The organism is Phaeobacter sp. JH20_02 (assembly GCF_048056915.1).
In the GTDB taxonomy this organism is placed as follows: Bacteria; Pseudomonadota; Alphaproteobacteria; order Rhodobacterales; family Rhodobacteraceae; genus Phaeobacter; species Phaeobacter bryozoorum.
In genome coordinates this window covers 111,129-226,471 of sequence record NZ_JAYMVP010000017.1, presented here as the reverse complement: position 1 = coordinate 226,471, position 115,343 = coordinate 111,129, and the positions used below count along the sequence as shown (strand labels likewise).

The following is a 115,343-nucleotide window of genomic DNA, read 5'->3' as shown; positions in this document are numbered from 1 at the left end:
CCCGGATCCATTTGTACCGCTGGGCAATTTCCTGACCTACCCGTTCGTAATCGCTGCCGGGGCGAATGCGCCCTATGATGATATGGCCGGGCTGGCGGCCCATGCGGCGGAAAACGATGTGGTGCTTGGCCATTTTGGCGCTCCTCTGGTGCCGACGCAGGTCACATTGGGCCTGGCCAAGGAGATGGGGTTCTCCTACGCCTCCGACGCTGCCTTTGACGCCCTGGACTGCAACACGCTGGCCTCCGGGGATGTGGATGTGATCAACACCACGCTTCAGCTGATCCTGCCATGCCTAGACAGTGTAAAGGTGCTTGCCTCCATCGGCGCCGAGCGGATCCCGCTGACACCAGATGCGCCCACCGTCGCAGAGCTGGCGCCAGACCTGAATGTCTCGCTGTGGAACGGGCTCTTTGTGCACAAGGACACGCCACAGGATGTGCGCGATAAGATCATCGCTGTCGCGGAGCAGACGGTGATGTCGGAGCGCGCCCAGGCGCTGGCCGCAGAAACCGGTGCGGCGGTCTATTGGCAGCCCGCCGCTGAGGTGGCCACTCAGATCAAGGCCGATATCGAGACCATGGCCCGGATCGACGGTATGTTGAGCAACTAACGGATCTCGCAGGCTCGGCGGCGTCGATCGCCGGGCCTGCGCAGCTCTAGCAAGGGGGCGACCAATGTCGCGGGTCAAAACGCTTCAAGCCTTGTTCAAACGCTACCGAAGACCGGGGGATATCGTCTTTGCCTGGATTGTACTGGTCGGCGCTCTCCTGCTCCTGTCGCAAATCTTCGAGCAGACCGTCTGGCGTAAAGGCAGCGCGCTTTTTGCTCAGCCTCGGTTCTGGCCGGTGGTGTCTCTTGGTGGCATGGCGGCTTTTGCCGCATTTCACCTGCTTGGCTCGGCGCTGTCCGAACGGATCGAAGGACGCTGGCAGGAGGTCCTGCTCTGGATCGCCTCGCTGGAATATGCAGGGTGGTTCATCGCCTATGCAGCCGCGGTTCCCTATGCGGGCTACCTGCCGGCCACGGTGATATGCGCGGTCGCTCTGGCGCTGAGGGTGGGCTACCGGCGCCCCGCAACACTGGCGGTCGCGGCGCTTTCGGCGCTGCTGATCGTGGTGCTGTTCAAGACCTTGCTGAAGGTGAATCTGCCCGCAGGCCTCGCCTATGACTCCTTGCCCGACGGGCTACGCCAAATCATGCTGACTTATTTCTGATCGGGGCAACCAATGGAAAATCTCCTCGCCGGGGCCGAGATGCTGGCCCGCTGGGATGTGATCGTCGCGCTGTTGATCGGGTCAATCGGCGGCGTGATCATCGGGGCCATTCCGGGCGTCGGACCCGCAGTGGCGATCGCCATCTTGCTGCCGGCGACCTTTGCCTTCGAGCCTATCGTGGGATTGACGATGCTATTGGGGATCTACGGATCCTCGATGTATGGCGGGGCCATCCCTGCGGTCCTGATCAATACGCCGGGCACGGCGGTGAATGCGCTCACATCATATGACGGCTATCCGATGACGAAACAGGGGCAGGCCCATAGGGCGCTGTCGCTGGCCTATAGCGCGTCGTTCTGGGGTGGGATATTCGGCATCCTCTGCCTGATCCTGCTGTCACCGGTCCTGGCTCTCGTGGCTCCGATGTTCGGCTCCAGAGAGATCTTTCTTGCTGCACTTCTGGGGATCATCCTGGTCATCCTTGCCCACCGGGGCCAGATCTTTGCCGCCGGCGTTCTGGCGATGTTCGGCATCTTTCTGCAGACCGTCGGCCTCGATGCGGTGACCTACACCCAGCGCTATACCTTCGGCCTCACCTTTCTCAGCTCCGGCGTGAACCTGATTGTTGTCGTGCTCGGCCTCTTTGCGCTGAGCCAGGCGTTTTTCCTGCTGACCGCCCCCGACAGCCAGCCGGATGCAAAGCCGGTATTAGGGCGGATGGGGGCCGGCATCAGGGAGCTGATGCAGCACAAGCGGGTAGCAACCGTCGCCTCCGCCTGTGGCGTGATCCTGGGCATGATCCCCGGCACCGGCGAGTTCACCGCCCAATTCATGAGCTACACCTACGCCCAGAAAACCTCCAAGACGCCGGAGCTGTTTGGCAAGGGATCCCCCGAAGGTCTGATCGCCTCGGAGGCTGCCAATAACGCGGTTCCGGCTGCGGCGATGATCCCGCTTCTCGCGCTCGGCATCCCGGGTGAAGCGCTGACGGCAATGATGCTGTCGGTGTTCTATGTTCATAACGTCATCCCCGGCCCACAGCTGTTTCAGAACAATATCGACCTGGTCTATGGTCTCTATCTGGCGCTGATCCTGCTCAATGTGATCGTGCTCGCCTTCCTAATGGTCTCCACCAATCTGCTGACCCGGATCATTCGCATCCCAACCCGGTTTCTGGGGGTGATGATCCTTTTGCTGTCCTTTGTCGGCGTCTATTCGCTGCGAAATTCCCTGACGGACTGCATGATTTCGGCAGGGTTCGGGGTGCTTGGCCTGATCCTGAAACGTCTGAACCTGCCGATTGTCCCGATCATCCTGGGCATGGTTCTGGGCGGCATCATGGAGGTGAAGCTGCGTTCGGCCCTGCCGCGCCTCAAGACGCCGCTGGATATGATCGACCGCCCGATTTCCTTTCTCCTCTTCATTCTGATCCTGATCGTTCTGGCCCTGCACCTGCGCGCGCTGATGCGTGAATGGCAGGCGCATCAGCCCGACGAAGACCACGATCTGCACGACAGCCAAACAAGGTAGCCCCATGGACCAAAGCAAGATCGACGCCCTTCGGTCACAACCGGTGCAGCCGGTTTCACATCTCATTGACGGTCGGCAGGTTGCGGCCTCTGATGGGGCGACGCTGGATGTGCTGTCGCCGATCGACGGGTGTGTGCTGACCCGGATCGCGCGGGGAACTGCGGCGGATATGGAGGCGGCCATCGCCTCCGCCCGCGCCGCCTTCGAGGATCGCCGCTGGGCCGGGCAGCCGCCCGCCGCCCGCAAGAAGGTTCTGATGAAATGGGCCGAGCTGATCGAGGCGCACGCGCTCGAACTCGCCGTTCTGGGCGTGCGCGACAATGGCACCGAAATCAATATGGCGCTCAAGGCCGAACCGGGATCAGCCGCCGCCACGATCCGCTACTACGCCGAGGCACTGGACAAGCTCTATGGCGAAATCGCGCCCACGGCGGGTGATGTGCTGGGCCTGATCCACAAGGATCCCGTCGGTGTGGTCGGCGCGATCATTCCGTGGAATTTTCCGCTGATGATCGGGGCTTGGAAACTGGGCCCGGCGCTTGCGATGGGAAATTCCGTGGTGCTGAAACCCGCTGAAACCGCCTCTCTCTCGCTGATGCGGGTGGCGGAACTGGCGCTTGAGGCGGGCCTGCCACCCGGCGTCCTGAACGTGATCACCGGCGAAGGCGCGGTGGTCGGCGAAACCCTCGGCCTTTCGATGGACGTCGACGTTCTGGTGTTCACCGGATCGGGGCAGACCGGGCGTCGGTTGCTGGATTATTCCGCCCGTTCAAACATGAAACGTGTCTATCTGGAGCTCGGCGGCAAATCTCCCAATATCGTCTTCGCCGATGCGCCGGATCTGGCAGAGGCCGCGAAGGTGACCGCCGCAGGTATCTTCCGCAACTCGGGTCAGGTCTGCGTCGCAGGCTCTCGCCTGCTGGTCGAGGCCTCGATCCACGACAGATTTGTGCAGGAGGTCGTGCGGGCAGCGGAGGCGATGCAGGTCGGCGACCCGCTTCGGCTGGAGACCCAGATCGGGGCGATCAATTCCGAAGCACAGCTGAAGCAGAACCTGACCTTTGTCGCCACCGCCCAGCAGGAAGGCGGGCAGATCGTCACCGGCGGGCAGCGTATTTTGTCGGAAACCGGCGGCTATTACATGGCGCCGACCATCGTCACTGATGTCACGCCAGCGGCGACATTGGCACAGCAGGAGGTGTTTGGCCCAGTGCTTGCCGTGACCCCCTTCAAGACCGAGGACGACGCCGTGCGGATCGCCAATTCCACGGTCTACGGTCTCGCCGGTGCGGTGTGGACATCCGGGCTCAGCCGCGCCCATCGCATGGTGCAGCGTGTCCGAACCGGGGTGATGCATGTCAACACCTATGGCGGCGCGGATGGCACCGTCCCGCTTGGCGGGGTCGGGCAGTCCGGGAACGGGTCTGACAAATCGCTTCATGCCATAGACAAATACATCAACCTGAAAACCGCATGGATCAAACTCTGAAAGGTGGGGCAATGACCGAGAAAACCATTCTGGTGGTTGGCACCTATGACACCAAGGACGATGAGCTTGGTTTTCTGGCGAGTGTGATCGGCGATCAGGGGGGCAGGGTCCTGACCATGGATGTCTCGGTTCTGGCCGACCCATCGACGCCGACCGACTATTCCAAACACGACGTCGCCGAGGCCGGTGGCAGCTCGATCCGGGCGGCCATCGACAGCGGGGATGAAAACACCGCCATGCAGATCATGGCGCATGGTGCCAGCTTGCTGACGGCGCGGCTGCACCGGATGGCGGCTTTTGACGGGGTGATCGTCCTTGGCGGCACGATGGGCACCGATCTGGCGCTTGATGTCTGTTCGGCCTTGCCGCTTGGGGTGCCGAAATACATTGTCTCAACCGTTTCCTTCTCGCCGCTGATCCCTGCCGAAAGACTGGCTGCCGACACCCAGATGATCCTCTGGGCTGGTGGGCTTTACGGGCTGAATTCCGTCTGCAAGGCCTCGCTCAGCCAGGCCGCAGGCGCCGTTCTGGGCGCCGCGAGGGCCGCGCAGATTCCGGACCCGGATAAACCGCTGATCGGTATCATGTCCCTTGGCACATCGGCGCTGAAATACGTCATTCCGCTGAAACCGGCACTTGAGGCACGTGGGTTTGAGGTTGCGGTCTTTCACGCCACCGGCATGGGAGGGCGCGCCTTTGAGAGCCTCGCAGCGCAGGGCGCCTTTGCCTGCGTGTTTGACTTCTGCACCCAGGAGCTTGGCAACCATATCCACGGATCGTCGATTTCCGCCGGTGCGGATCGCCTTACCAATGCCGGCGCCAGGGGGACGCCGCAGATTGTCGCCCCCGGCTGCTATGATCTGGTTGATGTGGTCGGCTGGCAGCCAATCGCCGAGAAATGGTCGGACCATCCGAAACACGCGCACAACCGGCTGCTGACCTCGATTGTCCTCAACACCGAGGAACGGCGCCAGGTCGCCCGCGCCCATTCGAAACAGCTGGCTGACGCCGACGGTCCTGTGGCGATGATCCTGCCGGAGCGTGGACTCGGCGAATGGGACCGCGAAGGCGCCGACCTGCACGACAGCGCGGGGCTGGCGGCGTTTCTGGCGGAGCTTGAGGCGACATTGCCCGCGCATGTCTCCGTGCACCGCCTCGACAGCCATATCAACGACCGTGCCTTCGCTGATAAGGCACTGGAGATTTTCGACCGCTGGTGCGCCGACGGCATTGTTTCGCCGTAACGCCTGCCGCCCGGATCCTGCGCTTGACTCGCCGTGTGCTTTTTACTTAACTTGATAAGCAATAAGTCGCCAAGGTGCCCTGATGCCCCATTTCCAGATCGAATATTCCGCCAATCTAGAGGACGTGCTGGACATCTCTGCACTGTGCGAGGCGATCCGCGCAGAGGCGGCCGCGATCGACACCTTTCCCATTGCAGGGATCCGGGTGCGGGCGCTGCGCGTCGATCATGTGGCAATTGCCGATGGCAACCCGGACCATGGTTTCATCGACCTGTCCATCCGCCTGCGGGAGGGGCGCAGCGACACCGTAAAGCAAGACGCAACCGCCCGTATCTTTGCCGTGCTGCGCAACTTCGTGGCCCCGGCGATGGATCGCCATTCCATCGCCCTGTCAGCAGAGATGCGCGACATCAACGCAGCGCTTTCACCGAAATTCGGAAATATCCGTGATCATCTGGAGGACCCGGCATGAGCCAGCTCGACAGCCATATCCGCAAATTGGACAGCTATCTGGAGCGGTTCCGTGCCTCCGGGATCCAGAACCGGATTGCCGGCGCCGATGTGGCCGGCGGAGCAGGGGTGTTTCAGACCATCTCGCCGGTGGACAAAAGCGTGATCTGCGATGTTGCCCAGGGCTCAGCCGCAGATATCGACGCCGCCGCCCGCGCGGCGCAGCAGGCCTTTGCAGATTGGCGCGACCTGTCGGCCTCTGAACGAAGGAAGATCCTCATTCGGATCGCCGAAGGCATCGAAGCCCGCGCCGAAGAAATCGCGCTCTGTGAATGCTGGGATACTGGCCAGGCCTATAAATTCATGTCCAAAGCGGCGCTGCGCGGAGCCGAGAATTTCCGGTATTTTGCCGATCAGGTTGTGCAGGCGCGCGATGGCCAGCATCTCAAATCCCCAACCCTGATGAATGTGACCACCCGTGTGCCCATCGGCCCGGTTGGGGTGATCACGCCGTGGAACACACCCTTCATGCTCTCGACCTGGAAAATTGCGCCGGCGCTAGCGGCGGGATGTACCGTCGTTCACAAACCCGCCGAAGCCTCACCGCTGACCGCGCGGCTGCTGGTCGAGATCGCCGAGGAGGCCGGACTGCCACCGGGTGTGCTGAACACTGTCAACGGGTTCGGCGATGAGGTGGGCAAGGCGCTGTGCGAACACCCGGCGATCCGGGCCATCGCCTTTGTCGGGGAATCGCGCACCGGCAGCCTGATCGTCAAACAGGGCGCCGATACGCTGAAGCGCAACCATCTTGAGCTGGGCGGCAAGAACCCCGTCATCGTGTTTGAGGATGCCGATCTTGAGCGCGCGCTCGATGCGGTGATCTTCATGATCTATTCGATCAATGGCGAACGCTGCACCTCCTCCTCCCGGCTTCTGGTCCAGGACAGCATCCGCGCCGACTTCGAAACCCGGCTGATCGAGCGCATCAACAATATCAGGGTTGGCCACCCCCTGGATCCCGCGACCGAGATCGGCCCGCTTGTCAGCGAGGAGCATTTCAACAAGGTCACCAGCTATTTCGGCATTGCCAAAGACGACGGCGCGACGATTGCCGCCGGCGGCGAGGTGCTGGGCAACGAGGGGTATTTCGTCCGCCCGACGCTGTTCACCGGTGCCCGCAACGATATGCGGATCGCGCAGGAGGAGATCTTTGGCCCGGTGCTGACCTCAATCCCCTTTGCGACCGAGGAGGAGGCGCTGGCGCTGGCCAATGACACCGCCTATGGGCTCACCGGTTATCTCTGGACCAACGATCTGACGCGGGCGCTGCGCTTCACCGACAAGCTGGAAGCGGGCATGATCTGGGTGAACTCGGAGAATGTGCGCCATCTGCCCACGCCCTTTGGTGGCGTCAAGGCCTCCGGCATCGGTCGCGACGGCGGCGACTGGTCGTTTGAGTTCTACATGGAGCAAAAACACATCGGCTTTGCCACCGGCTCCCATAAGATCACCAAGCTAGGAGCGCTCTGATGCCTGTTCCCGCCCCAAATCTCTATCCCGATTTCAACACGATCCGGCTCAGCCACGTTTGCCTGAACGTCAAGGATCTGGCCGCCTCCAAGCGTTTCTACACCGAGATCCTCGGTCTTCAGGTCAGCGACGAGGACACACAGCGCGTCTACCTGCGCGCGATGGAGGAGCGCGGTCACCACTGCGTGATCCTGCAACAATCAGATCAGCCGGGCACGGTTGAGGTGATGGGGTTCAAGACCTTTGACGAGGAGGATCTGGACCGCGCCGACGCCTATTTCCGCAAGAAGGGACGGCCAACAGAATGGGTGCAGCGCCCGTATCAGGGGCGTACGCTGCTGACCTCGGACAATATGGGGATCCCGCTGGAGTTCTACCACAAGATGGACCGGCTGGCGCCGATCCACCAGCAATACGCGCTCTATCGCGGTGTGAAACCTTTGCGGATCGACCACTTCAACTGCTTCAGCCATGACGTCGATGCCTCGGTCGCCTTCTATAGCGATTTCGGCTTTCGGGTGACGGAATATACCGAAGACGAAGACAGCAAGAAACTCTGGGCGGCCTGGTTGCATCGCAAAGGTGGCGTGCATGACATGGCCTTCACCAATGGCACCGGCCCGCGTATGCACCATGTGGCCTTCTGGGTGCCGAACCCGCTCAATATCATCGACCTGCTCGATCTGATGGCGACCACCGGCTATGTGACCAATATCGAACGCGGCCCCGGTCGACATGGCATTTCTAACGCCTTCTTCCTCTATATCCTCGATCCCGATGGCCACCGGATCGAAATCTACTGTTCCGATTATCAGACCGTCGATCCCGACCTTGAACCGATCAAATGGGATCTGAAGGATCCGCAGCGCCAGACGCTCTGGGGGGCGCCGGCCCCGGAAAGCTGGTTCAAACACGGCAGCCGTTTTGTCGGCGTCACGCCGAGGGAGTCGGCGTTACAAGCCAGCCCGATCATCGCGCCATGAAGTTTGCAAGTTACAGCGCAGCCGGGCAGGCTTTCTACGGGGCCGCAACCGATGACGGGATGATCGCGCTTAGCCCGGACTTCCCGCAATGGCCGACCCTGCTGGATGTGGTGCGCGCGGGCGGGCTGGATCAGCTGATGGTCGCGGCCGAGGGCAGATCCGTCACCCACACAGATGTGCAGTACGACATGGTGCTGCCCAATGCGCGGCGGATCCTCTGTGTCGGCGTCAACTTCCCGGATCGCAATGCCGAATACAAAGACGGCAGCGAGCAGCCGAAATACATGTCGCTGTTCCCCCGCTTTGCCAGTGGCTTCACTGGCCACAATCGCCCGCTCATCCGCCCCCCCGAAAGCCATATGCTCGATTATGAGGGCGAGGTGGCGATTGTCATCGGCAAAGGCGGGCGGCGCATCGCACAGACCGACGCCTATGACCATATCGCCGCGCTCACCATCTGCAACGAAGGCACCATCCGCGACTGGGTGCGCCACGCGAAATTCAACGTCACCCAGGGCAAGAACTGGGACAACTCCGGTGCCATCGGCCCCTGGCTGGTGCCGTTCCGGGATCCGGCGCAGCTGGATGACGCGCGCATCATCACCCGAGTGAACGGAGAGGTCAGGCAGGACGATGTCCTGTCGCGCATGATGCACCCGATCCGGCGGGAGATCGAATATATCTCCACCTTCATGACGCTTGAGCCGGGCGATATTATCGTGACCGGAACCCCCACCGGGTCCGGCGCACGGCTGGATCCGCCGCAGTTCCTGAAACCCGGCGATGTGGTTGAGGTCGAGGTTTCCGGCATCGGCACGCTGCGCAACACGATCGAGGACGAAGCCCCATGACACCGCAGGATCACGCGAGGGCCGCAGAGGATCTCCTGCGGGCGGAGGCAACGGGACAGCAGATCGGCCTGCTCAGCAGACGCTATCCGCAGATGGATATGGACGATGCCTATGCGATCCAGAAGGCGGTCTGCGAAGCCAAGCTGGCGCAGGGGCACAACGTCGTCGGCTGGAAAATCGGCCTCACCTCCAAGGCGATGCAATACGCGCTGAACATCGACATACCCGACAGCGGTATCCTGTTTGACGACATGGTGTTTTCACATGGCACGACAGTTCCCGCCGGTCGTTTCATCCAGCCGCGGATCGAGGCGGAGATCGCCTTTGTCATGAAACAAGCCCTCAGTGGCGGCGATATTACCCGGGCTGCGGTGCTTGCCGCCACCGACTATGTGGCACCCGCGCTCGAGATCCTCGACACGCGCATCGCGCGCCAGGACAGGGAAACCGGCCAAAGCCGCAACGTATTCGACACCATCAGCGACAATGCGGCTAACGCAGGTGTCGTACTGGGACCGCAGAGCCACGCGGTCGACGCCTTTGATCTGCGCTGGGTCGGGGCAATCACCTCGCGCAATGGCGAGGTTGAGGAAACGGGGCTTGGCGCAGGCGTGCTTGATGATCCGGTCGAAAGCGTGGTCTGGCTGGCCCGCCGCATGGCGCAATATGGCCAGCGCATCGAACCCGGTCAGATCATCCTTTCCGGCAGCTTTATCCGCCCCGTCGAATGCCCCTCCGGCACTGCGATCAGGGCTGATTTCGGCCCCTTCGGCGCGGTGGAGATCACCTTCGCCTGAGACAACTTCACCTGTGCGATGCTTATGGCACTGCGACGGCGCCGCTTGCGAGAATGGGCTTGTTGTTTTTCAGATGCCGCGCCACCAACCGGCGTTGCTGTCTGCCACTGGGGATATGGCAGGCCGTGCGGCATGCGGCCTGCGGCGCAAGCAGCTCGGGAAACAGCAGGGTGACCTCTTCATAGGCCTCCGGCGTCAGCGCCTTCAGCGCTTCGGCACCGGTAAACAGGCTCTCGGTCGGGGCGCCCTCGGCAAAAATCACCTCATGCCTGTCGAACAACAGGTGGAAATACTCCACCGGCTCGCAGGTCTGCTCGATATCAATACCTGGCAGCTCGGTCAGCCGCACGGCGGCGACCAGCACATCGGCGTCGGCAAACATCCGTTCGCTGATCTTTGACGACACCAACATGCGATGCTGCCGAGACACCAGAAGATCGCGCATCGGCAGACCATGCCCCAGCGCCCCGGCGGTGATCCTGACCGGGCGCAGCTTGGGGTTGGCGCGCAGCGCATCCGCCGTCAGCGCGCGGCTCATCACCATACGCAGCGGCCGGTAGCTGCCATCAGCGACCAGCACGCGATCACCGGCGGTCAGGGAGTCGACAGCCACCCGACCCCGTTCGGTTTCGATCAGGGTGCCGCGGACAAAACAGGTGATCTCGGAATAATTCCAGCCCGTGGTGTGGCTCTGGTAACTGCCAAGTGTCGCACCAACGGTGAATTCAGAACCCGGGCCGGGGACAAAATACCAGCTGCCGCCGGTGTTGAAGAAATAGAAGGTCTCGACATGGGGGGTGCCGCCGGTGTCGGTGAAGGAGACGTCAATGGCGTAAGGCTCCCCTGCAGATCCGCCGAAGGCGCCCCCGTTGATGCTGATACTCTCGTTGCCGTCGGCTCCGCCCTGATAGGCCCCGTCATCGTCATCCAGCGTCGCGGTATAGGATGTATTGTACTGGGCGTTGTAGCCAGCCGCGCTCCAATTGAAGGCTGTGACGGTATACTGTGGCATCTAGCTCTGCCCCTGCGATCCGCTATCGTCTTGCGACAGCGATTTGAACAGATGGCGCAGCCCTGCCGGATTGAGCTTGTACCGTATCGCCCCGGAGCCAAGCTCAGCCTCGGCCAACTGCCGCTCCGCCGCGTCCACCTCTGTGCCGCAGCGTGTTCTTAGATCGGAACAGAAGTCTTGGTTCTTGCGCGTCGCCATCACTCACCCGGCTCACTCTTTAATCATGGTTACCAATTACTTTAGGCGAGTGTGGCGTTTCGCCAAACAGTTTTTGCGCGACTCCACGCAGCGCCGCCGAAAAGGGGCCCGTAAATGCGCAGATCAGTGGCGATGTGATCGGTATCGCGGCGGCCGGCGCTGGCCTCAGCGCAGCGGCAGATGGCCCAGGTGGTCGTCGCCGCGTTCCCGCGCCAGTCTCATCTGTTTCTGCCGCTCGCGGAACCGGGCCTTGTCGGCCTCAGAGGTCTCATTGATACAGAGATGGCAGGACACCCCCTGCTCAAAGGCCGGATTGGATTTGTCCTCTGGCAGAATGGGCCTGCGGCAGCCGTTGCACAGCTCATGCGGACCTTCCTGTAACCCGTGTCCGACGGACACCCGGCTGTCAAAGACGAAACATTCGCCGGTCCAGCTGCTGTCTTCCTGCGGCATCTCCTCAAGATAGCGCAGGATACCACCTTTCAGGTGATAGACATCCTCCACGCCCTGACCAATCAGGAAGTTGGTAGATTTCTCGCAGCGGATGCCACCGGTGCAGAACATCGCAACACGCTTGTTGTGGAACCGGTCCTTGTTCTGTTCCCACCAGGCCGGAAATTCGCGGAAGCTCTCGGTCTTGGGGTCGATCGCGCCTTCGAAGGTACCGATGGCAACCTCGTAGTCATTGCGGGTGTCGATCACCACGACATCGTCCGAGCGGATCAGATCGTTCCAGTCTTCCGGCTCCACGTAATGGCCGACGCGGGCACGCGGGTCGATGTCCGGCTGGCCCATAGTGACGATCTCTTTCTTCAGCCGCACCTTCATCTTGCCAAAGGGGGGCTTGTCGCTGGTGGCTTCCTTCCATTCAAGATCGCTGCAACCGGGCAGCGCCTTGATATGGGCCAGCACCGCATCAATCCCGGCGCGCGGGCCAGCGATGGTGCCGTTGATGCCTTCCTGCGCCAGCAGCAATGAGCCCCTGACCCCCTGCGCCTCGCAAAGGGCCAGAAGCGCCGGTTTCAGAGCGGCGGGATCGTCGAAACGGGTGAAGTGGTAGAGAGCGGCAATCGTATACATGGCGCCGCTCTACACCAAGCAGGCAAGGCGCTGCAAGGTCGTGGAATGCCGCATCGCCGCAGCTTTGTTGACGGGTGGGCGCAGGGGGCGTACCCCTGTCAGGCAAGACGTGGAGAACCCGATGACCAAAGCCCTGATCGTGATTGATGTTCAGCTGGATTTCTGCCCCGGCGGTGCCCTGGCGGTGCCGGACGGGGATCAGGTCGTGGCGCCAATCAATGCGATGATGCCTGATTACGACGCAGTGCTGATGACACAGGACTGGCACCCGGCCGACCACAGTTCCTTTGCTTCGCAACACCGCGACGCTGCCGCCTATGACAGCATCGACATGCCCTATGGCCCGCAGGTGCTCTGGCCCGATCACTGCGTGATCGACAGCGCCGGGGCGCAGTTCCACCCGGATCTGGACCTGCGTGGCGACCTGATTCTGCGCAAGGGTTACCGCCGTCATATCGACAGCTATTCGGCGTTCTTTGAAAACGACCAGAGCACGCCCACCGGATTGCACGGCTATCTGCAGGACCGCGGCATCCGCGATCTGACGCTGGTCGGGCTTGCCACCGATTTTTGTGTCGCATTTTCGGCACTGGATGCCGCCCGTTTGGGCTACGACGTGACAGTGGATTTGACAGCCTGCCGCGCGATTGATCTGGATGGCTCTCTGACAACCGCAGTGACGCATATGCAATCGGCAGGCGTGCGGCTGGTTGGTGCCTTTGGGTAAGTTATTAACGAATTGACGATATTCAGAGACTCGTCGTCATCAGGGACCTTGCAAAGAGATGCCGCAGGCCGATGCGCTCAACACTGGGCCGCTAGAAACCTATAGCAGGCGATACAGCCAACGCGGGCTGCTCAACCGCTATGCGGATGGGCGGTGCCGGTATTTTGCGTTCCGCCAGCTGATCATGGCAGGGCTGTCGGCGCTGATCGGTCTGCTGATATCGCCAATGGCTGGTCTCTTGGTCTTTGTGGTCGCGTTTCTCGGCGACCTGGTTGATACGCTCTACCTTATGCGGGCAACGCCGATTGCGGATAATGCCCCCTATAAGCGCGTGCTGGCCATCAGCAGCCTCACCGCTGGGGTGCAGGCGGTTTCCCTCTCCTTTCTGGCCTGTTCACCATCGTATTTCATCCACGCGGAAAACCACCTGCATCAGGCCCATGCCACGCCGCTGTTCACCGTCGGTATCCTGGTCGGGGCCGCCATCAATGCCACGGTGATCCTGCCCTATCAGATCTCTGCCGGTATCGTGCGGCTGGTGGTCTATGCGCTGACACCTCTGGTCAGCATCGCGATTGAAACCCTTGCCGATCACGGCACTGCCGTGATCGAGGTGCAGTCCTTTCAATTCGCCGGTCTGGGCGTGCTCTATGTCAGCGTCTTCTTCTTCGTCAGCTTTATCGCGGGTCGCTACCACCGCAGCCGCAAAAACACCCTGGCGATGGCCCTGCAACATAAGCAGCTGGCCAAGATCAACGCCAAGCTACAGGCCCAGCAGCTGCAATCCCAACAGCTTGCTCTGGTGGCCGAGAATGCCAACGACAGCGTCTTCCTCATGGATCAGGAGGGGCGGATCACATGGGTCAATGAGGCGTTCACCCGGATCACCGGCTACCGCTACGATGAGGCGATCGGCAGGATGCCGGGTGAGCTGCTGAACGGTGAAGACACCGATATGGCGGTGGTCAAGGCACTGGAGAAGGGGCGCGCCACCGGCAAACCGTTTCGGCTTGAGATCTGCAATCGTCGCAAGGATGGTCAGCGTCTGTGGCTGGAGACCAATCAGGTGCCGATGCTGCGCGACGACGGGACGGTGGAGACCATCATTGCCGTCGAACGTGATATCACCGCCTCCAAACAATACGAACAGCAGCTGAAGGATGCCCGCATCGCCGCGGAGGAGGGCGCGCGGGTGAAATCCGAATTCCTCGCCACCATGAGCCATGAGATCCGCACCCCGATGAACGGGGTTATCGGCATGGCGCAGATGCTGGAACGGACCAATCTGGATGACGAGCAAAAGCTCTATGCCGATACGATCCTCGGCTCGGCCCGCACTCTTTTGTCGCTGATCAACGATGTGCTTGATCTCTCGAAGATGGACGCGGGCGAGGTCATCCTGAGCGAGGTTGATTTTGATCTGCGCGCCTGTTTCCAGCAGACCTTGAAGCTTTTTGAACCGCAGGCGCAGGAGAAGGGCATCAGCCTTGATCTCGATATCGCGCCGGACGTGCCCCGGCTGATCAATGGCGACGACCGGCGCCTGCGCCAGGTCTTGCTGAATCTGGTCGGCAATGCGGTGAAATTCACCGAGACCGGCGGCGTTCGCGTCGCGGTGGCCACCACGCAGGCGGGCGACCGGCTGCGCCTGCGATTCTCGGTCACCGATACAGGCATCGGCATCGCCAAGGACAAGCAGGATCAGATCTTTGAACGCTTCTCTCAGGCCGATGCGGCGATCACGCGGCGGTTTGGCGGCACCGGTCTTGGCCTCACCATATCGCGCCTCCTGTGCGAGGCGATGGGCGGTGAGATCGACGTGACCTCTGACCTTGGCAAAGGGGCCTGTTTTTCCGTCCACCTGCGCATGCAGCCTGCCACTGGCTCCGCCCTGTCCGACACCGACGGCACCATCCCGCAGGAAGAAGGCTGTTTGCAGGGGATGCGTATCCTCGTCGCTGAGGACAACAGGATCAACCGCCTCCTGGTTGAGAAATACCTTCAGGACGAACCGGTTATGCTGGAATTTGCCGTGGATGGCGCCGAGGCGGTCGAGAAAACGCCGGAGTTTGATCCCGATGTCATTCTGATGGATATGTCGATGCCGGTGATGAACGGGCTGGAGGCCACCCGCATGATCCGCGAGATGGAGATCCGCCAGCCTGTCATTGCGGCACTGACGGCCAATGCCTTTGATTCCGATCGCGAGGCCTGCCTGTCCGCGGGCATGGATGATTTCCTCAGCAAGCCGATCAACCGCGATGACCTGCTTGCGGTTCTGTGCAAACACAGCCTTCCTCAGGGTCGTCGCGCAGCAGTCTGATTTCCTTTGCTCCTGGCTGCGGCCTGTTTTATCAACCATTGAAACACGATGGATGAGGCCGCCTGTGGACATTGCAACCCGCGTCTATAACCACAAGTGGAAGATCGATCCGATCGTGCGCTCGCTGATCGACACCGATTTTTACAAACTGCTGATGTGCCAGTCGGTGTATCGCAATCGCCGCGACACCAATGTCCGCTTCTCGCTGATCAACCGATCCAAACATATCCCGCTGGCCGATCTGATCGACGAAGGCGAGCTGCGCGAACAGCTCGACCACATCCGCTCGCTATCGCTGTCGCGTGGCGAAAGCACCTGGCTGCGCGGCAATACGTTCTACGGCAAGCGCCAGATGTTCCGCTCCGATTTCATGGAGTGGTTCGAGGGGTTGCGCCTGCCGCCCTATGAGCTGGAGCGCAAGGGCGACCAATACGAACTGACGTTTGAAGGCAAATGGCCCGAGGTCATGCTCTGGGAAATCCCGGCCCTGTCGGTCCTTATGGAACTGCGCAGCCGCGCGGTGATCAACAGCATGGGCCGGTTTGAACTCCAGGTGCTCTATGCCCGCGCCATGACCCGGGTCTGGGAAAAGATTGAACAGCTGCGCGACATAGACGGCCTCAGCATCGCCGATTTCGGCACCCGCCGCCGTCATGGGTTTCTCTGGCAGGACTGGTGCGTGCAGGCGATGATGGAGGGGCTGGGCGATAAATTCACCGGTACCTCGAACTGCCTGATTGCCATGCGCCGCGAGGTCGAGGCTATTGGCACCAACGCCCATGAGCTGCCGATGGTCTATTCCGCGCTGGCCGAAGATGATGCCGCACTTGCGCAGGCCCCCTATGATGTGCTGTCCGACTGGCATGACGAGCATGAAGGCAATCTGCGCATCATCCTGCCCGATACCTATGGCACCCGGGGGTTCCTGGATCGCGCGCCGGACTGGCTGGCGGGCTGGACCGGCATCCGTATCGACAGCGGCGATCCCGCAAGCGGCGCCGAAACCGCGATCCGCTGGTGGCAGGAGCGGGGCGAGGACCCGCAGGACAAACGGGTGATCTTCTCCGACGGGTTGGATGTTGCCAAGATCAAGGAACTGCATGCGCAGTTTTCAGGCCGCACCAAAGTGTCCTTTGGCTGGGGCACGCTGCTGACCAATGACTTCCGCGGGCTGGTGCCGGATGACGGCCTCGCGCCGTTCTCCCTGGTGTGCAAGGCGGTGTCGGCCAATGGCCGCCCCACCGTCAAACTCTCCGACAACCCGGAAAAGGCGATGGGCCCGCAGGCTGAAATCGACCGTTACAAGCGGGTGTTTGGTGTCGGTGAACAGCAGAGCCAGGCGGTAATAGTCTAGAAATACTTCGCCCATCTGGGGGCGTTGGGCGCGGATTTCCCAATAAGTTGCGGCAATAGATCTGCCCCAATGTTTCGCACGCGAAACAATGGGTGAGTCCTGCTGACCTTGATCGCGGGCGTCGGCCTAGCCGTGATAGGCCGCAACCGTTTTCAGCTGCGAAAAACCGTAGAGCGCCTCAAAGCCTTTTTCGCGGCCATGGCCCGATTTGCCCACCCCGCCAAAGGGCAGCTCAACCCCGCCACCGGCGCCATAGTTGTTGAGGAAGACCTGACCCGCGCGCAGGCGCTTGGCCAGCCGCATCTGGCGGGCGCCGTCGCGGGTCCAGATGCCCGCAACCAGCCCGTAGTCGGTGCTGTTGGCAATCCGGACCGCCTCTGCCTCATCCTCAAATGGGATCAGCACCTGCACCGGGCCGAATATCTCGTCCTGCGCCAGCGGATGATCCGCCGCAACATCTGCAAACAGGGTTGGGCGCACATAGGCGCCTTTGTCGCTGGCCGCCTCACTCAGCACACCCTGCGCCGCAATCGTGAGGTCGGCGCCCTGCGCCAGATAGCCCTCGACGATCTCTTTCTGCCGGGCGGAAATCAGCGGTCCCAGACGCAGGTCGGACAGGGCCGGCCCCACGGTCAGCCGGCTGTAGGCCTCGGCCATGGCGGCGCGCACCTGATCATAGACGCCCCGTTGCACCAGAATGCGCGAAGCGGCGGAACAGGTCTGGCCTGCGTTCTGGATCCCTGCGTTCACCAGAAACGGCAGGGCGGCCTCCAGATCGGCATCGTCAAACACCAGCTGCGGAGACTTCCCGCCCAGTTCCAGCGTGACCGGCACCACATTGGCCCCTGCCGCCTGCTGCACCAGCGCGCCGGTTCTGACCGACCCGGTAAAGGAGATATGATCAACCCCCGGATGCCGCGCCAGCGCCGCGCCAGCCTCGGCACCGATGCCCGGAACCACGTTCAGCGCGCCTGCGGGCAGCCCGGCCTCCACCGCGATATGGGCAAAGGCGAGCGCGGTCAGGCAGGCTTCCTCGGCGGGTTTCAGGACGCAGGCATTGCCCATTGCCAGCGCGGCACCGACAGAACGGCCGATGATCTGCATCGGGTAGTTCCAGGGTACGATATGACCGGTGACCCCATGGGGTTCGCGCAGGGTGTAGACGGTATAACCGGCCTGATAGGGGATGGTCTCGCCATGCAGTTTGTCCGCCGCGCCGCCGTAGAATTCCAGATACCGCGCCAGCGCCACCGCATCCGCCCGCGCCTGTGTCAGCGGCTTGCCGACGTCCAGTGCCTCCAGCTGGGCGAGGGTCTCGCAGCGCTCCAGCACCATCTGGCCCATCCGGGTCAGAAGCCGCCCGCGTTCGGTGGCGGTCATCTCTCCCCAAACACCATTCAGAGCGGTGCGGGCAGCGGCAACCGCGGCGTCAATGTCGCGGGAGTCACCACGGGCAATCTGGCAGAGGATATTGCCATCAGACGGGTTCGTGAGGGGAAGCGTTCCGCCCCCGGCAGGGGCCTGCCAGCTGCCACCGATCAGGCAGAGTGCGGGATCAAACCAAAGCGGCGCTGCGTCAGTCATTCTGGGCTCCTGCGATGTGGAAACTGTAACTCTTGATCTGATGCTCGGTAAATGGCGCGCCTTCACGCAGCTGCTCGACCCCCTTCACGGCGCTGAGACAGGTGCCCCAGAACGCCACTGCATTGGGCGAGCCTGCGGAAATGCCCATTCGCCAATACCCCGGAAATTCGGCAAAGATCAGGCTGGCCGCGGCATGGCCGTACCCCTGCCTGCGATAGGCCGGATCAATGGCAAATTCCGACAGTTCACGACGATCATCGGGCAGGTTGAGCACGATGGCAAACCCGATGCGGTCCTGCTCTTGGCGGATCCAGAACGCCGTCACATCCTTGCGGTGCAGCATCTGGCCTGCGCGCTCACTGGGGTCGATCCGCAGGTCCGGGGCAATTTCGGAGTAGTAGCGGGTCAGCGCCGCTGCCAGCCGCGCCCGTTCGCGCGGCAGGATCAAGGTCAGTCTAAAGCTCATGCAGCCCCCGTTTTCAGATCGGGTAGCACCGGAGCGGCTGCGATCAGAGATGTCGTATATGGATGTTGCGGATTGGCAAACAGATCTTCTGTCCTGCCGTGTTCGACGATCTGACCCTTTTGCATGACCAGACAGCGGTCGGTCATGCTGCGCACCACATGCAGGTCATGGCTGATGAACAGATAGCTGAGCCCATAGGAGGTGCAGAGCTCTGCCAGAAGGTCAAGGATCTGCGCCCGCACGGAGACATCCAGCGCCGAGACCGCTTCGTCAAACAGGATCAGCTCCGGCCGGGTGATGAGCGCGCGGGCAATGGCGATGCGCTGGCGCTGCCCGCCGGAAAACTGGTGGATATACCGGCCTGCGTCCTCGGGGTTGAGGCCAACGGCACTTAGTGCCTCAGCCACGCGATCGTCCCGGTCGTGCCCACTGGGGGCGTCTGGAACGCCGTGGAAGGGTTCGGTGATCAGCCGTGCGACGCGGTGGCGGGGGTTGAAACTGCCAAAGGGATCCTGGAACACCACCTGCATCTTGCGCCGCTGCTCGGCGCTCAACCCCCTGGGCGACAGCGGGGTGCCATCCAGCAGGATCTCGCCGCCTTGCAGCGGTTCCAGCCCCAGAATGGCGCGGGTCAGGGTGGATTTCCCGCAGCCGGATTCGCCCACCAGACCCAGCCGTTCGCCACGATGCAGGGCAAAGCTGACGTGATCCACCGCGCGCATATGGTCTGCTGGCGCAAACAGGCGTTTGCGTGGCAGGGGATAGTCGCGCACCGCGTCGCGCACCTCCAGAAGGGGGGTGTCCTGCGGGTCGGTATCCACCACCGGGGGCAGGGCGGCCTGATGGTTCGAGGCGGCAAAGAGTTTCTGCGTATAGGGATGACGGCGATTGGCAAGAAGCTGCGTCGTGCTGCCGGTCTCGACCACTTCGCCTTTTCGCATGACGACGATCTGGTCGGCCATATCAGCCACCACCGCCAGATCATGGGTGATGATGATCATCCCCATACCGTAGTCGCGCACCAGATCGCGCAGCAGGTCGAGGATCTGCGCCTGTGTTGTCACATCCAGCGCGGTTGTCGGCTCATCTGCGATCAGCAGCGCCGGCCGCATGGCGATGGCCATGGCGATGACCACGCGCTGGCGCTGGCCACCGGACAGCTCGTGCGGATAGCGGCTGAGCGGGAAGCGTTCGGCGGGCAGGCCCACCCGGTCCAGCAGGCTGCGCGCCTCTGCTTCGGCTTCGGCTTTGGTCACGCTGCTGTGTAGCAGGAGGGTTTCCATCACCTGATCGCCAATGCTCTGCACCGGGTTGAGTGCGGTCATCGGCTCCTGAAATACCATGCCGATCTTGCGCCCGCGCAGATCGCACATCTGCTCTTCGTTCAGCGCCAGCAGGTCCTGGCCCTCAAGGCTCAGATGCCCGGAGAGGCGGGTGCAATTGGGCAGAAGCCGCAGGATGGTCAGCGCGGTCAGGGATTTGCCGGACCCGCTTTCGCCGGTGATGGCAAGGATCTCGCCGGGGTCTACCGACAGGGAGACATCACGCAGGATCGGGAAGGTGCCGATGGAGAGCGAGAGGTTGGTGATCTCAAGCAGGGTCACGCGCGACCTCCCTGCAATTTTGGGTCCAGCCAATCGCGCAGCCCGTCCCCCATCAGGTTGAGGCCCAGAACGGTGAGGATGATCGCGCAGCCCGGCACCAGCGCCATATGGGGCGCGAGGCTGACCATGGTCTGGGCATCGGCCAGCATCCGGCCCCAGCTGGGCACCGGCGGTTGTGCGCCAAGGCCCACATAGCTGAGACCTGCTTCGGCCAGAATGCCGAGCGAGAACTGTATGGTGCCCTGTACGATCAGCAGGTTGGCAACATTGGGCAGAATATGTTCTGCCGAAATCCGCGCCGACCCCTTGCCAGCGACACGGGCGGCAAGAATGAATTCCCGCTGCCAGAGCGACAGTGCCGCGCCACGGGTGACGCGGGCAAAGACCGGGATGTTGAAAATGCCGATGGCGATGATCGCATTGATCGCACCGGCGCCAAGGATGGCGGTGATCAGGATGGCGATCACCAGCGACGGGAAGGCAAAGACCAGATCATTGGCCCGCATGATGCCTTCGTCCAGCCAGGACCCGCGTTTGGCTGCCGCGGCGAGGCCAAGCGGCACGCCGAGCCCCATGCCGATGCCCACCGCCACCAGTGCCACTGCAATCGAGGTGCGCGCACCAACCATGATCATCGACAGGATATCGCGGCCAAAGTGATCGGTGCCGAGCCAGTGTATGGCGTTTGGGGCTTGCAGCTTGGCGGGGATGTTCATCGCGGTGTGGTCGTAAGGCGTCCAGATGAACGACAGCAGTGCTGCCAGCAGAACCAGTGCGGAGAGGACACCACCAAGGATGAGACTACGGGTCATCGGGGGCCTCGCGTGTCGCGGAGTGGCTTGCGTCTGACCCTGAGTAGGTGCAAAGCGCCCTTCCGGGGGGAGGGTCGGGCGCTGCCCGGCTGTGCCGGGCATGTGCGGGACATGTGGTTTGTCATCCGCGCCCCCGCAGTCTTGGGTCGACCAGCGCATAGGTCAGATCGACAAGAAAATTCACCAGGATCACCGCAAAGACCAGAAGCATCACGACGCTTTCCACCACGATCAGATCGCGGGCAGAGATCGCCTGAAACACCAAGCGTCCGAGACCGGGAAGATAAAACACCTGCTCAATGATGATCGCGCCGGCAAGGAGGAAGGAAAACTGCAACCCGATGATGGTCAGCACCGGGATCAGCGCATTGCGCAGCCCGTGACGCCACAGGGCCTGCCGCTGGCTCAACCCTTTGGCGCGGGCGGTGCGGATGAAATCCTCGCCCAGAATATCCAAGAGAGCCGAGCGCATGACGCGGGCCAGAATAGCCGCCTGCGGCAGGGCCAGCGCAATGGCGGGCAGGGTGAGGGAATGCAGCGCGGCCAGTGGCCCGGCCTCCCAGCCGACAAACCCGCCGGCGCTGAACCAGCGCAGATTGATGGCAAACACCAGCACCAGCATCATCGCAAACCAGAAGTTCGGGACAGCGACCCCCAGCTGGGTTGCGCCCATCACGGCAATATCCCCTGATTTGCCCCGGCGCGCGGCGGCATAGATGCCTGCGGGCAAGGCAATCAGTGTCGAGAGTGTCAGCGCATAGACCGCAAGCGGCAGCGAGACCCAGAGCCGATCCGCAACCATCTGGGCCACCGGTGTGCGATAGGTATAGGAGGTGCCGAAATCGCCCTGCAACATGCCGGTGAACCAGCTGATGTAGCGGGCGAATTTCCCCTCGTCCAAGCCCAGTTCGCTGCGCAGCGCAGCGATCGTGTCGGGCTGTGCGTTGATTCCCAGCATGAAGGAGGCCGGATCGCCCGGTGCAATCTCGATGACGAAGAAGATCACCCAAGAGGCGATGACAAGGCTGACGATCAGCGACAGTAGGCGTTTGGCGATATAGCGTCCCATTGGCGGCAGGTTAGGGGGGCGCTGGGCGGGGGTCCAGAGCGGGCGGGCATCGACCTTGATAATTCGTCAAAGGCATTGTTTTCCAGTTGTCTGGCAGGATCGCATTAGGCGAAGGCGTGCGGCTATCGCGCAGCTGTCGCGTCGGTTGCAGATACGGGGTTTGGCGGCGCGCGGTTCCGGGCTATCTCTGGTCGCATGACACCGAGAGCCGCCGCCATTTCACTGTCTGATCCTGCTCGGACAAGGTCCGTTCCAAAGGCGCTGGAGGCGCCGGTTTTTATCGGCTCGGAGATTTACCGTGGTTCCAGCTACGGGCGTGCGCATCCGTTGCGGGTGCCGCGGGTCTCAACGGTGATGGATCTGACACGGGCGCTGGGCTGGCTGCCTGCGGCGCAGTATCAGATCTCTCCCCGGGCAAAGCCTGCCGCCCTTCGGCGCTGGCACAGCGCTGAGTATATCGCGGCGCTTCAGGCTGCCGAGCAGGCGCAGGCTGTCAGCGATGAGGTCAAGGCACGCCATCACATCGGCACCATTTCCAACCCGGTGTTCCCCGAGATTTTTCGTAGGCCGGCGACGGCTGCCGGCGGATCTATTCTGGCCGGTGAGCAGCTCGCACATGGTGGGGTGATCTACAATCCGGCCGGTGGCACCCATCACGGGATGCCGGATCGGGCGAATGGGTTCTGTTATCTGAACGACCCGGTGCTGGCGATGCTGTCACTGCGCCATCACGGTGCAGAGCGGATCGCCTATGTCGATATTGATGCCCATCATGCCGATGGGGTCGAGCATGGGTTTGCGGGGGATCCCGATGTGTTGATGATCTCCACCCATGAGGAGAACCTCTGGCCGAAGACTGGTCGGCTGGACGATGACGCAGGCGGAAACGCGCTGAATCTGCCGGTGCCGCGCGGGTTCAATGACAGCGAGATGGGCTATGTGCTGGAAGAGCTGATCCTGCCGGCGGTGGCGGATTTCGCGCCTGATGCGGTGGTCCTGCAATGCGGGGCGGATGCGGTCACCGAGGATCCTTTGGCGCATCTGGATCTGTCCAACAACGCGCATTGGTCGGTGGTGGCGGCGCTGCGCCCGCTTGCGCCGCGCTATCTGGTGCTGGGTGGCGGTGGCTATAATCCATGGTCCGTCGGGCGGCTGTGGACCGGGGTCTGGGCGGTGCTGAACGGGCATCAGATCCCCGAGCGTCTGCCACCGGCGGCCGAGGGGGTGCTGCGTGGGCTGGAGTTCAAGGGGCACCGACTGGGGCGGAACCCGCCGGAGCATTGGTTCACCACGTTGCGCGATGAACCGCGTCCCGGCCCCGTGCGCGATCAGATCCGCGAGGCTGTGACGCTGCTGCGCAGGCGGCGGGGGCTGCGCTGAGGCCTGAGCAAACGGCAACAGCGCCCCGGTCTGGGGCGCTGTTATTCAGTCTCTAACACTGGGGGAATGGTCTATTTTGCCCAGCTGACCGCCGTCAGGTCGGTGGCCTGTGTGGGGGCATTTGCCCAGAGACCTTGCAGATCCGCCTTGGCCACGCTCAGCGATGCCAGCTGGAACAGGAAGCCATTCACATAGTCGTTTGCGATGATCTCCTGCGCCTGCTGCAGCATCTTTGTCCGGGTGTCGGGATCGGTGGTGCCCGAGAGATCCGTCATCAGCTGCTGGAAGGCGGCATTGTCATACTGGAAGTAGTAATCGGGGCGGGCATAGATGCCGATATCCATCGGCTCCGTGTGGCTGACGATGGAGAGGCCAAAGCTTTTGCCCCGGAACACGGTTTCCAGCCACTGCGCCCATTCCACATTGATGATCTCTGCGGTGATGCCGACCTCAGCCAGCTGGGCGGCGATGATTTCCCCGCCCCGGCGCGCATATGAGGGCGGCGGCAGGTGCAGCGTGGTGGTGAAGCCATCGGCCAGACCCGCCTCGGCCAGGAGGGCGCGGGATTTCTCCGGGTCATAGGCGCTGCTGCCGGTCAGATCGACATAGGCGGGGTGATGTGGTGCGAAATGGCTGCCAATCGGCGTGCCGTAGCCGAACATCGCACCATCAATGATGGCCTGACGGTCGATCGCATGGGCGACGGCGGCGCGGACCTTGGGATTGTCGAAGGGCGCCTGTTTGTTGTTGATCGACAGGATTGTCTCGCCCTCGGTGGAGCCGACAAGCACCTGAAACCGCGGGTCGGCCTCAAACTGGGGCAGGTTTTCCGGCGCGGGGAAACTGGAGAAGGCATCGACATCTTCGGCCATCATCGCCGCAAAGGCCGCCGTGGGGTCGGAGATGAATTTGAAGGTTGCTCCGTCCAGCATGGCGGGCGTGCCCCAGTAATCCGGGTTGCGCACAAGATCTATCCGGTCGCCCTGAACCCAGCCATCAAAGGCAAAGGCCCCGGTGCCGACGGGCATGGTCTTGATGCTCTCGATGCTTTCGGGGGCCACGATGACGGCATCGCCCCATGCAAGGTTGAACAGCATCATACCGTTGGGCTGCGACAGGGTCAGCCTGACGGTGAGCGGATCGACCGCATCAACACTGGCGATATCTGCAAACAGCGCCTTCTGGGCATTTGTGCTATCCTCGGCGCGGGCGCGATCAAGGCTGAATTTCACATCCTCGGCGTCCATCGTGGAGCCATCGTGAAAGCGGACGTCCTTGTGCAGAGAGAAGGTGTAGGTCAGCCCATCCTCGGAGATTTCCCAGCTCTCGGCGAGACCGGGTACAACCGAGCCATCGCCCATGAAGCGGGTGAGCCCTTCAAAGACGTTGGAATAGAGCACCTGATCAATGGCCCCGGCGGCAGCGCTGGTGGGGTCCAGATGCGGCGGTTCCAGCTGCAGGGCCACGGTGACGGTCTCTCGCGCCGCAGCCGCCCCCGCCAGAATGGACAGTGCGGAACTGGCAGCAAACAGGAATGGCAATCGTGTCATTGGTGGTCTCTCCCTCTGGGTGGTGGCCGCATTTTGTGACCTTTCGGAAAACTGTTCCGCGTTTTCCGTCAGGTAATCAAGGTTAGCGGGACATTTCGCCCCCTAGAAGCGCGCAGCGTAAATTGCTAGCGGTGCGCAATGCGAACGGAGAGGACAGCATCATGAGTGCAACGGCCCGCAAAATGGCTCCCAATGCCGAGGATATCCGCGCCCGCAAAGGCGGCACCCCGCTGGTGAGCCTCACGGCTTATACCACGCCGATGGCGCAGCTGATGGACGCGCATTGCGATTTTGTGCTGGTCGGCGACAGCGTTGGCATGGTGCTGCACGGTTTGCCCTCGACGCTTGGCGTCACGATGGAGATGATGATCCTGCACGGGCAGGCGGTGGCGCGCGGATTGAAACAGGCGATGATGGTCATCGACATGCCCTTTGCCAGCTATGAGGAAGGTCCGCAGCAGGCGTTTCGCAATGCCGCAAAGCTGATGGCTGAAACCGGCGCCGGGGCGGTCAAGCTGGAGGGCGGTGTCGAGATGGCCGAGACCATCCGCTTTCTCGTGAAGCGCGGCATCCCGGTGATGGCGCATATCGGCCTCACGCCGCAGTCGATCAACACGCTGGGGGGCTACAAGGTGCAGGGCCGCGACGCGCAGGCCGATGCCGTGCTGGCGGATGCTCATGCGGTGGCGGAGGCAGGCGCGTTTTCCGTGGTGCTGGAAAAGGTGCCGCAGGGGCTGGCCGATCGGATCACCGCTGAGGTGGCGATTCCGACCATCGGTATCGGGGCCAGTGCCGACTGTGACGGTCAGATTCTGGTTGTCGATGACATGCTGGGATTCTTTACCGCCTTTAAGCCCAAATTCGTGAAACGTTATGCCGATCTCGGCCCCTTGGCAGAGGCGGCGATTTCCGAGTATGCAGCCGAGGTGCGCGCGCGGAGCTTCCCGGCGGCCGAACATGTATTTGCAGACCAGGCCCCGGCACCGACGACGGCGGCACCGGCCAAGGCCCCGCAAAAGGACTGATCCCATCATGACTGCTCCGATCCTGCGCCGCCTGAGCGAATTGCGTGCGCTGCATTCCGACTGGCGCCGCGAGGGCGCGCGTATCGGCCTGGTGCCCACCATGGGGGCGCTGCACGACGGCCATCTGTCACTGGTGGCGGCGGCCAAGGCAGCTTGTGACCGGGTGATCGTCACCATTTTTGTGAACCCCAAACAGTTCAACAATGCCGAGGATCTGGCCAAATATCCGCGCACTGAACTGACCGACGCGGAGAAACTGGCGCCCTACGGGGTCGATGCCATCTATGTGCCCGACCCGGATCAGATCTACCCCGAAGGCTATGCGACCACGGTGTCGGTGGCGGGGCTGACCGATGTGCTGGAGGGCGAATTCCGCCCCGGCCATTTCGATGGGGTGGCGACGGTGGTGGCCAAGCTGTTCCTGCAAAGCGGCGCCGATCAGGCATTTTTCGGCGAGAAGGATTATCAGCAGCTGATGGTGGTCACCCGTATGGCGCGGGATCTGGATATTCCGATCACCGTGCAGGGCTGTGCCACGGTGCGCGAAGCCTCCGGGCTGGCGATGTCCTCGCGCAATATGCGCCTGTCAGCCGAGGCGCTGGGCAAGGCGGGGCAGCTTTATCCGGTGCTTAGCGACCTGGCCGGGCGGCTGCGCGGTGGGGCCGAGTTTGGTGCGCTTATCGATGGCGCGCGTGCGCGACTGGCCGCGGCCGGTTTTGGCGAGATCGAATATCTGGACCTGCGCTGTGCCGAAACGCTGGCCCCACTTGTCCGCCCCGACCGCCCGGCCCGGCTGCTGGCGGCTGCCTGGCTGGATGGCATCCGGTTGATCGACAATATCGCGGTTGATCAACTAAATGATTAGTAGGGGCTGGTAGCGGTCGCAGTTTTACGTCTAATCTCTGCTCCAAACGACCCAGGGGAGGGGCAAGATGACGTATATTCTGGCGATTGATCAGGGCACGACCTCGACCAGAGCGATCCTGTTCGATGATAAGATGCAGGCGGTGGGATCCGCGCAGCAGGAATTCCCGCAGCATTTTCCGCAGGCCGGCTGGGTCGAGCATGACCCGGAGGATCTGTGGAGTACGACGCTGGATGTCTGTCGGCAGGTGATGCAGGCGCAGGACGTCAAGGCGGCGGATATTGCCGGCATCGGTATCACCAACCAGCGCGAAACCACGGTGGTCTGGGATCGCCACAGCGGCAAGGCGGTCCACAATGCCATTGTCTGGCAGGACCGCCGCACCAGCGCCATCTGCGAAGAGCTGCGCGCCGCGGGCCACGAGGACAGCGTGCGCCAGAAAACCGGGCTGCTGCTGGATCCCTATTTCTCGGGCACCAAGCTGAAGTGGATTCTGGACACCGTTCCAGATGCCTGCGCCCGGGCCGAGGCGGGAGATCTGCTGTTTGGCACTGTCGACAGCTTTCTGATCTGGCGGCTGACCGGTGGCGCCTCCCATGTGACCGATGCGACCAATGCGGCGCGGACGCTGATGTATGATATCCGCAAGGGGCGCTGGAGCAGCGAGATCTGCGGCTTTCTCGGGGTGCCGCGCGGGATGTTGCCGGAGGTCAAGGATTGTGCCGCAGATTTCGGCACCACCAAGGCAGAGTTCCTGGGCGGCGAGATCGCCATTCTGGGGGTTGCCGGCGATCAGCAGGCGGCCACCATCGGGCAGGCCTGTTTCCAGCCGGGGATGATGAAATCGACCTATGGCACGGGCTGTTTTGCGCTGCTGAACACCGGTGATACGCCAGTTGTGTCGCAGAACCGGATGCTGACCACCATTGCCTATCAGCTGGACGGCGCGCCGACCTATGCGCTGGAGGGGTCCATTTTCATCGCCGGTGCGGCGGTGCAATGGCTGCGCGACGGTCTGGGCATTATCGGCTCGGCCCAGGAGAGCGGTGCGCTGGCGCGCAATGCCGATCCCGGTCAGGACGTCATTCTGGTGCCGGCCTTTACCGGGCTTGGTGCGCCTTACTGGAAACCCGATTGCCGGGGCGGGATGTTTGGTCTGACCCGCAGCTCGGGGCCTGCGGAATTCGCCCGCGCGGCGTTGCAGAGCGTGGCCTATCAGACCCGTGACCTCTGGGAGGCGATGCGGGCGGATTGGCAAGGCGAGAGTCTGGTCACCCTGCGGGTGGATGGCGGCATGAGTGCCAGCAACTGGACCATGCAGAGCCTGGCGGATCTGTTGGGGGCGGCTGTGGATCGGCCGGTGATGCAGGAAACCACCGCGCTTGGGGCTGCCTGGCTGGCGGGGATGCGGGCCGGTGTCTATCCCGATCAGGCCGGGTTTGCCGAGACCTGGGCGCTGGATCAGCAATTCACCCCGGCGATGGATGAAGACCGGCGCAGCGCCGCCTATGGGCGCTGGAAACGCGCGGTTGAGGCAGTGATCGGCGTCTGACATTGCCGCAGGCGGGCGCTCCCGCCTGTTCCGTCACAGTCGTGGACTGTGTCTGCGCAGTTGGGGGTGGCGCCGCGCGATGCGCGGCGCCCGGTCGCCTCAGTTGATGCGGGTGCCTGCGGGTATGGTGCGGGGGCGGGCGTTCAGCTCTTCGATCGAAAACCCGGCGATGGATTTGTATTTCGCGGCATGGGCGGCGAGCTGATCCTGCGGGATCACGTCGTTGATGTCGGTGAACTCCCCGCCGCAGAGATCCTCGACCTGTTGCAACACGCCGTCGGGGCCTCCCCCTGCGCGGTTGGCCATGCCAACGGCGGTGGTGACGGGACGCAGGGCGTTTTCGTAGCGGGTGAGGGCCTCAGGTGTTGCGCCATGGGTCAGCATCTGGGCGCCAATCACGCGGGCGTCGACAATGGCCTGGCTGGCGCCGTTAGACCCGACCGGATAGGTCGGATGTGCGGCGTCGCCCATCAGGCTGACCGGACCATCCTGCCAGCATGGTAGCGGGTCGCGGTCCACCATTGGATATTCATAGACGGTTTCGGCTCCGGTGATCAGCGCGGGCACGTCGATCCAGTCAAAGCGCCAATCGGCAAAATCCGGCAGAATGTCATCTATGTCGGCAGCGCGGTTCCAGCTTTCCTTGTTCCGGGGCACACCGGGATCGAATTGTTTCTCTGCGATCCAGTTGATTACCGCCTTGCCGTCGGCGTCGGGCGCGCTGATCGGATAGGCCACCAGCCGCAGGTGGTTATGGCCGATCATTGCCATGGCCGCGCCGCCGTGGAAGGCCGGGGCCTGTGTGGTGGCGCGCCACAGGATGCGACCGTTCCAGATCGGTGCGCCCTCACCCGGATACATCTGCGCGCGGATGGCGGAATGGATGCCGTCGGCGCCGATCAGGAGATTGCCCTGCGCGCCGCGCCCGCCGTCCAGATGCAGGGTGACGCCGTGATCTGTGAGCTCATATCCCGCCGCCCGCGCGCCGGTGGTGAGGACGCTGTCGCCCGCGCGGGCGAGGAGCGCGTGATAGAGCATCATCTGCAAGGCGCCGCGATGGACGGAAAACTGCGGCCAGCTGTAGCCCGCCGCCTGGCCGCGCGGCTCCTCCCAGATGGTGTTGCCCAGTTTGGAATAAAATCCCAGCTGCCGTGTGCGGACGCCGATGGCGGAGAGCTCGGCCTCCAGCCCCAGATCGAAGAGTTCGCGCACCGCATTGGGTTGCAGATTGATGCCGACGCCCATCGGTTTCAGCGTTTCGGTGGCCTCGTAGATGTGGAAGGGTACACCCAGCTCGTGCAGGGTGAGGCCAAGTGTGAGCCCCGCGATCCCGGCCCCCGCAATCATCACTGTCATCTGGCCTGTCCTCTTGTGCGCTGTCGAAATGCCGATATTAGAATCACGGCACCCGCATCGGGGCAAGGGGGGCAGATGCCTTTGCTAGAGCCTGATAGCCCCGGATGCGTCAGCTGTCCTCGCTGCTGCCGAGGCTGAGGTCGGGGCCGAAGATCACGTCGGAATAGCTGTTGAGGTAGATCTTGAGCCAGGGGGTGAAGCGATCCGGGTGGCGCTTCACCTCGGCCAGAAGGTCGTGGTAATCGACCCAGCGGGTCTCCATCACCTCATCCGGGTTGGGGGTGAGCTGCGGCGCGCGGTGGGCATGGGCGAGAAAGACATCAACCACCTCATGTTCGATCAGCCCGTTGCCGACATCGGCGCGGTATTCGAGGTGATGGCGAAACTCGGGGTAGAGACCGGTGATGCCCAGCTCCTCCTGCATCCGGCGGACCGCGCAGGCGGAGGAGGATTCATCCCATTGCGGATGGGTGCAGCAGGTGTTCGCCCACAGACCGGGGGTATGGTATTTGCCCAGAGCGCGGCGCTGCATCAGGATTTCGCCGCCCTTGACCACAAAGACCGAAACGGCCTTGTGCTTCAGCCCCTGTTCATGGGCAGCCAGCTTTTCAACAGGCGTCAGGGTGCCATTCACCCAGGCGGGGATCAGGTGGGTCATTGCAGGAGCTCGCAAGGATTGTGCAAGGGGCTGGGCTGTGCGGCCATCGGGCAGATATGGTTGTCATCGGGTGGAGGTCAATCCCGCAACCAAGGCTGGCCAGAGTTGCGGGTGCGTGGTTGCGGGTGCCGACGCGGAACGGTCAATATCCCAGCAGAAAACGAAAGGCAATTGTGCGAAAAGCCGCGGCCAGGGGCGCGCGGCTTTTGCTGTCGTGTCAGGGGACCGGGATCAGTTGGTCGCGGTCTCATCTGTGGTGGCGTCTGCGTCGCCTTCGGCGGCATCAGCGGGGCCGTGCATCGCGAGGAAGGCATAGATGTCTTCGGCGCCTTTCTTCAGGCGGAAGGACATTTTGGATTTCGCTTTGGAATCATCCAGATAATCGCGCAGGAACGCCTTGGGATCGGCGGTATAGGCGGCGAAGCTCTCTTCGTCCCATACCAGCCCCTGTTCGCCTGCGGCCACCATGTCGTCGCCGTATTTATAGCCGTCCGCGGTGCCGGCGGTGCGGCCGACAACGCCCCAGAGGTTCGGGCCGGTTTTGCCGCCCTTGATGATCACGTCACCGCTGTCCGAGACAACCATGTGGCAGGATTTGCACTTGTTGAAGCCCGTTTCGCCCTTGTCGGCGTCGCCTTCGGCAAAGGCAGGGGCTGCAATCAGGCCAAGGGCCGCTACAGCAGTCAGAAGTTTCATGTCGCTTGCTCCAAAATTGAGTTGGCTCGATCAATACGCGCCGGATCTGCAGGAAAGTCAAACGGGCGTATTGCCGCGTTGGCTCTCGGTCAGGCGCTGCGACCGTTCACCTGTGTCAGATCGCGCCGAGGTCAAGGGGAGGCCGTGGCGTCACATATCCTGCCAAGAGGGCAGCAGATCGCCGGGTTCGGCATGCGCGAGCGCGGCAGCGCGGGCGATGGCGCGACTGAGGCAGAGGGCGGCAGCATGTCCGATGGCGCCCAGATCAGCGCCCAGATCACCGTCGCTGATGGTCTTTGCCGGATCTGCGGTGCTGACCGCAAAAACCAGATCGCCGTCGCCGGGGGAATGTGCCGGTACGATGGCGCGTCCGATGCCGTCATGGGCGGCAATGGCGAGCCGCTGGCATTGCGATTTGCTCAGCGCCGCGTCGGTCGCGACAATGGCAATGGTGGTATTGCTGCCCTCGGTCGGCAGTTCGGTGCCCTGCGCCAGCGCCTGCATGGCGGCGATCTTGAGGCTCGGGGCGGGGGTGGTGAAGCCGGTGGCGGGATCGACGCCTGCACCGCCGAACTCGCCGTCAATTTCATAAGGAGCGGCCCAGAAATGGCGGTCTCCCGGTGTGGTGACCGAACCGAGCGGATTGGCCGCCACCAGCGCGCCGACGGTGGTGCCGTCCGGCAGGACAAAGGAGGCCGATCCGAGCCCACCCTTGAGTCGTGCTGCAAGAGCTCCGGTGCCCGCCCCGACTGTGCCAAGGGCAAAGCCGTGATCAGCCGCTTCATAGGCGGCGCGACCGAGGGCGGCATAGGGGTTTTCCGACCAGTCCTTATCGCCGCCGTTCAGGAGGTCAAAGAGGATCGCACCCGGCACGATCGGCACGCGCGCAGGCCCCACGGCAAAGCCCCGCCCGGCGGCGCGCAGCCCTGCGACCACGCCGGAGCAGGCATCCAGCCCGAAGGCGGAGCCGCCGGAGAGCACCAGCGCATCAATCTGAGCGACGGATTTGTCCGGTGCCAGCAGATCGGTTTCGCGGGTGCCCGGCGCGCCGCCCATCACATGCACCCCGGCCGTAAAGGGCCGATCGGCGGTCAGCACGGTGGTGCCGGATTTCAGCCGCCGGTCTTGGGCATTGCCAACCTTGAGGCCGGGAACATCGGTGATCAGGTTGCGCGGGCCGGGTTTCATCGGGTGTCTCCTGTTGGGGCGGGCATCTGGGGCAGATTATGGCAAGGGCGCGCTGGCGCGCGCGGCCTCCGGCGGGAGTATTTCTGGAAAGATGACAGGCGGGTCGGATATTTGGTCGGGCTTGGGCGGTCAGATACAGCGCCCGCCGTCGACCTCCAGCGCGACGCCGGTCACCATGCTGGCCTCATCCGAGCAGAGGTAGCAGGCGGCATTGCCCATATCCTCCGGGGTGGAAAAGCGGCCGATTGGAATGGTGGAGAGGAATTTGGCGCGGATTTCCGGCGTATCCTCTCCCATGAAGGTTTTCAGCAGCGGGGTTTCGCCCGCGACCGGGTTGATCGCATTGACCCGCACCCCGGCGGCGGCAAGCTCAACCGCCATGGTGCGGGTTGCGGTGATCATCCAGCCCTTGGAGGCGTTGTACCAGTTGAGATTGGGACGGGGTGAGATGCCGGCGGTGGAGGCGACATTCAGGATGGCGCCGGAGTGGCGCGCCTTCATATGCGGCACCAATGCGCGGGCGGTCAGGTAGACGGATTTCATATTGACGGCAAAGACGCGGTCGAAATCCTCTTCGCTGACGTTTTCAAGCGGCGTCGGCAGGTGGCTGACACCAGCGTTGTTGACCAGAATATCGACCTGTCCGAATTGATCCAGCGCCGTGGCCGCCATCTGATCGACCGAGGCGCGGTCGGAGACATCGACGGTCTGGGCAAATGCCCGATCTGCGCCATGGCTGTTGCGGGCCTGTTCTGCGGCCTGTGCGGCGGCGTCGGCGTTGATATCGGCAATCATCACCCGCGCGCCCTCCTGCAGGAATTTGGTGACGATGCCGGCGCCAAAGCCTGAGGCCCCGCCGGTTACAATGGCGCATTTCCCTGCCAGCCGCATATGCTCTCTCCCCGAATTGACTCGGCGGCAGCTTGGCGGAGACCGGGGATCAGCGCAATCGCCTGTCTCAGTCCGGGTCGATCTTACCGCGCGTCGCCTTGATGTCGCCGCGCTGGCGTTTGGCCTCCAGACGGCGGCGTACCGAGCCGCGGGTGGGTTTGGTGGCAATGCGGCGTTTGGGGACAATCAGGGCCTGGCGGATCAGTTCGGCCAGGCGTTCGCGCACCAGATCACGGTTGCGCTGCTGCGAGCGGGTTTCGTCGCATTGCAGGATGATCGCGCCATCCTTGGTCCAGCGGCGGCCGGCCAGCCGTTTCAGGCGCGATTTCACCGCCGGGCTGAGCGCCGGGGAGCGTGCGGCCTCGAACCGCAGTTCGACGGCGGAGGAGACCTTGTTCACGTTCTGCCCGCCGGGACCTGAGGCGCGCATAAAGCTCTCGGTCAGTTCCCAGTCCTGCAGGGCGATGGTGTCGGTAATGTGCAACATGGGCGAACCATAATCTGCCATATCGCCAAGGTCCAAGCGAAAGCCGTGGCTGGGAGGTCACGGGAGGGCATCGCGTGACGCAAAAAGGGCCGCCCCGACGGAGGCGGCCCTTTCCGAAAGTCTGTAAGAGCAAAGGCAGGTTAGGGTCTGAAACCCAGCCGGATGGCGACTGCCAGAGAGGGCTGCCTCAGAGGGCCGCCGCTCCGGTTGTTGCTACGCCTTGCTCCAATACCTTTCTTGACACTGGATCACCTCCTTTTCTCTCTGTTTCCGCTGTCTTGGATGGTGGCACGGAACTGGAAGATCTCCAAATAAAAAGACGGCTGTCAGTTAACGCTGGCCTGCGACCGTGTAAGACGCGCCACGATCAGGCGGAAGGGGACGAGCGCCAGCAGCGCCAGTGCCACTTTCACGCCCCAGTCGGCAACAGCAAGCGAGACCCAGAGCGGGGCGATGGGGCCAGTGCCGAGGATCGGCAGCATTTCACCGGCCCAGCTGACATCATTGCCGGGTTCCAGCCAGACCAGAGCGCCGGAAAAGGCGATGCTGAAGAACAGCGCGGTGTCGACAGTGGCGCCGATCAAGGTCGAGGCCAGCGGTGCCCGCCACCAGGCGCCATTGCGCAGGGCGGCAAAGATCGAGACGTCCAGCAGCTGTGCTGTGAGGAAGGCAAGGCCGGAGGCGATGGCGATGCGCAGGGTCACGAGGGGGCCGAATTCGCCCATGATCTGGGTGCCGATCAGCGAGCAGATGACGCCAACGACAAAACCGGCCAGCACCACCTTGCGAGCGGGTCCTGTGCCATAGACGCGGTTGGTCACATCGGTCACGAGGAAGGCGATGGGATAGGTGAAGGCGCCCCAGGTCAGCCATTGGCCGAACAGGAATTGCACCAGGATGTTGGAGGCCACAACAACAGCGGCCATGGCAAGAATGCCAGGAAGGTAAGAGCGTGTCATTTTGCAGTCCGTTTTTTAGACAAGGTCGCGGAGACTTGTTTCGCCGATGCGAAAGATCAGGCCCAATAGCGGAAAAGCCCCTGTTTGGGCAAGAGATTTGTCAGGTATTGCCTGCTGTCGCACCGGTGGTGGCCTAATCGGGCAGCCGGTATTCCACCAGTTCGGTGCGTTGCAGCGATTTGAAGTTGTCGTCGGAGACCATGGTGGCGCGCAGCGCGCCGCTGCTGTCGCGCCAGATCGAGACGCCCTCCAGATTGTCGTGCAGACCGAGACCGGTTTGCAGCAATGTGACCTCGCCGCTGATGCCATCGGCGGTGATGTCCCAGCGCCGCAGGCGGCTGCGAAAGCCGATGAAGCCAAAGTCGCGTTCCAGGAGGTAGAAGCGGCCGTCAGGGCCGAAATCGGCGCCCACAGGGAGGAATTTTCCCCGGCTCGGCAGATCAAAGGGACGGTCCCAGCGGCTGCCATTCCACCGCCAGACAGGGATATCTCCCGCCTCGGTCAGGGCGCGTTCCGGCAGCGTATAGAGATGGCCCTTGCCGTCGATGGCGAGGGCCTCCAGCGCCTTGTTCAGGGGCAGGCGGCGAAAGGCCTTTGGGCGGGGCAGCACCTCGGCGCGACTGTCGCCCCGGCGGTGCCGGGCCACGCGCGAGATGCCTTCAAAGGAGATGAAGAGGGTGCCGTCACGCGCGATGGCGAGGCCTTCTGCGTCGACGATCCGCCCGCGCAGGATCGCGCCGTCTGATGCGCGCAGCTTATGGGCCTCGGTCGGGGTGATGGCCTCGATGGGGTGCAGTGCCGCGGTTCCACGCTGAATGCGGGCGGTGACGATGGTGGCCCGATCGCTGACCACGGTCATCTGCGCCCCGTCCGGCGACAGCGACAGGGCGGAGAACCCGCCGAACCATTTGGCCGGGTGGGTCCAGCGATAGGCCGCGATGAACTGCGCCCCGCCCGGCTGTGCGGCCGAGGCGACGGGCCGATAGGCCAGCAGCGCCGTCAGAGAGATGGTCAGCGCCGCTGCCAGCCCGAGGCTCAGTTTGATTGCAGAACGGCGGCGCATTGCTGAGGCAGGTCCGAAAGAGTGTGTTCACGCCGGGGTTTGGGCGGCGGCGCATTGGGGTCGCGCGGTTTTGGCGGCGGCGGATTCAGGATGTCCTTCACCCACTGGCGCGCGTCATCGCAGCCGTCGCCGCGCGGGGGCGGATCCTGATCGACACAGCCGCGCGCGCCGGCCGGGCATTTCAGCCGGACGTGGAAGTGGTAGTGATGGCCATACCAGGGCCGGACCTTGCGCAGCCAGTCGCGGTTGCCCTTCTCGTCGTTGCACATCTGGACCTTGGCGCCGGGGAAAACAAAGATCCGCGCCACGCGGTCATCCTTGGCGGCGGCGCGCAGGATGGCGTGGTGCTGGGGTGACCAGCTGGAATTGGTGTAGGCACCATTGGCCCGGCGCAGGGAGATCGAGGAGATCTTCTCGCGTTCGGCGACGGAGAGGTCGAGGCGCTTGGCCGGCAGCATCCAGATATCGGCGTCCAGACCCACCTGATGACTGCGGTGCCCGGACAGCATCGGGCCGCCGCGCGGCTGGCTGATATCGCCGACATAGAGCCCGTTCCAGCCGCTCTGGCGGGCGGCAACGCGGCTCAGATCCTTGATAAAGTCGATGGTTTCGGGATGGCCCCAGTTGCGGTTGCGCGACAGGCGCATCGCCTGCCAGGTCGGGCCGGTCTGGGGCAGCTGTTCTGCCCCGGCCACGCAGCCCTTGGCGTAGGAGCCATGCGGTGCGGGTTTCTGCGCGGAGCCTGCGCGTTTGGCACCGAACAGCTGCTTTGCGGGTACGTCCGAGTTTGCAGAGCGGCTGACCACCGGATTGGCGGAGGGTGATCGGCTGTCCCCGGCGGGGGCGCAGGCTGTCAACAGGAGGGCGGTGAGGGTGATGTATCGACTGAACTTCAACTCTGGTCTCCTTCTGCATTGACCCAGCGCAGAACGATGAGCCCGATAATGAACAATAGAATAACCGGTGCAATGCCGAGGCGGGCACTGCCGGTGAGCGTGGTGGCTATTCCGATCAGGGCCGGTGCCAGAAAGGCTGTGGCGCGACCCGAAAGGCCATAAAGACCGAAGGCCTCGGTCGCGTTCTCGGGCGTGGTGTGGCGGACCATGAGGCTGCGGCTGGCGGCCTGAAGGATGCCACCAAAGCCACCGATCAGCACACCGCAGGCAAAGAAGACGGCGTCAGGCAGGCCGGAGCCTTCGGCGAGAGAGAGGCCAAAGAACTGGTCGCGGGACATGTTGACGACCAGGAAACAGACGGTTGTCAGGATCAGAATTGCGGTGGTGATGACCGGTTTCGGGCCAAAGCGGCGATCCGCCAGCCCGCCGAGCCAGCTGAACAGCGCCGAGGAAATCACGGCGATGATGCCGAAGACGCCGATCAGGGTGATTTCCCAGCCCAGCACCAGCCGCGCGTAAATTCCGCCAAAGGCATAAAGCCCGTTCAGCGCATCCCGGTAGAGCATCGAGGAGATCAGATAACCGGTCAGGCTGGCGCGATGGCGCAGGCTGCGGACGGCGCGACCAACGGAACGGATGGCATCGCCAAACCGCCCGCGCGCGCCGGTGATGGCATCGTCGCGCACCCAGCGGAAATAGGGGATGATAAAGAGCGCAAACCAGATCGCTGTCAGCGGACCTGCGGCGCGGGTGCCTTCGTGGGTCTCCGCATCCAGCCCCAGAATGGGATCAATCCCGATCAGGGTTTTGCCATTCCCCTGTTCGACGAACAATGTGAGCATCAGGAAAAGCGCGATCACCCCGCCAAGGTATCCGATGGCAAAGCCGGTGCCTGAGATGGTGCCGACGTCTTCCTTGTTGCCGAGAGAGGGCAGCTGCGCATTGACAAAGATCAGCGCAAATTCCGCGCCGATAAAGCCGAAGCCAAAGCTGATGAGCATCCACCAGAGGTTTGATCCGTCCGGATCCATGAACCACAGGCCCCAGGCGCCGGTCACATACATCAGCGAAAACATCATGATCCAGGGCATTTTGCGCCCGGAGATATCCGCAAGCGCGCCCAGAAACGGCCCGCCAAGGCCGATCATCAGGCCGGTGATGGTGAGGCACATCGACCAGACCGTCTGCGCCTGCGCCTTTGCCGCCTCATCCGCGAGGCCCTGGGTCAGGTAATACTCGGCGGCAACGGCTGCGAAGAAGGGCGCAAAGACAAAGGTGACCAGCAGCGTGTGATAGGGCTGACTGGCCCAGTCAAAGGCCCACCAGCCCCAGATGCGCTTGCGCATGGATATCTGCGTCATGCCTCGTCGTCCCTCGCCCGATGCCTGTCGTGGTCTTTTGTCGTTACCTTTTGGTATGACAGGCCGGTATGGGGTTAGGCAAGCGTGTCCTGCGTTGACCTGTGGTAGATCGCGCTGGTCCTTCGTACAGCCATATGCTGTGCGGTCGGATGCTGCGGCGGGCCGACCCTAGCCGTTTTGGAGGGTTTCGGGCGCCGCAGGGGCAGGATCCGCCATCATCGGTGGCCAGGGGCGGCCTGCGTCCGCCTCGCACCAGGCCTTGATCCAGGCGGGCATCTCGGGGGCGAGGCTGTCGGTGCGACCGATGGTTTTGAGCACCTCCTGCGGTGCGACGATCCCCTTGGCATCGGTGATGGCGGTGCGCAGCATCACGTGGCTGGCGCAGTCGCCGTTGGATTTCCACATGGATTGTTCCAGATAGATGAAGCGATCGTCCCAGGCCACTGCCCGGCTGCGCATCTCGAACCGTTCAAAGCCGCGGATGCGGCGGCGAAACCGCACCGTGGTGCCCGCAACCGTCATGCCCCAGCGACGGCTGCGCAGGGCGCCGATCAGGCCGACACGCTGAGCCAGCATGGTACGGCCCAGATCATAGAGCGTCATCGCACGGCCGTTGTTGAGCTCCATCCAGATATCCAGATCCCAGGGCCAGCAGATGTGGCGGGAAACATGGGTGTCGGTCAGATCCAGCGGCGGCATCCGGCGGGCAACCAGCAGATCCTTGATCAGGCGGACGATGGGAAACATGGGCGCGCTCTCCTGTGTGATGTGCCCGTGTTGCCATCTGTTTACAGCGCGTCAACCGCAACCTCGCGGCAGTCTTGCGATTTTGCGCGGGCGCGCTTACCTGTGGACAGGCTCCAAAAAGGGAAATCAAAGAGATGCTGTCGCTGTTTCAAATTCTGATGCTGATCCTGGACATCGTCTGGTTCTTCATCATCGCCCATGTGATCATGAGCTGGCTGATCAATTTTCAGGTTCTGAACCTCAATCAGCAATTTGTGGCGCAGGTCTGGTATGGTCTGAACCGCTTGTTAGAGCCGCTTTATGCGCCAGTGCGCCGCATTTTGCCCAATATGCAGGGCCTTGATCTGGCGCCGCTGGTAGTGCTGATCGCCGTTTATGCGCTGCGGATTATTCTGACCAACAATATCGCCATGTTCTATTGAGCCAATGGGCCGAGGCGCGGCGATCGCTCTGATCGCGGCGCGGCGATTGATGCGGATGGACCGCCCAGGCATCGGCCTGCGGCGGTCTTTTCGGTGCCACTTGTCTGACGGTCGGGGGTGCGCACCCTTGTGGGTCGAATCCCGTTGTGGGATTGTAGCTGCCAAGACGAGCAGATCACAAAACGAGGCCCCCAGCCCCCATGTCCGCATTGCAGCCGGAAATGACCGCTCCGACCGGGGCGACCTCCACTGGCACATCCGTCACCGCTGCCTGTGCTACTGGCGCGACGCCGCTGTTGCGGGAAATCTTTGGCTTTGACGGGTTTCGCCCGGGGCAGGAGGAGATTGTCGACGCCGTGACCGCCGGTGAAAATGTGCTGGCGATCATGCCGACCGGCGGCGGTAAATCCCTGTGCTTCCAACTGCCTGCTCTGCTGCGTGAGGGGGTCACGGTGGTGATCTCGCCGCTGATTGCATTGATGCGCGATCAGGTGCGGGCGTTGCAGGAGGTTGGCGTGACCGCCGGGGCGCTCACCTCGGGCAATACCGACGAGGAAACCGATGCGGTCTGGCAGTCCATCGAGGAGGGGCGGCTGAAGCTTCTTTATATGGCACCGGAACGGCTGGCCTCCGGGGCGGCGATGGGGATGCTGCGGCGGATCGGTGTCAGCCTCATCGCGGTGGATGAGGCGCATTGCGTCAGCCAGTGGGGCCATGATTTCCGCCCCGATTACCTGCGGATTGGTGAATTGCGGCGGGCGCTGGACGTGCCGCTGGCGGCCTTTACCGCGACCGCAGATCAGGAAACCCGCGAAGAGATTGTCGAGAAGCTGTTTGATGGTGTCGCACCGCGCAGTTTCCTGCGCGGCTTTGACCGGCCCAATATCCATCTTGCCTTTGCCACCAAAGACAGCCCGCGCCGTCAGATACTCGAGTTTGCGGCCGCCCGAAAAGGTCAATCCGGCATCGTCTATTGTGGGACACGTGCCAAGACCGAAGCGCTGGCGACGGGGCTGCGCGAGGCGGGCCACGCCGCCTGTTATTATCACGGTGGCATGGACGCCGAGGACCGGCGCGGGGTGGAGACGCGCTTTGCCCGCGAGGACGGTCTGATCGTTGTGGCCACGGTGGCCTTCGGCATGGGTATCGACAAGCCCGATATTCGCTGGGTCGCCCATGCGGATCTGCCCAAATCCATCGAGGCCTATTATCAGGAAATCGGACGCGGTGGCCGCGACGGCGCGCCTGCCGAGACGCTGACGCTGTTCGGGCCGGAAGATATTCGATTGCGTCGCAGTCAGATCGACGAGGGTCTGGCGCCGCCGGACCGCCGCAGTGCAGACCATGCCCGGCTGAATGCGCTGCTCGGACTGGCCGAAGCGCTGAAATGCCGCCGCCAGACCCTGCTGGCCTATTTCGGCGAGGCGGCTGAGCCCTGCGGCAACTGTGATCTCTGCGACCAGCCGGTGGATGTGTTCGACGGCACCACGGCGGTGCGCAAGGCGCTGTCGGCGATCCTGCGAACGAACGAGACCTATGGATCGGGACATCTGATCGACATTCTGGTGGGCAATGCGACCGACCGGGTGCGTGACAAGCGGCATGACGATCTGTCGGTCTTTGGCTGTGGCAAGGAATATGGCAAGCGACAGTGGCAGGCGGTGTTCCGGCAGATGATGGGGCATGATCTGGTGCGCCCCGATCCCGAACGCCATGGCGCGCTGCGGATGACCGAGGCGGCGCTGCCGGTTCTGCGCGGTGAACAGGACATTGCGCTGCGCCGCGACACCATCAGCTCTGCCAAGCGCAGCCCTGCGGTAAAGGCGCTGGTGTCGGATGAGGACGCGCCGCTGTTGTCGGCACTGAAAGCCAAGCGGCGCGCGCTGGCCGAGGCGCAGAAAGTGCCGGCTTATGTTATTTTTGCGGATCGCACGCTGATCGAGATGGCCGAAACCCGGCCCGATACGCTGGATAAAATGGCGCGGATCGGCGGTGTCGGGGCGAAGAAACTGGAGCGGTATGGCAGCGATTTCCTGTCGGTGATCACCGGCGAGAGCGCGGCGCTGCACCCGATGCGGCGCAAGCTGGCCGGGCGCGATGCCGGATCGGTTTATGATGCGTTGATGGCTGTGCAGGCGGAGCTGGCGCGGGGCAGCGACGGAACCGAGAAACCGCTGAGCTGTTCTGCGGCGCAGCTGGCGAAGCTGGCGCAGGTCCGTCCGCAGACTGAAATCGCCATCACAAGGCTGTTAGGCGAGCGCCGCGCGGAACGTTTTGCAGCGGCGTTTCTGGACGTCTTGCGCGGCGCGGGCTAGGTCTTGTCCAGAACAGATGGGGGCAGAATATGCTGGTAGTGACTTCTCCGGCCAAAAAGCTGGACTGGAGCGAACGCGACGTTGAGATGACATGGCCCGCCATGCACGACGCGGCGGTGGATTTGGCATCCGTGGCGCGCGATCTGTCGGTCGCCGAGCTGATGAAGCTGATGCATATCAGCGAGGATCTGGGCAAGCTGAACTACGACAGATTTCAGAGCTTTACCGCCGATCCGGGCAACGATGCCACGCGCCCGGCCGCGCTGGCCTTTGCGGGTGACACCTATCAGGGGCTGGAGGCGGGATCTCTGGACGCGGAGGAAATGGCCTGGGCGCAGGACCATTTCCGCATTCTGTCGGGCCTCTACGGGCTGCTGCGGCCGCTGGATGCGATGCAGGCCTACCGGCTGGAGATGGGATCGCGGCTGAAGACGGCAAAGGGCAAGAATCTCTATGACTACTGGGGGCGGGACATCTCTGATGCGCTGAATGCCCAAGGTGAGGCCATGGGCAGCGATGTGCTGGTGAACTGCGCCAGCCAGGAGTATTTCGGCGCGGTTGATCGCGAAGCGCTGGCGCTGCGGGTCGTGACGCCTGTTTTCATGGAAGACAAGAACGGCACGCCCAAGGTGGTGAGCTTTTACGCCAAGCGGGCGCGGGGCGCGATGGCGCGCTACATCATTCAGAACCGGCTAAGCGATCCTGCGGCGTTGCTGGATTTTGACAGCGGCGGCTATCGCTACATGCCGGAGATGTCGGAGCCGGATCAGCCGGTGTTCCTGCGCACGGGCTGAGCGAGGCCGGTGCAGATCAGGCGGCGCCGGTCTGGGTGAGGTCGTCATCCGCCAGCGGCGCCGCCTCGGCAGGCAGATAGGCGTGAATACGTTCGTGGATCAGCGCCTTGCGCAGGGGTTTGGTCAGGTAGTGATCCAGACCTGCGGCGAGTATCCCGTCTGAATCGCCGGCCATGGCATGGGCCGTGAGGGCGACAACCGGCGTGTAGATGCCGGTGCCGTGTTCCAGCGCGCGGATTTTCTGCGTTGCCTCCTTGCCGTCCATCACCGGCATCGAGATATCCATGAAAATCAGGTCAGGCTGGAAGGACTGATAGGCCTCCACCGCCTCAATCCCGTTGCTGGCAAATTGCAGATCTATGTTCAGATCTTTCACCATTTTGCGGAACACAAGCTGATTGGTCCGGTTGTCTTCTGCTGCCAGAATCCGCATCAGCCGGGGCGTCGGGGTGGCATCGACCGCCGCGGCGATCGGGGCCGGAGCCAGGGTCGGCGCCACGGTCGGGGAGGGCGCCGGGGCCGTTGGCTGCGCTGACGGCAGCGGTGTGGCCACCGTGTCGAGCACCTGAGGTGTGGCTGCAACCGGCTCAACGATATCTGCGGCACGCGCCGCTGATCCACGCTTGGGCAGGTCGACAAGCCGCTGGAACAGCTCGTCCCGCTGGATCGGTTTCAGCAGCACGCTGTCTGTCACGGATTGTACAACCGCGTTGCTGGCTGCTGTGGGGTCGCTGCTGAGCATGAGGATCGGCACACTGGCAAAGGAGCCGGAGCGCAGTTTGCGGGCCAGTTCGACACCATCCTGATCGGGCAGTTGTTCATCGCAGATGACCAGATCGACGTCCTCAGGCATCTGTGCAATTGCGGTGGTGCCATTGTCAAAGACCGTCACATCCAGCCCCAGCGTCGCCAGCTGTTTGCTGAGCACGTCGCGCATGACCGATTGGGACTCGATAACCACGACCTGACACAGCCCCTTGGGCAGCGTCGGGATGCTGGTTGAAGCGCCCTCTGCCAGTGGCAGCTCCATGCGGAAACCGAAGCAGGACCCCTTGCCCTCCTCGCTTTCGACCCAGATCTCGCCGCCCATCAGTTCAATCAGCCGCTTTGAGATCGCAAGGCCAAGGCCGGTGCCCTCAAACTGGCGATTGCGCTCATCCTCGACCTGATTGAATTCGCCAAAGATGTCCTGCACCTTCTCTGCGGGGATGCCGATGCCGGTGTCTTCGATGGTGACATGGATCGAACAGATCTTGTCGTCAGCATTGGAGATGCCGGTGATTTGCAGGGCAACATGACCTTCTGAGGTGAATTTCACCGCGTTGCCGACAAGATTGGTGAGCACCTGGCGAATGCGTCCGGGATCCCCGACGAAGCTGGTTGGAAGGAACAGATCGTAGTCCAGCAGCAGTGTCAGCCCCTTGTCCCGTGCGGTGGGCTGAAGCAGCATCAGCACCTCATGCACACTGCGCTCCAGATCAAAGGGTTCAGGGTGCAGCTGCAGTTTCTGCGCCTCGATCTTGGAATAGTCGAGCACGTCATTGATGATGACCAAAAGCGCCTCGCCGGAGTTTTTGATCGTGTTGGCGTAGAGCTGTTGTTCCTCGTTCAGATTGGTGTCGCTGAGCAGCTCGGCCATGCCGACAACACCGTTCATCGGGGTGCGAATCTCATGGGACATATTGGCCAGGAAGGCGGATTTGGCACGGTTGGCGGCCTCGGCCCGCTCGCGGGCGGCCTCAAGCTCCTCCTCGTATTGGACGGTGGAGGTGATATCGAGCGCCAGGCTGACCATATCGCCGCCATGGCCGCGCTGATCCAGCAGCCGCAGGTAGCGGTCGTCCCACATCCGTACGACCACAGGTTCGGGGGAGGGCGACAGCCAGCGCTCCGACATCTGGGCGCGCCAGTGATCGGGATCCTGTTCTCCGGTGTTCACCAGCCCCTCATCGGTGAGAATCTGCAGGATCCGTACGTAGGAGACGCCCGGCGCCACTTCCTCCAGCCCGTCGAACAGGTCGAGATAGGCGCCATTGGCGCCGATCAGTTTGCTGTCGGCATCAAAGAAGGCAAAGCCGTCCTGAAAGGCCTGGATCGAATGCCAAAGCCGTCGCTCGGCGCGCTCAACCTTTTCGTTGGCGGTGGACAGGTCCGATTTCACCTTGGCGTTTTCGTCGCGCACCGTCGCGACTTCGGCCTGGGTGACGCCGATCTGGCGGGTCAGTGCCAGCGCATGGCGCCCGAGTTTGCGGTTGGCTGCCGAAAGTTCCGCCTGCTTCAATTCAAGCAGGCGCTCCGCCGCGAGACGCGCGCGTCGTTCTTCCGTCAATCTGTCAGCAAGGTTCATCCCTGCGAACTCCACATAAAACCAACACGACCTGTCTGCCCTACTTTGGCGGGCAGAGATTAAATTGAGATTAGTTCATCTGTTACGTTGCGATATCTTGCTATGGCGTTAACCCCGTGCCAGCCTCTTGGCAGGTCTGGAGGGTTCTATTGTGCGTGTGCCTGTTTCATTTGTTGTACTTTTGTGCGGTTGGCTTGTTCAACCATTAGTTGTTTTCGCTGACTCAATTTTTCCGGAAACGCGCTATGTCATTCAGCGCGACACCGATCATTTCGGGGCCGATCTTGGGCCGCTTTTTGACACCGATATGCGCAGTTGCGCGCGGGCTTGTTCGGCACAGACCGATTGTGTCGGGTTTGCCTTCAACAGCCGATCAAACGCCTGTTTCCCAAAATCGGCGATGGATCAGCCGTCGCCCTATGACGGGGCGTTTTCAGCGCATAAGCTTCTCGCCGGTGCGGCAGAGAAGCAGGCGGCCAAACAGCGCGCCGCGGCCTTGCAGGGGCTGGAGGTTGCGGATCTGGCTGCGGTGTCCAAACAGGCAGAAAACCTTGGCCTGCGCTTTCCAACGGGTGGATCCAGCGTTGAGGATCTGATTGCTGCGGCGCAGGGGGCGCCGTCGGCAGCGGCGCTGCGGTGGGTTGCCGAGGCTGTGGTGCTGAGTGATCGCGGCGATCTGTGGCTGGACTATGCCCGCAGGCTGCTGCGTCAGGAACTCAACGGATCCGCTCAACGCCGCGCCCATGAAGAGGCCTTTGCCGCGGCGCTCAATGCCTATCTGCGCAGTTCGCAGCCGGCGGCGCAGGCGGCCGGATTGATCACCGCCGCAGAGGCGTTGGAACAGCTGGGGCGGGGACGTGCCGCGCTGGCGGTTCTGCGGCTGGCGGCAGATCGTGACACCAGCGCGAAACTGTCACTGCGTCTGGATGAGGCAATTGCCAAATATGGATTTCGTGTCACCGGGAGCCGGGTTGAGAGCGACAGCGCATCGCCCCGCATTTGTGTCGAATTTTCTGAAGATTTGGTACGCAGCGGGATCGACTACAGCGACTTTGTGAAACTGGCCGATCCGCGTCTGGTTGCCGAGTCGACCGCGCGCGAGCTGTGTATTGACGGTGTGGAGCATGGCACCCGCTACCGGGTGATGCTGCGGCGCGGGCTGCCGGCGGCAACCGGCGAGACATTGGCCAAGGATGTAACGCTGACCCACTACGTGCGGGATCGCGCCCCCAACGTGCGTTTCTCCGGGCGGTCCTATGTGCTGCCCAAGGGAGATCAGGTGGCGGTGCCGGTTGAGACGGTAAACGTGACCACGCTTGATCTGCGCCTGCGCCGTGTGAGCGATCGCAACCTGCTGCGAACCCTACAGGAGGATTATTTTGCCCGGCCGCTGTCGCAGTGGCAGGATGAACATTTCGCCAGCGATATTGCCGAGGAAATCTGGACCGGCACCGCGGAGGTCCAGCAGGATCTGAACCAATCGGTGACCACACGGCTGCCGCTTGATGAGGCGCTGGCGGATCAGCCGGTAGGTCTTTATGCGCTGAGCGCGCAGGTTCCGGGGGCCGATCCCTATGAGGCGCCTGCGGCAACCCAATGGTTCGTGCTGACGGATCTGGGTTTGAGCACCATGCTGGGCAGTGATGGGCTGCATGTGCAGGTACAGGGACTGGCAGATGCCGCGCCGCGCGCGGGCGTTCGTTTGCAGCTGGTGTCCAATGCCAACGCGGTGCTGGGGACGGCAGTCAGCGACGCTGACGGCTATGCCCGTTTCGACGCGGGGTTGACCCGTGGAGAGGGGGCATCGGCTCCGGCTGTCATCATGGCGCTGAGCGGCGAGGAGGACGCGGCGGAGGTCGATTTTGCCTTTCTCTCATTGCGGGACGCCGCCTTTGATCTGTCGGACCGAGGGGTGGAGGGGCGTCTGGCGCCGGGTCCGATTGACGTGTTCCTGACCACTGATCGGGGGGCTTATCGTGCGGGTGAGGTGATTCATGCGACCGCCCTTGCCCGTGATCCGAGGGCCGAGGCGCTTCCGGGCGTGCCCTTGATCGCGGTTCTGAACCGCCCGGACGGGGTCGAATACGCCCGGGTGGTTTCCGATCAGGGGGCGCTGGGCGGCCATGTGTTCCGCCTGCCGATTGGCGATACGGCACCGCGCGGAACCTGGCGGTTGTCGATCCTGTCGGACCCCGAAGCCCCGGCGCTGGCCAGCAGGCAAATTCTGGTCGAGGATTTTCTGCCTGAACGCATTGATTTCACGCAAGAGCTGGCGGCAGGAACCGACCAAGGTCTGCGTCCGGGCACAAGCGCCCCCTTGCGGATCGAAGCGCGGTATCTGTTTGGTGCCCCGGGCCGCGACCTGACTATCGAGGGCGAGGTGACCCTGCGCCCGGCGGAACAGGTGAGCGGTTGGACGGGCTATCGCTTTGGTCGCCATGACGAGGTCGTCGCGCCGCAGAGCCGCTATTTCGGCGGGATGAGCACCGATGCCTCGGGTCTGGGCGTGGTTACCGTGACACTGCCGGAGATTGACGCGCCGGGTCAGCCTCTGATTGCGGAGGTGACCACCCGGCTGGCCGATGGAGGCGCGCGACCCGTCGAACGGCAGATGACTGTGCCCATGCAGCCTGACGGGCCGGTGATTGGTATCAAGCCGCTTTTTGAAGAGGTCGTCGCAGAGGGCGATGCGGCGCGGTTCTCGGTGATTGCGCTGGCCCCGGACGGTAGCACGCGGGATATGCCGGTCACATGGAGTTTGAACCGGGTGGAAACCCGCTACCAGTGGTATCAGCTCTACGGCAACTGGAACTGGGAGCCGACCACCCGGCGCAGCCGGATCGCGACGGGTGAGGCAACCCTGAGCGCGGCGACGCCTCTGGTGCTGGAGCAGCCGGTGGACTGGGGCCGGTATGAGCTGGTGATCGAACATCGGGGCACGCCCTATGTGGCGGCTTCGACCGATTTCTATGCAGGGTGGTATGTGCCTGACGAGGGGGCTGATACGCCCGACCAGCTGGATGTCTTTCTTGATCGCGACAGTTATCAGCCCGGCGATACAGCGCGGTTACGGCTGGTCACCCGCGCGGCTGGCACGGCTCTGGTTTCGGTGATGTCGAACCGGTTGATCAGCCGTCAGATGGTCGAGGTTCCCGCCGGGGAGACGGTGATTCCACTGGCAGTTGGTGCCGACTGGGGCAGCGGGGCATATGTCTCGGCGATGGTGGTGCAGCCGCTTGCTGGCAAAGCGGATCAGACCCCGACCCGCGCATTGGGGCTTGCCCATGCTCGCGTCAATCGCCCGGGCCAGGCGCTGAAGGTAACCTTGGACCTGCCGGAGGTGGCCCGCCCCCGCCGGACACAGCTGGCCCGCGTCGAGGTCGCGGGGGCCGCTCCCGGTGAAGAGGTCTGGCTGACGCTGGCGGCGGTTGATCTTGGGATTTTGAACCTCACCGGGTTTCAGAGCCCGGACCCCCTGGCGCATTACTATGGCCAGCGGCGGCTCGGGATGGAGCTGCGGGATCTTTACGGTCGCCTGATCGAGAGTGGCAACGGTACCTTGGGCCGGGTGCGCTCCGGCGGCGATGCTGGGGCGGGGATGCGACTGCAGTCGCCGCCTCCGACGCAGGATCTGATGGCGGTGTTTTCCGGTCCGGTGAAGGTCAAGGCCGATGGAACGGCCGAGGTGCCGATCGCGCTGCCAGCGTTTAACGGCACGGTTCGGGTGATGGCTGTCGCCTGGTCGCAAGATGCGGTTGGACAGGCGGAGCGGGACATGGTGGTGCGCGATCCGATCGTGGTGAGCGCCAATGCCCCGCGTTTTCTGGCGCCCGGAGACAGCAGCCGGGTTCTTGTGGAGCTCACTCATGCAGATGGGCCCGCAGGCCAACTGAGCCTTGCGGCGCGGGTCCTTGGCGGCGGGCTTGAGATCGGGACATTGCCGCAAGTCCTGGAGCTGGCCGATGGCGCAGATACCACCCTGATGCTGCCGGTCGAAGCGCTGGCTGTCGGAGATCCGGAGATTGAGCTCGCCGTGACGACACCAGAGGGCGAAACGCTGATCCAGACGCTGCGCCTGCCGGTGCGGGCCAATGATCCGATGATTGCCACGACCAGACGGTTCAGGCTGGCGGCGGGGGATAGTTTTCTGTTCTCATCTGACGTCTTTACCGGGCTGCGACCGGGCGGCGCGCGGGCAGTGATGTCCGCGGGGCCGCTGGCGCGGTTCGACGTGCCGGGTCTGCTGACGGGCCTCGACCTCTACCCCTATGGCTGTACCGAGCAGATCACATCCCGGGCGCTGCCCTTGCTGTATCTGTCGTCGGTGGCACAGGCTGCCGGGTTGGGTGACGGGCCGCAGGTCGCCGCCCGGATTGACAGCGCCATTCAGCAGGTGCTGTCGCGGCAGGCCAGCAATGGCGGTTTTGGTCTGTGGCGCGCCGAAAGCGGTGATTTCTGGCTGGACGCTTATGCCAGCGATTTTCTGAGCCGCGCGCGTGTGCAGGGCTATCAGGTCGCTGACACCCGGTTCCGGCAGGCCTTGGACAACCTGCGCAACCGGGTGAATTATGCCCCCGATTTCGAGAATGGAGGTGAGGACATCGCCTATGCGCTGCTGGTGCTGGCGCGCGAGGGGGAGGCGGCGATGGGCGATCTGCGCTATTACGCCGACGTTAAGGCTGCGGATTTCGCCACACCCCTGGCCGTTGCCCAGATCGGGGCGGCGCTGGCGGCCTATGGCGATCAGCGCCGGGCCGATCAGATGTTTGCCCGGGCGGCCTCTATGTTGCAGGGGGATGATCCCGATCCGACCCTGTGGCGCGCCGACTATGGCAGCCAGCGCCGCGATCAGGCCGGTGTTCTGGCCCTGGCCAGCGAGGCCGGTTCGCAGGCGGTGGACAGCCGTCGTCTGAGCGCGGGCCTGAAAGCCGATGGCCGGCTGCTGTCCACGCAGGAAAGCGCCTGGACGCTGATGGCGGCTCATGCGCTGATCGAGGGCGGTGGTGGCTCCGGTCTGTTGGTCAATGGACAGGCGACGGACGGGCCATTTGTTGAGGTCTTGGATGGAGATCAGGATCGCGATCCGATGGCGCTGACGGCGGCCACGGGCAAGGAGGTCGATATCACCCTCACCACCCTTGGCGTTCCGCTGGTGGCGGCGCCGGCAGGGGGAACTGGCTACAGCATCGAGCGGAGCTATTACACACTGGAGGGCGAGGCTCTGGCTCCGGATCAGTTCACGGTTGGCGACCGCTTTGTCACCGTGCTGCGGGTGGTCCCGTTTGAGCCGGGTGGCGCGCGGTTGATGATCAATGATCCGCTGCCTGCGGGGCTGGAGATTGATAATCCCAGCCTGCTGCGATCCGGTGATCTGAGCGGGCTAGACTGGCTGACGCTGAGCGACGCGCGACATGCAGAATTCCGTGCGGACCGGTTTCTGGCGGCTGTCGATCTGCGGAGGGGCGGCGACGACGAGGCCGGGTCGCCGGTGACGCTGGCCTATGTGGCGCGGGCGGTGACGCCCGGTCTGTTCCACCACCCGGCGGCGTCGGTTGAGGATATGTACCGGCCCGCCAGCCGGGCCCGCACCGGCACCGGGCGCGTGCAGGTCCGGTGATCCGCGCGCCAAAGATGCGGCTACGGGCGCGCTCCTCCTGGCGGCTGCTGGGAGGGGCGGCTGCCCTATGCGTGACCATTGCTGCGCTGGGATTGGGGGTCGAGACCTGGATCGCCCGAACGCCGATGCCCGCAACACTGGCGGAGACAGCCACCGAGGTGCGCGACCGAAACGGCCAGTTGCTGCGGGCCTATCCGGTTGCCGATGGGATCTGGCGGATGGCGGTGCGGCCGGATCAGGTCGACGCCGGCTATCGCGCGATGCTGCTGCGCTATGAGGACAAGCGGTTCTACGACCATGGCGGCGTTGATGCGCTTGCTCTGCTGCGGGCGGCGGCGCAGGCGGTGTGGCAGCGGCGTGTGGTCTCGGGTGGCTCGACACTGACGATGCAGGTGGCGCGGCTGCTGGAGGATGGCAGCACCGGGCGCTGGGCAGGAAAACTGCGCCAGATTCGGCTGGCGCTGGCGCTGGAACGGCGCCTGACCAAGGCGCAGATCCTTGAGTTGTATCTGGTTCACGCGCCCTTTGGTGGCAATCTGGAAGGCGTGCGGGCGGCGAGCTATGCCTGGTTCGGCAAGGAGCCGTCGCGGTTGTCTCCGGCGGAGGCGGCGCTGCTGGTCGCCTTGCCGCAGGCACCGGAGGCGCGCCGCCCGGATCGCGCTCCGAAACCTGCAGAGATGGCCCGCAACCGGGTATTGGCGCGGATGGCAGCCGCAGGCGTCTTGCCGGTGGAGGCGGCCGAGGCTGCGCAGCGGGCGCGGATCCCCCGGCAAATGCGCCGCTTCCCGCAGATGGCCGCGCATCTGGCGGATCGCGTGATAGCCGAGACGCCGGAGCTTGCGCGGATTGATCTGACGGTGGAGGCCGGATTACAGCACCGGCTGGCGCGGCTGGTGGCGCAGACCGTCGCGCGGCAGGACGCCCGGCTGTCGGCGGCGGTGCTGGTGGCCGATCACCAGAGCGGCGAGATCCTCGCCTCGGTCGGCTCAGCCGGATATCAGGATGATCTGCGACAGGGGTTTGTGGATATGACCCGCGCGGCGCGTTCGCCGGGGTCCACGCTGAAACCGCTGGTCTATGGTCTTGCCTTTGATCAGGGGCTGGCGCACCCGGAAACCATGATCCACGACGGGCCTATTGATATCGACGGGTATGCGCCACAGAATTTTGACGGAGGTTATCGCGGCGACCTGCGGATGCGGCGTGCGCTGCAATTATCGCTGAATACGCCGGTAATACGGGTGATGCAGGCGCTGGGTCCGGCGCGGTTGATGTCAGCCCTGCGGCGCGGAGGCGCGCGACCGCAGCTGCCCGGCGGCAAGCCGGGACTGGCGGTTGCGCTGGGCGGGGTGGGCCTGTCGCTGCATGATCTGATGCAGGTCTATGCCGGGCTGGCGGCGGGCGGGCAGGGGCCCCGGTTGCGGGTGCGTATGGAGGCGCCGTTTGAACGGATGCCACGCCTGTTGAGCGAGGTCTCAGCCTGGCATCTCACCGATGTTCTGCGCGATGTGCCGCCGCCAGCAGGTGCGCCTGCTGGCGTGCTGGCCTATAAGACAGGGACGTCCTACGGGCACCGCGATACCTGGGCGATTGGCTGGGATGGTCGCCATGTGGTTGGCGTCTGGCTTGGCCGGGCCGATGGCACGCCGGTGCCGGGCGCCTTTGGCGCGGAGCTGGCGGCCCCACTGTTGTTTGAGGCCTTCGGGCGGCTCGGGACCGGTTTCGCACCGCTCGCTCCGGCGCCTCGCTCGGCGTTGCGGGTGGCCACTTCGGAGCTGCCGCTGCCCTTGCAGCGCTTTGACGGCGGTCGGGCGGGTGGCCAGCCCGCTGACGCGGTGCAGCTGGCGTTTCCACCGGACGGTGCGGCGCTGATGCTGGCAGAGGATGGACAGGTCACCCTGCGGATCAAAGGCGGCGAGGCGCCGTTTCTGGTGCTGGCCAATCAAAAGCCGGTGGTGACCGGCGCCCGCCGCCGCAGCATTGGTCTGCCGGGGATGGAGCGCGGATTTTCAACACTGGTGGTGGTTGATCGCAATGGTCGCTCCGATCAGGCCCGCGTGCGGATCACCCGCCCAGGTGAGTAGCGCAGATCCGGCACCCCGCAAAGGCTGATGGTCACCGCCGCCCTTCGCGCAGCCAGCCTGCGAGAATCGCCGCGCTGGCCAGCAGCAGCACCAGCCAAGCGGGAAGCAGCGGCGTCTGGTTGACCGAGACGGTGCGATAGGCGTCGCGCGGGGTCAGTCCGATCCAGCCACGTCCAGCGGCAACGCGTCCCTCGCGCACATCGCGCAGGCTCGGGATACCGTCGTGCAGCGCGCGCACGCCGCCACGGGTCTGGGCCACGGCGGCGGCCATGATATCGCCGGTGGCAATGGTCTGTTCAAATTCACGCGGCGCCGCAGGGCCGAGGCCGATGACGGTGGACTGGCTGCCTTCTTCCAGTCGGTAAAGACCGGGTTCCGGCCCCTCGTAGCGGCCTTCCCAGCGGCCGGGCGCCGTTTGCGTCATCGTGACGGTGACTGTGCTGCCATCGGGGTTTGTGACAGTGACATCGCCGACATCTTCGCCCAGGCTGCGGCGCTGGATGCGCATACGCTGCCCGGTTGCCTCGGCTGACAGGACGTCCTCTTCCAGCTCGGGCTCTTTCATCATCCAATGGGCAAGGCGCCGCAGCAGCTCAAGCTGCGGGCCGCCGCCTTCGTATCCCCGGCTCCAGAGCCAGGCATGATCGGAGGCCAGCAGCGCCACGCGCCCCTCGCCGACCCGGTTCAGAACCAGCAGCGGGCGGTCATCCAGGCCGCTCATCAGGACATTGCCCTGGGGGACGTCGACTTCGATCTGCCGCAGCCAGCGGCCCCAGTCGGAGGCGCCGGTGAGATCGGCGGTAACCGGGTGGCGCTGGCCCAGATCGGTGATTTCCGGGCGATAGGCGCGCTCCAGCACCCGCGCCGAGGGGCTGGCAGGCAGGATGCTGGCCAGCGGAGAACGATAGATGCTGTCGGCGCTGGCAAAATCCGGCCCCGCCGCCACCAGAACCGCGCCGCCGCGTTCAACATAATCGGCCACATTGTCGAGGTAGATCGCCGGCAGGATGCCGCGCCGTTTGTAGCGATCAAAGATGATCAGATCGAAATCATTGATCTTTTCCAGAAACAGCTCCCGCGTTGGAAAGGCAATCAGCGACAGCTCATCGACCGGTACCCCGTCCTGTTTTTCCGGTGGGCGCAGAATGGTGAAATGCACCAGATCCACCGCGCTGTCGGATTTCAGCAGATTGCGCCAGGTGCGCCCGCCCGGATGCGGCTCGCCCGAGACCAGCAGCACGCGCAACCGATCGCGCACCCCGTTGATCTGGACCAGCGCGGCGTTGTTGCGATCGGTCAGCTCGCCCTCGGCGGTGGGGACGGTGAACTGGATCACGTTGCGCCCCCCATGTGGCAGGGTCAGTGGCAGGTCGAAATCGACACCGACAGGCAGGTTGAAGCGCTGCGGTTCGGCGCCGCCGATGGAAATCGCCAGCTCTGCCAGATTGCCGGTTGCGGGGGCCTCGCCCTGATCCTCGATCCTGAGGGTCAGGGTCACGGGTTCACCGATAATGGCAAAGCTGGGGGCGTTCTTGACGATCAGCCGCCGGTCCCAATCGCTGGGGCGACCGGTCAGCAGCAGATGCAGCGGGGCAGGCAGGGCCGGGGTCTGCGCAATGTCATGGACCTGGCCATCGCTGAGCGCGATCATCCCGGCAACCCGACCGCGCGGCACATTGGCAAGCGCCTCGGCCAGTGCGCCCATCAGCAGGGTGCCACTGTTGTCGCTGCTGCCATCACGCGGCGGGACGCTGTCGACGGCAATCCAGCGAACCTCGGTGTTCGGGCGCTGACTGAGGGCGGTCTCCAATGCGGCACGGGCGGCCCCTGTCTGGTCGGGGCGGTCGGACAGGGCCTGGCTGGCGGTCTTATCCTCAAGCACCAGAACGATGTCACTGAGCGCGGCGCGGTCTTCGATCTGGTACACCGGGCCGCTGAGGGCCGCGATCAGCACCAGAGCGGCGAGCGCACGCATCGGCCATCCCGCAAGGCGTTTCCAGACCGCCAGAGCCAGCACCGCAACCGACAGCGCCGCAAGCAGGCCGATCAGCGGCCAGGGGACCAGTGGGTCAAAGAGGATGGTCTGTGTCATCTGTCCAGCCTCATGTCATTGCCCCAGCCGATCGAGCAGGGCGGGGACATGCACCTGATCGGATTTGTAGTTGCCAGTGAGTACATGCATGACCAGATTGACCCCAAAGCGGTAGGCCAATTCGCGCTGACGCTCGCCGGTATAGCCGCGCCCCACTGGCAGCAGAGGGCGGCCGTTGTCATCCACGGCCCAGGCGGAGGCCCAGTCGTTGCCGCCGATGACAACCGGTGTGACACCATCATTGAGGTTGCGGAAGGGGATGCCTTCCACCTGCTGGGCATCGGCGGGCGCGGCTTCGACCCAGAGCGTGCCGCGGCTGTGGCGTCCGGGGAAATCCTGTAGCAGATAGAAGGCGCGGGTCAGCACATGGTCTGCGGGCAGCGGTTCGAGTGGCGGCACGTCCAGCCGCAGGGCCAGTTGTTGCAGGCGCCGCCCTGCCGGGCTGCTGGCTCCGGCGCGGGTCAGGTCGGCGTCGCGGGTGTCAAAGAGGATCATCCCGCCGGTGCGCAGATAGGTGTTGAGCCGGTCGTAGGCCGCACCCGAGGGCAGCGGCTGATTGGCGGTCACCGGCCAGTAGAGCAGCGGGTAGAACGCCAGCTCGTCGCGCTCCAGATCAACGCCGGCGGGGGGAGAGGGTTCAACCGATGTGCGGAACCGCAATGTGTTGGACAGCCCTTGCAAGCCGTCGCGCGCCAGCTGGTCAATCTGCGGGTTGCCGGTCAGCACATGGGCCAGCGTCAGCTCGGCCGCGCGGTCTGCGGCGAGGGCGTCTGCTGCGGGATCGGATGCGTCGGACCGGGCCGCGCTGTCGGTTTGCTCGATCACCAAGGCGTTGCCCTGGGCGTGGCTGCGCAGGTCGCTGCCGGAGCCGGTGGCCCAGATACAGGTGGCGAGGACCAGGGCCGATGCGAGGTTTTGCGCCTTGGGTGCGGTCGGTCGTGTCCGACGCATCAGTAATCCCGACAGCAGCAGCGCGGCGATTACGTCGAGCGCCAGCAACAGCAGGGAGAGGCTGATCAGGATGCCGCCAAGCGGGCGCTCCGGCGTGCCACCATAGCCAAGGATTGGCAGCCCGACGGGCCAGCCAATTGGCGTCAGCTGATCCTCGGCCCGCATGACATTGCGGGCAATCCGCCGATCCCCGTTCTGGTACAGGCCGGGTTGCAGGCCGGGGCCGGTCAGGGCGGCAATCAGATCAGGCCCTGCGACACCGGGCAGGGCATCGGCATCCGAAAGGTCACCAAAGCCATCGAGCACCTGAAGCGGCGCCCATGTGGTGCCCTCCAGATCCGTAGCCTCGGCCGGTTTGGCACCGGAGGAAACCGCCAGCCGCTCCATCATCTGCACAAATAGGCCCGAGAGCGGCAAGGTGCTCCATTCCGCATTGGCGGTGACATGGAAGAGCACGATCTGACCATTGCCGAGCGGTTTGCGTGTCACCAGCGGCGTCCCATCGGAGAGTTCCGCAATCACCCGCTCCGCAAGGCTGGGATCGGGTTGTGCGACCACCTGTGAACTGACGGTGACGTCCTCGGGGATGGTCAGCCCGAAGAAAGGAGAGCCTTCGGCAAAGGTGGCCAGCGTCTTGGGCTCGCCCCAGCTCATGGCGCCGCCAATGCTGCGGCCTCCGATCCGCAGGCGCACCGGCAGCAGCGGCTCTTCGTCGGTGCGGGCGGTATCGCTGGCGGCCAGCCGGGGACCGGCAAACCGCAGGAGCAATCCGCCTTCGTTGACCCAGTCCACCACCGCTGCCTCCTGATCGGGGGGCAGACGTGCGGTATCGGCCAGGACGATCACATCCGGGTTGGCAGGCAAGAGATCGTTCAGCCCGCCTTCCAGCAGGTCTGCGTTTGGCGCCAGCGCCTTGCGCAGATAGTGCAGGGGCGACAGCAGGGCGAGGCCTTCGTTGCCGCTCTGGCTGGAGATCAGCGCCACCTCGCGGCGGCGCAGACCGTCATCGGTAAGCGATATAGCCCCTGCGCTGCGGTGACCCTGCAGTTCGAAGAGCCGGATACGTGCGCGCAGCTCAGCGGGCAGGGACAGGCGGGCGGTGGCCTCAAGCCCGTTGGCGGCAGCGGTATCTGTATCGGCAAAATCCACCGTCGCCGCGCCCAGAGTCCGCATGGTGCCGCCCGGATCCGGCCCACGGGCAAGCACGGTGACGGTCTGGTCACTGCCGGGGGTGATCTGGGTGTGGTTGCGAGTGACCGTGATTTCCATCGCGCCGTCGACATAGACCACCGGACGCAGGGCCAGCCTTGGGGTGGGATGTTGATAGACGGTCAACTCGCCGCGCTGGCGCAGCGTCGCCATCAACGCATCGCGACCCGGATAGTCCAGGCCGTCACTGAACCACAGGCTGTCAAAGCCCCCGTCAACTGCTGCGATCTGCGCCTGTGCCGTCGTGAGCTGGTCTTGCGAGGGTTGCCAGGCCTGTGGCGTTTCGCCAATCAGCTGTCGGCGCCAGCTGACTGCGCTTTGGAACTGCGGGGGCTGCGGTGCGGTGAGCCGCAGCACGGCTACGGGCCGATTGGCGCGTCCAGCCTCGGCCAGGAGGCGGTCGATCTCCTCGCGGGTGCGCTCCCATTCCGGGGCGCCGGCCCAGCTGCCATCAAGCACCACCAGCAGCGGGCCGCGGCCCGAGGGTGCGGTGCTTGGGTTGAGCACAGGCCCGGCCAGACCAACGATGGCCGCTGCCACCGCCATCAGCCGCAGTAAGAGCAGCCACCAGGGGGTCCGATCCGAAAGACTGTCATCGTCGCGCAACCCCAGCAGCAGTGTGACCGCCGGAAACAGGCGCTTGCGCGGGGCAGGCGGGACTGCCCGCAGAAGCAGCCAGAGCAACGGCAGTGCCAGGAGTGCCAGAAGCAACCAGGGGGCCGTGAAGCCGATGCCCGCAATCGTTGTCATGTGCCGGATCTTTCCATGGCATGGTACAGCCACATCAGGGCCGCCTGTGCGCTGTCGCCGGTGTGATGGGTGCCGAGGCGCCAGCCTGCCACGCGGCAGAGGTGTTCCAACGCGTCGCGCCGTTCGGCCAAGCGATCAAGGTAGCGTTGCCTAAGCGCGCCTGCCTTCAGGGTTTCGTGCCGCAGACCGCCGCCGATGCTTTCGAATATCGTGCGCCCGTCAAAGGGGAACTCCTCCTCTGCCGGATCAAGCACCTGCATCAGCACGCCGTGCACGCCGCGATCCGCGGCCTTGGCCAGCGCCTGTTCCAGTGGCGCGAAGGGTCCCAGAAAATCCGACAGAAACAGAACCCGCGCGTTGGGTTGCATGGCGCGATCTTCCGGCGGGGCATAATCCGTGGCGTCGTCCCTGCTCAGATACTCGGCCAGTCGCAGGATCTGGGCATTGCCGCGCCGGGGTGGCAGATGCCCACCGGTCAGGCCGACCCGTTCGCCGCCACGTAGCATCATCACCGACGTCGCCAGCCCCAATAGCCGCGCCCGGTCAATTTTCTGCGGTAGGGCATTGCCGGAGGCAAAGCGCATCGACGCCCCCTGATCGACCCAGAGATGCACCGTCTGCGCAATCTGCCATTCCCGCTCGCGTACGAATTGCTGATCGCCCTTGGCCGAGCGCCGGTGGTCGATCATGCGGCGGCTGTCACCGGCCTGAACCGGGCGATATTGCCAGAAATCATCGCCCAGCCCGGCACGGCGGCGACCGTGTTCGCCAATCAGCACAGATCCGGCCAGTTGTTGCGCCTGCACCAGGAGCGGCGGAAACCGGCTGGCGGCGCTTTCGGCGCGGTGGCGCAGATCCGCCGCTGCCGGCTGGAGCGCGCTGCCGGTCGGCCGGGCCGGCTGAAGGGCGCGCGGCTGTGTCACGCGGCGACACCGGGCCGGGCCATCGCCTCGGCTGTGCTTGTGATAAGAGCGCTCAGGTTCTCGCCACGGGCACGCGCGGCGAAGTTCAGCGCCATCCGGTGGCTGAGTACGGGCTGGGCCATATCCAGCACGTCGTCGGCATTGGGAGCGAGGCGCCCCTCGAGCAGGGCGCGGGCGCGCACCGCCAGCATCAGCGCCTGAGCGGCCCGTGGTCCGGGCCCCCAGGCAACGGTTTGCTGCACCTGTTCGGAGGCCGCCGGATCATCCGGGCGGAAGGCGCGCACGAGATCGAGAATCAGTTCGACCACGCCGTCACCGACGGGCATCCGGCGCAGCAGGGTCTGCGCGGCCATCAGTTCATCGGCGGTGAAGACCTGATAGGCGCTGCCTTCCTCAACCCCGGTTGTGGCCAGCAGGATATCGCGTTCGGTCTGCCGCGTCGGATAGGGGACATCAATCTGGAACAGGAAACGGTCCAGCTGGGCTTCGGGCAGCGGATAGGTGCCCTCCTGTTCGATGGGGTTCTGGGTGGCCAGCACGTGGAAGGGCATCCCCAGCGGTCGGTCGGCGCCCGCCACGGTCACCATACGCTCCTGCATCGCCTGCAGCAGTGCCGATTGTGTTCGTGGGCTGGCGCGGTTGATCTCATCGGCCATCAGCAGCTGGCAGAACACCGGCCCCGGCACAAAGCGAAAGGCGCGGCTGCCGTCGCTGGCGGTGTCCAGGACCTCGGAGCCCAGAATATCGGCAGGCATCAGGTCCGGGGTGAACTGCACCCGGTTGCCGGCCAGCCCCATAACGGTGGACAGGGTTTCGACCAGCCGGGTCTTGCCCAGCCCGGGCAGGCCGATTAACAGCCCATGACCACCGCACAGCAGCGTGCTCAGAGTGAGATCAACCACTCTTTCCTGACCGATAAAGCGCCGGGTGATAGAGGATCTGGCCTGTGTCAGCTTGTCTTCAAGCGCTTCAATCTCGGCCAGCAGATCGTCGGGTTCGGACATGACTTTCCCTTCACGGCGAATATATAGTGTTACTGTATCGCGTTGAGAGAAAATGGCAAAAGCAATGAGCGGACAAAATCCCGTGACTTCCGGCAGCAAATCCCCTGAAACAGGATCAGAACCGCCCAGTGCCGAGGGGCTGGCGGCCGCTGCCAAGACGGCGAGCAAAGGCGGGTTGCCGCCGGTACATCTGTGGAATCCGCCGTTTTGCGGCGATCTGGACATGCGGATCGCCCGTGATGGCACCTGGTTCTACCTTGGCACGCCGATTGGCCGGTTTGAACTGGTGAAGCTGTTTTCCTCCATTCTGAAGCTGGAAGACGGCAAATACTTTCTGGTGACCCCGGTCGAGAAAGTGGGCATCACGGTCGAGGATGCGCCTTTCGTTGCGGTGGATTTCGAGGTCGAGGGCGACGGCGCCGCGCAGATTCTGCGGTTCGAGACACATGTCGGCGACAGGGTCGAAGCCGGGCCTGCGCATAAGATCCGTGTGGTAAGAGACGATGCAACCGGCGAACCCTCGCCCTATGTGATGGTGCGCGCCGGGCTGGAGGCCTTGATTGATCGCAAGAGCTTTTATCGGCTGGTCGAGCTGGGATGCCACCGGGACGGCTGGTTCGGGCTGTGGTCGGGCGGCGAGTTTTTTGGGATGATCCCGTCGGCTGATTTGCCGGAGGGCTGACCACGCCGCATCCGACCCGGCGCTCGTCGGCAGGGGTTTGCCGGTGGCAAAGGGCAGCGGCAGGAAGTCGCTGACCCGCTTGAGTATATTGTTAAATTACCGAAAATTCTTGTGAAAACCCGCTCAAAATCGGCGGAGATATGGGGCAGATTGGGGGCGTGCAAAAACGGGCCGATCAATGGCGCAACCGGCGGGGGCCGGGACGAGCCTTTGATGACTTTTGCCCGGAGCATGTCTGTTTGGCCGCCAATCGGGGGTGGCTCCAAAGGAGGTTTTCGATGCCGAAGTTTGCGGCCAATATTTCATTGCTGTTTGCCGAATTGCCCTATCTGGATCGTTTTCCGGCGGCGGCGCGGGCCGGATTTGAGGCGGTGGAAATCCTGTTTCCCTATGAGCTGGCTGCGAAGGAAACCCAGCGCGCCCTGCTGGCCAATGGTCTGGAACTGCTGCTGATCAATGCGCCGCCGCCAAATTATACCGGCGGGATGCCGGGCTATGCCGCGCTGCCGATGGGGTCGGATCGCTTTCAGCGCGATATTCGACGGGTGCTGCGCTATGCGGAGGTGTTGCGGCCCGGAATGATCCACATCATGGCCGGCTACGCAAAAGGGGATGTCGCCAAGGAAACGCTGATCCGCAATCTGCAATGGGCGGCCGACTATGCGCCGGGCCAGCAGTTCACCATCGAGCCGCTGAACAGCGGTGATCAGCCGGGGTATTTTCTGGATGACTACAATCTCGCCGTAGAGGTGCTGGAGGCGGTGGATCGCAAGAACGTGGGACTGCAATACGACGCCTACCATGCGCAGTTGATCCACGGCGATGCGGTGAAGGTCTGGGAGGCCTTTGGTAACCGGGCTGTCCATGTACAGATCGGTGCGGCGCCGGGGCGTTGCGAACCGGGAACCGGGCCGGTCGATTTCGAGCAGCTGTTCGCGGCCATCGACGAGAGCGGCTATGGTGGTTGGGTCAGCGCGGAATACACCCCCAGTACCAAGCGGACAGAGGACAGTCTGGCCTGGATGGGGTGAGAGCGGGCCGAACCCTGTGAGGGGGGCTGGCGGACCCTGAGGCTTGGCAGGTGTGGAGGGAGGCTGCGGCCTCTGCGGCCAAACGTCCAGCGGGACAGGAATACATATTCGTGAATTGAAATGTGACTGAGCGCGGGGCATAAGGCAGTAAGTCGTGATCTGGAGACCTCCATGCTGCCTGCGCGTTTTGCCCCCATCCTATTTGGTCTGATCCTGTCGGGTATCATGTCCTGTATCGTCACCGGGGTGGCCACGCTGAAGGCGGTGGGCCTGAGTTCCGAAGCGCCGGGACTGTGGATGGCTGCCTGGAGTTTTGGCTGGCCGGTGGCCTTTGGCGTGGTGCTGGTTGTTGCACCCGCCGTACGCCGCCTGGTGGCATGGATGGTGAAGCCGCCGCAGGAAGCCAGCAAGGGTACCAAGTGTACGGTTTCCTCTCCCCGGCAGGATCGCTGAGCGAAGCCCCTCCGACGATGTCCTGACCGAGCAAGCGCTCCCGCCCGTCATCACAGCATCATGGATGCTATTCTTCCCGTTGGGCCGGGCGCCATGCCTAAGGCATGGCGTGCCGCTGAAATGCGAGGCGGGCGTCCGATCCGATCCGCTTCGGTCAGGTTTTGAAAGCGGCCCGGATCTTTGGCATCAAGCCTCGGCCAAAGCTAGTGAGCTTCGGCCCAGTTCCGCCCTTTGCCTGCGTCCACTACCAGCTTCACGTCGAGATGCACGGCCGGATCTGCGGCGGTTTCCATCACCCTGCGCGCGGTTTCGATGGTGTCGTCGACAGCGGCCTCGGGCACTTCGAACAGCAATTCGTCATGCACCTGTAGCAGCATCCGCGCGGGCAGATGGGCGATTGCGGCGGGCATACGGATCATGGCGCGGCGGATCACATCCGCAGCCGTGCCCTGTATCGGTGCATTGATCGCCGCGCGTTTGGCAAAACCTGCACGTGGTCCCTTGGCGGAGATTTCCGGAGTATGGATCTTGCGCCCGAACAGGGTCTGGACATGGCCGTGTTCCTTGGCAAAGGCGACGGTGTCATCCATGTAGCGGCGAATGCCGGGGAACCGCTCGAAATAGCGATCGATGAAGCCCTGCGCCTCGGCGCGCGGGATGCGCAGGTTGCGGGCCAGACCAAAGCCGGAGATCCCGTAAATCACGCCAAAGTTGATCGCTTTGGCCTGACGGCGGATTTCGGGGGTCATTTCATCCAGCGGTACGTTGAACATCTCGGACGCGGTGAGCGCATGGATGTCCTGACCTTCAGCAAAGGCCTGCTTCAGCGTATCGATCCCGGCGACATGGGCCAGGATGCGCAATTCGATCTGGCTGTAGTCAAGCGACAGCAGGACATTGCCATGCTCGGGCACGAAGGCTTCGCGGATGCGGCGCCCTTCCTCGGACCGGACCGGGATATTCTGGAGGTTGGGATCGGTTGAGGCCAGGCGGCCAGTGTTGGCACCGGTCTGCACATAGGAGGTGTGCACGCGCCCGGTTTCCGCATTTATGTGATCCTGAAGCGCGTCGGTATAGGTCGATTTGAGCTTGCTCAGCTGGCGCCAATCCAGCACCAGACCAGGCAGGGCGTGTTCCGTCGCGAGATCCTCCAGGATATCGGCACCGGTGGCATAGGCGCCGGTCTTGCCCTTTTTGCCGCCTTCCAGACCGAGTTTGTCAAACAGGATTTCCCCCAGCTGCTTGGGGGATCCGACGTTGAATTCCTGGCCTGCCAACTGGTGAATTTCCGCCTCCAGCCCGGCCATTTTCTGCGCAAAGGCGTTCGACATGCGGGACAGCGTATCACGATCGACCTTGATGCCTTCGCGCTCCATCCGGGCGAGCACCGGCACCAGCGGGCGTTCCAGCGTTTCATAGACCGTGGTGACCGCTGACCGGTGCAATTGCGGTTTGAACAGCTGCCAGAGGCGCAGGGTGATATCGGCGTCTTCCGCGGCATAGGCGACCGCATCGCCAATGGGCACACGGTCGAAGGTGATCGCGGATTTTCCACTGCCCAGCAGCGGTTTGATCGGGATCGGCGTGTGGTTCAGGTAACGCTCTGACAGCGTGTCCATACCGTGCCCGTGCTGACCTGCGTGCATGGCATAAGACATCAGCATGGTATCGTCGATCGGCGCCACATCAATGCCACGGCGGGCAAAGATCTTGGCGTCATATTTCATGTTCTGGCCGATCTTGAGGATGCTGTCGTCCTCAAGCACCAGTTTCAGCAGATCGAGCGCCTCCTGCAAAGGCATCTGCCCCTCCGCCAGCTCGTCCGAGCCAAACAGATCGTCGCTATTGCCGGATTTATGGGTGAGCGGGATATAGCAGGCGGTCCCCGGCTCCACGCAGAGTGAAATGCCAACCAGATCCACCACCATTTCATCAAAGCCGGTGGTTTCCGTATCAACAGCGACCCAGCCGCGTTCGCGGATCCGGGCAATCCACCTCTTTAACGCCTCGGCATCGCGGATGCATTCATATGACGCGCTGTCAAACGGCAGGTCGGTTACGGTCGGAGCGTCCGTTGCCGCGGTATCTTTGGCCGGGGCGTCCGTGATTGTGGGTGGCTCCTTACCAAGCTGGTCCGCGATGCGTTTGGACAGGGTGCGGAATTCCATTTCGGCGAGGAAGGCCAGCAGGTGATCGGCGTCCGGATCGCGCACCTCTAGGTCATCCAGAGTGAAATCCAGCGTCATGTTGCTGTCCAGCTGAACCAGTCTTTTGGACAGTTCGATCTGCTCGCGATTTTCGATCAGGGTCTGTCGGCGCTTGGGTTGTTTGATTTCTTCGGCGCGGTCCAGCAGCTCTTCCAGGGAGCCGTATTCGTTGATCAGCAGTGCGGCGGTCTTGATCCCGATACCGGGTGCGCCGGGCACATTGTCGACCGAGTCGCCCGCCAGCGCCTGCACGTCCACTACACGGTCCGGGCCAACCCCGAATTTCTCGACAACGCCATCGCTGTCGATCCGCCTGTTTTTCATGGCATCCAGCATTTCAACACCGCCACCGACGAGCTGCATCAGATCCTTGTCGGAGGAGATGATGGTCACGCGGCCACCGGCGTCGCGGGCCTGGCAGGCGAGGGTGGCGATGATGTCATCGGCCTCGAACCCCTCCTGTTCCTTGCAGGCGATGTTGAAGGCTTCGGTCGCGGTGCGGGTCAATGGAATCTGCGGCCGCAGATCCTCGGGCATGGCCTCGCGGTTGGCTTTGTATTGATCATAGAGATCGTTGCGGAAGGTATGCGACCCCTTGTCAAAGATCACCGCAACATGGGTTGGTGCATCGGGACCACCATTGCCCTCAACATAGCGCTGAAGCATGTTGCAGAAACCGGCAACCGCCCCGATTGGCAGGCCGTCGGACTTGCGGGTGAGGGGCGGCAGCGCGTGGTATGCGCGGAAAATGAATGCCGATCCGTCGATCAGGTGCAGATGGCAGCCCTTGCCAAAAGATGCGGTGGTCATGGCCGATGCTCCGGGTGTTGCGCGTTGGCCCCCGTTATCGGTGATCAGCGGAGGGAGAGCAATTGCCCATTCTCGGCCTTTGTGATGTCGGCTGGCGTCAGGCTGTTTTTGCCTGTTTGTTCGCCTCGACGATCAGGCGCATTTCGTCCCGTGCCATTGGTCGGCCAAAGTAAAACCCCTGTACGGAGGCGCATTTCTCGGTGCGCAGGAACTGCAATTCATCCTCTACCTCGACACCCTCGGCCAGGACCGGGATATTGAGCGCAGCGCCCAGGAGCAGGGTGGATCGGACAATTGCCGCCCGTTGATCGTTTTTGTGTACGTCCTGTACGAAGCTGCGGTCGATCTTGATCTTGTCAAAGGGGAAGGTTTGCAGCATCGCGAGCGACGAGTAGCCGGTGCCAAAATCATCCATGGCGATCCGCAGGCCCATGTTTTTCAGCTGTTGCATGACCTTCAGGGTATGGACCTGATCGTCGATAATGCTGGCCTCGGTGATTTCCAGTTCCAGACGTTCAGCAGCAAGGCCGGTTTCCAGCAGGATGTCGGAGACATGTTCGACGAAAGAGGGCTGCATCAGCTGCTGTGGCGCCACGTTGACCGCGATGTTGAAATGCTCGGGCCAACCACTTGCCTCTCGGCAGGCCGTGCGCAGAACCCAAAGGCCGATTTCGCGGATCAGCCCGGTTTCCTCGGCGATGGGAATGAAGGTGTCGGGGGGAATGCGGCCTTTTTCCGGGTGGTTCCAGCGCAGGAGAACCTCGAACCCGATGGGAGCGAGAGAGCGCAGATCGTTCTGCAGCTGATAGGCCAGTTCGAACTGATTGCCCGCGATGCAGGCCTGCCGCAGATCGTTGACCAGTTCCAGACGGTCGCGGTTGTGTTTTTCCATCTGCGCATTGAAAAGGCATATGTGCCGGTCTGCGTCCGATTTGGCACGATACATGGCCACATCCGACTTGTGCAGCAGATCGCGCAAGTCGCGGCCGTCTTCCAGGCTGGTGGCAACACCGATGGCGACACCGACGATCGCCGATGTGTTGTCAAAATCCACCGGCTCGACGGTCAAGGCGTGCAGCCGCTCGGCAAAGGCCATGACCTGATCGACCCGGCGAAACCCTTGCTTTAGAGCGACAAATTCGTCGCCGCCGACGCGCGCGATATATTCATCTTTCTCCAGAACGCTATTCAGCCGGTCGGCCACGGTCATCAGAACAGCATCCCCGGCTGCGTGACCATAAAGATCGTTGATTTCCTTAAACAGATTGAGATCAAGGGTCAGCACGGCAACGCGTTCGGTCTCGTCGCGCGCCAGCAAGTCGGTCAGACTGGCCATCTTGCGCGTCAGGGACATCCGGTTGGGCAGTCCGGTCAGGGGATCGTGCAGGGCGGCGTGCTGCAGCTGGTCGCGGGCCTCGCTTTCGACGTTTGTTTCGATGCTGAGCGCCGCAAAGCCGATCACCAGGATGATCGTCATCGTACCCAGAACAAACAGGCCAAGTGTCGCATCCGAGATCACCTCGGGCGGGACGGAATACAGTGGGCTGAGCTGTACGGTGATGGCCGACATGCCGGTGAAGTGCATCGTACAGATCGTCAGCGTCATCAGGGCGACGGCAACAAGCCAATGCCGTCCGGTGTTGAACCGGGTGAGATACTGATAGGTCGCCATTCCGAACACCGTGCCCAGCAGAATGGAGGATATGAGCGGTGTGGTCTGCCAGACGATCTCTCCTGGCAGTAGATAGCCGCTCATCCCGAGATAATGCATGGTCGAGACGCTGAGGCCAAACATCGCGCCGCTGGCCGCAACGCGGTGATTGGTCGAATGTGCAATGGCGTAGACACCGTTTGACATCAGCATACCGACAACGGCTGCACCCAGGGACAGTGCCGTGATCAGCGGATCATATCCGTGGACATATCCGGGATCAAAAGCAAGCATGGCGATGAAATGGGTGGTCCAGACGGTGCCGCCGCTGATCAGGCTGGTCAGCACCAGCTGGACGATTTTGCGATTACCGACGGTCTGACCGAGCCGCTGTGTCATCAGGACGGAAAGACAGGAACCGATGACGCAGACAAGCGCAGCCACGGTCACAAGGCCGAGGCTGTGTTCTTGCGTAATGCATTGAACGACGCTGTACATCACAGTCTCCGGTAGCAGCAGATATACCTTCTATCCTGTGCATCATCATCGTAAAGAATCCGCTACCGCGACCGGATCGACGCCGTCTTGATCACTAAAATTCGCCTCAACCTCGTCGCACTTTTCACGAGCTGGCGCAGGTGTTGGCTTAAACGCAAAACGCCGCCCGTTCCGGCGGCGTTTCCAATCTTGTGATTTTTTTCAGGCGGTTACGCCTGGTTCTGTGCTGCATCCTTATGGACAAACTTGCAGTCGCAATAGGGGCATTCGACATAGCCTTCGGCTTCGGGGATTTGCAGGTAGACCCGCGGATGTCCCAGCGCACCTTCGCTGCCGTCGCAGGCGACGCGGTAGCTGTCCACGATCTTGGTTTCCGGCGCTTCGATGGTCATCTCTGGCGGTCCTCTTGGTTATCGTTTAGGGGCTTTTATGAGCCAAGGGAAAACCGGGGGCAAGAGCCGCGATGACAGAGGACGCAATCCGTATTGAAGGTTTGCAAAAAACCTACAAGGGCCGCAGGGGGCAACCCGCGAAAGCCGCGCTGAAAGGTGTGGATTTGAGCATTCCGCGTGGCTCTGTGTTTGGTCTTCTTGGTCCCAACGGTGCCGGCAAATCCACGATGATCAACATCCTGGCCGGGTTGGTTCTGAAAACCGCAGGCAAGGTCACGATCTGGGGCTTTGACCAGGATGAAAATCCGCGTCAGTCCCGGGCGGCTATCGGGGTGATGCCGCAGGAACTGAATCTTGATCCGTTTTTCAGTCCACGTGGCGCCTTGGAAGTGCAGGCCGGGCTGTATGGTGTGCCAAAATCCGAGCGGCGCAGCGATGAGATCCTGCGTATGGTCGGGCTTGAGGACAAGGCACATGCCTATGCGCGAACCCTGTCCGGTGGAATGCAGCGGCGGCTGTTGCTGGGCAAGGCGCTGGTGCATCATCCGAATATTCTGGTGCTGGATGAGCCGACAGCAGGCGTGGATATCGAATTGCGCCAGATGCTGTGGGAGAACATCCGCAAGCTGAACGCGCAGGGCATGACAATCATCCTGACGACCCATTACCTCGAAGAGGCCGAGGAAATGTGTGATGAGATCGCAATCATCAACCAGGGCGAGCTGGTTGCCCGCGACACCACCGCAAATCTGCTGGGGCGTCTGGACGCCAAGGCGATGGTGGTGCATCCGGCGGCGGCGGTGACGGAACTGCCAGCCGGTAAGGGGATCACATCGGAGTTGCGCGGCGATGGGGCAGTGATCCTGCGCTATCATGGCAACGCAACCAGCGCCGAGGAGGTGCTCTCAGCGGTGCGCGCCGCAGGGATCTCCATCCGCGATGTGAAGACCGAGGAGGCGGATCTGGAAGACGTGTTCCTGGCGCTGACGACGTCGCGCAGCTGAGACGCGTATTAAAGCAGTCGCGCTGTTGGCTGCAGGCAACGGGGCTCGTGTTAGAGACGATAAGTTAGCCCAGCCCGGCGTGACGCGGTTATTGCGTTTCGACGCAGTGGCGGCGAAAGGCGCGTTTCAGCATGTCCAGTTCGGCGCGCAAAAGCTCGACCTCGACTCGCAGGTCATCGCCCGTGAGTTCACCGCAGATCAGGGTGAAATCGCCGAGTTTGACATCGCTCTTGAGGTCGTAGATCACAAAACTCTGCACGCCGTCGGCGATCGCTTCGGTTGGGATCGGGATTGTCAGCGACCATTCGCCTGCGGTGTCGCTTTCGGTCAGGGCAACATCGCGAACCGGGCGATCCAGGTGCCGGACCTCAATCAGCGGGGCGGAGGCGCTGTGACCGGACCCCGTGATCCGGCCTTCCCAGAGCCCCTCGCGAAAACGAATTTTGGTCAATGTCAGTTGGCTCATGTCCGGCCTTTCGAATGTGGGTTACAGGCTGGCGCGGCGACTACGCGACAGAGTGACATCGCGCAGGGTCACCTGGTTCATTTCCGGGGCTTCAAAGATCAGCTCCAGCCAAAGCCGCTCGACCCGTTTTTCGTTCAACTCAGCATAGGCTAGGTCGTATTCCACATGGGTGCGCTTGTCGCCCATCGGCAGTTCCCGCACCATCTGTTCAGTATTCGGGCCGTGTTTGATATTGAGCCGGGCAAAGATCTCGATCGGTTTTTCCGTCTCAAGCGTGCAGTCCACCCGCAGCAGATGGTCACGGTTCAGCCCTGCGGTGACGTCCTGCGGCAACTCGATGACCAGTGACAGGAACGAGCCGTCAAACCCGAACACATCCAGACGCACACCATAAGGGGCGAGGTCTTCCTCGCGGTTGTTGCGCAGCTGGCGCAGGGTGAGTTCGGAAACGGTGCAGTCGTGAAACAGCTCCACCTCTCCGCCGAGCCGTGTTTTGCTGGCGACGGCCGAGGCACCGGGAACCGGCAGCGGGCCACGCCACAGTTCGGGCCGCCAGCCCCAGTCGGTGCCGTGAGGGCGGGGAAAAGCGTTCGAGCCCACCTGCGGCAGCGCCAGCCGACCTTCGGCGATGTGAATGAGCCGGTCCAGATGCAGGCGCAGGGTTCGGGCGCGATTGCGTTGTTCCCTCAGACGGCTGAGGGGCATTTTCGACGCCTGCTGTGCCAGCCGACGCCAACGCCTGAGAACGCGCGCGAACAGCAGTTTTTCTATTGTCCTGCCCATTGGCTCAATATCCTGTCCTGCGAGTCATGCTTTTCGGCGATGCGGCAAAGCAGCAGCGTTTCATTGTTTTCTTCGACCCTAGCCAAAGCGGTGACCGCTGACAAACTCGGAAGCGGAAATCCGTTTGGATGGTTGGTGCTTGGCAGCTCCCGCCGCCGTGTCATCGCGCCCGCCGGTCTGGCGTGGATATCACCGGGAGATACCATCGGTAGCGGGATCAAGATCGGCAGTCACCGATGCTTCGAGCGTTTTTGCGGTCAGTTCGTTCAGCAATTGTGCGCCGCGTCGACCAAGGTTGCGGCTGCCGCTGGGCGCGTAGAGCGCAACGGCCACCAGTTGGTCGTTCAGCACGAAGGCGCCGCGCCAGTGCACGGGGCTGGCGCCACGAGCGCGGTGGTCCGGCATGTTCAGCTTGACCAGCGGCAGCATCATGTCGTTGCGCTCAGCGACCAGCCGGGCGCCGGGTGCTGTCTTTAACAGATCAGCGCTGGTCAATGCCGCATCCGCTGGGCCAGCGGGTCCGACAGCGACGGTGATCAAGGCGCGGTTGCGACTGGCGGGGCCTGGACGCAGACTGGAACAGGGAACGACGATGGCAAACCCACCTTCGGCGCGATGGCCCGTCATGCGGGGATCGATGCAGAAGCCGGCTGGTGGCACCAGATGAATGGTGTCACTGGCAAAGCTCATCCGGGTGATATCACCGGGCTGCGGCTCAGTCTTGGCCCCCACCAGCGAGAGACCTGAATCGGCGGTGCAGGCGGCCAGAGCGGTGGCGGCAAGCAGGGTCAGAGCACGCCGATACAGTCGGTGGCAGCCGGTCACCTGCAACGTCGTGCGTGCGCCATCGCAAAGCCACTGTGCAATCGCGGTAGAAAAGCAACAACCGGATAGCCGGGGTTGAGCGGACCGATACCCGTTTTCCGTTTGTGCCTCTGACTGCGCTCCATCAGAAATAGATACTATTTTTCCGTCGCTTATGATGGTCACGGTGGTCTCTGCCTGTCGTTGTCTTGCTCGATTCCGGAATAGTCCGGGGGCGCCTCTGTCGCAAGCAGCCCACGCAAAAGTCGGCCGGGTGTTGCCTTGTAATGTCAGGGGGCAGTGATTAGGGTCTGACCGCTGCAGAGCCAGCAGGCGATTTCGCGCTGACACCTTCCGACACGTAAGAGGAGCAGGGGATGCAATCCACCCTGTTTTCATTCATCTGGACCTATTCACGGCGCCAGCAGATAGGTCTGTTGGCGCTGACCATGGTCACATTCCCCTTTCTCTACGCTGCGTTGGAACTGCCCAAGCGGATCATCAATGACGCCATCGGCGCACCGATGGATCAGGTTGAGGTACTGGGCCAGGAGATTGGCCAGGTCGATTACCTGCTGCTGCTCTGTTTTGGGTTCCTTGCTGCGGTTCTGATCAGCGGGCTGCTGAAGATGCGTCTCAATACCATGAAGGGGGTTGTGGCGGAGCGACTGCTGCGACGTCTGCGCTATACGCTGATCAACCGGATGATGCGCTTTCCCACGCCCTATTTCCGCACCACGAGCCAGGGTGAACTTGTGTCGATGATCACCTCGGAGTCGGAGCCGATGGGCGGGCTGATGGGGGATGCCGTCGCCCAGCCGGTGTTCCAGGCCGGGCAGATGCTGACGATCGTCGTGTTCCTGTTCATGCAGAGTCTGTGGTTCGGTCTCGCGTCCATCGCATTGATCCCGCTACAGGCCTGGCTCATCCCGATGCTGCAACGGCAGATCAACCTGCTGAACAAGGATCGTATCCAGGAGGTGCGGGCTTTCTCGGCCGAGATCGGTGAAACGGCGGCCGGGATCAGCGATCTGCGGATCAATGGCGGACGACGCTACCGGCTGGCGCAGATTTCGACGCGTTTGGGGCGACTGTTCGATATTCGGCGACGCATCTACAGCAAGAAATACTTCATGAAGTTCCTCAACAACATGATCGGCCATCTGACGCCTTTTGTGTTCTATTCCGCCGGAGGGGTGCTGGCGATCCGCGGCGATATCACAGTGGGCGCTCTGGTGGCGGCGCTGGCAGCTTACAAGGACCTTTCCGCGCCGTGGCGGGAGTTGCTGACCTATTATAATCAGGTGCAGGACATGAGCCTGCGCTGGTCGATCATGACCGATCGTTTCTCGCCCAAGGGGATGATCCCGGAGACACTGATCGACGGTGTGCCCGCCGATATTCCCCATCTGCGCGGGGAGATTGAGCTGCGCAATGTTTCGGTGAAGGACGCCGATGGCAATATGGTGCTTGAAGATCTGTCGCTGACCATTCCCGCCGGGGGACGTGTCGCGATCCAGAGCGGCAGCGAGGCCGAACGCGCAGCTTTTGCCGCATTGCTGACGCGTGAGGTGATGCCGTTTCGAGGTACGGTGACCATTGCAGGCCATCGGCTGGATCAGCTGCACCAAGGCGTGATCGCGACGCGCGTCGGCTATGCCTATTCGCGGCCCTACCTATTTGACGGATCGCTCGGGGACAATGTGCTGATGCCGCTGCGTGATCAACCTCACATGCCAGCCCACACCGAGGCGCGCGGCAAAAACCGGGCGCTGACCGAAGCCTGCCGTGCGGGTAACAGCCCCGACCCGCTGACGGCGGATTGGATCAATCCGGCGCTGGCCGGGCTCGGATCGGAAAGCGAGCTGCGCGATTGGTGGTTCCAGCTGGTTGAGGCGATGGGCATTGATGAGCAGCTGTTTCGACGCACCCTGCACACGCGTTTTCAGATCGGACCGCATCTGGGGCTGGTCCAGCAGATCATCGGGCTGCGAGCTCTGGTTGCTGAACGGCTGGAGCGTGCCGGGCTGTCTGACGTCGTGCACCGTTTCGACCCCGACAGTTTCAACCCGGCGGTGCCGTTGGGCGGCAATATCCTGTTTGCCGCGCCCACGCGCGCCATCGCCCCGGAAGAGTTGATTGCCGAAGATGGGCCGATTATCAGTGCGCTGCGTGACAATGGCTTGCAGCAGGATGTGATCGCTTTTGGCCTCGGGGTTATGGAAACACTGCGGCAGACCTTTGGTCTGGCTGATACCGACCATCCGCTGTTCAAGCGGCTGGGGCTGGACGAGGCGCTCTATCAGCGTATCGCTGAGGTTACCGACCGGCAGAAGACACTGGGTGTGCCGGGATTGCGGGAGGATGAGCGGGGTCTGCTTGCATCGGTTCCGTTTCTGATTTCCGAAGAGCAGATCGGCACCGCGTTCCCGGAACGCTTCAAGCAGCAGATCCTGACGATGCGGCGTGATATGGCGCAGACCCTGCAGGCGCAATTGGGCGATCTCTTTATTTCGATCTCGCCCGACGCCTATCTTCCGCGTCTCACCGTGTTGGAGAATCTTCTATACGGGCGGCTGTCGCTGGGCGCGGGAGCAAAGGCGAAACAGGTTGAGGATCTGGTCGCCGACGTGCTGGAGGAACACGGTCTGCGCAAGCGGCTGGCGCTTATTCTCTATGATCTGCCGGCAGGTCTGGGCGGCGCGGCGCTGGAGCCGGTGTTTCTGGAGCGCGCGGCCTTTACCCGTGCAGCGATCAAACGGCCGGATGTCCTGATCCTGGATCGCGCGCTGGCGAGTCATGACAGCGCCAGTCGGCTGAAATCACGCGAGCGCCTTGCTGAGCTGATGCCAAATACCACGATGCTGTTTCTGGAAGATCAATTCAATCACCCCGAACGCTATGATATTTTTGTGAAAATTCAGAACGGGCGCATCGACGGGGTGGAAGGCGGATTGACCGACCCGATGGAGAATGCCGCGCGAAACGACCTTGGCAAACGGCTGGAGCTTATTCAAAGTACAGATCTGTTCTCGAAACTGGATGCGCGGAACCAGCGTCTGTTGGCCTTCTCGGCGCGCTGGCATGATGTGGCCAAGGGCGATTACGTGTTCCGATTTGGAGAGAGCGGCGATGCTGTGTTTCTCTGTCTGACCGGTACAGCGGAACTGTACTGGCCCGATCGAACGCCGGAGACCACGCCGATTTCCCGGGTTGAGCCGGGGCGGTTGATCGGTGATCTGGCTGTTATCCTGCGCGACACACGGCAATTGGACCTGATTGCGGTGGAAGATTGCCGTTTTCTCAGGATTGGCGCCGAAGAGTACCGTGCCGTGATCGAGGCGGATGCGGGCGTGGCCGTGCAGCTGCTCGAAACGGTCTCACGGCATCTGGTGCAGGTTGCGGGTGTTGTCCGCGCGGCGGATCAGAATGTTGCAGGCAGCCAAGCACCGGCGGTGGCTGCGACCAGTACACTTGCGGAGGAGCATAGCGGCAATGTCCATTGATCCCACAATGGCGGCCTATGCTGCCCATGCGCAACTGGTCGATCCGGCCCGGCGCAGCCCGCAGATCTGGCGGCTGCTGCTTGGTATGCTGCTCGTGGCAGTACTCAGCTACGCGATGACCAATGTCGCTGTCCAGCTGCTGATTGCTGCCGCGCCGGGTGATTGGGTGAGTGATTTGCCGACCGGGGGCTCGCCCGTGGCCATGCTGGTGCTGCTGGGCAGCTTCTTACCCGTGACCGTGGCTGTTGCCTGCGTGCTGCGCCTGTTGCACCGACGCGGCCTGACCAGCCTGATCGGCCCGATACCGCAGACCTTGCGACAGTTCTGCCGGACCGGCGTTCGACTGATGGTCCTGATGATGGGGCTTGCCGTTCTGTGGTTGGTCCTGCCGGGCGGGCTGGACGGCGGTGTAATGTCGGATCTGGTGCCGAACCTGCCACCAGCGCAATGGCTGCTGTTGCTACCATTCGCGCTGATGGCGATATTCGTGCAGGTCAGCGCCGAGGAAATCCTGTTCCGGGGGTATCTCCAGCAGGCGCTTGCGGCGCGGTTTTCTCATCCGCTGGTCTGGCTTCTGGTGCCGTCGATCCTCTTTGCTGCTGGTCACTATGTGCCGGCCGATGCCGGGGTGAATGCGCCCTTCATTGCGCTCTGGGCGGGGGCGTTTGGACTGCTGATGGCGGATCTGACCGCCCGGGCGGGCACGCTGGGCCCCGCAATCGCAGTACATTTTGCCAATAATATCATTGCTATCCTCTTGTTCGGATCGCCCACCAGCCTGTCGGGATTGGCGCTATATCTGGTCCCGTTTGAGCTGTCGGATCCCGTTGTCATGCGGCAAATGCTCTGGCTGGATCTCGCGGTTGTGGGCTTCTGCTGGTTGGTTGCGCGGCTTGCCATCCGGCGCTGATTGCATTTAGACGCGCGGGGCCTTATTTGAAGGTCCAAACCGCCCCTACAAAGGCATGGCTTATGAACTGGATCACCAACTACGTCCGGCCGCGGATCAATTCGATCTTCTCGCGCCGCGAAGTTCCCGAGAACCTTTGGCGCAAATGCGACGAATGCGGCACCATGCTGTTTCACCGCGAGCTGAGCGACAATCTGAATGTCTGCAACAATTGCGGACACCACATGCACATCACGCCACGCGACCGGTTTCTGGCGCTGTTTGATGGCGGTGTCTTCACCGAAGTCAAAGTGCCTGAACCTCTGGCCGACCCGCTCAAGTTCCGTGATCAGAAACGTTATCCCGACCGGATGAAAGCGGCGCAGAAGAAGACCGCGGAGAAAGAGGCGATGCTGGTGGCTGCCGGTGAAATCGGCCGGACGCCGATCATCGCTGCGGCACAGGATTTCTCCTTCATGGGCGGCTCCATGGGCATGTTCGTAGGCAATGCGATCATCGCGGCTGCTCAGGAGGCCGTGAAGCTGAAACGCCCGCTGGTGCTATTCTCCGCCGCCGGAGGCGCACGCATGCAGGAGGGCATCCTGTCGCTGATGCAGATGCCGCGGACCACCGTTGCGGTGCAGATGCTGAAAGAGGCGGGCCTGCCCTATATCGTCGTGCTGACCCATCCGACGACCGGTGGTGTGACAGCCTCTTACGCGATGCTGGGGGATGTCCATATCTCCGAGCCCAATGCGCTGATCTGTTTTGCTGGCCCCCGGGTGATCGAACAGACCATTCGCGAGAAGCTGCCTGAGGGCTTTCAGCGCGCCGAATACCTTCTGGATCACGGCATGTTGGACCGGGTGACCCCGCGCACAGAGATGCGTGACGAGCTGATCACCATCACCCGCATGCTGCTGGGCCTGCCGCCGCAGATTGTCGGCGACCTGCCCGCCCCGGATGCAAGCGAGCAGGCCGGGAACGACACCAAGGGTGCCGCAGATGCACCGGCCTCAGGCGGCTGATCCTGATAATCTCTGATGTTGCGGCCCGCTCGTTCTTCGGGTGGGCCGTTTGCACATCTTTCCGCCTGTACCAACGCCAGTGAGCTGTAGAATGACCCAGACCTCCGACGCGATCCTTGCCCGCATGATGGCGCTGCATCCCAAGATCATCGACCTGACGCTGGACCGGGTCTGGCGGCTGCTGGAAGCGCTGGACAATCCGCAGGACAAGCTGCCGCCGGTGATCCATCTGGCCGGCACCAATGGCAAGGGCTCGACCCAGGCGATGATCCGGGCCGGGCTGGAGGGGATGGGAAAGAGCGTTCATGCCTATACCTCGCCGCATCTGGCGCGCTTTCATGAGCGGATCCGGCTGGCCGGAGAGCTGATCTCCGAGCCGCATCTGAGTGAGGTTCTGGATGAGTGCTACGCCAGGAACGGCGGCGAGAACATTACCTATTTCGAGATAACAACGGTGGCGGGGATTCTCGCCTTTTCCCGCAGGCCTGCCGACTACACGCTGCTGGAAGTGGGTCTTGGCGGGCGTCTGGATGCGACCAATGTGATCACGCCCAAGGTGTCGGTGATCACCCCGGTTTCGATCGACCATGAACAGTTCCTGGGCAACACGCTGGCGAAGATCGCAGGCGAAAAGGCGGGCATCATCAAGCGCGGGGTACCGGTTGTGGTTGGCCCGCAGCCCGAGGAGGCCATGGAGGTGATCGTGTCCACCGCCGCCCGTCTTGGCGCGCCGCTGATCGCCTATGGCCAACACTGGCATGTCTGGGAAGAGCGCGGGCGGCTGGTGTTTCAGGACGAGAACGGCCTGCTGGATTTGCCGCTGCCGGTCCTGCTTGGCGCGCATCAGGTCCAGAACGCCGGCGCCGCACTGGCGGCGCTGCGCCATCTGGGCGCCGATGAGGCGGCTTGCGAGGCGGCGATGGCGAACGCCGAATGGCCCGCCCGTATGCAACGGCTCAAAACCGGCCCGCTGATGGAGGCCGCGCCGGAGGCGGAGCTGTGGCTGGACGGCGGTCATAACGCCGCGGCGGGCGGGGCGCTTGCGGATGTGCTGGCCAAGCTGCCGGAGCGCCCAACGCATCTGATCTGCGGCATGCTGAACACTAAGGACGTGCGCGGCTACATGACACCACTGGCCCCGCATGTGGCGAGTCTCACCGCGATTTCGATCCCCGATGAGGTGAACACGCTGAGCGCCGAAGAAACCGAGGCCGCGGCCAAATCCGTGGGTATCGAGGCCGGCACGGCAGACAGCACTATGGCAGCGCTGCAGGCGATTGTCGTCAAGGACCCGCAGGCACGAGTGCTGATCTGCGGCTCGCTCTATCTGGCCGGTCACATTCTGCGCGAAAACGGCTGACGACTGACGACTGACGGCGCCGGTGATCGGTGCCAGTGCTGCCCGTCATCTTTCCAATAATACTCCGGGGGTGAGAAAGCCGTGCTTTCGAGGGGGCAGCGCCCCCTTGTTGCTCTCAGCCCTCGCGTCCCCAGTCCCGGTCCTGCATCTCACGCAGCCGGGAGGCTGTGCGCTCGAATTCAAATGTGCCTTCCCCCTCGACATAGAGCATCTCCGGCTCCGCAGCGGCTGAGCAGATGAGGCGCACCCCTGCCTCGTAAAGCGCATCAATCAGTGTCACAAAACGCTTGGCTTCATTGAAGTTGTTGCGGCTGAGACGGGGAATATCCTCAAGCACCAGAACCTTGACCACCTCGGCGATGGCCAGGTAGTCGCCGGGACCCAGCATTTTGCCGCAGAGATCATAAAATCCGGCCCGAGCGACACCGTTGCGGAAGGCGGGCAGCGTTACGTCTCGCCCTTTGACCTCCAGCGTCAGGGGAAGGGCCGTGCCGCCGGAGAGATCCTCCCAGATTTCGCGAATCTTGGCGTTTGCCTCGGCATTCACTGGTGAGAAATAGACCTGTGCCCCAGTCAGACGATCCTGACGATAATCGACCGGGCTGATCATTTCATGGACCTGCATCTGCTGCTTGATCAGGTCGATGAAGGGCAGGAACAGTTGCCGGTTCAACCCGTTCTTATAGAGATCATCCGGTACCCGGTTTGACGTTGTGATCACCGTAACACCGGCGGCGAACAGCGCCTCGAACAGGCGGCCGACAATCATTGCATCGGTGATATCGCTGATCTGCATCTCGTCGAAGGCCAGCAGCCGGACCGACCCCGCCACCTCTGCCGCAACGGGTGCCAGCGCGTCTTCGACCCCCTGCTGGCGCGCTTCGTGCATTTTGCCGTGGATTTCCTGCATGAAGGCGTGAAAGTGCACGCGCCGCGATGGAACGTCATCAAGGCTGTCGACAAACAGATCCATGAGCATCGACTTGCCCCGTCCGACCCCACCCCAGAGATAAAGGCCCTTCACCGCCTGATAGCTGGCCTTGCGAAAGAGGCCGCGTTTCACCGGCGGGGCTTTCAGGCCCGCGGCGATGTGGTCGAAATGGGGAAGCACGGCCTCCTGCGCAGGGTCGGGCTTCAACATGCCTGCGTCGATTTTCTGCTGATAAAGCGCGGTCAGATGGGTCATGTCGGAAGGGATAGCCTGAGGGCCTTCGGATGGAAAGATATCTCAGCCTATCGCGGTTTTGCAGCTGCAAGGACAGATGCGGGCGGTCGCGAAGTCTCTGTGGAAAAGGGCAGGCTGTAATACATCAAATATTCTTGCCTATAGGCGCAAAAATCCTGATTTGACCGACCCTGTTTTTTCCGTACCGTCGCCTGACCGGAGCCCCTCCGGCAAGGAGAGTGATCATGACCCGCCCCGCACCGCTGTTTACCCCCGTCCTGATTGTCGGCTGCATCATTATTATGGCAAGCTTTGCGGTGCGTGCGTCTTTTGGCGTCTTTCAGATCCCGATTGCCGAGGAGTTTGGCTGGTTGCGGTCCGAATTTTCGCTGGCGATTGCCATCCAGAATCTGGCCTGGGGCATCGGGCAGCCGATTTTCGGCGCCATCGCAGAGAAGATCGGCGACCGCAAGGCGATCATCATCGGCGCGCTGGTCTATGCAGCCGGTCTGGTGCTCAGCGCCTTCGCAACCACGCCGTTTGAGATGCAGGCTTATGAATGGCTGGTGGGTTTCGGCATAGCCGGAACCGGGTTTGGTGTCGTGCTGGCCGTGGTTGGCCGGGCCAGTTCGGATGAGAACCGGTCAATGTCTCTCGCAATTGTCACTGCCGCTGGCTCTGCCGGGCAGATTTTCGGCGCGCCGACTGCCGAATGGATGCTGACGTTTTTGAGCTGGCAGAGCGTTTTTCTGGTGTTTGCGGGCGTTGTTCTGGCGCTGATCGCGACCCTGCCCCTGATGCGCGCACCGGAAGCGGCCTCCAAGGCGGAGCTGGAAGAGAGCATGGGGGCAATCCTGGTAAAGGCGTTCAAGGATCCGTCCTATACGCTGATTTTCCTCGGCTTTTTCAGCTGCGGCTATCAGCTGGCCTTTGTCACGGCGCATTTCCCTGCGTTTGTGACAGAGATGTGCGGCCCGATCCTGCCGGGAGGTGCGCTTTATTCGATGGGGATCACCTCAACCTCGACATTGGGGGCGGTTGCGATATCGCTGATCGGCGCGGCCAATGTCGGGGGAACCCTGCTCGCCGGTTGGCTAGGCAACCGGTATTCCAAGAAATACCTGCTGGCGGCGATCTATACCGGCCGCACGATTGCGGCGGCGGCCTTTATCCTGGTGCCGATCACGCCGGTTTCGGTCATTATTTTTTCCATCGTGATGGGGTCGCTGTGGCTTGCGACGGTGCCGCTGACTTCCGGTCTTGTCGCGCATCTCTACGGGCTGCGTTACATGGGCACGCTTTATGGGATCGTGTTCTTCAGTCACCAACTGGGTAGTTTTCTGGGCGTGTGGCTGGGGGGGCGGATGTATGACATCTACGGAGATTACACGCTGGTCTGGTGGATCGGTGTCGGGATCGGCGCGTTCAGCGCCATTGTGCACCTGCCCATTCGCGAACACCCGCGGGCCCGGATGGCCGCTGCCTGAGGGCTGCGACCTGGGGGTTAGCTCCCTCCTTGCCAGCGGTCCAGAATGTGGCGGCTGGTGATCAGATCCATATGTGCGCCGCCCCCGTTTTTGAACAGGGTGATCTTGGTAGGGTCGAATTCGGGAAAGCGCTCCAGATCGTAGAAGTCCGCCAGGATTTCGTTGCGGCGGATCACGCCGTCGGCCAGCGGAATCTTGAACTCCCCAATGTGATCGATGGTGGTGTCAAAGCTGTCACAATAGATCGCGGCGCGTTGCAGAGCGGTATCATCCGCCTCGCGCATATCTGGGCGGTAGGCGCCGATCAGATTGAGATGCTGGCCGGGGTGCAACCAGTCCCCATGGATGATAGGCGTCGACGACATGGTGCAGGTCACGATGATATCCGCCGCCCGCACAGCAGTTTCAAGATCGGGTGCTGTTTTCGTATGGGGGTAGCGGTGTGCCAGCGCCTCTGCCTTTGCCAGCGTACGATTCCAGATGCGGATCTGAGCTTTGGGGTAGGCGGTGCCAAAGGCCTCTATCAGCGAGGCCCCGACTGTACCGGCCCCAACAATCAGGATCTCCCGGCTGTCTGGATTGGCCAAGCGGAGCGCCCCCAGCAGGCTGTCACCCGCCGTTTTCCATTTGGTCACCAGATGGAAGTCGATCAGCGCCTCCAGCATCCCGTGTTGATCGTCGTAGAGGCACACCGCACCATTGACCATCGGCTGGCCGCGATCCGGGTTGCCGGGAACAATCGTCGCGCTTTTCACCGCAAGACCAAGCCCATCAATCCACGCAGCGCGGTTCAGCAGCGTGTCCTTGCCCCGGTAGAGGAAACTATCGGTGACCTCAGCCTTTGGCAGCCGGTGTCCTGCGGCGAGGGCATCACAGAACGATCGCCAGTCCAGATTGGCTTCGCCCTGGTCGAATGGGATTTGCAGGATCGCGCTCATCGGGCCTCCTCCGGCGACAGCAGTCCCTCTGTTACCAGGCGATCAGCCCAGGTCTGGGGATGGGTAAAGAGATGCGTCTGCCAGCCGCGTTCGGCGGCAGCCTCGATGTTTTCGGTGCGGTCGTCGGTGAACAGGAGACGCTCAGACGGTACGCCGGTATCCTGTTCAAGCTGGGCGTAGATCTCTGCCTCAGGTTTGATCGTGCGTAGATGGCCGGAGACAAATGCTTTGTCGAACTCGTCGAAGAACGGGTAGGTGGTTCTGGCCAGTTCAAAGGTGCCAATCCCAAAATTCGTGAGCGCAAAGACCGGCACAGCGCGTCGGCGCAGAGCGCGCATCAGGCGAACGGAGTGAGGAATCGCAGGGCTGGCCATCTGGAGCCAGCTGTCGTGCCAATGGCGAATCTCGTCGGCCCATTCGGGATGCTGATCGGCCAGCGCATAGACGGCGCCCTTGAAATCGTCGCCCCGGTCTATGCCCAGGTTCATTTCATGCAGGTCGACCTCGCGAAACAGCGCTTCGCGTCGCTCCTTGCCGATCTTGGCATCGTAGAAGCGTTCAGGCTCCCATTCGATCAGCACGCGGCCGATGTCAAAAACGACGGCTTGGATGGTCATCTTCAGGCTCTCCTATCCGGTCGAACGCGGTCGTGGGCGAGGGGCCGGGCGACTGCGGCGGGTTTCGCGCCAGACTGAAACAAGCCCGGCGCCAATGATCAAGGTCGATCCGATCCAGACCGGGCCGTCTGGCCATTCGTCAAAGACCAATACGCCCCAGACCACGGCCATCGGCATGGCGATATATTCAAACGGAGCAACCAGACCAGCCTCGCACTGGCGATAGGCCTGGCTGACCAGATAACCGCCGACGGAGCCGGCTAGCCCCACGGTCAGAAACAGGAGCCAATCCTGAGAGGCAGGCCAGATCCAGGCGCGCAGGATGAACTGCAGACCAGCGCTGTCGGAGGTGGCGAAGCGCCCGTCACCGGCCAGCAGCCCGACAAGGGAGCTGACCAGCAGAAACCCGAGCGTCGGGTAGAAGGACAGTGTCGCCGCCTTGTCCGAACCGCCAGCCCGGCGGGTCAGGACATGCAGCGTGGCATAGCCGCAGGCACCGAGAAACGGCAGGATTGCAGCAGGCTGAAAGGTGCCGGGACCCGGGCGCATGATCATCAGAATACCGACAAAACCGATGGCAACCGCCATCCAGCGCCAAGGGCCAACCCGCTCTTTCAGAAACAGGACTGACAGGCTGGTGACAACCAGCGGCGTGGCAAAGGCAATCGCTACCGCTTCGGCGATTGGCATGATCGCGAGACCGGTAAAGAAACAGAGATTGGCAAATAGCACCGCGAGGCTGCGCAGCAGATGCAGACGGGGTTGCCGCGTGCGCAGAATGCCATAGCCGCCTTCCAGAGGGATGATCAGCGCCAGCAAGACGAACATGGCCACGACGGAGCGGAACATCACCACCTGATATAGCGGGTAATCGCCGGACAGGAATTTGAAGATGACGTCGATGATGGAGAAACAGATGGCGGCCCCGACTGCCGCAAGGACGCCAAGAATGGGGAGGCCTGCCTGTTGCTGCGTCACATCTGCTCTCCCCCTCGGTGATTGGTGCAATCAGTGACGCAACGATGGGCAAAGGGCAAGAGCAGGGGGCGACCGGACCGGTTCAGGTGGCGCCGGCGGCGCGGATCTCACGCTCGAGCGCGTCGAGAAAGCGGGATCGGTCGGCTTTGGTAAAGCCTTTGCCGCTGCCCCCGGCACCAAGCGGATTGGCGGCGCGCAGATCTGCCATCAGATCGCGCATCGCCAGTTGCTGGCCGATATTGGCCTCTGTGAAGCGTTCCCCATTGTGCCGCAACACCCGGGCGCCGGCCTCGATACATTTTGCGGCCAGCGGAATATCTCCGGTGACCACGACATCGCCGTTTCCGCAACGCTCGGCGATCCACATGTCGGCTACATCGGCGCCTTCAGATACGATCACGGTCTCTACCAGCGGGTTCTGCGAGGGGCGCAGCCCACCGTTTGAGACAACATACATCGTGACCTTGTGGCGGGTTGCCACGCGCTCTGCCTCGGCTTTGACGGGGCAGGCATCGGCGTCGATATAGAGCGCCATCACTCAGCGGCCTTGGTGGGTTTTACCTTGGCGGCCGGTTTCGCCTTGGCGGCGGTCTTGGAGGTCTCGGGGCCGGTCTTCTTCACCTTGAACTCCTCCGGGATCGGCATCCGGTTGAACGCGTCAAGGCCGGCAATCTTATAGGCCTCGGCCAGGGTCGGATAGTTGAAGGTGTTCTGGACGAAGTAATCCACCGTGCCTTTGAGGTTGAGCACCGCCTGGGCGATATGGATCAGTTCGGTTGCGCCTTCGCCGACAATCTGAACCCCGAGCACTCGGCGCGTCTTGAGAGAGAACAGCATCTTCAGCATGCCGTGTTCCAGCCCCATGATATGACCGCGAGAGGTTTCGCGGAAGCGCGCGATGCCGATTTCGTAGTGGATGCCACGTTCCTGGAGTTCTTCCTCCGACATGCCGCAGGTTGACATCTCAGGCACCGAATAGATGCCATAGGGGAACCACGGGCTTTCGGGCAGGGTCGGTGTTTCCAGCGCGTGACAGGCTGCAACCCGCCCCTGCTGCAATGAGGTCGACGCCAGGGAGGGGTGGCCGATCACATCGCCGGTGGCATAGATATGCGGCACGGCGGTCTGATAGGATTTGCGATCAACACTGAGACGGCCGCGGTGATCCGTTTCCAGACCAACAGCCTCAAGGTTCAGCGCCTCGGTATTGCCCATGCGACCAGCGGCGAACAGCAGCATGTCGCCGCGTACATGACGTCCGTTCTCCAGGCTCACCTCGATATGGCTGCCTTCGTCCTCGATCTTGGTGATGGCAGAGCCGAGACGCAAATCGACGCCGTTCTCGCGGATCTGGTGAGTGAAATCCTGAATCAATGTGCTGTCGATGAAGTCGAGGAAGGTGTCGCGCGGCTCGATCAGGGTCACACGGACATCAAGGGCAGAGAACATGGTGGCATATTCGACGCCGATCACCCCGGCTCCGACCACGACCAGCGAACGCGGGATTTCCTCCATTTCGAGGAACTCATCGCCGTCGACGACGGTTTTGCCGTTGAATGGTACATACTCCGGGCGATAGGTGCGCGTGCCGGTGGCAATCAGGAATTTCTCGCCGGTGACACGGGTGGTATCGCCTGCCTCGGTAGCGACTTCGACCTCGTTCGGGCCGACAAAACGCGCAAGGCCGGCCAGGACCTCGACGTGGTTTCGGTTGAACTGATGTTCCAGCACGTCGACCTCATGGTCGAGGGTCATGTGCAGGCGGGCCTTGAGATCCTCGGCCTGGATCTGATCCTTCACCCGATAGGCGCGGCCATAGAAACTGCGCTCGCGCCAGCCAGAGAGGTTCAGCACGGTCTCTCGCAGGGTTTTGGAGGGGACAGTGCCGGTATGCACCGAGACACCGCCCAGACGATCCTTGCGGTCGATGACCAATACGCGGCGGTGCAGTTTGCCTGCCTGAATCGCTGCGGTGCGCCCGGAGGGGCCGGATCCGATAATGATGAGGTCGTAGTTGAAATCTGCCATGTATCAGCCCCGGTAGAGCGCTTCGGCATGGAAGGACACATGGTCCTCCATGAAGGTAGAGACAAAGAAATAGCTGTGGTCATATCCCGGCTGCATCCGCAGGACGGCCTGCTGGCGGCGGGCCGCCGCAGCCTCGGCCAGAGCCTCCGGTTTCAACAGGTCGAGGAATTGATCGGATGTGCCGGTGTCGATCAGGATTGGCCCGTCAAAGCCGCTCTCCTGCATCATCAGGGTGGCGTCGTGGCGCGCCCATGCGGCTTCGTCAGTGCCCAGATAGGCCGTCAGCTGCTTGCGGCCCCAGTCACTGGCCGAGGGGTTGCAGATCGGCGCGAAGGCCGACACCGACCGGAACCGGCCCGGCAGGTTCATCGCCATCGTCAGCGCGCCATGTCCGCCCATGGAGTGGCCGGTGATCGACTGGCGATCCATATCCAGTGCAAACTGCTCAGCCAGCAGGGCAGGCAGCTCCTCGGTGACGTAATCCCACATCCGGAAATGCGGCGCCCAGGGATCCTGGGTGGCGTTCACGTAGAAACCAGCCCCCTGTCCCAGGTCATAGGCTTCGTCATCCGCAACCCCGTCGCCGCGCGGGGAGGTGTCCGGAAACACGATGGCGATCCCCTGTTCCGCGCACCAGGCCTGCGCGCCTGCCTTGGTCATGGCGTTTTCGTGGGTGCAGGTCAGCCCGGACAGATACCACAGCAGCGGAACCGGCCCATCGGCGACTTCCTCCGGCAGGAACAGCCCAAAGGTCATGTCGCAATTGGTGCTGCTGCTGGCATGGCGATAGACGCCTTGCACGCCTCCGAAGGCGGCATTTTCCGAGACGGTTTCCATGGGGCGACTCCTTTGTTCTATGTTGCTCTATCGCTACCTGTGGTCAGCCATAGGGTCCAGTGACTGCGCGTCTGTGGTCCCTGTTTTTGCGACATATCATTGCAAAAACCTGAAGACTGCGGACGCCGATGGCCGCGATTGATGCCAATATCGCCAGGTCAGCGGCCGGATCGGCTCAGGGCTGCGTCAATACCGAGACCCCGGCGATCACCAAGGGCAGTGTCAGGATCGAGAGTGTCGTCGACAGCAGGATGGCGGCTGAGGCCCGGTGCGGGGCGACCCCATAGTGTTGCGCCAGCATGTAGACGTTTCCGGCCACCGGCAGCGCTGCGGCGGCGATTGCGACACCGGCGGCAGAGGGATCCACAGGCACCAGCACCAGCACGCAGAGCGCCACTGCGGCCGGGTGCAATACCAGCTTGGCGAAGCTGAGCCAGCTGGCAATCTGCACCCGTTCGGCAGATTTGGAGGCCAGAGACGCGCCGATCGCAAAGAGCGCGCCGGGCGTTGCGGCATCGCCCAGCAAGGCAAGAAACGCATTCGCAGGGGCCGGTATCGGCAGCGCCAGCGCCGACCAGAACAGACCTGCGCAGATCGACAGTATCATCGGGTTTCGCAGCAACCCACGACCAACCAGCCCCAGCGTGGCGCCGCTAAGGCCGCTGCCGCGCCCCAGGTTAATCAGGACGACGATCAGAGAGGAAAACACCACCAGATCGACGCTGAGAACCAGCATCATCGGCCCTACCGAGGCCGGGCCGAACAAGATGATCATCATTGGCAGGCCGAGAAAGCCAACGTTGCCGATGGCCGCGCATTGCGCCTCTACTGCGGCGGTTTGCATGTCGAGGCGACGCAGCGCAGCCACCAGCGTGGTGACCCCATAAACTACCGATGTGCCCAACAGATACCCGAGCACCAGCCGGGGATCGAAGATCTCCGAAAAAGACAGATTGGCGGCAAATCGGAAGATCATTGCCGAAAGTGGGAAATAGAAGACGAACTTTGTGAGGCTGGCGGTGGCCTCTTCCGAGAAAAAGCGGCTGCGACCGGCCCAATATCCAAGACCGATGATCGCAAAAAACGGGAGTGTTCTCAGAAATATGTCGAGCATCGTGGGAATTGGTAACCTAATTTGACCAACTCGGGAAGAGCGTTTCTCACCCCGCGCGGGGCTCCCGCCTGTCATCGGGCCTCGGATGAGGTCCTCTTCCCGTTGGGCCGGGCAGCGCTGACGCGCTGGCACCTATCCGTTGGCCCCCATGGCGCACCCGCAGAGCCGCCGCCATAAGCGGTTCCGGTGTGTTTCCATCCGCGCGTTTGCCTATGCCGACAAACGCGTTAAGCTGATGTCATGAGTTGGACAGATCGTCGGCGCTAGCGTTTTTTTGTTCGCCGCGCAGGGCTCTGGCTCATAGACTATCACGACGCCGCAACCGTTTGTGAGGTCACGCTTGACCTTGCCGCAGAATGCCTAGATTGGGCCTGCAACCCGCGATATCCGATCACTGTGTCGCCCCTTGACCGAGAGTATTGATGAACCAGCCAACCGCTATTCCCCGCAAGGGGCGCAAATATGATCAGGTGCTCCTCGGTGCGCGAGATGTGTTTATGGCCCATGGGTTTGAGGGCGCCAGCGTGGATGATATTGCCCGAGAAGCCGGGGTCTCGAAGGCAACGCTCTACAGCTACTTTCCGGACAAGCGGCTGTTGTTCATGGAAGTTGCCCGGCACGGTTGCGCGCGTCAGGCTGACACAGCGGTCAGCATTGGCGCGGGTTGCTATGACCCTGAGACCGCGCTGCGTGAGGCGGGGCACCACGTTCTGTCGGTGATCCTGTCGGAGTTTGGCGTGAAGATGTTTCGCATCTGCGTTGCCGAGGCGGACAGGTTTCCGGATCTGGGACGCCGCTTCTACGAAAGCGGACCGGCAACCATCCGGGCGCAGCTGCGCGAGTATCTGGCAGAAGCGACCGCACGGGGCGAGCTGCGGATCGAGGATCTGGATCTGGCGGCTGATCAGTTTGCGGAACTGTGTCGCGCGGATATGTTCCTTAGGCTGCTTTTCAACATCGACGCCGATATCGGCGATGACGAGCGTGAGCGTGTGGTTGAGGCCGCGATCAAGACGTTTCTTGCCCGCTACGGGATCGCTGGTACGGCAGGCAACAGTGCTCGCTGATCTGCCATCGGGTCGAACCGGCTAGGGCAGCTCAGTGAGTGGTGAATTCGCGCGGTGTCTCACGGTAGATCTGGTGACAGTTGTGACAGGCGGATAGCAGGCGCGGCAGGCTGCGTTTCAACCCGGCCGCCGAGCGGGTATTCAGTGCGCGTGCCGCGCGTTCGGCAGACTCCGCATGGCGTTTGAAATCAGCCCAGTTTGCCCAGATCCCGCCGCGTGCATGGGATGACAGATCGGTGACATCCTGGCGGAATTCGCGCGGGATGCGGCGCGTCGACCGGATCAGATCGCGTCGGGCTGCACGCGCGGCGCCGCGATCGAATGCGATGTAGTCGCGGGTCATCGCTGCAAGATCCTGAACGGCCGTTTTTTGACCACCCATCAGAGCGATACGTTGGGCAACGTGTTTGTTGGTCGGTTGAGGATCGGCATCGACCTTGCCGGCCAGCAGCAGAAGTGAGGCGATCAGCAGCGCGCTGCCCATGAGAAGGCAGAGGCCCCCCAGACCACGCCAGTGCTCGTCGGCTCGGGTCTGAACCGGGTCAGGTCGATGGCGTTGTTGTTTGGGGTCATGCTGCATGGTCTCTGGGCTCCAGATCCTGATCAGGCGCGATGCGAAAAAACTATGCGGTTGAGGTTAGATCCCGGTTAATGATGGGACAGACGGGCTGGCTAGAACCCTTCGGCGATGGTCGAAGCGTTTGTACTAGGCGCAATCGCGGGCGGCGGGTTATCGTCTGACCATGAGCACTCCTCGATTTGATATTCTGGGCCAGGCGCTTTCCGATGCCAGCCGCACCCGTATGTTATGCGAGCTGCTGGACGGTCGGTCCTACACCAATAAGGAGCTGGCGGCGGCGGCAGGTGTCACCGCGCCGACAGCAACAGCGCATCTGCAGCTGCTGCAATCCGCAGGCCTGGTCGTTGCTGAAAAGCGAGGGCGCTGCGTTTTTCACAGGTTGGCCAGCGCCGTGGTGGCACAGACCCTTGAGCAACTGGCTGCGATTGCGCCGTCGGATCATCTGCATCGTGCGCAGCAGCGAAAGGCGGGTGTCCTGGCACCATTGCGCAGTTGCTACGACCACTTTGCCGGTCCATTGGCGGTGGCGATGACCCGACGGTTTCTCGATCTTGGAATTCTGGTTGAGCGCAACGGCGGGTTCGAAGTGATTCCGGCAGCAGAATGGGACCGGCTGGGAGTGACCCTGCCGACACGGCCTTCACGGCAAGCCTTTGCGAAGCCCTGCATGGACTGGACGGAGCGGCGCCTGCATATCTCGGGCGAATTGGGGCGTCAGCTGTTGTCTCACGCGCTGACTTCGGGCTGGGTCAAGCGTCAGCCGGTCAAACGGGGGCTGCTGCTGACCGCCCCTGGACGTGCGGCTTTTGAGCAGACCATCGGTCTGGACACACGCTCTGTTCTGCCCGAGCTTTCGCCTTCCTGAGGACGCCAGCTGCGCCGCAAGGTGGCAATAATGCTTGATTTGCTGTCTGTTTGGCGCAACGCTGTCATTATGAGCTTTGACCAAGTGCAGCCCTTCTCATCGTTTTCCGGCCCGCAGCAGGTTGCCTTTCACCGGACCGAACTCTCGGTGATCCTGTCGTTGTATGGCCGTATGGTTGCAGCCGGGGAATGGCGGGACTACGGCATTTCGACCCTTCGGGATCTGGCCGTTTTCTCGGTGTTCCGGCGCACCGCTGAGCACCCTCTTTATCGTATCGAGAAACGTCCCAAGCTGCGTAATAGGCAGGGGCAATATGCGGTTGTCGGTATGGATGGGCAGATTCTGAAGCGCGGCCATGATCTCAGATCCGTGTTGCGTGTGCTCGAACGCAAGCTCATCCGATCCGTGACCTGACCGCCGGTTGCGGCGCTGCCTGATGATCCGGGCCGCGAAGAAGCGGCTTCAGAGGTCTGGGCGCCGGTGACGAGTGATCGGTCCATCGCCTTGCACCATGATCCGCTCCACCGCATCCGCCACCGGCTCCAGTGCAACCGCCATATGATGGGCGTTTGCATGGATCATGGTTTCGTGGTCCTGCATCAGGGCGACATGGCCCTTCCAGAACAGGAGATCGCCGCGTCTGAGATCACTGGGAACCGCTGTGTTGCCGAGCAATATGTCCTGGCCCAGTTCATTTTCCTGCTGGTCGCTGTCACCGGGGCAGGTGACGCCGCAGGCCAGCATCGCCGCCTGGACCAGACCCGAGCAGTCGATCCCCCAGCGGCTGTTTCCGCCCCATAGATAAGGCGTGCCGAGAAAGAGCTGTGCAACCGCGACCGGATCGGTTTCGGGCACTGAAACCGGCCGCAGATGAGACGCGGGGATGAACCCCAGATTGGTTTCCGCAAATCGATCTGTGAAAGCTAGGACGCTCACCCTGCTGCCGTGGCTGAGACTGCAGAGGTCGGAGGATTTCATATCTGCGGCGCTATAGGCATGTGTTGCCGGTTTGCAGACCCGATGGGTTGCGGGGGCGGCATCGGTTGCGAGGGCTGTGGCCGGAACATAGCCGACATAGTCATCAGCCATAGCCTGCACGAACGCCCATCCATCGCGCTCTTCGTAGATCGTGATCTCGGCGCCAAGCAACAGTTGACGGTCGCGCGGCCCGTCCGGGCGCCGTAACAGGTTTACCACGGGCAAACGAATACAGGCGGGCTGTCCTGTCACTGCCGTGCGGTCGGGCGAGTGCTGCGCCAGATGTGCAGCGATCACGCGGTCATTGGCCGGGGTGCGGCGGGGATCGGTCATCCGGTGCCTCAGAGGTTCAGCATGGTTGGCAACGCATCGAGCAGGGCCCGAGCGCCCTGCAATGCGCCGCCCTTTGGCCGGGCCGGGGCGGCGGTCGGCGTCCAGCCATAGATGTCGAAATGCATATACCGGCTGCCGTTGGCAAAGCGGCGCAGGAACAGAGCTGCGGTGATGGATCCGGCAAAGCCGCCGCTTGGCGCGTTGTCCAGATCAGCGATCAGCGGTTCAATCATGGTCTCATAGGGCGCGTGAAAAGGCATCCTCCAGACCGGATCGGCTGAGGCAGCGGCAGCCGCGCTGAGCGCATCGGCATCGCTATCGCTATCGGTGTAAAACGGCGCCAGATCCGGACCGACCGCCACACGCGCCGCACCCGTCAGCGTGGCCATGGAGATTAGCAGATCCGGGGCGTCTTCCGCCGCGTAGGACAGGGCATCGGCCAGGACCAGCCGACCTTCGGCATCGGTGTTGTTGATTTCGATGGTCAGACCGTTGCGCGCGGTGAGTACATCACCGGGGCGAAAGGCATTCGCCGAAACGCTGTTCTCAACCGCTGGGATCAGGACGCGGAGCTGCAAAGACAATTGCAGCGCCATGATCATCTCTGCCAGCCCCAGGACATTGGCGGCACCTCCCATATCCTTTTTCATCAGGGCCATGCTGCTGCCGGGTTTGAGATTGAGGCCGCCGGTGTCAAAACAGACGCCCTTGCCAACAAGGGTGAGCTTCGGGCCAGTATTGCCCCAGCGCATATCCAGCAGGCGGGGACGACGATCCGAAGCGCGGCCAACGGTGTGGATCATGGGAAAGTTCTGCGTCAGAAGATCTTCATCGGCGACAGCGTCAAGGGCGGCGCCATATCGATCCGCCAGCGCCTGTGTTGCCTCCTGCAAATCCTGCGGCCCCATGTCAGAGGCGGGCGTATTGATCAAGTCGCGAGTCAGATATTCCCCGGCCGCGCAGGCCTCGATCCGGGCTGTATCGACTCCCTCGGGTGCGATCAGATGGGTTTCGGAGACGCGCCCGGATTTATACCGATCAAACCTATATTGGGCGAGCAGCCAACCTAGGCACTCAGCCGGGCGATCCTCCTCGGCGATCCCTTCAACCAGGCGATAGGTTGCTCCGGGCAGCGCAGAGAGGGCGCCGGCCAGAATGAACCTGCCCCTCGCGCGGTCCTTGGCGGTGCCGTATCCCACCAACACCTGTCTGGGCGCACCGTCGCGATCCGGAATGACGAGCACCTGCCCGATGGCGCCGCGAAACCCATTGGTGCGGGCCCAGTTACTGGTCTCGCTCTGCGCATTGGCAAGCCAGTCTTCGCACTTGTCCTGATCCAGCACATGCAGATCGAGGCTGGCCGTCGCCGGGTCGGCGAAGGCCGGACGCGAGAGGCGGCTGATGGCGGATGGCTTGGCAGTGGGCATGACAGGATACTCCGGGACCGGGGGGCGATTTCATCGTCAGAGTATCTGTCACAGCGCCGTCTGCAAGCCCTGCTGATTGTCGGTCAACATGTGGTTTCAACAGGTTGCATCCGCCACGGCCGCAGGCGCAACGCCAATAAGGGCCCCGCTAAGAGCCCGGACGCATAACCTGCGTCGCTACGAAATTGCCATTTGGTTGGCATCAAGCCTTGGTCTGACAGTTGGAGACCGGCTCCATCGGCGGCAGATCCGCTGTCAGATATATCCGAGCAAGTGTCCCCCCAGGATCACTTGTCAGACCGAAAGGTCCTGTTGCTCCCATACAGCGGTCAGGGATCGCTCGCCGATCCGCATCAGCCGGAACAGGGTCGCCGAAACTGCTGCAAAATCGTTTATGTCGATCGCGCCGGTCACGTCACGGGCAACCCGTGCCATTGCTGTCATGCCAATCTGATCGGCGATAGCGATCAGGGAACGCGCACTTTTGCGTAGGTTTGGCAAATCGTTCTGGCGCCAGAGACGTTCGCAATGAGACAGCCGCACGGCGAGTTCCTCGATCGCGCGACAAACCACATCTTCTGCCCCGGCTTCGCCGAGTTGCGTATAGAGATCCGACAGTTTGTCGGAGTCTAGGCGCACATTTTCTTTGTGTACTACAGTGAGTATTTGAGCCACCACATTAAACCCCAATTTATTCATGCCCCCACGGCACGGGCCAAACTTGCGCCTTAGAAGTTGTCAAAAGGTTTCCAGCCGGATGACCAAATCTCTCGAATTTGCTAACAATCCTTGGTAACAGACCTGCCAGAGGTCAATCGAGGAACGACACATGCAATTTGCCAAACCCCTGCCGAGCTATCTGGTGACGCGCTATCATGGGTGGAAAGCCACGACCTATAGCGAAAATCAAGGCTGGTACCGGCGGCTCGCCAGCGAAGGGCAGCGCCCGCGCGCGATGGTTATTTCCTGCTGCGACAGTCGGGTTCATGTCACCTCGATTTTCGGTGCCGATCAGGGCGAGTTCTTCATTCACCGCAATATTGCGAATCTGGTGCCGCCTTATCAGCCTGACGGCGATCACCATGGCACCAGCGCGACCGTTGAATACGCAGTCACCGTTCTGAAGGTGGCACATCTGATTGTGTTGGGGCATTCACAATGCGGTGGTGTGCAGGGATGTATCGACATGTGCAAAGGCCATGCACCAGCGCTGGATGCCAAGGAGAGCTTTGTCGGGCGTTGGATGGATATCCTGAAGCCGAAGTTTCCGCTGGTCGAAGATATCGAGGATACCGACGCACAGGCGCGTCAGTTTGAACGGCAGGCGGTGGTTGCATCGCTCGAAAACCTGATGACCTTCCCCTTCATTGATAGCGCCGTGCGGGATGGAACATTGAGCCTGCATGGCCTTTGGACCGATATCGGCGAGGGTGGTCTGGAGTGTTATGAGCCGCGCAGCGGCAAGTTCCAGCCGGTCTGATCGGGGGCTCTCGCCAACGCAAAACGGTCCCGATCAGACCTCAGGCCGCCGCCGGATTTGAAGCGGCGGCCATTCTCAGCGCTGCCTGCGTATAGCCGCCCGCTGCCCCGTCGATGAAATGGACGTGATCGTCGCGCATCGCCGACGGTACGATGCAGGTTACCAGCGCTTCGTCCTGTTCGTGAAGGCCATAGCGCACCTGCCCTGCTGCCGCGGCTTTCTCCAGGATATGTGTGATCTCGTCGCGCACCTCTGCCGGACAGTCGAGTGTCAGTTTCAGGCCATCGTCGAATTTTCGAAAATCCGCGTTGGCGACGAGCATTCTGCGGTAATGCTGGGCATCAAAGCCACCAATCGGGCGCTTGCGGGTGAGCGCATAGGCCGCAAAGACAGTCTGAACAAACAACTGCAGCTTTCGCAAAATCAACGCGGTTTTCCCGCGTGACATCTTTGCCTCCAGCGCCAGACCCGGCGGGGGGAAGCTGAAGCTTGGCCCGCCCTCCGGCACCGGATGACCATGGCGCTGCAACTTGTCTGCAACTGCGAGAACATCGCTGGCGATTTTGGCAAAATCCCTGGCTGAGGCCCGACTATGGGGCTGCACCACGACCGAGAGGATCATCCCGTTGCGAGCCGGTATCGTATTCCAGCGGCAGGACAGGCCTGTCAGATCCGGCGGATCGGGCAGCGGTGCGGGGGGCACTTCGAAACCTCCCAGCTTCATCTGCCGTTCCGCCCAGTTGAGGCCACCACCGGCAAACATTGCGTAGTCGGCCGCGTCTGAGACGGCATAGCGGGCAACGGCGACATCCAGGCCTTCGGCTCTGATCCAGGACACCGGCAGCAATGCGGCGCGCAGCTCGATGTCGAATTCCGCGCTGGTCCAGCTGCGCAGCCGCGCCAGCGTGTCGCGCGCGATATCGGCGTGTTCAGGGGCCACTGCAAAGGAGGCGCCGTCACCGCCAAAGACATAGGGAAACGGTGTGCCTCCTAGGGCGTTGATCATCGCGGCAATCGCCGAGGCGCCGATGGTGTTTACCGTCTTGTAGCGCCCGGTCGCGATCAGATCGGTGGAATTGACGATATCGCAGCAGCCGACCATCCAGTCCCTCGGCAGCGGCGTAAAGGCACCAGAACGGGTCAGACCGGCAAAGTCGCGGCTGGGCGCTAGGCTTTGGTAGAAACCATCCTGTGTCATCTGCGATCCGTTCATCCTGTTGACACCATAGCCTAGCGCGACAGCAGCACACGACCAATCACGGCTAAGTGGTTTCGCACTCTTGTGAATTGGTGCGAAATCGCCACTGTGGACGGATTACGATTGCTGGTCTTGGCTGTTTGCCGGGGCAGACATCTCATTCCGGGGGGGACCAACATGCAGGCCGGGCTGGTCATATTATGTCTGGGCTACGTGCTCAGTCAGTTTTTTCGCGCATTCCTGGCGGTGCTCAGCTCCGCCTTGCAAAACGATCTGGGAGCCACGCCCGAGGATCTCGCCTTTGCCTCAGGGCTCTGGTTCCTGACCTTTGCGGCGATGCAACTGCCGGTCGGCTGGGCGCTGGATCGTGTCGGACCAAGCCGGACCGCGGCGGCACTGCTGCTGCTTGGCGGTGGCGGCGGAACGCTGGTCTTTGCGCTGGCGGCTCAGCCCTCACATATCAGCCTTGCGATGGTCCTGATCGGGATCGGCTGTTCTCCCGTGCTCATGGCGTCCTATTACATATTCGCACGCGAATATCCGCCACGCCGTTTTGCGACACTGGCGGCCGTGATGCTCGGGGTGGGCTCGCTGGGCAATCTGGTCGCGTCCTATCCAACGGCGCTGGCGGTTGAGGTCTTGGGATGGCGGGGCACGCTGTTCGGGCTTGCAGGGATCTCTACCGCAGTCGCACTGGGCATCGCGCTGACGGTAAAGGATCCGGCGCGGGTCGAGGCGGGCGAGGGGGCCAAAGGGTCTGTTCTCGATATTCTGCGCCTGCCGGTCCTCTGGCCGATATTCATCATGATGTTCGTGGCCTACGCCCCCTCTGCGGCCTTGCGGGGGCTGTGGATCGGACCCTATCTGAGCGATGTTTTTGGACTGGGGCGGGAGGCGGTCGGGTTGGCCAGCCTGGTGATGGGGGTCGCGATGATCCTTGGCACCTTTGCCTATGGTCCGATGGACCGGCTGCTGGGAACCCGCAAGGGGGTCGTGCTTGGCGGCAATCTGCTTGCCTGTGTCGCGCTGGGGGCCTTGATGCTGTGGGTGGATGGTCCCGTGCCGCTAGTGGTGGCGCTGATGGCGGCCGTTGGCTTCTTTGGCGCTGCGTTTCCGGTGATCCTGGCGCAGGGGCGTGCCTTTGTGCCGCCGCATCTGGTGGGTCGCGGTGTGACCATGCTCAACTTCTTTGGCATCGGCGGGGTGGGAATCATGCAGTTTGCCAGTGGGCGCTTGCATGCGGAAACGTCCGGTGCGGACCTTTCCTTGCCCTATTTGGCCATTTTCGGTTTCCTGCTGGCGTTTTTGCTGGCCGGATGCGCAATATATCTGCTCAGCCGAGACAGCTTGGATTGATCTAGCCTTTCCTCGCGCGGGCTTTCCCGATAAGACACCGCAGCCGGTCACGAGGCCGGACACAATTGGAGACACAAAATGGGTTATCGCGTCGTTATCGCGGGCGCCACGGGCAACGTGGGCCGTGAAATGCTGAACATTCTGGCTGAACGCCAGTTTCCTGTGGATGAGATTGCAGTTCTGGCGAGCCGCAAATCCCTCGGCACCGAAGTCACATTCGGCGACAAAACACTGAAGACCCAAGATCTCGACACCTTTGATTTCAGCGGCTGGGATATGGCGCTGTTTGCCATCGGGTCCGACGCGACCAAGAAATACGCGCCCAAGGCCGCTGGCGCCGGTTGCGTGGTTATCGATAACTCGTCGCTTTATCGTTATGATCACGATGTGCCGCTGATTGTTCCTGAGGTGAACCCGCAGGCGGTTCATGGTTATGCCAAAAAGAACATCATCGCGAACCCCAACTGCTCGACCGCACAGATGGTTGTCGCGCTGAAGCCGCTGCATGATCGCGCCAAGATCAAGCGCGTTGTGGTCTCCACCTATCAGTCGGTTTCCGGCTCCGGCAAGGAAGCGATTGATGAGCTGTGGGATCAGACCAAAGCAGTCTACAATCCGACACAGGATGTTCCGCCCTCTGTCTATACCAAGCAGATCGCTTTCAACGTGATCCCGCATATCGACGTCTTTCTTGATGATGGTTCCACCAAGGAAGAGTGGAAGATGGTTGCGGAGACCAAGAAGATCGTCGATCCGTCGATCAAGGTCACGGCGACATGCGTCCGCGTGCCGGTCTTTGTCGGCCACTCCGAATCCATCAACATCGAGTTCGAAGACTTCCTGGACGAAGATGAAGCCCGCGATATTCTGCGCGAAGCGCCGGGCATTATGGTGATCGATAAGCGCGAAGACGGCGGCTATGTGACGCCGGTCGAATGCGTCGGCGACTTCGCAACCTTTATCAGCCGGATCCGCCAGGACTCGACCATTGATAACGGCATCAACCTGTGGTGTGTCAGCGACAACCTGCGCAAGGGCGCTGCCCTGAACGCCGTCCAGATCGCAGAGCTTCTGGGGCGTGAAGTTCTGAAAAAAGGTTAAAAACCTATCCATTCAGAGAGGGGGCTGTCTCGAAAGAGACGGCCCCTTTACCGTTTGTACAACTGTTCTTGCCAGCCTTTATCCCACTAGTCTGATGGGAGTTGGATGAAGGTAACTTGGGGGTAAGACCATGATGGGAAAAACGCCGACGCAGGCGCAGACACATGAGACTGTAATCAGCTCGGGGGAAACGGCTTGGGCCACAGCACGCAACGGTTCGCGCCTAGATGCCGAAATGGCGGCGCAGCTGCGGATGGTTTTGAGCGAGAGCTTTCGCACAGCAAAGAACTGGCTGGATCTGATCCGGGCTCTGCGCAGCAAGGGATTTTATCTGGAGCGCAGTGACGGGCGGACCCGTCTTCGCGATGCGCATAGCCACGTCGAAATCTGTACCTGCCGGTTTCTTGGGTTTCCTGGGAAAGAGCTGGAGGCGCGATTTGGGGCTCCATTGCCGGACAACATAAGCCAAGCCTGAGCAAGCACTGGCAGTTTGCGTCATGATGGGATGCAACGGCTGGTAACATCTCGCAACGATACGTAGATTTGATCACAGGCGGGCCGCTTGTCCGCGATTTGATCAATCGAGAGATATCATGCGACCTGTTCATTCAGTTTTTGCCATTCTTGCGGCTGCCACCGGCACAATCAGCATTGCCACATCCGCAGTTGCGGATGTGTTCCCTGTTTCTAGCCAGGTTTCCGCGGTAACGCTTTATCCGGGGCTTGCCCAAATCACCCGCACTGCGGCGGTGGACCTGCCTGTCGGGCGGCACCAGCTGATCCTGCAAAACGTGCCACAAAGTGCGCAGACCGCCAGCCTGCAGGTGCAGATCGCGGGCGGGCGCCGTATCAGCACCCTAATGCGAGAGGAGTCCGTGCCCCCTCAGGACGTGGCGACACCTGAGATTGACGCTGCTGAGACACGTATCCGTCAGATCGAAGAACAGATCGCAGCCGTGACGGATGAAGCGGAACGTGCCCGAGCCATGGCCCGAGCCGCGCAGAGCTCAATCCAATTCCTTGAACAACTTGGCGGTAATGATGGTCTGGCGGGGGCGGATGCCTCAGCGCTGGCGGATATTGCGGTGATGATCTCAAACCGGGCTACTGCAAGCCATCGTGAGATTATTGATGCAGAGGCCGAGGCCCGCGCCAAGGAACAAGCTCTGACAGCACTCCAGGACGAATTGAAGGAGGCCCACGCAGCACTCGCAGCCATCGCGCTGGAGGATGAGGACCGGCTCTTCATTGAGGTGGAAGTCGACGTTGCGGAGGCTGGGGGCGCCGAGGTTACACTCACCTATCTGACAGCTGGAGCGGGACATATAGGGTGGTCTCCCCATTATGAGCTGCATCTTGCGACAGGTGATGTGGCGGAGCTGACTCTGGCGCGCAGCGTGATGCTGGCGCAGGATACGGGCGAGAGCTGGCAGGACATTGCGCTGACGCTGTCGACGGCGGAACCGCTGGGGCAATCAGCGCCATCGCGCCTGTTCCCACAGCTGCGTCGGATCGAGAAACCGATGCCTGTCCCAACGCCTAAGCAGCGGCTGTCATCTGATATGGAATTGCAGCTTGCCAACGAACCGATAATCGAAGCGGCTGTGTTGGTTGATGAGCTACTTCCGCAATGGAGCGTCGACACGGGCGGCGTTGCGGCTGTCTATGGGTTTGGTGAGCCGGTCTCCATTGCCTCGGGCGTGGATGCGTTGCGGCTAGAAATGGACAGTGTCACCGCAAGCGCCGAGTTGAGGGCACAGGCGGTGCCACTGCGCAATGAGGTCGCTTATCGCGTGGTGCGTTTCGCAAACGAATTTGGCGAGCAGTTGCTGCCTGCGACGGAGGCTGCGCATTTTGTGGACGGGAAGCTGGTCGCCGTTGCAGATTTTCCGGGCCTGGCACCTGGGGCAGAGGCAGACATCGGGTTTGGGCCGATCAAGGGGCTAACCCTGCGCCGCGATGTTCTGGATCAGAGCGAAGGTGAACAGGGGCTGATTTCGCGCAATGCGGAACAGTTTAGCCGGGTTGAGATCGAGATCGAGAACCTGACTGACCAGCCCTGGCCTTTGCGGGTCCTTGACCGTGTTCCATACTCCCAGCAGGACGACCTTAAGATACGCTGGTCTGCGCGCCCTGCGCCGACGGAAGAAAACGTCGAGAAACAGCGCGGGATATTGGCCTGGGACATGGAGATCGCTCAGGGCGCGCGTGAAGTGATCCAGATCGAGACAGAGCTGAGCTGGCCTGAAGATCAAATTCTGCGCTAGCCCTGCCGCCTGCCGGTCTCGGCGCTAGCGTTGCCCGCGCAGGCGGCCCACCACGCCGCTAGGGAAGAAGTAGACGCTAAGAATGAAAAGGACACCCAGCCACAATAGCCACCTGTCCGGGCTCAGGAGTTCGGGCAGCAACGGCAACCCTTCGGTCATGCCGGAAAGCACGCCCATCAGGTTTTGCAGGTAATTCTGCGCAAGTACAAAAACGGTCGCACCAACCACCGCACCGTAGATCGTTCCCATACCACCGATGACGACCATCAGCAGGATATCAATCATGATGGTCATCGACAGGGTGGTGTCTGGTCCCACGTAACGTAGCCAGATCGCATAGAGAGAGCCGGACAGCGCGGCAATCGCCGCCGAGAGACAGGTGGCCGTAACGCGGTAGTAAACAACGCGGTAGCCGATCGCCTCCGCCCGGAAATCGTTCTCGCGGACGGCCTGCAAAACGCGACCGAACGGTGAGTTCACGATGCGCAGCAGGGCCAGAAACAGCAGCGCGCTGCCTGCGAAAATCAGGTAGTAGGTGAGCAGTCGTCCGTTGAGTTTGACGCCGAACAGTTCACCGCCAAACAGCTCCGTGCCAAATTTGAACGCAGGTCCCAACTCGCGCGGGGTCTTGAACGTCAGACCGTCTTCGCCGCCGGTCAGACCAGAGAGCTGGCTGACAAGGACGGCAACGGCGGAGGCAACCGCAAGCGTGATCATCGCAAAAAAGATGGCCCGCACCCGCAATGAAAACAGGCCAATCAACAGCGCCAGCCCAGCGGCGAGACCAGCACCGGTGAGAGAGCCGACCAGAAGCGCATCGAATCCGCGCCCCATGTGGGTGGAGGCCAGTGCCACACCATAGGCGCCCATGCCAAAGAACATCGTGTGGGCAAAGCTGACGATGCCGCCGTAGCCCAGCAGCAGATCATAGCTCGCCACCAGCACCACGAATATGCAAATGCGTGCAGTCGTATCCACTGTCCGCACGCCCGGAAACAGGAAGGGTGCGAAGGCAAGACAAATCAGAATGACAGCCAGCAACAGGGCCAGAATGCGAGAGCGGGGCAGGTCGCCAGACAGAAGGATGTGCATCATTTTGCCTTTACCACCGGGATCATGCCCATCGGGCGCCACATCAGGATTGCGACCATCAGGGCGATATTGGAAACAAGGGCCAGTTTCGGCTCTACGAAGGCGACATAGTTCTGCAACAGCCCGACCAGCAGCGCACCGATGAAGCAGCCTTCAACCGATCCGAGACCGCCGATGATCACCACAATGAAGATCAGGATCATCGCCTGATTGCCCATATGGGCGGTGATAACTTCCTGATAGAGGCCCCACATCACACCTCCCAGGCCCGCAAGGGCTGAACCTGCGATGAACACGCCGACGAAGACGAGGCGCAGGCGATATCCGAGCGCGGCGACCATCTCGCCATTCTGTACGCCTGCGCGCACGATCAACCCGATCTTGGTCCGGCGCAGCACGAAGCGCATGGCAGCAAAGACCGCAAGGCCGACGGCGACGGTAACAAGACGGTACTTCTCGATAGCGGCGTCGCCGAAGGTCAGCGCCCCCTTCAGCGCCTCGGGACGTGTGAAGTAGATTTCTTCCGGCCCCCAAAGGACGATGATCAGCTGTTCGGCAATGATCAGGCCACCCATGGTGACCAGGATCTGGCTCAGATGATTGCCATAGACGGGTTTGACGATCACCCGTTCGAATGCCCAGCCCATGAGGGCGGTCGCCGCCATTGCGGCGAGAACGGCGGCGAGAATGGCCAGCAGGTTCAATGCCAGCGACGGCGCATTGGTCAGCTGGCCCAGTGTCAGCAAAACCGAAATTCCGATGAAGGCTCCAACAGAAACGAAGGCGCCATGGCCGAAGTTGATGACATCCATCAGCCCGAAAACAAGCGTCAGCCCGGAGGCCATGAGGAAGATCATCATTCCCATGGCCAGCCCGGAAACCGTCAGGGTCATCCAGCTTGCAGGGTTCTGCACGGCGATAAAACCGGCGATAGCCAACAGTGGAACCAGCAGCAGCGGTGCGTAGGGGGCCAGTCGGTCGCGGAGCGACGATTGAGCCATCGTTGGCGCGTGTTCGGGGGCGGCGGTCATCTGTTGATCTCCTGCCGGATAAGGCAATGGCGGGGTCTGTCTTGAACATCGGGCATGTTCAATGCGCCTCCATGCTGAGGCCCATCAGCCGCTCCTGCAAAGCGGTGTCGCCTGCCAATTCAGCCATTGCGCCTGACCAGATGACACGGCCGTCGTCCATAACGCTGGCGGTGTCGCCAAGCGCCTTGGCGACTGCAAAATTCTGTTCGACCATCAGGATCGATGCACCCTGATCTTTCAGGTCCTTGATCGCGCGTGCCATGGTGGAGATGATCGCCGGGGCCAGGCCTTTTGTCGGTTCGTCGATCAGGTATAGCTTGCGTTCTTCGATCATGGCGCGGGCAATTGACAGCATCTGTTTTTGCCCGCCGGAGAGATTTCCGGCTTCGGATTTCCAAAAGGTCTTCAGCGGCGGAAAGGCCTGAAAGATCCAGTCGAGCCGCGCCGTATCAATCGGGCCGGAAACCGCGGCGAGGACCATGTTTTCTTCAACAGTCAGATCGGCAAAGATCCCCATATCCTCGGGGACGAAGCCGATGCCCGCGCGGGCAATGCTGGCGGTGGGCGTCTGGGTGATGTCGGCTCCATCGAACAGGATGCGGCCACGATGGGTTCGCCAATGGCCGATAATGCTGCGTAGGGTCGTTGTTTTGCCGACACCGTTGCGCCCCAGCAGCATGGTGACACCGCCGCGCGGAACATCGAGGTCGACCCCCTGAAGAATATGGTACTGGGCGATCTTGGTATGGATCTCCTCAATCCGCAGAAGAGGAGGGGGGGCGGTCCGGTCGAGGTCAGACATGATCAAGGATCCCCTCCAGCCCACGGCCCATATAGGCCTCCTGCACCACGTCGGAGGCCATCACCTCCGTCGGAAGGCCATCGGCAGCCAGCGCGCCATTGTGAAGAACGATAATGCGGTCGGCTAGGGTTCGGATCACATCCATCTTATGCTCGACCAACAAGATGGTGCGGTCGGTCTGGCTTTTCAGATCCGCGATGAGATCCAGCACGACCGGCGCTTCGTCCACGCTCATCCCGGCTGTCGGCTCGTCAAACATATAGACAAGAGGATCGAGCGCGATCAGCAGAGCGACTTCCAGCTTGCGCTGATTACCATGGGACAGCTCCGAAACCATCTGCTGACGCTCGTCCAGCAGGCGGACCTGGGCGAGAATGCTTTCGGCCTGATCAATCAGATCGGTGTGGCCTGTGACCATCGACCAAAGATTGAAGCCGCGCGCAGCCTTGGCCTGCACCACCAGCCGGACGTTTTCCAGCACAGTAAGGTCGGGAAACAGATTGGTCATCTGGAATGCGCGACCGATGCCTGCTTTGGTGCGGGCTGATACGGACTGCGTGCTGATATCCCGCCCCATCAGCGTGACGCGACCGGCGCTGGCGGGGATCTGTCCTGAAATCAGGTTGAAATAAGTGGTCTTCCCGGCGCCATTGGGGCCGACAATGGCCGTGAGTTCGCCCGGATGAAAGTCACAAGTCACAGCATCGACGGCCACATGCCCGCCAAAGCGTACGGTGAGATCGCTGGTGGACAGTAGAGGGGCGGGCATGGGTGCATCCATCTGAAACGGGGGCGGTGGCCGGGTGATCGCGGCGGGCCGCGAAATCCTATGCGACGTGCCGGGCCCGGTGGCGGTCGCCCCGGACCCGGTCGCGTTGTGTGATCAGTTGCGGATCGGAATCGGCAGATCGTCGATGCTCAGCTCGCGAACCAGTTCTGGGATGGCCCATTCGACATCGTCGTCGACACGTAGTTTGAAGTGATACATGGATTGCAGCGCCTGATGATCCTCGGCCCGGAATTTCATGGTGCCCTTCGGGGTTTGCCATTCCATGCCTTCCATCGCCGCAATCAACGCCTCGGTGTCGGTGGATCCGGCCTTCTTGATCGCTTCCACGGCGGCGATGCCAGCGGCCATTCCGCCTGCGGTGAAGAAATCGGGCGGGCTGTCGAACCGTTCAAAATGGGTCTTCACCAGCCAGTCGTTCACCGGATTGTCAGGCAGTTCGTAGTAGTAATACGTACCACCTTCCATACCTGCGAAATCCTTGAACCCTTTCAGGGCGGCGAGGATGTTTCCAACGCCGGCAAATTCGATCCCGAAACGACCGGGATCCATTGCGTTGATCTTGGCCCATGGATTGCCACCACCGGCCCAGATGATGAAAAGCTTCTTCTCGCCCTCGAGATCTTTCATCGCGTTGAAAATGCGCTCGCCCGCAGCGGTAAAGTCGGTGGTGTCGGTTGGGGCGAATTCCTCATGGACAATTTGGTGGCCCTGAGCGGCCAGGGCTTCGCGGAAGGCTGCGATACCGTCGCGGCCAAAGGCATAGTCCTGTGCCAGCGTCGCGATATGCACATTTTCACCGGCCAGGGCGATGGCGCTGGCCACCGCATCCTGCGAGGAATTGCGCGAGGTGCGGAAAATGTAACGGTTCCAATTCGCGCCCGTGATGGAATCGGCAACCGCCGGCTCCACGATCAGCAGTTTTTCGTATTCTTCGGCAACCGGCAGCATCGCCAGCGCAACGCCGGAGCTGACCGGCCCGATGGCCAAATCCACCTCGTCGTCGCCGTAGGCTTCTTCCAGAAGTGCCTTGCCATTCTCAGGCTTGAGCTGGGTGTCCTTTTCGATCACGACGATCTTTTCGCCGTTGATTTCCATAGTGCCGCCGGTGGCATATTCCAGACCCAGCATCAGACCGTCATGGGATTGTTTGGCATAGGCCTCGAACGGGCCGGTCTTGCCGTAGACATGGGCGATTTTGATATCTGCAAAGGCGGCGGTGGCCAGCGCAGAGGTCAGCGTCAGTGCGGAGACCATCCCCGCAGCAAATGTGCGTTTCATCCTGTAGCTCCCTCGTGGCGCGCCAAGATGTTTGGCGCGGTCTCGCTCCTGTGGTGGCAGGCTAGCGGCGGGGTGTCAAACCGGTCAATTGCGCGGAAATACGTATTTTTTGATCTCATTTTGTGAACGTGGCGTTCGGCGTCTATTTCGCAGACCATTCAGTGGCGAGGGCGCGGGCGTTATTGGCCAAGACCATCACGTCAATCCCAACTGCAAGGAACTGCGCGCCCATATCCAGATAGGCCTGTGTCGCCTCGGGGGCAGTGCCCAGAATGCCAGGCGCCCTTCCGGCAGCCTTGATCCGGGTCATGGCATCGGCGATCACTGTTCTGACCTCCGGGTGGGCGGAGTTGCCCTGATGTCCCATGTCAGTGGACAGGTCGGCAGGTCCTATAAAAATCCCGTCGACACCTTCGACCTCCAGAATGTCGTCGAGATTTTCGATGCCTTTACGGTTTTCGACCTGCAACAGGAGGCAGATTTCCTGATCGGCGGTTCGAGTATAGTCGCTGACAGAGCCGAACATCGACGCCCGCGCCGCAGTTGCGCCCACGCCACGGGTGCCGGTGGGCGGATAGTGGCAGGCTCGGACCAGCTCTCTGGCCTGTTCGGCAGTTTCGACGATAGGTATCAGGACCGTTTGCGCACCGGCGTCTAGAACCTGTTTGATAATCCATGTCTCTCCAACCGGAACGCGCACGACGGGATGACTCTTGGAGGCAGCCAGAGCCATCAGCTGATCACGAATGGACCGGATGTCGTTTGGCGCATGTTCACCGTCGATCACCAGCCAATCGAAGCCACAGGTTCCCATTACTTCGGCTACGGCACCCTCACCAAAGCTCATCCAGCACCCAATCTGGCGATCGCCCCGCGATAGAGCCTGTTTGAAGGTGTTTTTGGTGGCGGGCATTGGCAAATCTCCTGTTTGGGTCGGGTGGCGCGGGTTTGTTCTGGTCACCGGGCTTTCAGGGCGCGCGCAATCTTGGTGATAACCTCATGGGCGAGCATAACATCAGCTTCGGTTGTCTCAAACTGGCCGGCCTGGAACCGGATAACCAGCGTACCGTCGACGCGGGTCTGGGTCAGATAGATACGGCCATCGTCATTGATCGCGTTCACCAGTTGTAGATTGAGTTCATCCAGATCGTTAGCGCCCTGCGGGGCATAGCGGAACGACCAAAGCGACCACATTGGTGGTGTCACAATCTCGAAATCAGGCTCTAACTTGAGCTTATCGTGCAGTTGATTGGACCAGATGATGTGGTTGCGCAGGCGCTGGCGCAGACCCTCCAGCCCGTAGGTGCGGATCAGGAACCAGATTTTCAGGGCCCGGAACCGGCGGCCCAGCGGCACCGACCATTCGGAATAGTTGATGATGCCATCATGGCCGTGGGTTTTGAGGTATTCCGGGCTGATCGCGAGGGTTTGCACCAGATCATCCGGGTTCTTCAGGAAATGGGCGGAGCAGTCGAACTGCACGCCCAGCCATTTGTGCGGGTTGAAGACGATGCTGTCGGCGCGCTCCACCCCCGGCCAGTAATGGCGGTATTCCGGGCAGATCATCGCAGAGCCGGCCCAGGCGGCGTCGACATGAGTGTAGAGTCCATGCTTCTCGGCCACATCCAGTACCTGGTTGACGGGGTCAGTGGCGCCAACGCCGGTGCCGCCCACGCAGAGAATGACGCCCGCTGGCTGGTGACCCGCGGCGAGGTCGGATTGGATCGCCGCCTCCAGCGCGTCCGGGTCCATGCCGCGCCAGTCGCCCTTGATGGGGATGCGGATCAGGTTCTGCTGGCCGATGCCCGCGACCCAGATGGCGCGGTCGATGGAGGTGTGGACTTCAGATGAACAGTAAATCCGGAGTGGCTTTTGGGCGAACAGGCCCTGCTGGTTGCCCTGCCAGTTCAGCGCCTTTTCCCGCATGGTCAGCACGGCAGCGAGGGTGGCGGAGGAGGCCGAGTCCTGAATGACGCCCTGGAACTGGTCCGGCAGGTCCAGCGCCTGGCGCAGCCAGTCCATCATCCGCGTTTCCATCTCAGTTGCCGCCGGCGAGGTCTGCCACAGCATGCATTGCGGAGCGATGGCGGAGGCGAGGAATTCCGCCAGCACCGAGGGCGCGGCGGCGTTGGAGGTGAAATAGGCAAAGAAGCGCGGGTGCTGCCAATGGGTGATGCCGGGCATCACGATGTCTTCAAAATCGCGGAAGATCACCTCCATCCCCTCGCCATCCTCGGGCGGGGTTTGGGGCAGGGCGCTCAGCACCTCGCCGGGAGCCGTCTGCGCTCGCACCGGGCGGTCGCCGACGGTCAGGTGATAGTCCTGTGCCCAGTCCGCAACCTTGCGGCCCCAGTGAGAAAAATCATTCCAGTTCATCGTGTCGTCCTTGGGCTTAGCATCCGGCTACCTTAGATGAGCATATAATTAACATGTTCATTAATACCTGTCCACATGCTCAATCGTATCCGATGTCAGAGATCCGCTCAGCGTCATTCCGCCAATACAGGTATAGACCCGGTCGATTTGGATTGCCCAGCAACGTAAGTGCTAGTCACTCCGGGTACTGAGGATTTGCCTTTGCGCCCCTAGACAGCGATAATCTGGCATGACCAAGCAGTTACCAAGCACAGACCGATCCTTGCCCATTGCCCTGCTGCGCGCGCGTGAGCGCGTGATGGGCCCTATTCGCGCGTTGCTGAGCGACGCGGGGCTGACCGAACAGCAATGGCGCGTGTTGCGGGTCGTTCAGGAAACAGGTGACATTGATCCGACGCAGATTTCCGAGCGCGCGTGCCTGCTGCTTCCAAGCTTGACCCGCATCCTGCAGAAGCTGGAGGATAAGGGGCTGATCCAACGGGCAAAGGATCAGATGGATCGCCGCCGCCAGATTGTCAGTATTACCGAAGCGGGCGAACAGGTGATCGACGACAACTTGCAGGCCAGTCTCGCCGTGATCGAACGGACCCGCGCGCAGATGGGGAATGAGCGTTACGAGGCGCTTCTGGATCTGCTGAACGAACTGCACCAGCTGGAAGAGTAGCCGCAACAGGTGTCCCTAACGGGCGGGCAAAAGCATGATCTGAATATCCGCCACATTGGTGCCGGTTCCGCCGGTTACAAACAGATCATCCGCAAATCTGAGCGCCCGGTTGCTGTCGTTGTTCCTGAGCAAGGCCATCGGGTCGCCCCCCTTGTCCAGAATGCGCTGCCACGTGCCCCCATCGACAATGCCTCCTGCCGCATCCGTCGGACCGTCCCGCCCATCGGTGCCCGCTGACAGGAAAACCCAGCTTCCGCTCAGCGTTTGGCGGCCTAAGCGCGCCACATGGAGCGCCAGTTCCTGATTGCGTCCACCGCGGCCTGTTCCGGTCAGGTTTACCGTTGTTTCCCCGCCGAAGATCAGCGCGACCGGGCGGTTTGAAACCCGTGCCTGGGCTGCGGAGATAATCCGTGCCGCGGCGGCCTCCACATCTCCGGTCAGGGCATCATCAACGATATCGGCAGACCAGCCCTTGCGTGCGGCCAGTTCCTTCATGGCGATCAGGCTGTGACGGTTAGACCCGATCAGATGTGCAATGACGGACCCTTTATCAAAGAGGGTTTGTGCAGGGTCATCCTGTGCGGACAAATGGGTCTGAACAGCGCCCGGAAGCGAGGCCCAAAGGTCATGCGCCACAAGACAGTCGCGCGCCATGGTGCGCGATCCCAGCGGTGCCACCGTCGGACCCGAGGCTATCGCGCGCAGATCATCACCGATCACATCCGACAGAATATAGCTGAAGACCGGTGCGGGGTAGGCGGAGCGCAGGAGGCCACCTCCCTTCAGCTCAGAGAGTTGCTGGCGGATCAGATTCATCTGCATGATGTCCAGTCCGGCTCCCAAAAGGAGATCGGTGACTGCGGTTTTGTGGGCAAGTGTAAGCCCTGCAGCCGGCGCCACGGCGAGGGCAGAACCACCACCGGAAATCAGCGCCACCACACTGTCATTGGCAGTCAGGTCGCCGACGGCCTGACGCAGGACGGCGCCAGCCGCGAGGCTCATGTCATTAGGCACCGGATGGTCACCGGCCAGGACACTGGCTCCGGGGATCTCGGCAAGGTTCTCCGGGTTGGTGACGGCGACCGCCCTGTCGGATGGCGGGAGCATCCGCATGGCCTGTCGCATCATGGGAACGGCGGCCTTCCCCAGTGCGATAAGGATCAGGCGTCCGCCGGGGCGCGGCAGGGGTGGGGGATGCTGTCGCAAGCTTTCCGCCAAGGCCATTGCAGGGTCGGCTCGGGCGATGGCGGCGGCAAACAGATCGCCGAGGGTGCTTCGCAGGTCAGCCAAGCTAGACACCGGGCGTATTCGTTGGCCTGTGGCGGGCCTGCCTGCGCGGCCCGTGCGGCGTAATGGTGTCGAGAGACAGTGTGTGGTCCATGTTGCGCATCCGGTGCCGCAGCATTTGGCGGGTGAGACGGGCCAGATCGCCCTGGTGCTCGGGGTGTTCCGCGACATTGACCCTTTCGCCCTCGGCGGTGTGGTCAAACAGCAGTGGCGGCAGGTCAGCGGCAAATTCAACCAATGTAAACCGCGCGTCCCGTAGAATAGCGAGGCAGGAATTGCTAGCATCGGTTCCCAGATGGTGTTGCCAGATACTGGGGCGTTCTGGCTCGCCAAAGTCCAGTTCCGAATAGCTGTAGCTGCGCCAGTCGTCTGGTGTTTCCCCGGAAACCAGTGGGAGCAAAGACCGCCCATCCATTGAGTTGGGGACCGCCTGACCGACCCAGTCGAGAATAGTCGGGGCCAGGTCGATCGACTCCGTGATGTCTTGCACGACCGCTCCGGCGCGTATGGCGTTGCCCGGTTGGCGAATGATCAACGGGGTATGATAGGCGGCATCATAGACAGAGAATTTGCCCCAGCTGTGCCGGTCACCCAGCATTTCCCCATGATCGGCGCTGAGCACGACAAGTGTATTCTCCAATTGGTCGCTGTCCTGCAGATATTGCATGACCCGGCCAATATGAGCGTCGACCTCGCTGGCGAGGCCTAGGTAGATCGCCCGCAGCGTCTGGATTACCGGGTCGCTGGGGTCCAGATCCGGAAAACCCTCGACAAAGGAGGCGGGAGACGCAGCGCGGGTGGTCGGGTCGAAAAACGGATGGACCGCGCGTTCGTCCTCCACAGTGGCGAGGCGCTGCGGCAGCGGCAGGCTGGCGGGATCGTACATCCGGTTGTAAGGCGCAGGCGCGACCAGCGGCGGATGCGGGCGGATATAGGTGAGATGTGCGAACCAGCTCTGGTCGCGGTAGCCAGGCATTGTCGCCAGAAACCGATCGGTGAGAAAGGCGGTATCGCTATCTTCGGCCCGGTACACAGCGGGGTCGTTCAGTCTAGGAGCGCCCCCGGTTGGCGAAACCGGTTTGTAGATGTCCCAGTAGCGATCGAAGGTATAGCCCTTGTTCAGCAGATGCGCGCGCCATGGATGCGACATCTCCATCCGCATTTCCAGCATCTCGTGGAAACCGGCCATCGGGTATTCGTAGGTCTGCATCGCCGGGTCGCCGGGGTGGTAGATGCGCGGGTCATGCGAGGTGTCGGTATAGCCAAACAGCATCGGCAGATAACCCGCCTTGCGCATCTCAGACGCGAGGTTTGGTGTGTCATGCCGGAGCGGTGTCCCGTTGCGAACGGATCGGTGGTTCATCGCATACTGGCCAGTCAGGATCGAGGCCCGCGACGGTCCGCAGGGATTCACGACCGTATAGTTCCTCTGGAAGGTAACGGCATCCGCCATCAAGGCGCGCAGGTTTGGCAGCGCTACGTGCTCGGCCAGGGCTCCAAACAGGCAATCCGCCCGCATCTGATCGATCAGGATAAACAGGACATTCCTGCGCTGGTCTGAAGCTTGGCTCATGTGGAATTTCCTTGCCGCAATTGCGGCCAGATAAGCCTGAAATCACGAGTATGGCAAAGGGTTTCCCTGCCATCACATTGTTGAATTTGACCGTTTGTGTGGAATTTTGTGTTTTTATGTTTGATTTTTTCGGCATCCCTGTGGTTCACTCTCCAGCGAAATCTCACTCCTTACCAAGGCTGCCTATTGCCCGAAGACCAGAAAATCTCGCACCGCGAATTGGAGCTGCTGGAGGCCTTGCGCCGTCTGGGCGGATCGGCACGCAGCGGCGAGATGGCCAAGGTTCTGAAGGTGTCGGAGGAAACCGTGCGTCGGACCATCAAGGCGCTCGCGAAACAGGGACTGGTGCAGCGAGTGCACGGAGGCGCCTACCTGGCGGGACCAGATGCGGCGGATAGTTTCTTCCGACGGATCTCGAAATATACGGCGGAAAAGCAAAGCATCGCTGCCAGGGCACTGGACCACGTTACCGACGGGATGGCGGTTTTTCTCGATGTCGGCTCCACCACCGCTTTTGTCGCCAAGGCGCTGCGTAGCCGCGCCGGTCTGACGGTGGTCACGAATTCCATTGGTGTGGCGCAGACGCTGGCCAATCATAACGGCAACAGGGTGCATTTCCTCGGCGGCGAAATACAGAGCAACGAACGCGGTACATTTGGACATGTCGCTGAACAGCAGGTCCAGGAGTTCGCGCTGGATGTGGCGGTGTTGTCGGCAGATGCGTTTTCTGCCAAACACGGCGCGCTTTACCAAAGTGCTACAGAAGCACAGCTGGCAGCTGTGGTGGCGCAGGTTGCCGAATTGACCATGCTGGTGGTCGCGCACCCGAAATTCGAAGGCACTGCGCCGCATCGCGGTCCGCAACCGGAACTGCTGGATCTGTTGTTGACCGATATCATGCCTGCCCGCAAATACCGCCGTGCATTGGAACTCTGGGAGATTGACCTTGAACTGGCGCCTGGTTCGAACACCCCCGAAACAGAAGGGGGCGAGAGCAAGATCAGGAAGGGATAACCTGATTGGCGGAAGCGCCCGGAGGGCTGCGCAGCTGGGGTTTCCCATCGCGCCTAGAAAAGAGCGGTAACGTCACGACGCTGCCCAACAAAAGGACAAGACATAACTCTATGGCCATATTGAGCTTTCTGACCAGCCTTGCCGGTGCCGTCATGTTGCTGCTGTTTGCGGTACGGATGGTGCGGACCGGTATTGAACGCAGCTACGGCGCGACGTTCCAGCGGCTATTGACCGGGCAGCGCAGCCTTGTGCAGGCCAGCTTCGTGGGAATTGGCATGGCCATCGTCCTGCAAAGCTCTGCCGCGGTTGCCCTGCTGACCTCGGGATTTGCGGCAAGCGGTTTGCTGTCCTTTGCCTCTGGTCTGGCGATTGTTCTGGGTGGCGACCTTGGATCGGCGCTTATCATTCAGCTCTTGTCGTTCCAGCTCGACTGGCTGGTGCCCGTGCTGCTGGCTGTCGGTGGCTATCTTTTCGTCAAGGTCGAGGCGAAGAAGGCCCGGCAAATGGGGCGCATTCTGATGGGGATCGCCTTTATTCTGATTTCGCTGCGGTTCCTGCGCGAGGCTATGGACCCCATCCGGGAGAGCGCGTTCCTACCGGCAATCGCGGAATATCTCGCCCGGGATTACATCACGGCGTTTCTCGTGGGCGCTGCGCTGGCCTTTGTCATGCACTCTTCGGTGGCGGCTATCCTCATGTGCGTCACCCTCGTTCAGATCGATGCGATCCCTTTCGCGGCCGGGTTGTCCCTGGTCCTGGGGGCCAATTTCGGCTCGGCCTTCATTCCGGTCTGGCTGAGCCGAGGGATGCCTGCGCCAGGGCGGCGTGTGCCGCTTGCGAATTTGGGACTGCGTGGAACCTGGGCGGTGATCTGCGTCTTTGGCGCCAATATCGCTTTGCGGGCGGGTGTTCTGGGCGCACCTGAGGGCGGCCAGATGCTGGTCTATGCGCATCTTCTGTTCAACACATCGCTGTTGATCCTGGCGCTGCCGTTCTGCGGAATGCTGCATGGTGTCATGACCAGCCTGATACCAAACCCGACCCCTCTGCAGGGCAACACGCACGGGCTGCCGGTGAGCGTATTGAACACAGATGATTACCGGCAACCCAATCAGGCGATCAGCAGCCTGAAACGCGAACTGCTGCGGATGTCGGATCTGGTCGGTGCGATGTTCCGACCAATTCCCGATCTTTATCAGCACGGCGACCGTGCCCAGATAAAGGCGGTGCAGGCTCTGGATCGGGAAGTGAACAGCTGCCTGTCGGGTATCCGAAGCTACGTGGCTGGCATGCCAAGCGAAGGGTTCGGCAAAGAAAATGCCAAGGTTGCCCGAGATCTGGTTGAATATGCCATCCGGCTGGAGACGGCCGGCGACGTGGTGGATGAACGGCTCGCCGTCCTAGCTGCGTCCATGCACAAGAAGGGGGTGCGGTTCTCAAAAGAAGGCTGGGCAGAAATCACCCGCATGCACGAGGTGATCGTCGCCAATATGCAGCTTGCATCGAATGTGCTGATCTCGGACGATCTGGAAAGCGCGCGCCTGCTGAGCCTTGAGAAAACCGAGGTCAAGCGGATGGAACGTGACAGCCGTAAGCGCCATCTGCGCCGATTGCAGCGCGGCGCCGCGGAAAGTTTCGAGAGCTCGGATATCCATCTCGAGACATTGCGCGCGCTGCGGGAATTCAACAGCCATATCGCCGCCATCGCCTATCCGATCCTATACCGCAACGGGCAGCTGCTGGAGACCCGTTTGATCCAGGATATGCCTGCGGACGAAATGGACTGATGTGTGTTCTGGAGCCCCGCTAGCTGTGAAAGCCTGATATGACGCCATTTGTGATTGCCATCATTCTGTCGGCCGCGTTGCTGCACGCGATCTGGAATGCCATTGTAAAGACGGCGATCGACAGGACCACGACGCTGGGTTTGGTGGCTTTGGGGCACGTCATCCCAGGGGCGGTCATGGTGGCCACGCTACCTTTGCCGGATGTGGCAAGCCTGCCCTACATCGGCGTGTCGACGGTGGTGCATTTTGGGTATTTCTACATGCTCGGTCGCGCGTATCATCACGGCGACCTGAGCGTGGTCTATCCCATTGCGCGCGGCATTGTCCCAGCGTTGGTTTCGCTCTGGGCGATGATCTTTGTCGGGGAAATCCTGCCGGTGCAGGCCTGGGTGGGAATCGCGCTCATTGCTGGGGGGATTCAGCTTAGCAGTTGGAAGGCGCTGCGATCAGGGGTCGGGCAGAGCGCTTTGTGGTACGCGCTGGGCACCGGTTTTTTCATCTCACTATATTCGCTGGTTGACGGCATTGGCGTGCGTCTGTCTGGCAACACGGTCAGCTACTGGGCTTGGGGCGCGTTTCTCCATGTCTTTGTCGCGGCGTTTGTTCTTCTGCGGAAACGTGCAACACTGCCCGATGTGCCTGTCGGGGTCTGGGCTTTGGGGATCGCCGGCGGTCTGGTATCTATGTGCGCCTACGGGTTGGTTCTCTTTGCCAAGAACTTTGCGCCGCTGGGGGCTGTATCTGCCCTGCGGGAAACGTCGGTTATCTTTGCCGCGCTGATCGGGTTTCTTATCCTGAAAGAGGGCAACTGGAAACGGCGTCTTGGGGCGGCTGTGCTCATGGCGGCGGGGGTAGCGCTCATCGGCATGGCGGTTTGAGGGTTTCGGCGATTTTGTGAACACTTCCACAGTGTTGCATCGTTGACGTGAGAGGCGCCAAAGGCGCAGACTGACTGCAGTGGAACCATGTGGGAGTCGGCGTCTTCGCTGACAAACGCGCATAAGTTTCGTTCCGAATGTCTAGGGACGGAACTGAAACTGGCACCATAAATACGCCTGTAGGGCCTCTTCTGGCCTTATCGAATTCTGAATCTGTCACTGTAGCAATCGGAGTGTGTTTCGCAGAGTTCCACTACCAAAAAAGAAAAACAAAAGACCAACAGATCCATAGGGAGAAAAAGAATATGACTGCAAAGTCCAATGTAACCCGCCGCTCGATTCTGAAGAGCGCTGGTGCGGCAGCCCTGGCAGCGCCGCTCTATTCCAAGAGCGCACTGGCCTCCTCCGGCGAGATCAACATTCTGATGTGGTCCGACTATCTGCCACCTGAGTTCATCGCCGGGTTCGAGGGTAAGACCGGGATCAAGGTGAACTACACAGGTATCGGGTCGAACGAAGAAATCATCAACAAGATGAAAGCCACGAAGGGGCAAGGCTTCGACATCGTTTCGCCAACCAACAACCGCTCCTTGCAATGGGGGCCACTGGAGCTGCTGAAGCCGTTTGATCTCAATAAGGTAAATGTTGACGCGGTGAACCCGGCGATGGCGAAGATTGGTACAGATGCCTGGAACTTTGGCGACAATGGCGCCCATTGGCTGCCGCATATCTGGGGCACTGAGGGAATTGCCTACCGGACTGACAAGTGGCTGCCATCCGGCGATGCGCCGTCATACGGCGATGTCTGGAGTGAAGAGAACGCAGGCAAGACCATGGGCCGTGCCCATTCCATGATGCTGGGTGCGGGGCTCTACATGGAGGCCGCCGGCGAAATGGAAGCTGGCTCGATCTGGGCGGCATATGAAGATGAAGACACCATGCGCAAGGTCTGGGGGCAGGTCACCGACTGGTGTGTGGCGCGCAAAAACCGGATCAAGCTGATCTGGAACGATGCGGATACCCAGAAAAACGGCCTGCTGAACGAAGGTGTCGTTGTCGGGCAGACCTGGGATGGACCGCCGCTTGCTCTGAAATCCGCAGGTGAGCCTGTTCATTATCAGGCACCGGTCGAGGGGGCGATGGCCTGGGTTGACGGCATGTCGATGCCAGTCGGGGCCCAGAACGAAGAGCAGGTCTATGCCTTTATCGACTATGCTTACCAGCAGGAACCTGCGGGCAAGGCAATCGACAGCCATGGGTACAACTCGCCCGTGCTGAAAGCGGATGATTACTCCGGCGATGTCTATAAGAAGAACTTTGCCGAAGCCTATCCCGGCAACAGCCTGGCCAATCTCAACCCATGGCCGGCTGAAGCCCCCTGGTACGCAGACGTACGGACCGAATTCGTCAACAAGTTCAAGAGCGCCTGATCACCTGATCGGGCAAGTACATCTGGCTCCCGTTTCGGCGGGGGCCAGCCACACGCCTGAGGGCGTAAATTCAACATATCATCAACCGGATGCTATCTGCATCGGCCGGGGGTTCGCCTCCGAACGAACGGTTGCACCGAGGGAGAGGCCACATGAGTGCTGGGGTAGGCGTAGATCTTGAAAACCTCTGGATCCGCTTTGGAGATTTCGTCGCCGTGCGCGACGCAAATGTCAAAATCAACGGAGGCGATTTCTTTTCGTTCCTGGGCCCGTCTGGCTGTGGCAAGACGACAATCTTGCGCGCGGTTTCCGGTTTCCTGGAGCCAAGCGAAGGGAACGTCTTGATTGGCGGCAACAACATGCGCGGGATTGGCCCGAACAAGCGCCCGACCGCGCTGATCTTTCAGAACCTTGCGCTGTTCCCGCTGATGAAGGTCTGGGAAAACATCACCTTCTCCA

General features: G+C 62.1%; 98 protein-coding genes (2 of these 98 cut by a window edge). 45 read left to right on the top strand and 53 right to left on the bottom strand.

Annotation, left to right across the window (positions count from 1 at the left end; translation table 11 throughout):
- The 10 genes from VWY34_RS05270 to hpaH all read left to right on the top strand — a co-directional run.
- On the top strand, positions 1 to 613 hold the 3' portion of the coding sequence (locus VWY34_RS05270; RefSeq protein ID WP_416534256.1) for a tripartite tricarboxylate transporter substrate binding protein. 332 nt of this gene lie to the left of the window's left edge; the window shows 613 of its 945 coding nt (coding positions 333-945); its start codon lies beyond the left edge, outside the window; it ends in the stop codon at positions 611 to 613.
- Positions 614 to 677: 64 nt separating this feature from the next.
- On the top strand, positions 678 to 1,217 hold the full coding sequence (locus VWY34_RS05265; protein WP_416545824.1) for a tripartite tricarboxylate transporter TctB family protein: 540 nt from the start codon (positions 678 to 680) through the stop codon (positions 1,215 to 1,217).
- Between the two features lie 12 nt (positions 1,218 to 1,229).
- Positions 1,230 to 2,747 carry a tripartite tricarboxylate transporter permease gene (locus tag VWY34_RS05260; RefSeq protein WP_416545826.1) on the top strand — a complete coding sequence of 506 codons (1,518 nt, stop codon included), beginning with the start codon at positions 1,230 to 1,232 and terminating at the stop codon, positions 2,745 to 2,747.
- Between the two features lie 4 nt (positions 2,748 to 2,751).
- Complete coding sequence (locus tag VWY34_RS05255; RefSeq protein ID WP_416534259.1) at positions 2,752 to 4,236, top strand: aldehyde dehydrogenase; 1,485 nt, start codon at positions 2,752 to 2,754, stop codon at positions 4,234 to 4,236.
- 11 nt (positions 4,237 to 4,247) lie between these two features.
- Complete coding sequence (locus VWY34_RS05250; protein WP_416545828.1) at positions 4,248 to 5,480, top strand: Tm-1-like ATP-binding domain-containing protein; 1,233 nt, start codon at positions 4,248 to 4,250, stop codon at positions 5,478 to 5,480.
- Positions 5,481 to 5,562: 82 nt separating this feature from the next.
- Positions 5,563 to 5,952, top strand: coding sequence for a 5-carboxymethyl-2-hydroxymuconate isomerase (locus VWY34_RS05245; RefSeq protein WP_416534261.1), 390 nt, complete (start codon positions 5,563 to 5,565; stop codon positions 5,950 to 5,952).
- Positions 5,949 to 7,460 carry a 5-carboxymethyl-2-hydroxymuconate semialdehyde dehydrogenase gene (hpaE, locus tag VWY34_RS05240; protein ID WP_416545830.1) on the top strand — a complete coding sequence of 504 codons (1,512 nt, stop codon included), beginning with the start codon at positions 5,949 to 5,951 and terminating at the stop codon, positions 7,458 to 7,460. Before VWY34_RS05245 ends, hpaE begins: the two co-directional genes overlap by 4 nt.
- Positions 7,460 to 8,443, top strand: coding sequence for a 3,4-dihydroxyphenylacetate 2,3-dioxygenase (gene hpaD, locus VWY34_RS05235; RefSeq protein ID WP_416549062.1), 984 nt, complete (start codon positions 7,460 to 7,462; stop codon positions 8,441 to 8,443). Before hpaE ends, hpaD begins: the two co-directional genes overlap by 1 nt.
- Positions 8,440 to 9,294 (top strand): fumarylacetoacetate hydrolase family protein, encoded by an 855-nt coding sequence (locus VWY34_RS05230; protein WP_416545835.1) that lies wholly within the window; start codon positions 8,440 to 8,442, stop codon positions 9,292 to 9,294. The genes hpaD and VWY34_RS05230 overlap by 4 nt, the downstream gene beginning before the upstream one ends.
- On the top strand, positions 9,291 to 10,091 hold the full coding sequence (gene hpaH / locus VWY34_RS05225; RefSeq protein WP_416545837.1) for a 2-oxo-hept-4-ene-1,7-dioate hydratase: 801 nt from the start codon (positions 9,291 to 9,293) through the stop codon (positions 10,089 to 10,091). Before VWY34_RS05230 ends, hpaH begins: the two co-directional genes overlap by 4 nt.
- 22 nt (positions 10,092 to 10,113) lie before the next feature.
- On the opposite strand, the gene VWY34_RS05220 is transcribed toward hpaH, so the two are convergent.
- The 3 genes from VWY34_RS05220 to VWY34_RS05210 all read right to left on the bottom strand — a co-directional run bounded on the left by VWY34_RS05220 (position 10,114) and on the right by VWY34_RS05210 (position 12,381).
- Positions 10,114 to 11,103, bottom strand: coding sequence for a Hint domain-containing protein (locus VWY34_RS05220; protein WP_416537622.1), 990 nt, complete (start codon positions 11,101 to 11,103; stop codon positions 10,114 to 10,116).
- Positions 11,104 to 11,301, bottom strand: a complete 198-nt coding sequence (locus VWY34_RS05215; protein WP_416534267.1) for a hypothetical protein — start codon at positions 11,299 to 11,301, stop codon at positions 11,104 to 11,106. It abuts the gene before it with no gap.
- 165 nt (positions 11,302 to 11,466) lie between these two features.
- Positions 11,467 to 12,381 (bottom strand): rhodanese-related sulfurtransferase, encoded by a 915-nt coding sequence (locus tag VWY34_RS05210; RefSeq protein ID WP_340546378.1) that lies wholly within the window; start codon positions 12,379 to 12,381, stop codon positions 11,467 to 11,469.
- A gap of 121 nt (positions 12,382 to 12,502) precedes the next feature.
- Here VWY34_RS05210 and pncA point away from each other — a divergent pair, with 121 nt between their 5' ends.
- The 3 genes from pncA to pncB all read left to right on the top strand — a co-directional run bounded on the left by pncA (position 12,503) and on the right by pncB (position 16,785).
- On the top strand, positions 12,503 to 13,108 hold the full coding sequence (pncA, locus tag VWY34_RS05205) for a bifunctional nicotinamidase/pyrazinamidase (protein ID WP_416540822.1): 606 nt from the start codon (positions 12,503 to 12,505) through the stop codon (positions 13,106 to 13,108).
- A gap of 58 nt (positions 13,109 to 13,166) precedes the next feature.
- A complete protein-coding gene (locus tag VWY34_RS05200; RefSeq protein WP_416545839.1) occupies positions 13,167 to 15,431 on the top strand; it encodes an ATP-binding protein in 2,265 nt (754 codons plus the stop codon).
- Between the two features lie 64 nt (positions 15,432 to 15,495).
- Positions 15,496 to 16,785 (top strand): nicotinate phosphoribosyltransferase, encoded by a 1,290-nt coding sequence (gene pncB / locus VWY34_RS05195; RefSeq protein WP_416534271.1) that lies wholly within the window; start codon positions 15,496 to 15,498, stop codon positions 16,783 to 16,785.
- A 126-nt stretch (positions 16,786 to 16,911) separates the two neighbouring features.
- Here the strand turns inward: pncB and VWY34_RS05190 are convergent, their stop codons facing one another.
- The 5 genes from VWY34_RS05190 to VWY34_RS05170 form a co-directional block, all read right to left on the bottom strand.
- On the bottom strand, positions 16,912 to 18,369 hold the full coding sequence (locus tag VWY34_RS05190; protein WP_416545841.1) for an aldehyde dehydrogenase family protein: 1,458 nt from the start codon (positions 18,367 to 18,369) through the stop codon (positions 16,912 to 16,914).
- Complete coding sequence (locus VWY34_RS05185) at positions 18,362 to 18,835, bottom strand: GNAT family N-acetyltransferase (RefSeq protein ID WP_260078801.1); 474 nt, start codon at positions 18,833 to 18,835, stop codon at positions 18,362 to 18,364. Before VWY34_RS05185 ends, VWY34_RS05190 begins: the two co-directional genes overlap by 8 nt.
- Positions 18,832 to 20,439, bottom strand: a complete 1,608-nt coding sequence (locus tag VWY34_RS05180; RefSeq protein ID WP_416545843.1) for an ABC transporter ATP-binding protein — start codon at positions 20,437 to 20,439, stop codon at positions 18,832 to 18,834. Before VWY34_RS05180 ends, VWY34_RS05185 begins: the two co-directional genes overlap by 4 nt.
- Positions 20,436 to 21,251 carry an ABC transporter permease gene (locus VWY34_RS05175; RefSeq protein WP_416545845.1) on the bottom strand — a complete coding sequence of 272 codons (816 nt, stop codon included), beginning with the start codon at positions 21,249 to 21,251 and terminating at the stop codon, positions 20,436 to 20,438. Before VWY34_RS05175 ends, VWY34_RS05180 begins: the two co-directional genes overlap by 4 nt.
- Before the next feature lie 121 nt (positions 21,252 to 21,372).
- The gene (locus tag VWY34_RS05170; protein ID WP_416537627.1) at positions 21,373 to 22,320 is read right to left on the bottom strand and encodes an ABC transporter permease; all 948 of its coding nucleotides are present in this window, start codon (positions 22,318 to 22,320) and stop codon (positions 21,373 to 21,375) included.
- 195 nt (positions 22,321 to 22,515) lie between these two features.
- Between VWY34_RS05170 and VWY34_RS05165 the strand changes: the two genes are divergently transcribed.
- On the top strand, positions 22,516 to 23,700 hold the full coding sequence (locus VWY34_RS05165; protein ID WP_416545849.1) for an acetoin utilization protein AcuC: 1,185 nt from the start codon (positions 22,516 to 22,518) through the stop codon (positions 23,698 to 23,700).
- A gap of 71 nt (positions 23,701 to 23,771) precedes the next feature.
- On the opposite strand, the gene VWY34_RS05160 is transcribed toward VWY34_RS05165, so the two are convergent.
- Positions 23,772 to 25,250 (bottom strand): ABC transporter substrate-binding protein, encoded by a 1,479-nt coding sequence (locus tag VWY34_RS05160; RefSeq protein WP_416545851.1) that lies wholly within the window; start codon positions 25,248 to 25,250, stop codon positions 23,772 to 23,774.
- A 161-nt stretch (positions 25,251 to 25,411) separates the two neighbouring features.
- Here VWY34_RS05160 and panB point away from each other — a divergent pair, with 161 nt between their 5' ends.
- From panB to glpK, 3 genes are all read left to right on the top strand, one after another.
- The gene (gene panB / locus VWY34_RS05155; protein WP_416545853.1) at positions 25,412 to 26,275 is read left to right on the top strand and encodes a 3-methyl-2-oxobutanoate hydroxymethyltransferase; all 864 of its coding nucleotides are present in this window, start codon (positions 25,412 to 25,414) and stop codon (positions 26,273 to 26,275) included.
- Between the two features lie 7 nt (positions 26,276 to 26,282).
- The gene (gene panC / locus VWY34_RS05150; protein ID WP_416545855.1) at positions 26,283 to 27,140 is read left to right on the top strand and encodes a pantoate--beta-alanine ligase; all 858 of its coding nucleotides are present in this window, start codon (positions 26,283 to 26,285) and stop codon (positions 27,138 to 27,140) included.
- 67 nt (positions 27,141 to 27,207) lie between these two features.
- Positions 27,208 to 28,692, top strand: a complete 1,485-nt coding sequence (glpK, locus tag VWY34_RS05145; RefSeq protein WP_416540831.1) for a glycerol kinase GlpK — start codon at positions 27,208 to 27,210, stop codon at positions 28,690 to 28,692.
- A gap of 99 nt (positions 28,693 to 28,791) precedes the next feature.
- Here glpK and VWY34_RS05140 read toward each other — a convergent pair whose 3' ends face one another.
- From VWY34_RS05140 to VWY34_RS05090, 11 genes are all read right to left on the bottom strand, one after another.
- Complete coding sequence (locus VWY34_RS05140) at positions 28,792 to 30,048, bottom strand: flavin-dependent oxidoreductase (RefSeq protein ID WP_416558190.1); 1,257 nt, start codon at positions 30,046 to 30,048, stop codon at positions 28,792 to 28,794.
- Positions 30,049 to 30,157: 109 nt separating this feature from the next.
- Positions 30,158 to 30,706, bottom strand: coding sequence for an isopentenyl-diphosphate Delta-isomerase (idi, locus tag VWY34_RS05135; RefSeq protein ID WP_416538259.1), 549 nt, complete (start codon positions 30,704 to 30,706; stop codon positions 30,158 to 30,160).
- Positions 30,707 to 30,937: 231 nt separating this feature from the next.
- Positions 30,938 to 31,402 (bottom strand): c-type cytochrome, encoded by a 465-nt coding sequence (locus VWY34_RS05130; protein WP_340546394.1) that lies wholly within the window; start codon positions 31,400 to 31,402, stop codon positions 30,938 to 30,940.
- Positions 31,403 to 31,552: 150 nt separating this feature from the next.
- Positions 31,553 to 32,590: a P1 family peptidase gene (locus VWY34_RS05125; protein ID WP_416544564.1), complete on the bottom strand. Its 1,038-nt coding sequence runs from the start codon at positions 32,588 to 32,590 to the stop codon at positions 31,553 to 31,555.
- Between the two features lie 129 nt (positions 32,591 to 32,719).
- The gene (locus VWY34_RS05120) at positions 32,720 to 33,481 is read right to left on the bottom strand and encodes an SDR family oxidoreductase (protein ID WP_416544563.1); all 762 of its coding nucleotides are present in this window, start codon (positions 33,479 to 33,481) and stop codon (positions 32,720 to 32,722) included.
- Between the two features lie 67 nt (positions 33,482 to 33,548).
- Positions 33,549 to 33,968 (bottom strand): alternative ribosome rescue aminoacyl-tRNA hydrolase ArfB, encoded by a 420-nt coding sequence (arfB, locus tag VWY34_RS05115; RefSeq protein ID WP_416534578.1) that lies wholly within the window; start codon positions 33,966 to 33,968, stop codon positions 33,549 to 33,551.
- A gap of 326 nt (positions 33,969 to 34,294) precedes the next feature.
- Positions 34,295 to 34,927 (bottom strand): queuosine precursor transporter, encoded by a 633-nt coding sequence (locus VWY34_RS05110; RefSeq protein WP_416544562.1) that lies wholly within the window; start codon positions 34,925 to 34,927, stop codon positions 34,295 to 34,297.
- A 133-nt stretch (positions 34,928 to 35,060) separates the two neighbouring features.
- Positions 35,061 to 35,990 carry an esterase-like activity of phytase family protein gene (locus VWY34_RS05105; protein ID WP_416544561.1) on the bottom strand — a complete coding sequence of 310 codons (930 nt, stop codon included), beginning with the start codon at positions 35,988 to 35,990 and terminating at the stop codon, positions 35,061 to 35,063.
- Positions 35,963 to 36,886, bottom strand: coding sequence for a penicillin-insensitive murein endopeptidase (gene mepA / locus VWY34_RS05100; protein ID WP_416544560.1), 924 nt, complete (start codon positions 36,884 to 36,886; stop codon positions 35,963 to 35,965). The genes VWY34_RS05105 and mepA overlap by 28 nt, the downstream gene beginning before the upstream one ends.
- Positions 36,883 to 38,304 (bottom strand): MFS transporter, encoded by a 1,422-nt coding sequence (locus tag VWY34_RS05095; protein ID WP_416544569.1) that lies wholly within the window; start codon positions 38,302 to 38,304, stop codon positions 36,883 to 36,885. The genes mepA and VWY34_RS05095 overlap by 4 nt, the downstream gene beginning before the upstream one ends.
- A 111-nt stretch (positions 38,305 to 38,415) precedes the next feature.
- Entirely contained in the window at positions 38,416 to 38,994 is a 579-nt protein-coding gene (locus VWY34_RS05090; protein ID WP_340546401.1) for an acyl-CoA thioesterase, read from the bottom strand.
- Between the two features lie 134 nt (positions 38,995 to 39,128).
- Between VWY34_RS05090 and VWY34_RS05085 the strand changes: the two genes are divergently transcribed.
- The 3 genes from VWY34_RS05085 (at position 39,129) to yaaA (ending at position 42,525) form a co-directional block, all read left to right on the top strand.
- Positions 39,129 to 39,416: a YggT family protein gene (locus VWY34_RS05085; protein WP_014873231.1), complete on the top strand. Its 288-nt coding sequence runs from the start codon at positions 39,129 to 39,131 to the stop codon at positions 39,414 to 39,416.
- Positions 39,417 to 39,616: 200 nt separating this feature from the next.
- Positions 39,617 to 41,731, top strand: a complete 2,115-nt coding sequence (gene recQ, locus VWY34_RS05080) for a DNA helicase RecQ (RefSeq protein WP_416544559.1) — start codon at positions 39,617 to 39,619, stop codon at positions 41,729 to 41,731.
- Between the two features lie 29 nt (positions 41,732 to 41,760).
- A complete protein-coding gene (gene yaaA / locus VWY34_RS05075; protein ID WP_416544558.1) occupies positions 41,761 to 42,525 on the top strand; it encodes a peroxide stress protein YaaA in 765 nt (254 codons plus the stop codon).
- A 16-nt stretch (positions 42,526 to 42,541) separates the two neighbouring features.
- Here the strand turns inward: yaaA and VWY34_RS05070 are convergent, their stop codons facing one another.
- Positions 42,542 to 44,872 carry a response regulator gene (locus VWY34_RS05070; RefSeq protein WP_416540840.1) on the bottom strand — a complete coding sequence of 777 codons (2,331 nt, stop codon included), beginning with the start codon at positions 44,870 to 44,872 and terminating at the stop codon, positions 42,542 to 42,544.
- A 307-nt stretch (positions 44,873 to 45,179) separates the two neighbouring features.
- On the opposite strand from VWY34_RS05070, the gene VWY34_RS05065 reads away from it, so the two are divergent.
- Together VWY34_RS05065 and pbpC are read left to right on the top strand one after the other, a co-directional pair.
- Positions 45,180 to 50,489, top strand: a complete 5,310-nt coding sequence (locus tag VWY34_RS05065) for an alpha-2-macroglobulin family protein (RefSeq protein WP_416544557.1) — start codon at positions 45,180 to 45,182, stop codon at positions 50,487 to 50,489.
- Positions 50,490 to 50,503: 14 nt separating this feature from the next.
- On the top strand, positions 50,504 to 52,573 hold the full coding sequence (gene pbpC, locus VWY34_RS05060; protein ID WP_416544568.1) for a penicillin-binding protein 1C: 2,070 nt from the start codon (positions 50,504 to 50,506) through the stop codon (positions 52,571 to 52,573).
- Positions 52,574 to 52,604: 31 nt separating this feature from the next.
- Here the strand turns inward: pbpC and VWY34_RS05055 are convergent, their stop codons facing one another.
- From VWY34_RS05055 to VWY34_RS05040, 4 genes are read right to left on the bottom strand one after another with little or no spacing between them, the layout of a single operon-like run.
- Positions 52,605 to 54,665 (bottom strand): hypothetical protein, encoded by a 2,061-nt coding sequence (locus tag VWY34_RS05055; RefSeq protein WP_416544556.1) that lies wholly within the window; start codon positions 54,663 to 54,665, stop codon positions 52,605 to 52,607.
- A gap of 15 nt (positions 54,666 to 54,680) precedes the next feature.
- Positions 54,681 to 57,575, bottom strand: coding sequence for a DUF4159 domain-containing protein (locus tag VWY34_RS05050; RefSeq protein ID WP_340546407.1), 2,895 nt, complete (start codon positions 57,573 to 57,575; stop codon positions 54,681 to 54,683).
- On the bottom strand, positions 57,572 to 58,498 hold the full coding sequence (locus VWY34_RS05045; RefSeq protein ID WP_416543526.1) for a DUF58 domain-containing protein: 927 nt from the start codon (positions 58,496 to 58,498) through the stop codon (positions 57,572 to 57,574). The genes VWY34_RS05050 and VWY34_RS05045 overlap by 4 nt, the downstream gene beginning before the upstream one ends.
- Positions 58,495 to 59,502 (bottom strand): AAA family ATPase, encoded by a 1,008-nt coding sequence (locus VWY34_RS05040; protein WP_416534565.1) that lies wholly within the window; start codon positions 59,500 to 59,502, stop codon positions 58,495 to 58,497. Before VWY34_RS05040 ends, VWY34_RS05045 begins: the two co-directional genes overlap by 4 nt.
- Before the next feature lie 64 nt (positions 59,503 to 59,566).
- Between VWY34_RS05040 and VWY34_RS05035 the strand changes: the two genes are divergently transcribed.
- The 3 genes from VWY34_RS05035 to VWY34_RS05025 all read left to right on the top strand — a co-directional run bounded on the left by VWY34_RS05035 (position 59,567) and on the right by VWY34_RS05025 (position 61,668).
- Positions 59,567 to 60,184 carry a DUF1285 domain-containing protein gene (locus VWY34_RS05035; protein ID WP_416534564.1) on the top strand — a complete coding sequence of 206 codons (618 nt, stop codon included), beginning with the start codon at positions 59,567 to 59,569 and terminating at the stop codon, positions 60,182 to 60,184.
- A gap of 278 nt (positions 60,185 to 60,462) precedes the next feature.
- Positions 60,463 to 61,215, top strand: coding sequence for a hydroxypyruvate isomerase family protein (locus VWY34_RS05030; protein ID WP_340546410.1), 753 nt, complete (start codon positions 60,463 to 60,465; stop codon positions 61,213 to 61,215).
- A gap of 171 nt (positions 61,216 to 61,386) precedes the next feature.
- Positions 61,387 to 61,668, top strand: coding sequence for a DUF2798 domain-containing protein (locus tag VWY34_RS05025; protein WP_416544555.1), 282 nt, complete (start codon positions 61,387 to 61,389; stop codon positions 61,666 to 61,668).
- A 203-nt stretch (positions 61,669 to 61,871) separates the two neighbouring features.
- Here VWY34_RS05025 and polA read toward each other — a convergent pair whose 3' ends face one another.
- The 3 genes from polA to VWY34_RS05010 all read right to left on the bottom strand — a co-directional run bounded on the left by polA (position 61,872) and on the right by VWY34_RS05010 (position 67,226).
- Positions 61,872 to 64,685, bottom strand: coding sequence for a DNA polymerase I (polA, locus tag VWY34_RS05020; protein ID WP_416544554.1), 2,814 nt, complete (start codon positions 64,683 to 64,685; stop codon positions 61,872 to 61,874).
- A 97-nt stretch (positions 64,686 to 64,782) separates the two neighbouring features.
- Positions 64,783 to 66,834 carry an EAL domain-containing protein gene (locus VWY34_RS05015; protein WP_340546413.1) on the bottom strand — a complete coding sequence of 684 codons (2,052 nt, stop codon included), beginning with the start codon at positions 66,832 to 66,834 and terminating at the stop codon, positions 64,783 to 64,785.
- 209 nt (positions 66,835 to 67,043) lie between these two features.
- Entirely contained in the window at positions 67,044 to 67,226 is a 183-nt protein-coding gene (locus VWY34_RS05010; RefSeq protein ID WP_416534561.1) for a zinc-finger domain-containing protein, read from the bottom strand.
- A 71-nt stretch (positions 67,227 to 67,297) separates the two neighbouring features.
- Here VWY34_RS05010 and VWY34_RS05005 point away from each other — a divergent pair, with 71 nt between their 5' ends.
- Positions 67,298 to 68,230: an ABC transporter ATP-binding protein gene (locus VWY34_RS05005; RefSeq protein ID WP_340546415.1), complete on the top strand. Its 933-nt coding sequence runs from the start codon at positions 67,298 to 67,300 to the stop codon at positions 68,228 to 68,230.
- Positions 68,231 to 68,318: 88 nt separating this feature from the next.
- Here the strand turns inward: VWY34_RS05005 and VWY34_RS05000 are convergent, their stop codons facing one another.
- The 3 genes from VWY34_RS05000 to VWY34_RS04990 form a co-directional block, all read right to left on the bottom strand.
- Complete coding sequence (locus VWY34_RS05000; protein WP_416534559.1) at positions 68,319 to 68,696, bottom strand: hypothetical protein; 378 nt, start codon at positions 68,694 to 68,696, stop codon at positions 68,319 to 68,321.
- Positions 68,697 to 68,717: 21 nt separating this feature from the next.
- On the bottom strand, positions 68,718 to 69,479 hold the full coding sequence (locus VWY34_RS04995; RefSeq protein WP_340546417.1) for a DUF6478 family protein: 762 nt from the start codon (positions 69,477 to 69,479) through the stop codon (positions 68,718 to 68,720).
- Positions 69,480 to 69,668: 189 nt separating this feature from the next.
- Entirely contained in the window at positions 69,669 to 70,304 is a 636-nt protein-coding gene (locus VWY34_RS04990) for a hypothetical protein (RefSeq protein ID WP_416544567.1), read from the bottom strand.
- Positions 70,305 to 70,660: 356 nt separating this feature from the next.
- Between VWY34_RS04990 and VWY34_RS04985 the strand changes: the two genes are divergently transcribed.
- From VWY34_RS04985 to VWY34_RS04970, 4 genes are all read left to right on the top strand, one after another.
- The gene (locus VWY34_RS04985; protein WP_416544553.1) at positions 70,661 to 73,789 is read left to right on the top strand and encodes an ABC transporter transmembrane domain-containing protein; all 3,129 of its coding nucleotides are present in this window, start codon (positions 70,661 to 70,663) and stop codon (positions 73,787 to 73,789) included.
- A complete protein-coding gene (locus VWY34_RS04980) occupies positions 73,779 to 74,699 on the top strand; it encodes a CPBP family intramembrane glutamic endopeptidase (RefSeq protein ID WP_416544552.1) in 921 nt (306 codons plus the stop codon). Before VWY34_RS04985 ends, VWY34_RS04980 begins: the two co-directional genes overlap by 11 nt.
- 62 nt (positions 74,700 to 74,761) lie before the next feature.
- Positions 74,762 to 75,706, top strand: a complete 945-nt coding sequence (accD, locus tag VWY34_RS04975) for an acetyl-CoA carboxylase, carboxyltransferase subunit beta (RefSeq protein ID WP_340546421.1) — start codon at positions 74,762 to 74,764, stop codon at positions 75,704 to 75,706.
- A 91-nt stretch (positions 75,707 to 75,797) separates the two neighbouring features.
- On the top strand, positions 75,798 to 77,066 hold the full coding sequence (locus tag VWY34_RS04970; RefSeq protein WP_416544551.1) for a bifunctional folylpolyglutamate synthase/dihydrofolate synthase: 1,269 nt from the start codon (positions 75,798 to 75,800) through the stop codon (positions 77,064 to 77,066).
- 115 nt (positions 77,067 to 77,181) lie between these two features.
- Here the strand turns inward: VWY34_RS04970 and zapE are convergent, their stop codons facing one another.
- Positions 77,182 to 78,252 carry a cell division protein ZapE gene (zapE, locus tag VWY34_RS04965; protein WP_416544550.1) on the bottom strand — a complete coding sequence of 357 codons (1,071 nt, stop codon included), beginning with the start codon at positions 78,250 to 78,252 and terminating at the stop codon, positions 77,182 to 77,184.
- Positions 78,253 to 78,476: 224 nt separating this feature from the next.
- On the opposite strand from zapE, the gene VWY34_RS04960 reads away from it, so the two are divergent.
- On the top strand, positions 78,477 to 79,718 hold the full coding sequence (locus VWY34_RS04960) for an MFS transporter (protein WP_416544549.1): 1,242 nt from the start codon (positions 78,477 to 78,479) through the stop codon (positions 79,716 to 79,718).
- A 17-nt stretch (positions 79,719 to 79,735) separates the two neighbouring features.
- Here the strand turns inward: VWY34_RS04960 and VWY34_RS04955 are convergent, their stop codons facing one another.
- The 7 genes from VWY34_RS04955 to VWY34_RS04925 form a co-directional block, all read right to left on the bottom strand.
- On the bottom strand, positions 79,736 to 80,656 hold the full coding sequence (locus tag VWY34_RS04955; RefSeq protein ID WP_416544548.1) for an ornithine cyclodeaminase family protein: 921 nt from the start codon (positions 80,654 to 80,656) through the stop codon (positions 79,736 to 79,738).
- A complete protein-coding gene (locus VWY34_RS04950; protein WP_416544547.1) occupies positions 80,653 to 81,273 on the bottom strand; it encodes an HAD-IA family hydrolase in 621 nt (206 codons plus the stop codon). The genes VWY34_RS04955 and VWY34_RS04950 overlap by 4 nt, the downstream gene beginning before the upstream one ends.
- 12 nt (positions 81,274 to 81,285) lie before the next feature.
- A complete protein-coding gene (locus VWY34_RS04945) occupies positions 81,286 to 82,251 on the bottom strand; it encodes a DMT family transporter (RefSeq protein WP_340546427.1) in 966 nt (321 codons plus the stop codon).
- An 82-nt stretch (positions 82,252 to 82,333) separates the two neighbouring features.
- Complete coding sequence (locus VWY34_RS04940) at positions 82,334 to 82,789, bottom strand: YaiI/YqxD family protein (protein WP_416544546.1); 456 nt, start codon at positions 82,787 to 82,789, stop codon at positions 82,334 to 82,336.
- The gene (gene sthA / locus VWY34_RS04935; RefSeq protein WP_416534551.1) at positions 82,786 to 84,279 is read right to left on the bottom strand and encodes a Si-specific NAD(P)(+) transhydrogenase; all 1,494 of its coding nucleotides are present in this window, start codon (positions 84,277 to 84,279) and stop codon (positions 82,786 to 82,788) included. The genes VWY34_RS04940 and sthA overlap by 4 nt, the downstream gene beginning before the upstream one ends.
- Positions 84,280 to 84,282: 3 nt before the next feature.
- Positions 84,283 to 85,116, bottom strand: a complete 834-nt coding sequence (gene fghA, locus VWY34_RS04930) for an S-formylglutathione hydrolase (RefSeq protein ID WP_340546430.1) — start codon at positions 85,114 to 85,116, stop codon at positions 84,283 to 84,285.
- A 175-nt stretch (positions 85,117 to 85,291) separates the two neighbouring features.
- Complete coding sequence (locus VWY34_RS04925) at positions 85,292 to 86,230, bottom strand: AEC family transporter (RefSeq protein WP_416544545.1); 939 nt, start codon at positions 86,228 to 86,230, stop codon at positions 85,292 to 85,294.
- Positions 86,231 to 86,652: 422 nt separating this feature from the next.
- Between VWY34_RS04925 and VWY34_RS04920 the strand changes: the two genes are divergently transcribed.
- Complete coding sequence (locus VWY34_RS04920; protein WP_416544544.1) at positions 86,653 to 87,297, top strand: TetR/AcrR family transcriptional regulator; 645 nt, start codon at positions 86,653 to 86,655, stop codon at positions 87,295 to 87,297.
- Between the two features lie 31 nt (positions 87,298 to 87,328).
- Here the strand turns inward: VWY34_RS04920 and VWY34_RS04915 are convergent, their stop codons facing one another.
- Complete coding sequence (locus VWY34_RS04915; RefSeq protein WP_416544543.1) at positions 87,329 to 87,877, bottom strand: cytochrome c; 549 nt, start codon at positions 87,875 to 87,877, stop codon at positions 87,329 to 87,331.
- A gap of 163 nt (positions 87,878 to 88,040) precedes the next feature.
- On the opposite strand from VWY34_RS04915, the gene VWY34_RS04910 reads away from it, so the two are divergent.
- On the top strand, positions 88,041 to 88,742 hold the full coding sequence (locus VWY34_RS04910; protein WP_416544542.1) for an ArsR/SmtB family transcription factor: 702 nt from the start codon (positions 88,041 to 88,043) through the stop codon (positions 88,740 to 88,742).
- A gap of 69 nt (positions 88,743 to 88,811) precedes the next feature.
- Complete coding sequence (locus tag VWY34_RS04905; protein ID WP_416544541.1) at positions 88,812 to 89,156, top strand: DUF2794 domain-containing protein; 345 nt, start codon at positions 88,812 to 88,814, stop codon at positions 89,154 to 89,156.
- 48 nt (positions 89,157 to 89,204) lie between these two features.
- On the opposite strand, the gene VWY34_RS04900 is transcribed toward VWY34_RS04905, so the two are convergent.
- From VWY34_RS04900 to VWY34_RS04890, 3 genes are all read right to left on the bottom strand, one after another.
- Positions 89,205 to 90,053, bottom strand: coding sequence for a C40 family peptidase (locus VWY34_RS04900; protein ID WP_416544540.1), 849 nt, complete (start codon positions 90,051 to 90,053; stop codon positions 89,205 to 89,207).
- An 8-nt stretch (positions 90,054 to 90,061) separates the two neighbouring features.
- Positions 90,062 to 91,480: a leucyl aminopeptidase family protein gene (locus tag VWY34_RS04895; RefSeq protein ID WP_416544539.1), complete on the bottom strand. Its 1,419-nt coding sequence runs from the start codon at positions 91,478 to 91,480 to the stop codon at positions 90,062 to 90,064.
- A 294-nt stretch (positions 91,481 to 91,774) separates the two neighbouring features.
- A complete protein-coding gene (locus tag VWY34_RS04890; RefSeq protein WP_340546438.1) occupies positions 91,775 to 92,179 on the bottom strand; it encodes a hypothetical protein in 405 nt (134 codons plus the stop codon).
- Positions 92,180 to 92,309: 130 nt separating this feature from the next.
- On the opposite strand from VWY34_RS04890, the gene VWY34_RS04885 reads away from it, so the two are divergent.
- Entirely contained in the window at positions 92,310 to 92,960 is a 651-nt protein-coding gene (locus VWY34_RS04885) for a carbonic anhydrase (protein WP_340546439.1), read from the top strand.
- Between the two features lie 40 nt (positions 92,961 to 93,000).
- Here VWY34_RS04885 and VWY34_RS04880 read toward each other — a convergent pair whose 3' ends face one another.
- Complete coding sequence (locus tag VWY34_RS04880) at positions 93,001 to 94,158, bottom strand: DUF3095 domain-containing protein (protein WP_416544538.1); 1,158 nt, start codon at positions 94,156 to 94,158, stop codon at positions 93,001 to 93,003.
- Positions 94,159 to 94,335: 177 nt separating this feature from the next.
- On the opposite strand from VWY34_RS04880, the gene VWY34_RS04875 reads away from it, so the two are divergent.
- The 4 genes from VWY34_RS04875 (at position 94,336) to VWY34_RS04860 (ending at position 98,882) form a co-directional block, all read left to right on the top strand.
- Positions 94,336 to 95,514 carry an MFS transporter gene (locus VWY34_RS04875; RefSeq protein ID WP_340546441.1) on the top strand — a complete coding sequence of 393 codons (1,179 nt, stop codon included), beginning with the start codon at positions 94,336 to 94,338 and terminating at the stop codon, positions 95,512 to 95,514.
- Positions 95,515 to 95,592: 78 nt separating this feature from the next.
- Positions 95,593 to 96,615, top strand: a complete 1,023-nt coding sequence (locus VWY34_RS04870; protein WP_340546442.1) for an aspartate-semialdehyde dehydrogenase — start codon at positions 95,593 to 95,595, stop codon at positions 96,613 to 96,615.
- Positions 96,616 to 96,745: 130 nt separating this feature from the next.
- Entirely contained in the window at positions 96,746 to 97,090 is a 345-nt protein-coding gene (locus VWY34_RS04865; protein ID WP_340546443.1) for a hypothetical protein, read from the top strand.
- Between the two features lie 118 nt (positions 97,091 to 97,208).
- Positions 97,209 to 98,882: a DUF4139 domain-containing protein gene (locus VWY34_RS04860; protein ID WP_416544537.1), complete on the top strand. Its 1,674-nt coding sequence runs from the start codon at positions 97,209 to 97,211 to the stop codon at positions 98,880 to 98,882.
- A 24-nt stretch (positions 98,883 to 98,906) separates the two neighbouring features.
- On the opposite strand, the gene VWY34_RS04855 is transcribed toward VWY34_RS04860, so the two are convergent.
- The 7 genes from VWY34_RS04855 to VWY34_RS04825 form a co-directional block, all read right to left on the bottom strand.
- Positions 98,907 to 99,977: a branched-chain amino acid ABC transporter permease gene (locus tag VWY34_RS04855; protein WP_416544536.1), complete on the bottom strand. Its 1,071-nt coding sequence runs from the start codon at positions 99,975 to 99,977 to the stop codon at positions 98,907 to 98,909.
- Positions 99,974 to 101,005: a branched-chain amino acid ABC transporter permease gene (locus VWY34_RS04850; RefSeq protein ID WP_340546446.1), complete on the bottom strand. Its 1,032-nt coding sequence runs from the start codon at positions 101,003 to 101,005 to the stop codon at positions 99,974 to 99,976. Before VWY34_RS04850 ends, VWY34_RS04855 begins: the two co-directional genes overlap by 4 nt.
- 58 nt (positions 101,006 to 101,063) lie before the next feature.
- Positions 101,064 to 101,807: an ABC transporter ATP-binding protein gene (locus VWY34_RS04845; protein ID WP_416534540.1), complete on the bottom strand. Its 744-nt coding sequence runs from the start codon at positions 101,805 to 101,807 to the stop codon at positions 101,064 to 101,066.
- The gene (locus tag VWY34_RS04840; protein ID WP_416538290.1) at positions 101,800 to 102,576 is read right to left on the bottom strand and encodes an ABC transporter ATP-binding protein; all 777 of its coding nucleotides are present in this window, start codon (positions 102,574 to 102,576) and stop codon (positions 101,800 to 101,802) included. Before VWY34_RS04840 ends, VWY34_RS04845 begins: the two co-directional genes overlap by 8 nt.
- A 114-nt stretch (positions 102,577 to 102,690) precedes the next feature.
- Positions 102,691 to 103,875, bottom strand: coding sequence for a substrate-binding domain-containing protein (locus VWY34_RS04835; RefSeq protein ID WP_340546449.1), 1,185 nt, complete (start codon positions 103,873 to 103,875; stop codon positions 102,691 to 102,693).
- A gap of 142 nt (positions 103,876 to 104,017) precedes the next feature.
- Positions 104,018 to 104,788: an HpcH/HpaI aldolase family protein gene (locus tag VWY34_RS04830; protein ID WP_416544535.1), complete on the bottom strand. Its 771-nt coding sequence runs from the start codon at positions 104,786 to 104,788 to the stop codon at positions 104,018 to 104,020.
- A gap of 44 nt (positions 104,789 to 104,832) precedes the next feature.
- Positions 104,833 to 106,251, bottom strand: coding sequence for a pyridoxal phosphate-dependent decarboxylase family protein (locus VWY34_RS04825; protein ID WP_416544534.1), 1,419 nt, complete (start codon positions 106,249 to 106,251; stop codon positions 104,833 to 104,835).
- 229 nt (positions 106,252 to 106,480) lie between these two features.
- On the opposite strand from VWY34_RS04825, the gene hpaR reads away from it, so the two are divergent.
- A complete protein-coding gene (hpaR, locus tag VWY34_RS04820; RefSeq protein WP_340546452.1) occupies positions 106,481 to 106,915 on the top strand; it encodes a homoprotocatechuate degradation operon regulator HpaR in 435 nt (144 codons plus the stop codon).
- 15 nt (positions 106,916 to 106,930) lie between these two features.
- Here hpaR and VWY34_RS04815 read toward each other — a convergent pair whose 3' ends face one another.
- Entirely contained in the window at positions 106,931 to 108,205 is a 1,275-nt protein-coding gene (locus tag VWY34_RS04815) for a glycerate kinase type-2 family protein (protein WP_416544533.1), read from the bottom strand.
- Between the two features lies 1 nt (position 108,206).
- Positions 108,207 to 109,775, bottom strand: a complete 1,569-nt coding sequence (locus VWY34_RS04810) for a sulfatase-like hydrolase/transferase (protein ID WP_416544532.1) — start codon at positions 109,773 to 109,775, stop codon at positions 108,207 to 108,209.
- Between the two features lie 186 nt (positions 109,776 to 109,961).
- Here VWY34_RS04810 and VWY34_RS04805 point away from each other — a divergent pair, with 186 nt between their 5' ends.
- The 5 genes from VWY34_RS04805 to VWY34_RS04785 all read left to right on the top strand — a co-directional run.
- On the top strand, positions 109,962 to 110,789 hold the full coding sequence (locus tag VWY34_RS04805; protein ID WP_416544531.1) for a DeoR/GlpR family DNA-binding transcription regulator: 828 nt from the start codon (positions 109,962 to 109,964) through the stop codon (positions 110,787 to 110,789).
- Between the two features lie 110 nt (positions 110,790 to 110,899).
- Positions 110,900 to 112,576 (top strand): Na/Pi cotransporter family protein, encoded by a 1,677-nt coding sequence (locus VWY34_RS04800; protein ID WP_340546456.1) that lies wholly within the window; start codon positions 110,900 to 110,902, stop codon positions 112,574 to 112,576.
- A gap of 38 nt (positions 112,577 to 112,614) precedes the next feature.
- Positions 112,615 to 113,454, top strand: a complete 840-nt coding sequence (locus VWY34_RS04795) for a hypothetical protein (protein ID WP_416534534.1) — start codon at positions 112,615 to 112,617, stop codon at positions 113,452 to 113,454.
- Positions 113,455 to 113,759: 305 nt separating this feature from the next.
- Positions 113,760 to 114,884: an ABC transporter substrate-binding protein gene (locus VWY34_RS04790; protein WP_416544530.1), complete on the top strand. Its 1,125-nt coding sequence runs from the start codon at positions 113,760 to 113,762 to the stop codon at positions 114,882 to 114,884.
- Between the two features lie 152 nt (positions 114,885 to 115,036).
- Positions 115,037 to 115,343, top strand: the 5' end (the start) of a protein-coding gene (locus VWY34_RS04785; protein ID WP_340546459.1) for an ABC transporter ATP-binding protein. The gene runs 806 nt beyond the window's last position; 307 of the gene's 1,113 nt are visible here — the first part of the coding sequence; it begins with the start codon at positions 115,037 to 115,039; the stop codon falls past the right edge of the window.

Excerpts from the sequence above, each read along its gene's own strand:
- VWY34_RS05265 (WP_416545824.1), top strand. The coding sequence starts at position 678 with ATGTCGCGGGTCAAAACGCTTCAAGCCTTGTTCAAACGCTACCGAAGA.
- VWY34_RS05260 (WP_416545826.1), top strand. The coding sequence starts at position 1,230 with ATGGAAAATCTCCTCGCCGGGGCCGAGATGCTGGCCCGCTGGGATGTG.
- VWY34_RS05255 (WP_416534259.1), top strand. The coding sequence starts at position 2,752 with ATGGACCAAAGCAAGATCGACGCCCTTCGGTCACAACCGGTGCAGCCG.
- VWY34_RS05250 (WP_416545828.1), top strand. The coding sequence starts at position 4,248 with ATGACCGAGAAAACCATTCTGGTGGTTGGCACCTATGACACCAAGGAC.
- VWY34_RS05245 (WP_416534261.1), top strand. The coding sequence starts at position 5,563 with ATGCCCCATTTCCAGATCGAATATTCCGCCAATCTAGAGGACGTGCTG.
- hpaE (WP_416545830.1), top strand. The coding sequence starts at position 5,949 with ATGAGCCAGCTCGACAGCCATATCCGCAAATTGGACAGCTATCTGGAG.
- hpaD (WP_416549062.1), top strand. The coding sequence starts at position 7,460 with ATGCCTGTTCCCGCCCCAAATCTCTATCCCGATTTCAACACGATCCGG.
- VWY34_RS05230 (WP_416545835.1), top strand. The coding sequence starts at position 8,440 with ATGAAGTTTGCAAGTTACAGCGCAGCCGGGCAGGCTTTCTACGGGGCC.
- hpaH (WP_416545837.1), top strand. The coding sequence starts at position 9,291 with ATGACACCGCAGGATCACGCGAGGGCCGCAGAGGATCTCCTGCGGGCG.
- VWY34_RS05220 (WP_416537622.1), bottom strand. The coding sequence starts at position 11,103 with ATGCCACAGTATACCGTCACAGCCTTCAATTGGAGCGCGGCTGGCTAC.
- VWY34_RS05215 (WP_416534267.1), bottom strand. The coding sequence starts at position 11,301 with ATGGCGACGCGCAAGAACCAAGACTTCTGTTCCGATCTAAGAACACGC.
- VWY34_RS05210 (WP_340546378.1), bottom strand. The coding sequence starts at position 12,381 with ATGTATACGATTGCCGCTCTCTACCACTTCACCCGTTTCGACGATCCC.
- pncA (WP_416540822.1), top strand. The coding sequence starts at position 12,503 with ATGACCAAAGCCCTGATCGTGATTGATGTTCAGCTGGATTTCTGCCCC.
- VWY34_RS05200 (WP_416545839.1), top strand. The coding sequence starts at position 13,167 with ATGCCGCAGGCCGATGCGCTCAACACTGGGCCGCTAGAAACCTATAGC.
- VWY34_RS05190 (WP_416545841.1), bottom strand. The coding sequence starts at position 18,369 with ATGACTGACGCAGCGCCGCTTTGGTTTGATCCCGCACTCTGCCTGATC.
- VWY34_RS05185 (WP_260078801.1), bottom strand. The coding sequence starts at position 18,835 with ATGAGCTTTAGACTGACCTTGATCCTGCCGCGCGAACGGGCGCGGCTG.
- VWY34_RS05175 (WP_416545845.1), bottom strand. The coding sequence starts at position 21,251 with ATGACCCGTAGTCTCATCCTTGGTGGTGTCCTCTCCGCACTGGTTCTG.
- VWY34_RS05170 (WP_416537627.1), bottom strand. The coding sequence starts at position 22,320 with ATGGGACGCTATATCGCCAAACGCCTACTGTCGCTGATCGTCAGCCTT.
- VWY34_RS05165 (WP_416545849.1), top strand. The coding sequence starts at position 22,516 with ATGACACCGAGAGCCGCCGCCATTTCACTGTCTGATCCTGCTCGGACA.
- VWY34_RS05160 (WP_416545851.1), bottom strand. The coding sequence starts at position 25,250 with ATGACACGATTGCCATTCCTGTTTGCTGCCAGTTCCGCACTGTCCATT.
- panB (WP_416545853.1), top strand. The coding sequence starts at position 25,412 with ATGAGTGCAACGGCCCGCAAAATGGCTCCCAATGCCGAGGATATCCGC.
- panC (WP_416545855.1), top strand. The coding sequence starts at position 26,283 with ATGACTGCTCCGATCCTGCGCCGCCTGAGCGAATTGCGTGCGCTGCAT.
- glpK (WP_416540831.1), top strand. The coding sequence starts at position 27,208 with ATGACGTATATTCTGGCGATTGATCAGGGCACGACCTCGACCAGAGCG.
- VWY34_RS05140 (WP_416558190.1), bottom strand. The coding sequence starts at position 30,048 with ATGACAGTGATGATTGCGGGGGCCGGGATCGCGGGGCTCACACTTGGC.
- idi (WP_416538259.1), bottom strand. The coding sequence starts at position 30,706 with ATGACCCACCTGATCCCCGCCTGGGTGAATGGCACCCTGACGCCTGTT.
- VWY34_RS05130 (WP_340546394.1), bottom strand. The coding sequence starts at position 31,402 with ATGAAACTTCTGACTGCTGTAGCGGCCCTTGGCCTGATTGCAGCCCCT.
- VWY34_RS05125 (WP_416544564.1), bottom strand. The coding sequence starts at position 32,590 with ATGAAACCCGGCCCGCGCAACCTGATCACCGATGTTCCCGGCCTCAAG.
- VWY34_RS05120 (WP_416544563.1), bottom strand. The coding sequence starts at position 33,481 with ATGCGGCTGGCAGGGAAATGCGCCATTGTAACCGGCGGGGCCTCAGGC.
- arfB (WP_416534578.1), bottom strand. The coding sequence starts at position 33,968 with ATGTTGCACATTACCGACACCATCGCCCTGCAGGACTGGGAACTGACC.
- VWY34_RS05110 (WP_416544562.1), bottom strand. The coding sequence starts at position 34,927 with ATGACACGCTCTTACCTTCCTGGCATTCTTGCCATGGCCGCTGTTGTT.
- VWY34_RS05105 (WP_416544561.1), bottom strand. The coding sequence starts at position 35,990 with ATGCGCCGCCGTTCTGCAATCAAACTGAGCCTCGGGCTGGCAGCGGCG.
- VWY34_RS05090 (WP_340546401.1), bottom strand. The coding sequence starts at position 38,994 with ATGTTTCCCATCGTCCGCCTGATCAAGGATCTGCTGGTTGCCCGCCGG.
- VWY34_RS05085 (WP_014873231.1), top strand. The coding sequence starts at position 39,129 with ATGCTGTCGCTGTTTCAAATTCTGATGCTGATCCTGGACATCGTCTGG.
- recQ (WP_416544559.1), top strand. The coding sequence starts at position 39,617 with ATGTCCGCATTGCAGCCGGAAATGACCGCTCCGACCGGGGCGACCTCC.
- yaaA (WP_416544558.1), top strand. The coding sequence starts at position 41,761 with ATGCTGGTAGTGACTTCTCCGGCCAAAAAGCTGGACTGGAGCGAACGC.
- VWY34_RS05070 (WP_416540840.1), bottom strand. The coding sequence starts at position 44,872 with ATGAACCTTGCTGACAGATTGACGGAAGAACGACGCGCGCGTCTCGCG.
- VWY34_RS05065 (WP_416544557.1), top strand. The coding sequence starts at position 45,180 with ATGCGCAGTTGCGCGCGGGCTTGTTCGGCACAGACCGATTGTGTCGGG.
- pbpC (WP_416544568.1), top strand. The coding sequence starts at position 50,504 with ATGCGGCTACGGGCGCGCTCCTCCTGGCGGCTGCTGGGAGGGGCGGCT.
- VWY34_RS05055 (WP_416544556.1), bottom strand. The coding sequence starts at position 54,665 with ATGACACAGACCATCCTCTTTGACCCACTGGTCCCCTGGCCGCTGATC.
- VWY34_RS05050 (WP_340546407.1), bottom strand. The coding sequence starts at position 57,575 with ATGACAACGATTGCGGGCATCGGCTTCACGGCCCCCTGGTTGCTTCTG.
- VWY34_RS05040 (WP_416534565.1), bottom strand. The coding sequence starts at position 59,502 with ATGTCCGAACCCGACGATCTGCTGGCCGAGATTGAAGCGCTTGAAGAC.
- VWY34_RS05035 (WP_416534564.1), top strand. The coding sequence starts at position 59,567 with ATGAGCGGACAAAATCCCGTGACTTCCGGCAGCAAATCCCCTGAAACA.
- VWY34_RS05030 (WP_340546410.1), top strand. The coding sequence starts at position 60,463 with ATGCCGAAGTTTGCGGCCAATATTTCATTGCTGTTTGCCGAATTGCCC.
- VWY34_RS05025 (WP_416544555.1), top strand. The coding sequence starts at position 61,387 with ATGCTGCCTGCGCGTTTTGCCCCCATCCTATTTGGTCTGATCCTGTCG.
- polA (WP_416544554.1), bottom strand. The coding sequence starts at position 64,685 with ATGACCACCGCATCTTTTGGCAAGGGCTGCCATCTGCACCTGATCGAC.
- VWY34_RS05015 (WP_340546413.1), bottom strand. The coding sequence starts at position 66,834 with ATGTACAGCGTCGTTCAATGCATTACGCAAGAACACAGCCTCGGCCTT.
- VWY34_RS05010 (WP_416534561.1), bottom strand. The coding sequence starts at position 67,226 with ATGACCATCGAAGCGCCGGAAACCAAGATCGTGGACAGCTACCGCGTC.
- VWY34_RS05005 (WP_340546415.1), top strand. The coding sequence starts at position 67,298 with ATGACAGAGGACGCAATCCGTATTGAAGGTTTGCAAAAAACCTACAAG.
- VWY34_RS05000 (WP_416534559.1), bottom strand. The coding sequence starts at position 68,696 with ATGAGCCAACTGACATTGACCAAAATTCGTTTTCGCGAGGGGCTCTGG.
- VWY34_RS04995 (WP_340546417.1), bottom strand. The coding sequence starts at position 69,479 with ATGGGCAGGACAATAGAAAAACTGCTGTTCGCGCGCGTTCTCAGGCGT.
- VWY34_RS04985 (WP_416544553.1), top strand. The coding sequence starts at position 70,661 with ATGCAATCCACCCTGTTTTCATTCATCTGGACCTATTCACGGCGCCAG.
- VWY34_RS04980 (WP_416544552.1), top strand. The coding sequence starts at position 73,779 with ATGTCCATTGATCCCACAATGGCGGCCTATGCTGCCCATGCGCAACTG.
- accD (WP_340546421.1), top strand. The coding sequence starts at position 74,762 with ATGAACTGGATCACCAACTACGTCCGGCCGCGGATCAATTCGATCTTC.
- VWY34_RS04970 (WP_416544551.1), top strand. The coding sequence starts at position 75,798 with ATGACCCAGACCTCCGACGCGATCCTTGCCCGCATGATGGCGCTGCAT.
- zapE (WP_416544550.1), bottom strand. The coding sequence starts at position 78,252 with ATGACCCATCTGACCGCGCTTTATCAGCAGAAAATCGACGCAGGCATG.
- VWY34_RS04960 (WP_416544549.1), top strand. The coding sequence starts at position 78,477 with ATGACCCGCCCCGCACCGCTGTTTACCCCCGTCCTGATTGTCGGCTGC.
- VWY34_RS04955 (WP_416544548.1), bottom strand. The coding sequence starts at position 80,656 with ATGAGCGCGATCCTGCAAATCCCATTCGACCAGGGCGAAGCCAATCTG.
- VWY34_RS04950 (WP_416544547.1), bottom strand. The coding sequence starts at position 81,273 with ATGACCATCCAAGCCGTCGTTTTTGACATCGGCCGCGTGCTGATCGAA.
- sthA (WP_416534551.1), bottom strand. The coding sequence starts at position 84,279 with ATGGCAGATTTCAACTACGACCTCATCATTATCGGATCCGGCCCCTCC.
- fghA (WP_340546430.1), bottom strand. The coding sequence starts at position 85,116 with ATGGAAACCGTCTCGGAAAATGCCGCCTTCGGAGGCGTGCAAGGCGTC.
- VWY34_RS04925 (WP_416544545.1), bottom strand. The coding sequence starts at position 86,230 with ATGCTCGACATATTTCTGAGAACACTCCCGTTTTTTGCGATCATCGGT.
- VWY34_RS04920 (WP_416544544.1), top strand. The coding sequence starts at position 86,653 with ATGAACCAGCCAACCGCTATTCCCCGCAAGGGGCGCAAATATGATCAG.
- VWY34_RS04915 (WP_416544543.1), bottom strand. The coding sequence starts at position 87,877 with ATGCAGCATGACCCCAAACAACAACGCCATCGACCTGACCCGGTTCAG.
- VWY34_RS04910 (WP_416544542.1), top strand. The coding sequence starts at position 88,041 with ATGAGCACTCCTCGATTTGATATTCTGGGCCAGGCGCTTTCCGATGCC.
- VWY34_RS04905 (WP_416544541.1), top strand. The coding sequence starts at position 88,812 with ATGAGCTTTGACCAAGTGCAGCCCTTCTCATCGTTTTCCGGCCCGCAG.
- VWY34_RS04900 (WP_416544540.1), bottom strand. The coding sequence starts at position 90,053 with ATGACCGATCCCCGCCGCACCCCGGCCAATGACCGCGTGATCGCTGCA.
- VWY34_RS04895 (WP_416544539.1), bottom strand. The coding sequence starts at position 91,480 with ATGCCCACTGCCAAGCCATCCGCCATCAGCCGCCTCTCGCGTCCGGCC.
- VWY34_RS04890 (WP_340546438.1), bottom strand. The coding sequence starts at position 92,179 with ATGAATAAATTGGGGTTTAATGTGGTGGCTCAAATACTCACTGTAGTA.
- VWY34_RS04885 (WP_340546439.1), top strand. The coding sequence starts at position 92,310 with ATGCAATTTGCCAAACCCCTGCCGAGCTATCTGGTGACGCGCTATCAT.
- VWY34_RS04880 (WP_416544538.1), bottom strand. The coding sequence starts at position 94,158 with ATGACACAGGATGGTTTCTACCAAAGCCTAGCGCCCAGCCGCGACTTT.
- VWY34_RS04875 (WP_340546441.1), top strand. The coding sequence starts at position 94,336 with ATGCAGGCCGGGCTGGTCATATTATGTCTGGGCTACGTGCTCAGTCAG.
- VWY34_RS04870 (WP_340546442.1), top strand. The coding sequence starts at position 95,593 with ATGGGTTATCGCGTCGTTATCGCGGGCGCCACGGGCAACGTGGGCCGT.
- VWY34_RS04865 (WP_340546443.1), top strand. The coding sequence starts at position 96,746 with ATGATGGGAAAAACGCCGACGCAGGCGCAGACACATGAGACTGTAATC.
- VWY34_RS04860 (WP_416544537.1), top strand. The coding sequence starts at position 97,209 with ATGCGACCTGTTCATTCAGTTTTTGCCATTCTTGCGGCTGCCACCGGC.
- VWY34_RS04855 (WP_416544536.1), bottom strand. The coding sequence starts at position 99,977 with ATGATGCACATCCTTCTGTCTGGCGACCTGCCCCGCTCTCGCATTCTG.
- VWY34_RS04850 (WP_340546446.1), bottom strand. The coding sequence starts at position 101,005 with ATGACCGCCGCCCCCGAACACGCGCCAACGATGGCTCAATCGTCGCTC.
- VWY34_RS04845 (WP_416534540.1), bottom strand. The coding sequence starts at position 101,807 with ATGTCTGACCTCGACCGGACCGCCCCCCCTCCTCTTCTGCGGATTGAG.
- VWY34_RS04840 (WP_416538290.1), bottom strand. The coding sequence starts at position 102,576 with ATGCCCGCCCCTCTACTGTCCACCAGCGATCTCACCGTACGCTTTGGC.
- VWY34_RS04835 (WP_340546449.1), bottom strand. The coding sequence starts at position 103,875 with ATGAAACGCACATTTGCTGCGGGGATGGTCTCCGCACTGACGCTGACC.
- VWY34_RS04830 (WP_416544535.1), bottom strand. The coding sequence starts at position 104,788 with ATGCCCGCCACCAAAAACACCTTCAAACAGGCTCTATCGCGGGGCGAT.
- VWY34_RS04825 (WP_416544534.1), bottom strand. The coding sequence starts at position 106,251 with ATGAACTGGAATGATTTTTCTCACTGGGGCCGCAAGGTTGCGGACTGG.
- hpaR (WP_340546452.1), top strand. The coding sequence starts at position 106,481 with ATGACCAAGCAGTTACCAAGCACAGACCGATCCTTGCCCATTGCCCTG.
- VWY34_RS04810 (WP_416544532.1), bottom strand. The coding sequence starts at position 109,775 with ATGAGCCAAGCTTCAGACCAGCGCAGGAATGTCCTGTTTATCCTGATC.
- VWY34_RS04800 (WP_340546456.1), top strand. The coding sequence starts at position 110,900 with ATGGCCATATTGAGCTTTCTGACCAGCCTTGCCGGTGCCGTCATGTTG.
- VWY34_RS04795 (WP_416534534.1), top strand. The coding sequence starts at position 112,615 with ATGACGCCATTTGTGATTGCCATCATTCTGTCGGCCGCGTTGCTGCAC.
- VWY34_RS04790 (WP_416544530.1), top strand. The coding sequence starts at position 113,760 with ATGACTGCAAAGTCCAATGTAACCCGCCGCTCGATTCTGAAGAGCGCT.